Below are 115343 nucleotides of genomic sequence, written 5' to 3'. Positions count from 1 at the left end.
GCAAAATTGTGGCTTGAAGAGAATGGTATGAAAGCTATGGATGGCCCAATAAATTTTGGCGAAAACGATTCATTCTGGGGGCTATTGGTAGAGGGCTTTACTCCACCTTCATTTGGAATGAATTACAACCACCCCTACTATCATGATTTTTTCACTGAATACGGATTCAAAACTGAATATGAACAAATAACCAATCATCTTGCAGTAAGAAATCCATTTCCTGAGCGCTTCACAAAGATTGCAAACTGGGTTGCTAATAAACCAGGATATACATTTGAGCATTTTTCGAAAAAGAATGCTGAAAAATATGTTAACGACTTAATGGAAATCTACAATGATGGATGGGAAGACTTTGACAATTTTGTACCAATCAAAAAAGAAACGTTGCAGGAGAGCTTCAAAATGATGGAAGCAATAATGGATGAAAAACTAATTTGGTTTGCTTACATAAACGGTGAACCTGCTTCCTTTGTAGTTATTATACCTGATGCTAACCAAATGATTAAAGGCTTTAATGGAAAGCTTGGCTTAATTGAAAAGCTAAAGTTTGTGTACAAACGCTGGGTTGGTGTTAATAGAATGCGTGCTATTGTAATGGGTACAAAAAAATCCTTTCAAAAGCATGGATTAGAATCGGCACTTTTTATAAAATTAAAGGAGTATGTTTTACCACTTGATCAGTACGATGAACTTGAACTATCCTGGGTAGGTGATTTTAATGATAAGATGCTATCAATTCATCAAGCTACAGGTGCCACTTTTGGGAAGCGACACCTGACTATGCGCAAAATTTTCTCTTAACTACTTATTTCTCGCGAATTTCTTCGTAAAGGTCAATCACCTTCTTTTGAAGTTTAATGATCTCCTCTTCTCTTTGAGAAAGCTTGTCTCTTAAGCTATTGATTTCTTCGAAATTGATAGACTGAGGATTTTCACCCTCTTTTGAAATGATATCCATAGTAGAAACTTCGAACAGATTAGCTATTTGCGCCAACCTCGATATGTTTATATCAGTAATTCCAGTTTCGATTTTTGAAAATGCAGGGATGGAAATATTTAGACGTTTTGCTACTTCACCTTGACTCCAGCCATTTTTTTGGCGCAGCTGTCTAATGTTTTTACCAATGATATTCATGTTTAAAATTTAGGTGTACTATTGTTGTTTGTTCTAATTAAGATATCGTATTCAACTCACGTGCCAATTTCGTAAGATCAAGTCCACCAAAATTTCCAGAACTCATTAACAACAAGTTAGTACGGTAAAAATTTATACTTTGTAAGTAACTTTCCAATAGACTGAAGTCATTGAAAAACTGCAAATTATCATCGTTAAACGCTATTTGTACCTCAGACTTAGTAAATGGTTGCATTTTCTTATGCTCAAATGTTTTTTCATCAATGTAAACAATTGCAACATCTGCGTTACTCATTGTGTCTGCATATTGAGCAAGAAAATCCTTATTCAGACTGCTAAACGTATGCAACTCTATACAGGCAACTAATTTTCGTGTAGTAAACTGAGTTTTTACAGCTTCGATGGTAGCCTTTAACTTTGATGGAGAATGAGCAAAATCTTTATAAACATTAGTTTCATTTGAACTATTCAAAAGTTCTAATCTTTTTGCCGCTCCTGTAAAAGAAGCAATTGCTTTATTAAACTCTTCTGAAGAAATGTTTAGCTGTTTACACACAAGCTTCGCAGCATTAAGATTCATCAAATTATGATCACCAAATACCTTAAGCGCCGTTTCATCTGGCAACAAATAAGTTATTCCGTTTCTTACTTCATGCTCCGGAATACCATAACCTATTTTTTCAACCGGGGCTTTGGACTGCTCAACAATTGTCTTAAGGTCTTGATCCTCGTTACAGAAAATCAACTTTCCTTCAGGTTGAATTGTATCTATAAACAGTTCAAACTGTTTAGTGTAATCCTGATAAGTAGGAAATACATTAATATGATCCCAGGCGATCCCACTAATCACAGCGATATTCGCTTTATACAAATGAAATTTCGGTCTGCGATCAATTGGCGAAGCTAGGTATTCATCCCCTTCAATAACAATTAAGGGGGCAGCGTCTGTAACCTTAACCATTGTATCAAATCCAGCTAATTGGGCACCAACCAGATAATCGAAATCTTTTTTGTAATAGTTCAGCACATGCAATATCATAGATGTAATGGTTGTTTTACCATGACTACCACCTATTACTACACGAAGTTTATCCTTAGTTTGCTCATAGATATACTCTGGATAAGAATATATCTTTAAGCCTAAGCTCTGCGCTTTTAACAACTCCGGATTATCCACGAGTGCATGCATACCCAAAATAACAGCATCCAGATCTTCTGTGATGTTACCTTCATTCCAACCCATAGATTTGGGCAATATCCCATGCTTTTCTAATCTACTACTCGATGGTTCAAAAATGACATCATCGGAGCCTGTAACCTGATAGCCTTTTTTATGTAAAGCAATGGCAAGATTGTGCATGGCACTGCCACCTATAGCGATAAAATGTATACGCATAATTTTATATTCTGAAATTTCTAAGGTTCAATTAACCCTTTATAAAATGAGCAGCCACCCATTCACCAATCTTTTTATGGCTCACATAATTAATACCAAACTCTTTACAAGCTTCGGTTATCATTTCAAGATCAGGAGATTCATAAAAACCACTAAAGAAAATGCTGCCATTTCCCTTAAGCACCTCAGCATATCTTGAAATCTGGTCTAGAAGAATATTCCTGTTTATGTTTGCAAGAATAATATCGAAAACGGTGTCAGGAATAACCTCTTTACCACCACAAAATGCAGTGATGTTTGTAATATTATTTAGTAATGAGTTTTCTAATGTGCTCTCATAGCAAACGTCATCATTATCAATTGCTGTTAGCATTTTAGCTTCTCTTTTAGAAGCTAAAATGGCTAATATTCCTGTTCCACAACCCATATCCAATACCACTTTATCCTTAACATCAGTAGATAAAATATATTGCATCATCATTGTTGTGGTCTGGTGATGACCAGTACCAAAGGCCATCTTTGGATCAATCACTATCTCATATTTATACTGAGGTTGTGGTTGATGAAAAGTAGCTCTTACATAACACTGATCGTCAATGATTAATGGTTCAAAATTCTTTTCCCATTCCTCATTCCAGTTTTCAGCTGCAATCTCCGTTACATTATAGGTGTACTCAAGTTCACCATCTAACTGAGTCATCACTTCTTTTAGAGCCTGCTCATTAAAATGATCAAGATCCACAAAAGCATCGAATCCTTCTGATGTATCCTCAAATGTATTGTATCCAATATTTGCTAATTCATCGATCAGTAAATCTTTCTGATAATCCTGAACTTCGGTGAAGCTGAAAGTAACTTGTATATATTGCATTAAGAATTGAATGTTTTTACGATGTCAACAAAATCTCTTGATTTTAAAGATGCGCCACCAATTAAACCACCATCAATGTCATTTTGAGCAAAGAGTTCAGCAGCATTTTTAGGGTTACAGCTACCTCCGTAAAGTATAGTTGTATTCTCAGCAATTGCATTGTCGTATTTAGCAGCAATTTCCTTACGGATAAAAGCATGAACTTCCTGAGCCTGATCAGATGATGCAGTTAAGCCAGTTCCTATAGCCCAAACAGGCTCATAAGCGATAACAACTTTAGAAAAGTCAGCAGCGCTTAATCCAAAAACTCCATTTTCCAATTGAGTTTTCAAAACTTCAAAATAGGTACCGTTATTTCTTTCTTCTAGTGTTTCGCCAATACAGAAAATAGGAGTTAAATCATTTTGAAGAACAGCAATTGTTTTTTGTGCTAATAATTCATCACTTTCAGCAAAATACTGACGTCTTTCTGAGTGACCTACGATTACGTATCCACAACCAACAGATTTTATCATTTTAGCAGAGATCTCACCAGTGTAAGCACCACTTTCTTTTTCATGGCAATTTTCAGCACCAATTCCTACTACATCACCACCAAGTTGTGCTAAACTATTTAAATGAATATATGGAGCACAGATAACAGCTAACTGATCTCCTTTTTTTTCATCTCTAACCATGTTAACAATTTCTGAAAATAATGATATGCCTTCAGCATAATCCAAATTCATTTTCCAATTTCCTGCTACTATTTTTTTTCTCATAATCTAATCTATTGTGGTCTGTTTAAGGTTTATTATATATACAGGCCTAATTAAAAACGTCTATGGATCTTTGTATCTTCAAAAACCCGGGTTAAAATATCTTTTTCTATTGTACTAAATTCTAAATTTCTACGCTCGTAAACCTTAGTGGCAGTTTCAAACATTTTATTTAGGCTATATACTTCAAATCCCTGGGCTCCACCCCAGGAAAAATCAGGTATAAAGTTACGTGGAAAACCTGGGCCAAATATATTGGCACTTACACCGGCAACTGTACCTGTATTAAACATGGTATTAATACCACATTTAGCATGATCGGCCATAATTAAACCGCAAAACTGTAACCCTGTTTTACGAAAACTTTCTGCGGCATAATCCCACAGCCTTACCTCTGCATAATTATTTTTAAGGTTCGAGTTATTACTATCAGCGCCAATATTGCACCATTGGCCCATCACTGCATTTCCTAAATAACCTTCGTGACCTTTTGATGAATAACCCCAAATTACGGCATTATTAATTTCACCACCTACCCTACTGTAAGGACCGATAGTTGTTTGACCGTAAATCTTTGCGCCCATTTTTATCTGAGAGTCATTGCATAATGCAAAAGAACCTCTTATATGACATCCTTCCCATACCTGCGAATTCCTTCCAATATAAATGGGGCCATTCAGACTATTAAATGATGAACATTCAGCCACAGCTCCTTCTTCAGCAAAAAAATTATCCCCAATAAAAGTATTGGTTGAACTTAATTTTGCGGAGGTCTTTCCTTTTGTAAGCAAAGCAAAGTCCTTTTTAAGCTCAGTATCATTGAACTTAAAGATATCTTCAGGAACCACTATTCTGATAAAATCCCCCGAATACTCAATAGGCTTCAGTTTATCATACGTATCAAAAGAGTCACCTTTATTTATTTTATAGGCAATTACAAGATCTTGTTGTTTCAGACACTCACCTTGTTTAAGGTAGGAAATAGCGTTTACCAATTCTTCATCTGGACAAACAGAGCCATTGATGAATAGTTCGGCATCAGATAGTAAGGGATATTTTGCTGCCAGATAAGCTATTGTTAAAAATCCGGATTCGGCACCTAAATACTTTTCCCATTTTTGAGCAATAGTTAAAATCCCTATACGAAGATCTGCAACCGGCCGTGTGAAAGATAGTGGTCGTAACGACTGCCACGCACTATCATCAAATAAATTGATTATCATAAGCCACAAAAATAAAAAAAGTCCCGAAGCAACAGCACCGGGACTTTAAAATAATTTTTTATTTTGGTATAATTACTTTTTAGCGTAACGAGTTTTGAATTTATCGATACGACCAGCAGTATCAACCAATTTCATTTTACCAGTATAAAAAGGGTGAGAAGTATGAGAAATCTCTAATTTATATAGAGGATATTCGTTACCATCTTCCCATTGAATAGTCTCTTTAGTATCTACACAAGATTTTGTTAAAAAAGAATACTCGTTAGACATATCTTTAAATACTACAAATCTATAGTTTGATGGATGCAGATCTTTTTTCATATTGTTATATACTTATTTGTCGCTTATTTTTAAGGATGCAAATATCGTGATTTTATTTCTTAGAAACAAATAAGTGTAAAAAAATTATCTACTATACTTTTTCCACGTTTCAATTTTCTGCTTTTGTCTGGCTATATAAGCGTCTGCAATTACCTCTGCAGAGGGTAATTCAGAGTTACTTATCAACAATGATTTTAGCTTAGCTTCATCAACATCGGTTCTGTATAATATATTCATCATTTTAGAAATATCATTATCAAGCAAATATGCAAAAGCTTCAATTAAACGTTCTCTCATTAAGGCTTCAGTAGTAATATTATCTATATCAAAATCTTTATTGATAATATTACTCAGTGATGTTAACTCATCCATTATCGTACTTCCTGACATAATTCAATCAAAACCCCATTAGTCCCTTTTGGGTGCACAAAGCACACTAATTTATTATCTGCACCTAACTTTGGCTGTTCATTCAGCAAAATGAACCCCTCTAATCTTAATCTTTTCATTTCTTCTTCAATATCATCAACATCAAATGCAATATGATGTATTCCCTCACCTTTCCTTTCAAGGAATTTTCCAATTGGGCTATCTTCAGAAATTGCAGCAAGCAATTCAATCTTATTTTCTCCTGTTTTAAAGAAAGCCGTACTTACCCCTTCTGAGGGAACTTCTTCCTTTTTATAACATGAGGTACCCAGCAATTTCTCATACAAACTACACGATACATCGAGATCTTTTACAGCTATCCCAATGTGCTCTATCTTCTTCATAAACGAATTAATACGTTAAACAAATGTAAAAATGCAAGTTTTAACTATACCGTCATAGGTATTAATTATAATTGTTGGCAATCTTTTTTCGTATCTTTGTCTATTAATAAGAATAAACAAAAACGATGGAACTTCCTATTTACTTAGATAATAATGCTACTACCCCTCTAGATCCTAGGGTTTTAGAAGCAATGCTACCTTATTTTACAAACAAATTTGGTAACGCTGCCAGCCGCAATCACGCCTTTGGATGGGTTGCTGAAGAAGCTGTTGATTACTCACGTGAGCAAGTAGCAAAATTAATTGGCTGTACAGAAAAAGAGATCATATTTACTTCAGGCGCTACAGAAGCAGACAACCTGGGTATAAAAGGTGTTTTTGAAATGTATCAGGATAAAGGTAACCACATTATCACTGCTACTACAGAACACAAAGCAGTTTTAGATACTTGCAAACACCTTGAAAAAGCAGGCGCAAAAGTTACTTATCTAAAAGTTAAAGAAGATGGTCTTATCGATCTTCAGGAATTAGAAGCTGCAATGACGGATCAAACTATTCTTGTAACCATTATGTATGGAAACAATGAGATAGGTGTTGTTCAGCCAATCAAAGAAATATCTGCAATTGCCCATAAACATGGTGCTTTATTCATGACAGATGCTACACAGGCAGTTGGTAAAATCCCAGTTGATGTAAATGCTGATGGTATTGATCTTATGGCATTTTCTGCTCATAAAATGTATGGCCCTAAAGGTGTAGGTGTACTTTATGTACGTCGTAAAAACCCAAGAGTTAAGGTAACAGCACAAATGGACGGTGGTGGTCATGAGCGTGGTATGCGTTCAGGAACATTAAACGTACCTGGTATTGTTGGCTTAGGTAAAGCTTGTGAACTTTGTCGTTTAGAAATGGATAGCGAAGCAAAACGCTTATCTGGCTTAAGAGACAAACTTGAATCGGCTCTTTCTCAAATGGAAGAAAGCTATGTAAATGGAAATGTAGAGCACCGTTTGCCTCATGTTGCCAATATCTCATTCAAATATGTTGAAGGAGAAGGTTTAATGATGGCAATGAAAGATCTTGCTGTATCATCAGGTTCTGCATGTACTTCAGCTTCTTTAGAACCTTCATACGTTTTAAAAAGCCTTGGATTGTCAGATGATCTTGCACACTCTTCTATCCGTTTCGGATTAGGTCGTTTTACTACCGAAGAAGAAATTGATTACGCAATTGAAAACACTAAAAAAGCAGTTAATCACCTTAGAGATCTTTCTCCACTTTGGGAAATGTTTAAAGAAGGTATTGACTTAAGTAAAATTGAGTGGGCTGAACACTAATAGCTCCTTAATTCATATAATATAAATTGTCTCTGTTGACAGAGATTTAAAGTAAAATAAAATGGCATATTCAGAAAAAGTAATGGAACATTATACCAACCCTAGAAATGTTGGTACTTTAAATAAAGATAGTAAATCAGTTGGAACAGGCCTGGTTGGCGCACCTGAGTGTGGCGACGTTATGCGTTTACAAATTGAAGTTGATGAGAACAACGTAATCACAGATGCTAAATTCAAAACATTTGGATGTGGATCTGCAATTGCATCATCTTCTTTAGCAACTGAATGGTTAAAAGGTAAAACTGTTGACGAGGCATTAACTATCGACAATATGGATATTGTTGAAGAATTGGCTTTACCTCCAGTTAAAATTCACTGTTCAGTATTAGCTGAGGACGCTATTAAATCAGCAATTAATGATTACCGAGTTAAAAACGGCTTGGAACCATTTGAATTAGCTAAATCTCATCACTAATTCGAGTATTTAGTATCTAGCACTTAATATTTAGACGAATTGCTATAAGCATTATATCTAAATATTAAGTACTAAATACTACCTACTAAACATTAACTACTACTAAAATGATCACGATAACAGATAAAGCAAAGAGTAAAATTGATCACCTGATGCAAGAGTCGCAGATGGACAGCACCTATTTCTTGCGCGTTTCAGTTAAAGGTGGTGGCTGTTCAGGATTATCATACAATTTAGATTTTGATAATGAAGAACAAAAGGGAGATCAGTTTTTCGAAGACAGAGGTATCAGAATAGCTCTGGATATGAAATCCTTTTTATATCTGGCAGGCACTGAACTTGATTTTTCTGATGGCTTAAATGGAAAGGGCTTTAATTTCCACAATCCAAATGCCAGCCGTTCCTGCGGTTGTGGAGAGAGTTTTTCTGTTTAACGTACATTTCACTATATTTGTAGAGGGCGCTTTTAGCGCCCTTTTTTATTATACGGATAACAAGCTAACCAATCATATAATATGGTATCATTCAACGAGTCATCCACAGTTCCCAGTTTACTGCGAAATGTAGTTGAAAACATTCATAAACCGGAAGAGACCTTTCTTATAGACAAAAAGAGCACCACTTGGGAGGAAATATCTTTCAAAGAAACACTTGACAATGCAGATGCAGTTTCAGCATTCTTTTTAAGTAAAGGAATAAAGAAAGGTGACAGAATGGGACTAATGATAGAGAACTCTCCAGAGTACGTCTATTATGATCAGGGAATACAACAAATTGGAGCGATTAATACTTCTATATATCCTACCCTTTCTGAACATGAGGTAGAATACATTATTAATGATTCGGGTATCAAAGCAATCTTAGTAGGAAATACTTTCTTATACAAAAAGATCCTAAAAATTGCCGGCAATTGCCGACAACTCAATTATATAATTCCTGCTTTTACTGAATACACAAAAGTTACAATTCCTGAAGATCTTAAAGCTGAGATTGTAAGTTTCGAAGAAATTCTCGATGTAAAAAGTAGTTTAACTGAACCCAAATTAGCCGAAATAAAAACACTGCGCGAAGCACTTAAACCTTCGGACATATCGGCATTAATTTATACATCAGGAACAACTGGCACCCCAAAAGGTGTAATGCTTTCTCATAGCAATTTCGTTGAAAACGTTAAAGTATGTTTACAACAAATCCCTGTTATAGATGAAACAGAAACCTTCTTATCATTTCTGCCACTGTCACATGTTTTCGAACGTACAGCTACCTATCACGTATGTTGTGCACAGGGCTGTAAAATTGCCTTTGCACAAAGTTTGGAGCTGCTAGCAAAAAACATGGGCGAAATAAAGCCTACAGTTATGAATTGCGTTCCAAGACTTTTGGAAAGGATACATGATAAAGCTATAAAAAGTGGAACAACAGGTGATGGATTAAAGTCTAAAATCTTTCTATGGGCATTAGAAACAGGCCAGAATTATCGTCAGGTAAAAGAAGCAGGTAAAACTCCTGGCATTTTCCTTTCCGCTAAACGATCAATAGCTGAAAAACTTGTTTTCAGCAAAATAAAAGAGAAAACAGGTGGCAGATTAAAATTTATGATCTCTGGTGGAGCTGCCTTACCTAAAAATGTTGGAGAATTCTTCGGAAACCTCGACATCAAAATACTTGAGGGATTTGGACTAACTGAAACCTCACCCGTAATGTCGGTTACAGAATATCATAGACAAGTATACGGAACTGTTGGACGTGTAATCCCTGGCATTGAAATCGGCATTCAGCATGTGGAGACCAAAGAAATGATTAATATTCAAACACACGAATCGTTTGATCCGAATTTTGAGTGTGCTGAAGGAGAAATCATTGTTCGTGGTCATTGCGTTATGCAAGGTTACTTCAATAAACCTGCTGAAACCGCTGAAGCCATAGACAAACACAATTGGTTTCATACTGGCGATATTGGCAGATTTTACAGAGGAAACCTTCAAATCACAGATCGGTTAAAAAACATGATCGTAAATGCGTATGGAAAGAATGTTTATCCTACTCCGGTTGAAAACATATACTTAAAAAGTTTAAAAATAGATCAGCTGTTCTTAATTGGCGATAAAAGAGAATATCTAACCGCGATTATTATCCCAAACAAAGAAAACCTTCAGGAAACTTTTAAACTTCCAGAATCTTTCTTCCAAAAGCCCGAACTTTTTATAGCAGAAAAAGAAATTATAGATTGGATTGCCCAAGACATAAAAAAACTTTCAGGGGAACTTGCAAAATTTGAAAGAATAAAGAACTTCAAGATTAAACGCAATCCTTTCAGTATTGAAGAGGGTGAAATAACACCTACTTTAAAAGCTAAAAGAAAGGTTCTTGAAAAGAAGTATGCAGAAACCATTAACGAAATGTATAACGAATCTGTTGAGGCAGATTAATATTCCTATTTAATGCAGATAAAAAATGCTGCAAATACCTATTTTTGCATAATTTTAAAAATACAATACAAATAAAACTATACGGTTTATTGCCGGATATAAGAGATATATGAGTACAGGACTATCAGAATTAGAATTATTGCGCCGTAATTCACTAAATCAGTTGCGTGAATTGGGAATAAATCCCTACCCTGCCGAAGCATATGAAATAAATGCAAATGCTGCAGATATTTTAGCGAACTACGAACGGGATAAAACTGCATATAAGAGTATTAGCATAGCCGGTAGGATAATGACCCGCCGTATTATGGGAAGCGCTGCGTTTGTGGAATTACAAGATTCTACAGGAAGAATCCAAGTATATTTAAAAAGGGATGATCTTTGTCCAGATGAAGATAAAACCCTATATAATACTGTTTTCAAAAAATTGCTGGATCTTGGAGATTTTATAGGTGTTAAGGGGTATGTTTTCACAACTCAAACTGGCGAGATTTCTGTTCACGTTACAGAATTCACGCTTCTGTCTAAAGCTTTAAAACCTTTACCTGTAGTAAAACGTGATGAGGATGGTAATATCTATGACGGTTTTACCGACCCTGAATTGCGTTACAGACAACGTTATGTTGATTTAACTGTAAATCCTGGTTTTAAACAAATTTTCATCAACCGTTCTAAGGTAATCAATACCATGAGGAATTATTTCGATAATCAAGGTTGGATGGAAGTGGAGACTCCGATATTACAGCCTATTCATGGTGGTGCTGCTGCACGTCCTTTTACTACTCATCATAACACATTGGATATGCCGCTATACCTTCGTATAGCAAATGAGCTTTATTTAAAGAGACTTATTGTAGCAGGATTTGATGGTGTGTATGAGTTCGGTAAAATGTTCAGAAATGAAGGCATGGACCGTACACATAACCCTGAATTTACCTCTATGGAAATCTATGTAGCCTATAAAGACTATATCTGGATGATGGCCATGGTTGAAGAATGTCTTGAGAAAATTGCGGTAACTATTCATGGATCTCCAGTTGTGAAAGTTGGTGAGCATGAGGTAAACTTTGAAGGTCCTTACGAAAAACTGACCATGTATGAATCAATACAGAAATATACAGGTATTGATGTTTCTAACATGACTGAAGAAGAATTAAAAGAAACCTGCAAAAGTCTCAATATTGAAATAGACGCTTCTATGGGCCGTGGTAAACTTATCGATGAATTGTTTAGCGAGAAAGTTGAAGCAAATCTAATCCAACCTACATACATTACTGATTACCCATTAGAAATGACTCCTCTTGCTAAAAAGCACAGAAGCAAAGAAGGTCTGGTAGAAAGATTTGAATTATTTGTGATGGGTAAAGAGATTGCTAATGCTTACTCAGAACTAAACGACCCTATCGATCAAAGAGAACGTTTCGAGGATCAGCTAAAATTAGCTGCAAGAGGAGATGATGAAGCTATGGCTATGGATGATGACTTTATCCGCGCTCTTGAATACGGAATGCCTCCAACCTCCGGACTAGGAATAGGTATAGATAGATTAGTAATGTTAATGACTAACCAATCTACTATCCAGGAAGTATTATTCTTCCCTCAAATGAGACCAGAGAAAAAAGCAAAGGTAACTACTGATGAAGACTTCGTAAACGCGGGTGTTCCTGCTGAATGGGTTCAGGTAATTAGAAAAATGGGAATCAACACTATTGAAGAGTTAAAAGCTGCAAACCCGAACAAAGTATTTAATGATCTTGGAGGAATGCGTAAGAAACTTAAACTTGAATTAACCATGCCTTCAAAAGAGGACGTAACAACTTGGTTTTCTTAACATACAGATAACAAAAACTTAAAGGCCTGCTACATAAAATACTAGCAGGCCTTTTCTATTTTTAGGGTATATTAAAATTGATAAATCATGAACAGTTCAAGCCTTGAAATAACAGAAAATGAATACTGCATAAAGCTTAGTAAAGAAGCTTTTGACCTAACGTTAATCCGTCAGCTGATCACAAGAATACAATCAGAGCAGTTGTTCTTTAGCAAGAAGAAAGATTACCTTGAAGACGATATCATCAGCAGATCATCTCAGTACTATGAAGCTAATGAAAATTTTGACAGATTAAGCGAAAAATAAAAAGCCACATTTGCATGTGGCTTTAAGCTTTTCTTTATCTATATCTAACCTGTTGTTGTCTATCCATCATCCCCATCTGATCTTTCATCTGTTTTATCTGATCGGCAAGTAATTTATTCTTATCTGCCTTTTTTGCCTCAGTCAGATACATTTGAGCTTCTCTTTTATTTCTTTTTCCCATTGATATGCCAGCTAAACTTAATTTAGCTAAGGCTATATTATGGTCCATATGTAAACCTAAAGAAAGCGCTTTCTTAAAGTATTTTTCAGATTGCATTGGCGCTTTTCTTGATTCTATCAAACCTATTAAAAGGTTATAATAACCATGCTGAACTCTGATCAGTTGTTTTTCATAATTAGTTATTCTCTTTAGAAAAGCTTCGGCTTTATCCATGTTATCCTTTCTTAAGAACCACTGAGCAAGCAACATATTTTCGTTGTAAAAATATGTAACCGCAATCAGGATACTAATAAAAACACCTAATATACCCCATCCCCAAAAACTGAAGAACATAAGGGCAATGGAAGCTCCCAACACAACAAAACCTAAAATAAGACGAACTATATTTGGCATATCCTTTTATATTTTTTTTTTGCAAATATCGTGTTTAAATACCAAAAAAACAGATTAAAAATTATAATTTAAGCAAAAAAGAAATGCTCTCCCTTTCATATTTTAGCTAAAGATTTTCAAAATATGAATACTTTTACAAATCCTTAACTATGAAAACCGGAGCACAACACATCAATAAACAAATAGAAGATCCATCAACTGGTGAAATGATCTTAATAAATGCTTGCACTCGTGAGGTTATTAGGGCCTTCCCTACAATGAAGGAAAAATATGATATCGAGTATCCAGACTATACTCCAGAGCCCAATGCGCTAAATGATTTACTACCATTGTTAAAAGACAAAAACATTACTATTGTCTTAGGAACATGGTGTGGGGATAGTCGGGAGCAACTCCCTCATTTTCTAAAAACCATTGATTCATCATCTTTCGCAGAAGAGAATATAACCTTTATCTGTGTAGACAGAGCCAAAGAAACAGAAGATGAATTATTAAACGATTTAAATATAGATCGTGTGCCAACCTTTATTATTTATCATAACAGAGAAGAGCTTGGTCGAATTATTGAAAAACCAACAATAAGTATCGAAGAAGATATGGTACTTATATTATCAAAAAACTAAATATGTCAATTACTTTAGAAAAAAGCTGGCTTAAAGAACTAGAAACCGAATTTGAAAAAAGCTACATGAAAGACTTAAAATCTTTCTTACAGCAGGAAAAGCAACAAGGGGTTACAGTTTTCCCTAAAGGATCAGACGTTTTTAATGCCTTAGATCATACACCATTTGATAAAGTAAAAGTGGTGATCTTAGGGCAAGACCCTTATCATGGACAAGGACAGGCTCATGGATTATCCTTTTCCGTTCAAAAAGGAATTACCGTTCCGCCATCTTTAAAAAATATATACAAGGAGCTTTCAACCGACATAGGAGGTTTTTCTATCCCAACACATGGCAATCTAACTAAATGGGCAGATGATGGTGTTTTACTACTCAATGCTACCTTAACAGTAAGGGCACACGAAGCAGGATCCCATCAGAAAAAAGGTTGGGAAATATTTACAGACAAAATTATCAGTCAGCTATCTGAACAAAGAGAGGGTATCGTTTTCCTTTTATGGGGTAGATATGCTCAAAACAAATCATCACTAATCGACCAAACAAAACATACCATTTTGGCCGCAGCCCACCCCTCTCCTTTCTCGGCTTATAATGGATTTCTTGGATGCAGACATTTTTCTAAGACCAATGCTATTTTAGAAAAACAAGGTCTTAGTCCAATTGACTGGCAAATTATCTAATATGAATTAGTATTCCAAAGGAACGATTGGCTCCTTTTTAGTGGTAGACATGATCATCATGGTCTGGAAAGTTTTAACTACAGATATTTTACTAATCTTATCCATAATTAAACGTTCATAGGCCTTAATATCATTAACATAAACCTTAAGTAAGAAATCCGCCTGTCCTGTTACGTGATGACATTCCGTAATTTCCTTAATCTGGTTTACCTCGTCTAAAAAGATTTGAATGGTATTATTTTTATGAAAATCCAGTTGAACCTGGATAAACGTTTTAATGCCTAAGCCTAACTTCTCTTCATCAACAAGAGCATGGTAGCTTTTGATAAAACCCGACATCTCTAACTTACGTACCCTTTCTAACGTAGGAGCTGGCGAAAGCCCTATCTCCTGAGATAACAATAAATTAGTTATCCTTCCATTTTCTTGTAGTAATTTAAGAATTTTAAAATCAGTTTTATCTAGTTCTGCAGCCATTAGTTTTATTAATATTATGCAAAGGTAGAATAAGAATGCGTTACATGCCAAATTTTATTCTAAAATTGTTACAATTATTTACAGTTTATTTCTTAATATTTTTTTAGATTTGTCTAAACCAATAGTTAGACAACTATAAATGCAATCCTTTACAGAAGAGAACTATCTTAAAATCATATACCACCTTTCACTTAATACCGAAAGTCCGGTACAAACCAATGCCATAGCAGAAAGAATACAAACCAAAGCTGCGTCGGTTACAGATATGATAAAGAAATTAGCTGACAAGCAATTAGTTGATTATAAAAAATACCAAGGAGTAAAGCTTACCGATTCTGGTAAAGCCTCTGCAATCAATATTGTAAGAAGACATAGGCTTTGGGAAGTATTTCTTGTTGAAAAATTGAATTTTAAATGGGATGAGGTTCATGACATCGCCGAAGAACTAGAGCACATCAAATCTCCAGAACTGATTGAACGCTTAGATGAATTTCTAGCTTTTCCTAAGAATGATCCGCATGGCGATCCTATTCCAGATAAAAACGGAAAGCTAGACAACACAATATTTATAAAATTAAGTAAGCTTAAAACTGGAGATAAGGGTTTAATAATGGGGGTTAGTGAACACTCTTCACTTTTTTTACAACATCTCGAAAAACTTGGCCTTACTTTAGGTAAACAAATAAAAATTACAGAAATCACAGATTTTGATGGTTCTGTAGAGTTAAATGTAGAAAACAAACAGATTAACGTAAGCAGGGAAGTGGCAAAACACATTCTCATTAAAATATAATATGAACAAACCTGAAACCACCACAAAAAATTCTGGTTCATTAAGTGAGGTACATCAAAGTGTCGACACCAGCAAAAGAACCGGTTGGCGTCGGATACTATCTTTTATAGGACCTGCTTACCTGGTAAGCGTTGGCTATATGGATCCAGGAAATTGGGCTACAGACATTGCTGGAGGTAGTAAGTTTGGCTACCAACTTATTTGGATACTACTAATGTCTAACCTTATTGCACTACTTCTTCAATCGCTTAGTGCACGTTTAGGTATTGTAAGAGGTTTAGATCTTGCACAGGCTTCAAGAAATGGTTATCCAAAATGGGTAAACATCCCCCTTTTTGGTTTGGCACAAACTGCAATTATAGCATGCGATCTTGCTGAGATAATAGGTATGGCCATAGGTTTAAACTTACTGTTCGGCTTACCTTTAATATGGGGAATTAGCTTAACCATCTTTGACACCGTACTTCTCCTTTTTTTACTTAACAAGGGGATGCGCAAAATGGAAGCCTTTATAGTATCAATGGTTTTTATAGTAGGCGTTTCATTTTTAGTTGAAATGTTTATTGTAGAGCCTTCTCTAAAGGAGATTATAAAAGGTTTTGAACCAACAATGCTTTCTGGTGAATCCTTATACATAGCAATAGGTATTATTGGGGCTACCGTTATGCCACATAACCTATACCTTCATTCTTCACTGGTACAAACCAGAAAATTTGAAAGAGACGACAAGGGAATTAAAGAAGCTATAAAATTTAATTTCATTGATACGGCGGTAGCTCTAAACCTTGCATTCTTTGTGAACGCTGCCATTTTAATCCTTGCAGCTGCAGCATTCTATAAAAATGGTTTACACGAAGTAGCTGAAATTCAAGATGCCCACAAATTACTTCAAAACATCTTTGGTAATGTTGCTCCAGCACTTTTTGCGATCGCGCTTATTGCAGCAGGTCAAAGTTCTACAGTTACAGGTACGTTGGCCGGACAAATAGTAATGGAGGGACACTTAAAACTTCGTATTGAGCCATGGCTACGTAGATTAATTACACGCTTATTGGCAATAATACCAGCTTTTTTCACTATATTATGGTTTGGTAATGATGCATTAGGTGGTTTATTAATTCTGAGTCAGGTAGTCTTAAGTCTTCAGCTCGGTTTTGCCGTAATTCCGCTAATTCACTTCACATCAGACAAACGTACGATGAAAGGATTCGCCATCAAACCATGGGTAAAAATTCTTGCCTGGACAAGTTCTTTGGTTATCGTTTCTTTAAACGTTAAACTCGTTGTAGAAGAAATAAAAACCTGGGGTGCTGATGGAGGGTGGTATGTTTATGGCATTATAGTTCCATTGGCTATACTTATCGGATTACTTTTATTGTATGTTTTCATATACCCATTAATTGGCAAAATTAAGCAGGCTCAAAATATTGCTCCCCATGGCAACGCACTTAATATAGATGAGGTTGAAAAAATCCATTACAAACGAATTGGTATTACAGTCGATTTTTCTATTAACGACAGGAACACCATCAGACATGCTTTAATCCAAGGAGGTAAACAAGCCAACTACCACCTAATTCACGTAGTAGAAACAGCCGTAGCCCGTTATCATGGAGATTCTGCAATGGATTATGAAACACAAAGTGATACAGAAAATCTAGAAAAGTATAGCACTAATCTAGCCCACCTTGGCTACAAATCGACCATACATATTGGTTACGGAGGGACAGTAAAAGCAATTGTAGACATTACCAATGAAAGTAACCTCGAACTGCTTGTTATGGGCGCTCACGGACATAAAGGCTTAAAGGATCTGATACTTGGTACCACAGTGAACTCTGTACGTCATAAAGTCTCTATTCCAGTGCTTATTGTAAGATAAATTTGAGATATTAGCAGATTCTTATGAAGAACGATATCCAGATTAAAAATAAAAGGGCCTATTTTGATTACCACATTATTGAAAAATATAATGCTGGAATTGCTTTATTAGGCACGGAAATAAAAGCCATCAGACAAGGTAAAGCCAACATGTCTGACGCATTTTGCATGTTCATAGGCAACACACTATATGTAAGAAACCTGCACATCTCAGAATACAGCCATAGTTCTTTCCATCACCATGATATTAAACGCGACAGAGTTCTGCTCTTGCAGAAAAAGGAGCTTAAAAAACTTAAAGTAAAAGGCGAGGAAAAAGGCTATACTATAGTTCCTCTACGTATTTTTACTAATGAAAGAGGTTTTGCTAAAATGGAGATTGCCTTGGCGCAGGGTAAAAAAGAATTTGATAAAAGAGATAGTATTAAAGACAGAGAATCGAAAAGGGAAATGGACAGGGCTATGAAATTCTAACAGCCCTGCAAAAAAATTACCAGGCCTGATCCCCAACCAAAGGTACAAATCTGAAAGTATCCAATTCGATCCTCTCATAATCAGTTTCGCTCACACGTATAACTGTTACCATTTTCTGAGAATGCTCATCCCCTACCGGAATCACTAAGATACCGCCAATTTTAAGCTGTTTAAGTAATATCTCAGGTACAAATGGAGCACCTGCTGTTACAATGATCTTATGATAAGGAGCATGATCAGCAATACCTTTAGATCCATCTCCAAAAAAGAAATGCGCATTGTATCCCATTCCAGGTAAAACCCTAATGGTATGTCTATATATACTCTCCTGACGTTCAATAGTGTACACATTGGCACCAAGTTCCATTAAAATACAGGTTTGATAACCTGAACCGGTACCAATTTCAAGAACTTTATCACCTTTTTTTATGTGTAGTAATTCGCTTTGATAGGCAACGGTGTAAGGCTGCGAAATAGTTTGCCCATCGCCAATCGGAAAGGCTATATCTTTATACGCCTGGTTCCAAAAAGTCTCATCAAAGAAGAAATGACGTGGTACTTTACCGATAGCCTTCAACACTTTCTTATCAGTGATACCCCTTGCTTCCAGGTGTTCAACTAATTTCTTTCTCCCTCCCTTTTCTCTGTAATTGTCAACAAACTTGTACGCCATAGCACCCCAAAAATAGCCTTTTCAAATCTAATAAAGTTAATTATTTAGGAGCAAAAAGTTAAAAAAAGGCTAATGCGCACAAAATCAATCCCAATAAAAACTAGTAGGGATCAACATCCACTTGAATGTTTACTGCACGGTAGTCCTTTTCTGATTGAAACATTAGAATTGTCTCTTTCAATATCGACTTCACCTTCTGTACTGAAGTGTTTTTATCACTTTTAATAATTACCTGCTTTATGTAATAATTCCTTACTCGTGATACCAGTGGCTGTTCAGGACCTAGTACCCTGCCACCAAGCTGTCCTTTAAGAATATTAGCAAACTTCTGCGAAGCCACATTTAACAGATCAGCATCCTTATGTTTGATATTAACAAAAATTAGTCTTGTAAACGGGGGATAATTAAACTGTCTGCGCTCTGCAAGTTCCTCATTATACATTTCCAGATATTTATTATCTATAACCTGATTAATAATCCTGTGATTATCATCATAAGCCTGTATAATCACCTTTCCTTGTTTATCTCTTCTACCGGCCCTACCGGCCACCTGTGCCAATAACTGATAGCTTCTTTCAAAAGCCCTAAAATCAGGATAATTTAAAAGCGTATCTGCATTAATTACACCAATCAAAGTCACATTATCAAAGTCTAACCCTTTAGCAACCATCTGGGTACCAATCAGAATATCAGTCTTTTTCTCCTGAAAATCAGAAATTATTTGCTGCAAACCATTCTTAGTACGCGTACTATCAACGTCCAATCTTGAAATTTTAGCTTCAGGAAAAATCAAACTCAGTTCTTCTTCTACCCTTTCCGTACCGAAACCTTTTTGTTCGATGTGTACCGATCCGCATGCCGGACAAATGTTAATACTACTCTGATGATAGCCACAATAGTGACAATGCAATTTACCACTTGTTTTATGGTAAGTTAAACTCACATCACAATTCACACATTTAGGAGCATAACCACAAGTACCGCAAATTAAAATAGTAGCATAACCCCGTCTATTTTGAAACAGAATCACTTGTTCTTTATTTTCCAGCGTAAAAGTGATTTCTTCAACCAACTTACTAGAAAAATACGAGATCATCTTTTTCCGTTTGGTTTCTTCAGAGATACTGATTACTTCCTGTAAAGGTAGCTCAACACCACCAAATCGCTCAGTAATACTTACCAGACCATACTTTCCATTAACAGCATTATAATAACTTTCAATAGAAGGAGTAGCCGAACCCAGAACAATTTTAGCCTGATATAAATGTGACAAATAAACAGCTACATCTCTTGCCTGATATCTTGGGGATGGCTCATTCTGTTTATACGAAGACTCATGTTCCTCATCAACCACTATCAGTTTTAATTCTTTAAAAGGTAGAAAAACTGCAGAACGAGCGCCTAAAACTACCCTATACTTCCCATTCAATACCTTATTCCAAATCTCTACACGCTCGTTGTTATTAAATTTAGAATGATAAACACCAATAGCATCACCAAAATAACGCTGTATCCGTTCAACTATCTGAGTGGTTAGTGCAATTTCAGGCAGTAAGAACAATACCTGTCCACCATTCTCAATTGCCTTTTCAATCAGTTTAATATATATCTGTGTTTTCCCTGATGCAGTAACGCCATGCAATAACATCACGTCTTTATCCACAAAGCCATCCTCTATCTGCTGCAAGGCTTTATTTTGAGCCTCACTAAGTTCAAAGTTTAGCACAAAGTCATCAGCACTTTCCAACAACCGGCTAACCGGACGCTTATATACTGCAAAAATATCTTTATCTATAAGGGTTTTAAGCGCAGCAGTACCACAAGCACTCTCCTCAAGCAACTGTTGCTTTGAAATTGTAGTCTGTTGCTTAGAAAGCTTTAAATAAGCCAAAAGTGCATTCAATTGCTTAGGTGCTCTCTCTAAAATAGAAAACAATTGCTTCAAGTTCTCTTCCTCGTTATAAAACGGCTGCAGAGAGATAAAGGACTTTAATAATGGCTTATACTTTTCAACTACCTCTTCAGCGATATAAACCATTCCCTTACCCAACAAGGAATTGATGATCGGATAAACCGTTTTCTGACCAAGCAAAGCGGATACATCATCGATGGTTAATCGAGGTCTACTCCTTAATGCATTTAAAATAATCTGCTCTTTATCTGTAAAAACAATTTCCAGGACAACACCGTCCTCATCGGCAAGCGGGCTTTCCTCTTTTAATACAATAATCGTTTCACTCGCTAACTTCAATCCTGTTGGCAATGCGGCCGACATTACATCTCCTTCATTACAGAGATAATAAGAAGTCATCCAATCCCATAAATGAAGTTGTTGATCAGTAATGATTGGATAGGCATCAACTACATCAATAATGTACTTAGCTTCGTAAATATCAGGAGCTTTCCTACTAATGCTTTTTATTAATGCTGTATAGATTTTATTCTTCCCGAACTGCACTACTACTCGCTTTCCAATAGCAATCTGATCATTTAGTTCAAAAGGAACACGATAAATATAGTTTTTGGACAGAGAGAGGGGTAAAATTACCTCTATAAAAAGGGTCTCCCTTTCTTCAAATTCCGGATCAAGAAAATCCAACATTACTTACTTTTTAAAGCCGCTAAAAGTAACGAAACCCAGCCAAGAATCAGTAGCAAACCACCAATTGGAGTTACAGGACCAATATAATCTACAAAACCAATATTTGTAACACTTCTGGTAGCCAATAAATATAAGGAACCTGAAAACAACAGTATCCCAAAGGTAAAAAAGCCATAAGCCAGATTTATAAATTTACGCTGGCCTGCTTCTGTCCCTTTAAACTGAGCAAGACAAAGCAAAGCGAAAGTATGATAAAACATATATTCCACCCCTTTTGCCCAAATCTCAATTGAGCCTGCATCAACTACTTTCTTTAATCCATGCGCACCAAAAGCTCCGAGCATTACTGCTATAGCTCCAAATAAAGATGCGGTTATCAATATACGTCTATTCATTATATGTTAAACCCACAATTTTAGTTAACAAACTTAACAAACTTGAAGCATTTATTATTAATCCCAACTATTAAAATTAAATTTGTAGTAACAGCAAATGAAAAAAATTCTTGTCATAGTAATAGCCCTTTTTACTGCCATCATAACTCTGGCCTACATGTATTTCTCAGGTCTAAATACCCAAAGGGAAAATAATGATAGCAGTTTATATGCAGCAACTGTAAATTCGGCTGTCATATTTTCTTTCCAAAATGACAAAAGCATATTCGACATTCTAAAAGGTCAAAACATTTTACAAGAGGTTATTGGAGAAACCAACTATACTCAATTACAATCTATAAAAGATTATATCTTGACCGCTCCAAATCTTAACAGAATAATAGGTAAACAAAACATATACATTAGCCTTATTCCGGGAAAAGACAAACAAATTGACTTACTTTATAGTACCCAAATCAATAGTGAAGCAAGTAAAAACCAATTAATGAATGCTTTGGTGTCTGCTAAATTACAGTTAGATAGTTCCAAAAAAATAACTACGATAACCCTACCCGATAGTGCCATATTCTATCTTGCTATTAAGGGTAACCTTTTACTACTTTCTAGCGCAATAAAACCAGTTTCAAATGTATTATCTGCAAGCACCAATGACAACAATAAATTTGTACAGTACATTAAATCAACAAGCAGATTAACAAAAAATAGTCTGGCCGAAGTTTATATCAATTTCAAAGATCTTCCTTTGCTCTTAAAAGCAACTATGCCAGGAAAACTTAATGGTGAGCTTTCTGTACTAGATAACCGCAATACATTTGCCTCATTGATATACAATTTTAGCAAAGAAAAAGTCTTGCTTACAGGAACAACACAAGACAATGAGTTAAACGACTACTATCAACTATTCTCAACATCTAATGCTCAAAAAACAACAGCAACCAACATCTTACCTGAAAACACAGCTAATTACACAGTTTTTGCAATAGAGAACTATGCAACCTGGAAAAAGAATCTGGATGCATGGTTTACTGAAAAAAAAGAACTGAATGCTACAAGTAATATACTTAAAAACATCACTCTCAAATACCATATAGATCCTAATCAGATATTCCCAAAATACTTTAAAGACCAGCTGATTACTTTTCAATTAAATACTGCCGAAAAAATTGGGGCAATTAATTTAAGTAATGGAGAAAAAGTAGAACAGTTATTACTAGACCTTAGCTCCGATTATGGTGACGGCATAAAACTATTTAAAGAATCGGACCTGCTGTATAGCTATTTTGGAGAACCTTTTAAGAAATTTAAAAGACCATACTATATCATTATAGACAATTACATGATTTTCGCTAATAACGCCAGCACATTACAGTCTTTTCTGAATAGTTATAAAAACAATCGACTCCTTATTAATAAAGAGAGCTATATCAATAGCATTAATCAGCTACCAAACACATCGAACATTACATTCTTTATCGATTTAGATAATTCTTCAGAGATATTCCTTAAAAATATATACCTTCCTTATTATAAACACATCACTACCGAGAAAGGATTAAAAAATTATCAGTCATTTACCTACCAACTTAGCGGAGATAATGGTAAATTTCAAACAAATGTTCTCATGAACAGAAAGCAACAACATTTAACCCAAGATTCTCTAAAACTGGAAAACGACTCGCTATGAGAAAACCTCTAATCCTGTTCTTTCTTTTACTTCTTTTCAATCAGCTAAAAGCTCAGCAATACGGTTTGTTTAATACAAAAACTTTATTTGATGGCTTTGAAAATCCTGCACAGAAAACTTTTGTTTTAGACTCCTCTCGTAAATATGCTTCCAATTTCTTCTTACCCTATCTTGGGATAAATGCCACTACCAAAGGAGGAGATGATGTAATTCGCAGGCTGATTAGCACTGGAGATTTTTCAGCTACAGGCGTCTCCGCCAACCCTAAAGATATTAATAGGATATATCAGAATTCGAACCTCTACCTCTTCAATTTTAAGATTTTTAAATCTTACAAGTTTCAAAAGGAATTAGGTTTTTCTTGGCAGTTAAGAACTGACGCCAATTTAAAATATAGTAATGGATTGCTTATAATTTTTGATCAGAAGGAATGGTCTAAAATCAAAGAACAGTCTAATGACGCCCTAAATAACGATGGTTACTCACAGTCATACCACCAATTCAGTGTTACCTATCGAGAGAACTATAATAAAAAGCTTGCCTTTGGAGCCAAATTAAGTTTACTAAGTGGAATTACCTATAACGAATTAAAAGTCAATAATTCAACCCTTGATTTTACCTCCGATGGAGTCACTCCTGAAGGTGGCGATATTAATATGAACTTGTCAGGTAGTTACAAATCAAACTTTTTAAGAGCAAAAGATCAATCTGGCAGCATTTTAATACCAAACTTTAAAAACCCGGGATTGGCAGTTAGTTTTGGCACGACATACATTTCCAAAACAGGCTATACATTAATAGCTAACATTAAAGATCTTGGTTTTATTAGATGGGCAAATAAATCATACGTTGCCAATTTTAATAATACCGTGCTTAATATCCCCAGAGGTTCAACCACAAAAGAAGCCGAAAACAAAATTACAGATGTAGTTATTAAAAATGCTTACAACAAAAGCTTCATTAGTCCAACCAATGCCAAAGCAGATTTCCTAATCTCCAAAACATTCAATTTTTATACCCCCAGCTTTATTGTATCAAAAAACTTGTTTTATAATGGAGGTGATGTAGCCCTTGTAAATAAATTCGGCTATAGTGGTTTTTCAGTAAGTGCTATTCCTGCCTATAATTTTAATAATCTATTTCTTTTTGGAATGCAAGGAATGTATCAAACACCCAACTTTGAATTCTTTATGGGCTCAGACAACCTCTTCAAAACAGCTCGAACAGCCTACGCAGCAATTCAAAGCACTACATCCTCAAGTTCTGGATACAATGGAGCTTCCTTTTATATAGGACTTGGCATTAAATTCGGATATACCGTAGAGCATCCCCAAAATAGCAGCTACATGCCTGGATTAGACGACCTGGAAACCAGCTTCTTTAAACGTGTTTTCAGTATTTTCTCTAAAAACAGATAAGTATTTACTTTTTCTTAGGAGTAGTTAAAACAAAATCCTTTAAATAAAAAGGCTCAAAATAAGCAACATCCTCAAATCTTGCAGCCGAGTAAGCCTCATGAGCAAGTTTACTCATATAAGATGCTGAATTAAAATTCAGCTCAGAAAACTTTGCATTTTCATGTTCTAGTACATCCATGCACTTTGCAGCACCATTACCTATAAAGGTGATAACATGACCACTTAACTCCTGAGCAAAGCTCTCCTCGTCAATTATTTTAGCAGAAACCGGAGTCACTGTTTCAAGCGCTTTATTATAAACAGAAGTAAAAACCTCCATCCTTCTGGCGTCTATCATAGCACATACTAATCCGTTATAATCAGGATTCTGCAGCATAAAACCTTGCGCCATCATTTGAAGGGTAGGAATTGCAATTAAAGGTTTATCGAGTGCAAAACACAAACCTTTTGCGGTAGAAACGCCAATGCGCAAACCAGTATAAGAGCCGGGGCCCATACTTACTGCTACAGCATCAAGATCTTCAAATTGTAATCCGGCCAAATCCAATGCCTCTTTAATAAACAAGGTCAAGCTACCTGCATGAATGTTATTAGCCATTAGCTCCTTTAATGCAATGGTTTTTCCATCACGTGATATTGCAGCAGAACAAACTTGTGTAGCAGTTTCAATTTGAAGTATAGTAGCCATCAGCTTAAATTAAAAAAATATTATGGAACAGGATCATGGCCATGGCCACCCCAGGGATGACATCTGCCAATGCGTTTCAAAGTTAGCCATCCTCCTTTAAATGGACCATGCTTTTTAATGGCTTCAATACCATATTGAGAACAAGTAGGCGTATACCTGCAGCTTGCTCCAAGCAAAGGAGATAATAACCATTGATAAAGTTTTATCAAGCCTAAAAATATCCAGCCAACTACCTGTTTAACTATCCCCATTAGCTTTTTTTATTTCGTTGGCTTCAATAGCTGTTACCAATTTCTTTAAAACTCCGGCCATTTTCTTTTCAAAAAATGGGTAATCGTAAATCTGTTTACCAATAAATTGTACAGAAAGTAGCAATAGTTGATTAGACTCGGTAAGAGACGAATAAAGTTGTGATTGTTTTTGCAGGCGATAAACCTCACGAGTACGACGTTTAATCAAATTTCTATCAACCGCTCTCTTAAAGCGTTTCTTAGAAACATTAATTACTACCTGTACGGGGTAATTGTGTGCTGTATCTACAAAGAGATAAGACACACGAAAAGGATATAATAAAAAAGAAGAACTGTTTTTAAATAGCAAGTCAATTAACTTCCTACTACATAACCGTTCTTCTTTGTTAAATGTGTTCATGTTTTTGATCGCAACTTTGCAGATGTTCTGATCTGCTAACACTTAATGTGCTGCAATCAAAAATTATGCTTTATGACGACGCTCGTCAGAAACTGATAATCTTTTTCTTCCTTTTGCACGACGAGAAGCTAATACTCTTCTACCGTTTGCTGTAGCCATTCTTTCGCGGAAGCCATGCTTGTTTCTTCTCTTTCTTTGCGAAGGTTGGAATGTTCTTTTCATAACTGTATTATATATATCTTAGACTATTTTTTTTAATTAAGAGGTGCAAATATAGTGTGATTTTTTTCTAATTGCAAATAGAATTAGAATTTTCTATAACCCAAGTGCTGCTTTCAACTTCACATACCCTGTTTTACTCACAGGCAGCCATATATCCGACTTTAAAAGCACAATATAACTATCCTTTTCTTTAAGTTCAATTTTTGTAACCTGCGCCAAATTTATAATATAAGAACGATGTATCCTAATAAACTGTACAGAATCCAGTGTTTGCTCAAAAAAGCTCATCGTTTTATTCTTGTGAAAAATCCCCTCTACAGTACTCATCTTCACATAATCATCATCGGCCTCCAAATAATGAATATCAGAAACTGAAATGATTTTAATTACTCCATTCTTTTTAACGACAACCCTATTATTTTGTGCCGGACTTAACGCCGCCGAATCCAGCAGCTCTTTCGTTACCTCTTCTCCCCCACTACTTAATCTTGACGGTAATTTTTGAATAGCAAGATCAAACCTGCTTTTTTCAATAGGTTTCAATAAATAATCTACAGCGCTAACTTCAAAAGCCTTTATTGCATACTCGTCAAATGCCGTAGTGAATATTACAGCAGGTGGCTTCTCTACCAATTCAAGCATCTCAAAGCCATTAATCTTTGGCATCTGGATATCCAGGAAAATGAAATCAGGTTGATGCTGAGTAATTGCTTTAATTCCTTCAAACCCATCACTACACTCTGCAACCACTTCTATATGCGGAAAATCACTTAAATAGTGTTTTACAATATCCCTGGCCAGGGGTTCATCATCAATTAATATTGTTCTTATCATTTGCCTGGGGTATTTTAAGCGTTGTTATAAATAAATTATCGTCGGTAGCTTTTGTTTTCAATAACTTTTCGTCAGCAAACAACAAATATAGCCTTCTTTTAATTGCAGACAAACCAAAACCTGTGCCTCCAGTAGCTTTCATTTCCGGATCAAATGGATTTTGCACCATAATAACCAGTACACTATTTACCATCTTTACATGCATCGAAATTGTAATTGCTGCAGATGTATTGTACAAACCAAATTTTATTGCATTCTCTACAATTGGCTGTAGTAAAGTACCCGGCAAGCGAAGATTTAGCGTATCCTCATCTACATTCACATCAATATTTAACCGATGGCTAAACCTAACTTTCTCAATATCTAAATAGAGTTGAATATACTCCATTTCTTCTCCTACGCTCACCCACACCTCGTCATCACGTTTTAAAGTCCCTCTTAAAAACGAGGCAAGCTTTGTAATCATAGTGCCGGCTTCTTTAGGATTTACAATTGTAAGTGCATACACCGAGTTTAAACTATTAAACAAAAAATGCGGTTGCAGTTGATGTCTAAGCTTATTCAATTCAGCTTCTTTTGATAAATTCTGGGCTGTAAGCAATCTTTCCTGTGTAGCTGATTGTTCTTCCAATCTATACCATAAAATATTAGCCAGAGCGCACCATGCTAAAAATATAAACACAATGATAAAGCGCACCAGTATCGACAAATTTAAAAAGCTCCGGTACGTTATATTATCAACAAACAAGAGGTTTAATGCAAACTTACTTGCTAACGTAATGGTGAGTGCCATCATTAAAGTTAATACCAGAATAAACAGTATTGTTTCATTTTTGGGTTGGTAATAACCTAATAAATTACTCAAAATAATACAAGCAACCGCCAGCAAACCATTAGTTATTACACTATCTGCAACAGCAACGGGAAGACTAAAATTCAGCGTATAATAAAATAGGAACACAAAAATTGCCACCCATGCCAAAAATATAGCAAAGGCAAACTTCTGTATCTGAGGAACTGATAATGGTCTAGTTGTCAAAACAATCTAATTCGGTGGTGGTTAATTGTATACGTTCTTTTAAAAAAACTTGTCTCTTTTCTACCTGATCTAAAAAAGCGGCAACATCAATTGGTTCATGCATTATTGATGCTATTTCCGCTCCATCTTCAGGCGCCTGAATTTCGTGAAGGTCAGCAACACAAATAAACTTCCATGTCACCACTTCACCGTAACAGTTTTCAAATGGAGGATGAAAATTCTCCGCAGCTAATTCTGCTTTAAAAAAAGCTTCATTACTATCTATTGCAAACATTAATCTTAACTGCTCATCAAACTGTGGCTTATAATTGCCGTCTCCACAAACTATTTCATAAATATATCTTACTAAAAACCATTTCATAATGTAGGGTTTTAAAAGTTTCTAATATCCACCCCGCCAAATAATGCCACCCCCTTAATAATTATTATTTTCCTTGGTCCATCTATTACCTGGCCCATAGCTCTCTTATCATCCATACCACCGAATATGGCAGTAACTTCTGATTTCACTTCCCAGCTTGGTGGAATTACAATCTTTAATCCTCCAAATATCGCAACCACATCAAGAATGATCGTACCCTCAAAATCAGCTTGAGTTAAGTTGATATCTGAACCACCAAAAATTGCGATTACATCTCCACCTTTAAAGTTCTTTGAATACACATTTTGATGACTACCTCCAAAAACATTCACAGAATCGAGAATATCATCTTTATCAATATCAGTATATTCTTTAGGTCCATCAGTATTTACCGGCTCATTAAAGTTGCCATAGTCAGCATGTTTTTTCTGCCATCTCTTTTTCCATCGCTCTCTATCCAGTTCTTTTCTTTTGGGCTTAAAAATCATGAACAAGCCAAGAATAATAAATGCAATAGCGAAATAGTATTTAGACATGTCAAACTCTGCAATATCTTCAAGGGTAAAAAAACCACCTACCAGTACCATAATCAACCATCCGCCACCATCAAAATTCCTTTTATAACCAACCAGCAAACCAATCACAATCAACAATGTGTGCCAGCTAATAACCCATTGTGGTATATCTATCCCGAAATTCTTTAAAAAGAACACCAGACCAACCCCCAGTATAATCAACCCACTCCATAACCTGCTAGAACTGTTGTTGTTTGTAAATTTTTCCATTGCTTCTTAATTTATCAATTCAATAAAATTCATTGAACTGTAGTGCTCTGCTTTAATTTATATTTTATTAACTACGTCAAATGTATATAGAACCAAACCATTGGCCAATACTATAAATTTATAACCATGCTAAAGCTCGGTAAACGTGCATTTTTAATCGGTGAAAATATCTCTTACTTTTGAGCATGAAACTTCTTCTTCCTATTTTTTGCATTTGCCTACCCTTTTTAGCCATTGCTCAAACTTCACCGCAGTATAAAATATATGATGTTAAAAACGAAAAAACCATATCTATTGATGAGCTGATTAAAGACTTGGATAAAACAGATGTATTATTTTTTGGTGAAGAACACAATGATTCTGTTGGGCATGTATTGGAAATGGAGATTTTTAAACAAATGCACAATGCTTATCCAAAATTAGCCCTTTCAATGGAAATGTTCCATACTGACGTGCAACCAGTAATAAATGAATATTTGGATGGCTACATCTCTGAGAAAAACTTTACAAAAGAAGCTAGAGCATGGAACAATTATAAAGACTACAGACCCCTGATTGAATATGCCAAAACCAATAAAATAAATGTGATTGGAGCCAATGGCGCAGCCAGATATAGCAACATGGTTAGCAAAGCAGGTTTAGATGCCTTAAATACCTTACCTAAAGAATCAAAATCTTTCCTGCCACCGTTACCTATTGATACTGCAACCGGAAGATATTATGATAAGTTCATTAAAGAATTGGGAAGTCATAACATGGGTGGGATGAAAATATATCAAACACAAAACTTTTGGGATGCAGCGATGTCTTGGTCTATAGTTAAGTATCTAAAAAAGAACAAGAATACAAAAATATTACAGCTTAACGGCCGTTTTCATAGTGATGAGAAATTAGGCACTCTGGCAAAATTAACAAACTCGTTAAAGAAGCTCAATATATCTAATCTATCATGCTTTCCATCGACAGATTTTGATGCTCCAGACTGGCAAAAATACAAACACCTGGGTGATTATATTATTATAACCGACCCAGGTGTCAAAAAAACCTTTTAATTTACTTTTTAAGTAAATCTCTAATTTCACTAAGTAGAACCTCTTCATTTGAAGGTCCGGCAGGTGCCGCAACAGCTTCTTCTTGTTTACGCTTCATAGCATTAATACCCTTTACAAGCATGAAAACAGCTAAAGCAAGTAGAAAGAAATTGATGGCAACTGTTATAAAATTACCATAGGCAAAAATAACTGCATGAGGTACTTTCCTAGCATCTTCTAATGCCAGATTAGCCGTGACTTCGCCTTTTAACACCACATACATGTTGCTAAAATCAACTGATCCAATCACAGCAGATATTAAAGGCATAATTAAATCTTTAACAACACTGTCAATGATCTTTCCAAAAGCACCACCGATAATTACACCGACAGCAAGATCCATTACGCTGCCTTTGATAGCGAACTCTTTAAATTCTTTTACAAATCCCATAATAGTTTAGTTATGTTTTAACTAAAATTAGAAAATTAAACATTCATATCAAAGAATTGTGTTTAGAGAAATTAAAAAAAAGTGGCCGCCCATCCAGACATAACCACTTTTAACCTAAATTTAACCTGTTATCGGAATCCCTATGACAGACATTAACCATGAGTCCGCTTGAACTTGGCACAAAGTTGTTATTTATAGAATCACCTATCAACCACACCCTTTAACTTCAGTAAATATCACGACGAGGGATATGCTTCCCCATTTTTAATTTGCCTAAGCATCCATTAAACACCAATACGCAAAATCTTATTTGCACGCTAACACCATTCACACTATTACATTAGTAATTTTCACATTTATACCATTTATCGAATATTATTATATATTTGTAGTACCTAATTCTGGGAGGGGAGCTAAAACAATTAAATTGTTAAAAGTGAATTATGTTTAAATTACCAGAATTAGACTCAATAGATATTGAGATTTTAAAGCTTTTGCAAGAAAATGCAGAGATGCCAGTAAAGCAAATTGCTAATAAAGTATACAGATCGGAATCAACAACGCACGAAAGAATAAAGTCTTTAAGAAGTAGAGGCATTATAAAATCGTCGATAGTGTTACTCGATTCAAAAAAGTTGCAACAGGTATTGGTTGTTTATACCCACGTACGGCTAAATGATCATTCTGCAGAGGCATTAAATAATTTTCATAGGGCAGTCTCCAATTTCGATGAGGTAATGGAATGTTACCATACTGCCGGAGATTTTGATTTCCACCTCAAAGTTGTTACAACAGGCTCTGCCGCCTATTATCATTTTTTGAACACTAAACTAGGGCTCATACCACACCTCGGGGGTGTCCGCTCTTTTATTGTAATAGCAGAGCATAAACATGTAACAGCTTATAAACTTTCTTAAATTAATGTTCACATAAGACTGACCTGGACTCATTTCAAACGCGCTCGTTCCCTATAACATCTCCGCCCTTCGTAGGACTGTTGTAGGACTTTCGTAGGACTTTCGTAGGACTCTTATAGGACTAAAAGTCCTACAAAACTCCTTTTAAATGCATAATTCAATCCGATATTCTTCAGATTCCATATAGCATCCATTTGAAGTTATAATTCTCAAAAATCAATTCTTGTAAAGCAGAAGAAATATTTCGCTAAAAACGACCAATACATTTCGCGCTGTTTATCAGCTATTTTCTATAATAAAATTGTGGCAATTGCTATAATATGAACGAAATGCGTATTTTTGAAACAGGTATATAAAATTACCTATCCACTTACTCTATGCTTAAACAACATTTACAACAAAAACTCCTTCAAAAATTATCACCTCAGCAAATTCAATTTATAAAATTGCTGCAGGTTCCCACTGTTGCTTTAGATACTAGGATTAAGGAAGAACTGGAAGAAAATCCGGCTCTGGAAGACCCAAGCTTGATGATTGCAGAAGAGCCTAAAAGTGAATATGATGATTTAAACGATGCGCCAGACGATTTTGATGGCGGACCAAAAGAAGAAAGTGTTGATGAATTTAATGTAGATGATTATCTACAGGATGATAATGTAAATGATTATAGCACTTCGTACAACAACAATGATGACGATGATGAGAAAAAAGAAACCCCTATTGCCATTGAAAGTACCTTTTTTGAAAGCCTACAAGAACAATTAGATCTTGTTCCCCTATCTGATCAGGATTTTATTATTGGTAAACAAATTATAGGAAGTCTCGATGATGACGGTTATTTGCGACGCCCCATTACCTCAATGATTGATGATCTTGCATTTTCACAAAATGTAATGGTTGAAGAAGAAGATGTTCTGGAAATGCTTAAAGTTATTCAGGCATTTGACCCTCCTGGTATTGCTGCTCGCGATTTGCAAGAATGTTTAACACTTCAGTTAAAGCGTAAAGATCCTAATAATCCAATCATCCTAAAAGCCATAGAAATTGTTGAGAATTATCTTGATGAGTTTACAAAAAAGCATTACGATAAACTAGAAAAATCTCTAGGTTTAAGTAGTGAGGATCTTAAAGAAATAATTGCGGAAATATTAAGGCTTAACCCTAAACCGGGAGATTCTAATCAGATAACAACTAAACAATTACAAGTCATACCTGATTTTCATGTTTCAAACAATGATGGGGTATTGATACTTACGCTTAATTCAAAAAATGCACCAGAATTAAGAGTAAGCCGTTCTTACATTGATATGTTTGATCACTATGATAAGGCATCTCAAAAAGACAAAAAAATGAAAGAAGCAGTTCAGTTTGTAAAACAAAAACTGGACTCAGCAAAATGGTTTATCGATGCAATCAAACAAAGGCAACAAACCTTGCTTAAAACCATGAATGCAATCATGCAATATCAATATGAATATTTACTTACCGGCGATGAGCGCAAAATGCGTCCAATGATCTTAAAAGACATTGCCGATAAAATAGACATGGATATTTCTACGGTTTCGAGAGTTGCCAATTCAAAATATGTGCAAACAGAATTTGGCACTTTTCTATTAAAATCGTTCTTCTCCGAAGCTATCCAAACAGAAAGTGGAGAAGAGGTTTCTAACAAAGAGGTTAAAAAAATACTTGAAGACTGCATAGGCAATGAGGATAAGCGCAAACCTCTTGCTGACGAAAAGCTAACCGAAATACTTAAAGATAGAGGATATAACATTGCTCGCAGAACTGTTGCGAAGTATAGAGAGCAGATGAATATTCCGGTTGCCCGTCTTAGAAAAGAACTTTAGTTTTTCACTTACGACAATAGGTTCTGTCTTAGTAAAAACTCTAATTGTTTGTTGGCCAACAAAAGTTGTTCAGTAAGTTCTCTGTTTTCTTTTCTTAGAGAGTATATTTCAAAGGCTTTATCAATATTGATCCTCAAATCCTCATCCATCCATGGTTTTTGAATGTATTTGTAAACCTGTCCTTTATTTATTGCATCGATAACAGCATTAATATCAGCGTATCCTGTTAAGAGTATTCTTATCGGATCAGGAAAATCAGGAATTATAGATTCCAAAAATTCAATACCTGTCATTACAGGCATTCTTTGATCCGTAATAATAACGTGAATATTTTCAGTTTCGAGCACTTTTCTGCCCTCTGCAGCAGATTCAGCTGTAAAAACGTTAAATAATCTCCTAAATCCCGCCTTAAAAGAGTTCAGATTATGAACCTCATCATCTACATACAAAACGTTAATCATTACATCTGAAGTCATCCTATTTATTTTTTTTTGATAAATATATTGCTTTTATAAATTCCAATGAACTATTAGAGTGAAAAAATTATTTCAACATTAAATTCTTCACAATAAAATAAAAAAAAATAATACGCTTTCATTATAAGGCTGAAAAGCATATTTTTAGTAGAAATTTAGTGAGGGCTAAATTTAACTCCCAAAAGGAAACAATAATTTGATATTTCCAAAAAAATGCACTTAAATAACGAAACAAGTAAGTTTATAAAAGATTCTATCTCGAGAAGTCAGCAACACAAAGACACTTATAAACCGGTATTCTACAGAATAAACAATCCAGAAGAGGAAGTTAAATTAAACAATTTACTTAAAGAGAAACCTTACATTCAGATTTTTGACACGATCAATAATCAGCTTAAGGACTTGGTAAAAGGATTGAGCCCCTCTGTTATGTACAACGAAAATACACTTAACGAGGCTATACAGAAACACTTACAAGATCAAGATATATTTAGGTACGGAGTATGGGCATATTACCCTTGGCTTGAAAAATTAGTGCACATATTAGATGAAGAAGAATACATTCTGGTAAGAACTAATAGAAACAAACATAAAATTACCCAGGAAGAACAAGATTTGCTTGGCCAAAAGAAAATTGGCGTAATCGGACTTTCCGTTGGCCAATCAGTTTCACTAACTCTTGCTATTGAAAGAGGTTGTGGCGAATTGAGAATTGCCGATTTTGACGTTCTTGATTTAACAAATCTGAATCGCATCCGTTCAGGAATCCAAAATGTTGATCTAAAGAAAACAGTTATTGTTGCCAGAGAGATTGCAGAATTAGATCCTTATTTAAAAGTTGTTTGTTTTGATGATGGAATTACAGAATCCAACATAGATCGTTTCCTATCCGAAAATGGCCAACTGGATTTACTGATAGACGAATGCGATAGTTTCGACATTAAAATAAGTGCAAGAAAAAAGGCCAAAGAATTAGGAATTCCTGTTTTAATGGAAGGTAGCGATAGGTGTACTATTGATATCGAACGTTTTGATTTAGAGCCTGAAAGACCTGTACTTCATGGCTTTGTTGAGCATATGGATATGAGCGTATATAAATCGCTTAAAACTATGGATGAGAGAATACCTTACATTGCTCCGGTAACAGGTATTGAAACGCTATCGCCAAGAATGAAAGCCTCCGCTATAGAAATTATGACAACCATTAGCACGTGGCCACAGCTTGCCAGTGCAGTTACTTATGGTGGTGGTATCACAGCTGATATTTCAAGAAGGATAATGCTCGGAGATTTAAAAGTATCGGGAAGGTTCTTTATTGATATAGATGAGCTAATTGCAGATAAAAAAGAAGATACAGAAAAGTCCGATAAAATTATAGAACCAAAATGGAGTGTTTCAGAAATTGAGACTTATATTCAAAGTAATAATCTCAATGGTTCCGAAGGAGAAAGTATAGCCGCAGATGTTATAGAAAATCTAGTAAAGAGTGCTAATAAAGCTCCATCCGGAGGAAACAACCAACCATGGAACTGGCATTATCTAAACAGTACGCTTCATCTGTTTATGGATAAAAGTGTAGCAGGAGCATATCTCGATCCTGATTACATTTCATCATACATATCTTTAGGTGCAGCAATAGAAAATCTTTTGCTTGAAGCATCAATAAACAATCTGGATGTTGAATGGAAATTTACTCCTGAGTATCTTCCTAATCATATTGCATTATTCAGGTTTAAAACCGGACATATTGCAACAGAGCAGAATAAAAAACTTGCAAGTCAGATTAGTTCTCGACACACCAACAGAAAGAACGGAATACCTACTGATGTCAATCAAGAAGACCTGCTACATCTGCAACAACTAACGGAGACCATAGAAGGCGTAAGCTTACAATGGCTTTCTGATGATGAACAGAAAAAAACGTTAGGCGAAATTTCGGGGAGTACAGATTTACTAAGGATATTTACTCCGGAAGCACATCAGGATTTCATTTCTAAAGAAATGAGGTGGACACAAGAAGAAATAGAAAACAGCGCTGATGGAATCGGCATTAACACCTTAGACCTGAGCAACAATGATCAGATAGGTTTAAGATTGATAAAGGATGAACGTGCGGTAACATTTTTAAATAAAATAAATGGAGGTTCTGCATTCAAAAAAATGTCAGTAAGACAATTCCTGTCAGCAAACTCCATCGGACTGATAACTTTACCGGAAGCTTCTTCAATGAATTACCTAAAAGGTGGAATGGCTGCCGAAAAGCTTTGGCTTGCTGCAGCAGATCTTGGTTATCAGGTTCATCCGGTAAACGTGCCAATAATATTCTTTTATAAACAAAATTTCCAAAAGGAAAATGATCTTTCTTTAGCAAACAATCGTCATATTTTACAATTACACCAAAAATTCAAGGAATTATTCAATATAACTGATAATATTGCCGAAATATTCCTATTTAGATTGTTTAAAGCTGAAAAATCTGAGCGCCGTACCATTAGAAAACCTATTTTAAAAACACTATCCTTTGGAAACGAATAAACCACAAATAGATAAATTATACTTCAAAGCTTTCAGAGCAATTGATAACAGAGCCGACTGCATGAAATTTATTGAGGGGCATACTCATGTCCTTGAAGTATTTGGTATTACTCAAATTACTTCTGCAAAAATAGATTGGGTACTTAATCCGGATGTTTATGTTGTATTAGTGAGTGAAACTGCCGATGGGCCGGCATTGGGAGGTGGTAGAATTCATATTGCAAATGGCAAAAATCCTTTACCCATAGAGGATGCAGTAGGTCATATGGACGAAAGAATCTATAAAATGGTAGAAGAAAGAACTGAAGCGGGTACCGGAGAATTCTGCGCTTTATGGAACTCTTGGGAAATTGCCGGTCTTGGTATCGGAAGTATATATCTTGGACGTACATTTATTGCCCTAGCTCACAGATTAAAATTAAAAACCCTTTTTGGTTTATGCGCACCGGCAACTTACAGAAACTCTATTAAAATAGGTTTTAGAATATTACGTGAGATTGGTATTGATGGCAAATTTTATTACCCTAAAGAACAACTTACTGCTACATCTTTATTGGTTGAAGATATTGATGGTTTACCTCTTGCTCCTGAGGATGAACGAAATGAGATTTTCCGTTTAAGGAGTGAAAGGGTAACTAAAACTGATATTGTAACCAGTAAGGGTACAAAGATTGAATTGACAACAGATTTTTATATTTAAGACCTTGTTTAAAAACTTAATAGTACTGGCACTGCTTATAACAGCATTTTTTAGTGTCAAGGCATCCCAAATTTCAACTTTACCAACTCTTTATACGCTTGATAACAATAATGTTAAACGCAGTATAAAGGAGGTTATTGGTAATAAGGATTTCCAACAAAATGGATCTAACATTCTAAACCTAGGATTTGGAAATAAAAACTATTGGGTAAAAACTTCAATTCCTCCAACCCTCACAAAAGCGACTAACTTGATTTTATTTATTGATCAATCGAGACTTTCCTTTGTTGAGGTTTACTATGTTAAGGATAACAAAGTATTACTTACCCAGCACTTAAAAAACTACAATCTGATTGCCCCAATAAATACAATAGGAAATGTAGGTTATTATCATATTCCTAAAGCATTAATCAACGCTGATCCTGAAATTTACATAAACATAGTTTCTAATGAGTTATTTGTTGCTCCGGTAATAATCCAAACTCAACAAAAAATGAGTGACCAGTTAATTAGAAGAGACTTAATATTTGGACTATATACTGGAGCTTTACTGATCATGTTTTTATATAATCTCTTCCTATTTTTTAGTGTTAGGGATAAGAGTTATGTATTTTACGTTTTCTACATTCTATTTACTTGGCTGTCTCAAATATCTGTTCAAGGCTTCGCTTCCAAGTACTTTTGGCCTGATAGCCTATGGCTACATCAACATTCCGTAACCTTATTCTCTTTGATAGCGCTAATCTCCGGACTAAGTTTTTCTATCTCATTTTTAAATACACAACAGTTAGTACCAAGATGTCATAAATTATTGCAGGCGCTACTTGGATTCTCAATCCTAAGTCTGTTTTTATCTCTAACTAGCTATGCTCACATTGCTTTTGCACTGATGCAGCTGCTTACTGCGCTTAGTTGTATTACTGCACTTATTATTGCTGGTTATGTTTATTTTAAGCAAAACATAAAGCCTGCCGGTTATTATCTACTTGCATGGACGGTTTTAACTATAGGCATATGTATGTTTATTGCTAAGGACTATAGAATTATTCCTTATAATATTTTTACAATCTACATTCTTCAAATCGCTTCAGTTATCGAAGTAACGCTTCTATCTTTTGCTTTGGCAGATAAGATCAACATTTTCAAAAAAGAAAAAGAACAGTCTCAGGCTGATGCTTTAAGAATCCTTATCGAGAATGAAAAATTAGTACGGGAACAAAATGTCCTATTAGAAATAAAGGTAAAAGAACGTACTGAAGCTTTAGAGAACACCAATCAAAACCTAAACGATGTTCTTGTAAATTTAAAAGAAGCTCAATCGCAACTGGTGGATGCAGAAAAGATGGCCGGTCTTGGTCAGCTTACTGCCGGTATCGCTCATGAAATAAACAATCCAATTAACTTTGTTACTTCAAACATTAAACCTCTTGAGCTCGACATTAATGAATTAGACGATGTAATTCACATGTACGAGAAGCTTGATCTAAATGGCAATATTGAAGAACAGCTTGGTGCAATTGAAAATTTCAAAAAACGTATCGATATTAATTTTGTTAGAAGTGAAATAAAGTCACTACTATCCGGAATCGGTGATGGAGCCAGAAGAACAGCTGAAATTATCAGGAGTTTAAAGAACTTCAGCCGTTTGGATGAGAACGATACAAAACCTGTCGATTTAAATGAAGGACTTGATTCAACACTTATTTTGATCAGGAGTACCTTCCCTTCTAACTTGAAAATCATAAAAGATTACGAGGTTCTTCCTCTTGTTGAGTGTATGCCAGGTAAGATGAATCAGGTATTTATGAACTTAATTACCAATGCCATCTACGCAATTAAGTCTAAACCAGAACAAAACGAAGAAGAGTTTGTTACTATTAAAACCTGGCAAGAGGGTAACCACGTCAAGATCAGCATAAAAGACAGTGGAACAGGTATGCCTGAGGATGTAAGACAAAAAATATTTGAGCCTTTTTTTACTACAAAAGACGTTGGAGAGGGAACAGGACTTGGTTTATCTATAGTTTTTAGAATTATAGAAAATCATCATGGAAATATTGATGTCGTAACAAAATTGAATCAAGGTACCGAATTTATTATTACCTTGCCTGTAAACTGAAATTAACACTTTATTTATGAATGCGCCAACAGTTCGGGTTCTTTATATTGATGATGAAGAGAACAATTTACATGCTTTTAAAGCAGGCTTTAGAAGACAATATGAGATCTATACTGCTATCTCGGCCGCAGAGGGTTTAAAGATATTGGAAAATATTCCTGTTCATGTGATTATTGCGGATCAAAAAATGCCGCAGACCACAGGTGTGGAATTTTTTAAGAGTATTATCAACACCTATCCAGACCCAATAAGGATATTACTTACTGGATATACTGACATAGAAGCATTGGCTGACGCAATTAATCATGGTGATATTTATAGATATATTACTAAGCCGTGGAATGATTTAGAGTTACATAACTCTATAAAGAATGCATACGATGCCTACAAAACTAAGATAGACTTAAGGAATAAAATAGTTGAGCTGGAAAAAACCAATGATGAGTTAAATAGATTCATTTACAGTATTTCTCATGAATTAAGGGCTCCCCTTGTTTCGGCTATGGGTATTGTAAATTTGGTAAAAATGGAAGGACTTTTTAATTCTAGTGGCGAATACTGGGGTTTAATTGAAACCTGCTCAAATAAGCTGGATTACTACATCCAAAAGACACTACAATATTATAAAAATAATAAAACGGTTGCCAAGCATACCTCAGTAGATTTTTCAAAACTAATAAATGAACTGATTGAACTTTATTCTTATAGCGATAGAGACACTCACTTTCATGTTGAGATTAAACAGGAGGTTCCTTTTTATGGTGATGTTTTCAGAATAGAAGTGATATTGGGCAATTTGATATCCAATGCCATCAAATATCAAAAAGAAGACGAAAAGAATAAAAAGGTTGACATCAATGTTAATGTAACCCCTACCGTTGTAGAAATCACTATTGCCGATAATGGAATGGGTATTTTAAATGAGCACCTTGAAAAGATTTTCACACAGTTCTTTAAAAGCAAAATTAATCATGGTAGTGGCCTAGGCTTATTTATTGTTAAAGAAGCACTAAATAAGATCAATGGAAAGATATCTGTAAGTTCAAATACTACGGATGGAACAACTTTTAAAATTACAATCCCTAATGTTAAGTAAGTACAAAAAAGTAATGCTGGTGGATGACAATGAGGTGGATCTAAAAATAAACTCAAAAATCATTTCGATCTCTAAACTATTTGATGAAACTATTTTATGTCAATCAGGTGAAGAGGCCTTATCCTATCTAAGCAAACATGTTGATGATGTGGCAAACCTACCCGACTTCATCCTGTTAGATATACAAATGCCCGAAATGGACGGATTTGAGTTTTTGGAGATTTACAAGAAATTCCCTGCTTCAGTAACCGATAAATGCTTGATAGCAATACTGTCATCAACCTTAGATTTTGGGGATATAAAAAAGGCGGAGGCCAATCCACATGTAATTAAGCTTTTAAAGAAACCTCTTTTCCCTCAGGAATTAGAGAAATTGCTTCACAAATATTTCGCTTAATTAATTTGACTTCACTCTATTTTGTTCAACAGATGAACCATTAGCTCGCTCTCTTACAGCCTTAATCAGTTTACTTCCAAAACTATAGGTAAAAGTTAATCTGAACACCCTTGTTTCAGGCTTTTGATAGAGCTTATAATCTTGTTGCTTAATTGCACTGCTAATATTAGCCTTACGCTGATTAAAAACGTCTGTAGCAGCAAGTTTAAGGTTCATTTTATTATCGAAAAAGGATTTGCTTAACCCCATATCAATACCATATATTGGCTTCACTTTATAGGTTCCATAAATCTGAGCCGATTGATAGCTTGCAGTAAGCTCAGCACTAAGCGTTTGGTTCAATTGAAAAGTTTGTGTAGTGTTTACCAACCACGTAAGCTTATTACTTTTAAAAGGTGCCCCCATTAATTCGGGCGTAGTATAATTGGTATGATACAAAGTAATCTCATTATTTGTACTCCACCATTTGCTGATCGCTAATGGCACACTAACATTTAGATTTACAGTTTCTTCATTGGCCATATTTTGATCTTTTATAAGCAGCGTTTTCTTTACACTATCGGTAAGTAATGTTGTGGTAATCACATCACGCGTTCTACTGTAACCAAGTGTTGCATTTAAGATCTTTTTATAACCATAAGAAAACTCAAATGCATTAGTATACTGTGGATTTAAGAATGGATTCCCCTGATTATAAGTATACAGATCAGAAAAGAACAGGAATGGATTTAACGATTGGTAGTCTGGCCTATCTATCCTCCTACTGTACGAAACACCTATTTCATGATTTGGCGTGATTGTGTGGTTAATAAAAACGCTAGAAAATAAGTCCAGATAGTTCCTCTTCACCATCAACTTTTCCGTTAAAGAGTTACCCTCCGAGTGTGTGAACTCTGCTCTTAACCCAACCTGAATTGTAGTCGATTTATATTCCTTATGCAAATTGACATAAGCAGCACTAACCTTCTCTTTATAGATGAATCTGTTACTCCTTAAGGTGTCATTATTCCAGGTATTATTCTGTAGATTTTCAAATTTAAAATCATTATCCGTTCGTACATAGCTATTTTTAGCACCTGCTTCCAATTTCATTTTAGAGGCCAAAGGAAGCGTATAGTCTACTTTTCCTACAAGAATATTAACATTTGAGGGTGTAGCATTTCTATAAATTAACGGTGCTCTAAGTGGATTTTCAAATGCATTGTAGAAATAATTATTATAGACTGTTTTATTGTTACTATAAAAATGTGCGTAGTCAACATCTGCATTAAATTCCTGTCCTAAAGTATCTATTGTGATCTTATAATTAAGATTATATGTTTGATCAGTGTATTTACTAGAACCAGGATTAATAGCCACCACCGATGAATCGTAAGCTAAAGGCTTATTACCCATCAACGTTCTATTTTCACTGTTTACATTAACGTTTTTAAACGATCCATTCATTGAGAAACCCAATACACTTTTATCATCTAAATAATAGTCGATTCCCACTCTATAGCTATTATCTTTATGAAGATAAACTTCCCGACCCTTTTGATTAAAGTAGGTTTGCTCCCCTCCCGAGGTATTACTTCGATTTACATTGAGATCCTGAAAGTCTTTATTTTCTGAATAATTATAATCTCCAAAAAGTTTTACTTTGTTTACGCTATGATTAAGCATTAAGCCGCCATTGTACTTATAATATTTACCGTAGCCACTACCCGCAGTGATGGTGCCATTAGTGCCATCGCTTTGATTCTTTTTTAGCTTGATGTTAATAACACCGGCACTTCCGGATGCATCGTATTTAGCCGAAGGATTACTCATCATTTCAATACTTTCAATTGAGTTACCAGGGGTAGAACGTAATAGTGCGGTTAACTGTTCAGTTGATAAGTAAGTGAGTTTACCATTTAGCAAAATACTTACCCCTCTTCTACCTTTCAAACTAATATTCCCTTCATTATCTACAGTTACTCCAGGAGCTTTTGATAGTATATCGAAGGCAGAATTTCCGGCGGCCAATATGCTATTGGCAACATTTAAGATCACTTTATTCCCTTTTCTTTGGATAAGTGGCTTTTTCGCGGTGATACTAACTGTATTTAACTGTTGTTCTACAAGGTTACTAATAGTATCTACTGCAGTTTTCTCTTCATTTTGAGAATAGACATCAGAGATAAACAACAGGGCTGAAATGATTAAAAAAAAACATTTTCTAATTGTTCCTTTCATAAGAGCAGATATTGATTTAAGATCGTTATACTGCCGAAGATAAATTATTGAACAACCAGAAAATGCTTTTTAACATTGTTTAACGGTGACTTTAACACAGTTTAACAATGTATTGAATGTCACGTTACTTTCTCTGAAGTAATGGAAACTGAGAAATACGCAAACTAGTACAACCATAAGGAACCAGCGTAATTTCTTCTTCTGCCGATGTTTCCAAGCCATAAACAAAACTGAAAGGAAGTGGCCCCGTCATTTCATTATACAACTGCCATGAAGGAATTCTTCTGCCCTTTGTTTTAATAGAAATTGGCGAATTTTGAAGGTTCCATGGATAGTTAGAAACAGCTCCTGTTTTCTCCACTTTATATTGCTCTTCAAGCTTGTTATCAGGAGTTTCAATTAATCCGTAATTCCATGGAGAAGATGATCTGATTTCATCATAATAATTCCCATACTCTATTGGATCTTTCTCATTCTTAACCCTGGTTACCTCTTCCTTCATTTTTAAAGCATAGGTAATTGGGCCACGCTCTACAGATACCGAATTTTCGTACCATCTGTTTTTAAAGATGTGCATTGGTAATTCCAGTTCAACTACATCACCCGACTTCCATTCACGTTCTATTTTAACGATCTGGTTACCGTTTGCTTCTTTAAAAATCTGTCCGTTAACTTTTACAGACCCTTTCTTACACCATTCAGGTATACGAAGGTGAAAAGGAAAAGAAACCGTTTTTACTTTTTTAGAGGTGCTAAGAGTAAACTTGATACTTTCTTCGAAAGGATAGTTTGTTTCCTCTTTAAAGTTAACTTCAACTCCGTTTGCAACCGTAGTTTTCACCTCACTTGGAGAATATACTAAAGCAGCAACACCTTTATCTGCTGTCTGATACCAAAGGTTTTGAGCAAACTTAGGCCATCCCTGATGCATATTTGAAGTACAGCATGGATAACCGGACAATAAACCATAGCACACATCTGTACCAGAATGCTCCTGATCAAAATTACGTGTATGTCTGGTTGCCATTACCTGATTTGCCTGTTGATAGTACTGACGATCCATAAAGTCATCCGAAACCTGTGCCGGCAAAGCATTAAACGCGATCTTTTCAAGTTGATCAGCATAATTAAGCTTACCGGTAATTTCTAACATACTTTCCAGAGAAAACATCATTTCTACCGCACTGCAAAGTTCCGATCCTTGTGTCGGATTGTTTCCATGCAAAGCCTCGTCGCCACCATACAAACCATGGGCAACCCCATTTTGCTTACGTAAATCACTAAAACCTTTATCAGTAGCTTCCAGATACTTATTCTCGCGATGATGCTGATAATAGATAATTGGCGCTTTCATCCCCTGAGCCAGATTAACACAATGGATACTCCCTAATGTGGATAACATATCTGTATTTAAAAAGGCATTGGTATAATCGAAAGTCTGTTTATGAATTAACTCTCCAAGGTCAAGCAGAAACTTATCACCGGTAATATCATACAGCCAATATACTACCTGAAGGTTGTCACCTCCACGGTAACGGGCCCAAAACGACCAATGATCTAATGGCTTTGATGGCAATTCCTTTAATTGATACTTAAAATAATTAGTCATCATTGTGATCACTCTTTTATCGCCAGTGGCAGAGTAATATTGTTTAAGCACTTTTAGCATTACCATTTTTGGCCACCAATCACGACTATTGTCGCGCTGCATACCACGCTCATAACTATAGTCCTTGGTAGGGCCAAAATATCCATCAGGCTGCTGACTTTTAATTGCCCACTCTACCCAAGGCTTTGTTTTAGCAATAAGCGCTTTATCATCCAAAAGATAAGCAAGAGGCAAAAGACCATCAATCCAATACGGGCCTCGCTCCCACTGATCTCCATCACCACCAAGCCATCCGTTTCTCTCGTTCATTACAATTGGATAAAGCTTATCCAGATTGCCTGTTGCGCCATTCTTCTGACGGACTAGCATCTCTCTTAACCACCCCTGTGGTTTAATTGCCCCTAAGGGCAATTCTTTATATGGATTTTGATTGGTATTTACTTGTGCATTTGTATGTAACGCCAACCCTGTTAACAAGGTTATACCGCTTATACATAGTGTTGAAAACAAATGATTGATACGCATATCGGCTTATTTACTATGTAATTTATCATCCAATAATTTGATAGCATAGCCACCAACAACACTACGTGCCTGGAAACCTACCTGCTTACCATCTGTAGTTTCATGCCAGTCACTTAATGGCACTCTGCTTGTCGACTCTAAAGAGAACTTATGGATTGGTTTAATGAACTTCTCAAAATCAGCCTGGTTATCCGTTAAAGTTGCAGTCCACATAATCCAGTCAGATTTAGTGTAAGTTTTACGACTATCTAGTGGCAAGCCATACGCGTTTTGTTTTTTCAGATAAAAGTCGATCTCTTTTTTATAAACCTCTTTAGGGAAAATACCAAGATCCAAAACCTTATCCCATACCAGGTTGTACTTTTGGCTCCAGGTATTCTTTAAATCAAACGTTAAAGCATAGTGATCTCCTGCGTCTGCCATCGCCATCCATTTTTTCGCCATTTCTTTAGCCATTGGAGTATACTTTGCAGCTTCTTCTTTATCTCCCAATTGCGCCGCAAGCATTCCGTAACCACCTAAAGCTACAATCGCTTTTACAGATAAGTTGGTATTACGAGCAAGGTGACCAGCAAAATCGTCAGTACATAACTGATTTGCAGGATCAAATCCATCTTTGCTTAAGTAGTCGGCCCAGATAGCAAGTGTTTTCCAATGTTTTTTAGCATACTCTGCATTACCTTCAGCCTTAGCAATTGCGGCAGTAAGGATAATCATGTTACCAGCTTCTTCGACCGGCATATCTTCACCATAAGTTTGTCCGTTAGCTAATGGGTAGGTACCCAAATCATGTGAAGGGAAAGGTTTTTTCCATTTTCCGCTTTCGCTGTAATAGAAAATACCATTTAACATCCCTTTTAATAAATCAGGATTGTACACTAAAAACAATGGTGCAGATGGGTAAGTTACATCCACAGTATTGATAGAACCGTTACTAAAATTCTCTTTAGAAAGGAATAAGATATCACCTTGTGGACTTTCTACTAATTTATGTGCAGAGATAGCCTGACGATAAGAAATATCCGAAAGATCTGCATACTCTTTACCCCCTGCTTTTAGGTTTGCAGCATAATATTGTTTATTAAACGCTTCGCATTTTTGTAATACAGCCGCATATTCATTGTTTGCTAATGTAAGTTGTTTATCTATTGTCTGGTTATTTTTACGATTCCACCAAGGCTTTAAGTTTTCTCCAAAGTATTGAACAGATTCGATGTCATCATAACCAACCAATACTGTTTTTTCAGTTGCAGTAGCGCCAACATTAAAAGGTAATACTGTAGCCAATGTTAAGCTTTTACCCTGTGCCGAAGAAGAACCAGGTTTTCCGTTTACGAAAGATGAAACGGCATTTGCTGATGAAGTAACATACTGCTTACCGTTGTTTTGAGGAACAGCAACATACATATAACCCCAGTCAATGCGGACATCATCACCTCTTTTTTTCAATACCGGTTGTTCAGTTGTACCTGCTTTAAGTACAGAAAGTGATCCGTTTTTGTAACTCGATGCCTGAACTTCCTGAGCAGAATTGTTAGTAGCAATGTCAGTTGACGCACCAAAATAAACCTGTGCATTGTGCTTTTGACCATCATTCGCTTTAAGCTTAAATGACACGTAAGAAACAGGTCTTGCTAACAAATCAAGATTATCCATAAGCAATGGCGATGTAAAAGCAACCTCCATATCTACTTTACCGGCACTAAACTTATAAATAGTTTGTGTTGCATTTATAGTAACACTATTTTGTTTAGCGGTAAGTACAGATTTTAATTCCGCTGCAGGTTTTTCGTAAGCCAAACCAACATCTAACCATTGACCGCCAGCTGTATTTTTAATGTGCGCAGCGATAACATTCTTTCCTTTTTTCAATACGCCTTTTATCTTCTCATCAATTGGGATATAAACATACTTACCGGTCCAGCAGTTACAGTTGTAAACTTTAACCCCGTTTATAAACAAGTCGATGTTATCATCATGATTGATTCTTAAGTTTAAGCCTTTAAGGTCAATTTGATCAAGGTTAAACTCACGACGCATCCAAAGGTTATCGCTTTTCCATTGAGTTTTGGCATCACCATCACCAAACGGTGCGTTTCCGATTTTCCAATCTGCATCGTTGTAAGCAGCTTTCTCCCAACCTGCAGCAGGTGCAGATTCAGTATATTTTGCGGTGTAGCTTTTATCTTCAGCAGTAGGAACTAAGGTTTCGAAGCTTTTTTCAGGTTTCCCTAAAAAACTGTAAACCTTACCATCAACTTTAACTAAGCCAGATAAAGCATGGTTAGTGCCTGTCCAGTGTTTTGTTGGCGATGCATTAAGGTTGTCAGAAAACGACCAGATACTGAAATAAGGATCGTGTGTAATAAGTGGATAGGCAGGCGCTTTACGTTGCTGAGCAGAAGCGCTAAGCATAGTAGCAGCCAGGCCTAAAGAAAGAAATAAACGTTTCATGTTTGTTTGTGTTGTTATTTGGTTAATTGTGGTTTTGGTTAACGGTTTCTTGGTTAACGGTTTTTTCGTCTATAGTGCTTTTGGTTAAAAGAGGTAGTGCGTTAGACGTTCTGTAAATCCGTTCGTCATCCTGAATTTATTTCAGGACCTCTCACATGGTATTCAAACCTTGCTAGTGCGAGGTCCTGAAATAAATTCAGGATGACGAACGCACAGTAACAAAATAATGCTGTGCTAACCACCTTTCTTAAACAGTAATCAAATATGAAAAAATAAGATAACTGAGGCTTGAATATGCGTGTCAACTTTTCTGCAATTTGTCTCAATATAAATATGATGAGCTACCAAACTATTATCGATAGCCCAACAACCCTACTTCTCAATATAAAAAGATTGACTAAAAGCCCCGTTTGCTGCTATATCCCAGGCTTCTACCCTTGCCCATATTCTATTGCTCAGCTTAGTTTTAAATTGCAACAGCTGAGCCCCAAACGCTTGCGTTTTTGTAAGGTCTATCTTTTCTCTGTATACCTTATTGCCATCACCCGATATGATCTCTACAAAATTCATTGGAAAAGTCCAGTTTAGTTTAAGTTTAACATTTGCAAAACCCGATTTATCAAGTGCAATTGTCTCCCCAGAACGCTTACCATTTATAGAGAGTTCCGGCATTAAAACCTCTCCTGTGCTTGCAAAAAACTTACCCTTTTGCATTACATCCAACACGGGTTGCCAGCCCTTATTAAACTGAGGTAATGAATCCATCATTAAGTAGTTCACATTTAAATGCGCATACATCTCATTTTCCGGTGTTATGGTAAAAAGATCAGCCTCAGTAATCACAGTCTTTTTCAAATCCCAGTTATTCATATCATCCATCAAATCCAGAACGCGTTTGCCAAGTCTTGGCTCAGATAAATCAGCCGGCATTGCCTTCCAGGCTGCTCCCATAAAATGAGGAGATTTAAAAAACGCCTCCTCTTTATACACATCAGGTGCATTAACTGATCCCTTTGTGCGTGCATGAGCTGTCCAGGCTAATCCTTTCTCCTCTTCAAGCAGTTTCAGCATATCATCTTTATCACCAATGTGATAAATCTTACCGTACTGTGGATGGTTTTCAGTATAAGGAACATCCTTTTTGCGCGACATGATCCAATAAACGGGCTTAGGGAAAAGCGCCAACCAATGACCACCAAAAAACTCATTGGGCTCTTCGCCAGGTAGCAAAAGAAGCTTATTATCAGAAAGGCGTTTACATTGCTCAAAAAGCGCATGCAATTCCTTTAGCCTTGTTTCATCCGGTCCTTTTGGATGTGCAGTGTAATGAAACTCTGCAAGATGCACTATATCTATCCCTGTTTTCTTAAACACCTTTACAAAATCAGGCACCTCCGGAATTGGTTTATTTGCGAACACAACACTCATAATAAACTCATTATGAAAATGACTCGACATCGTTTTATACCCCGGCAGCTTAACATAGCTATCGTTATGTGTAAACTTCTTTACTTCGGTAAAAGCGGCACCTTCATTCTCAGCACTAAGCAGACAAAAGAAATTTAAACGTTGCTTACTCTCAGGAGGTGCATTAAACCAGGGAACAAACCTTCTATCGCCCTCCAAATCCTGACGAATCCCAATACCATACCCATTTGTCATTTTTCTATAGTTGCTTCCAAACCAGGTAAATTTCAAATTAAAAGCTTCATCCAACGGATAGAAATATTGATGAGGTGCCGGAAATATTGCCAACACCCCCTCTTTTCCTTTGGCGGCTATAGTTCTGTATTTTACGGCTATATTTTTTGAACTATCGGAGTCAATTGCAGCTACCGTTTTTAAACTGTCTCCCGTATTTATCCATGATATATTTTTCCAACTGGCTGATCTGTTTATTAAACCTGCATCATACACAATTGCTGTCGAATCTATTTTAGTTGATATAACCGCAGCGATATTAAACAGCGGACTACCATTGTAAAAAGTTATCTCAAGATTCCCAGAAAAACGATCGGCCTTTAAAGATGAAATGGTAACAACCGTTCTACTGCCTACCGTTTTTACAGCCACTGCAGATTTTTCCAATTCTACATTATAGGTCTTGTATTTCTTTTGAGGAACCTTATCAAAGAATATGTTCCAACCATTTTGCGATATCAAATCCCTTTTGCCAATAGTAAGCAGAAAAGCAGGGTCAAGATCTGTTGAAATCAACTTCGCTTTTTTAGCAGCCCCCATCAAAAGTCGACTAAACAATGGCTTCCCCTTTTCCATATTAAGGTCAACCTGTCCGTAATTATTATTTCCGGCAGGCCAGGTTATTTTCAGGATGCTTTGGCTATAGGTTGCTGTTACTCCCGATTTGCGATCAAACTTCTGAGTGTTTACCTGAGAAACCTGAGCTGAAGCAAAGTTTGCATTGCACAAATAAACGAGCACAACTACTATTAATCGTTTACACATATTCTTAATTTATAAATGGTTATAAACAAAGAAAGGCAATATGAATTTGATTAAACAGAGAATACGTCTCAATATTTCGACAATGCGTATCAAAATTACCAGAGTATCTTACTCAGCTCTTCTATAAACAGATTGGCGGCTTTCTTTTGATAAATACCCTTTTGACGTAATATAAACGCCCTTTTGTAACGTTCCTTTCCTGCAATTGGAATGGCAATAAGGCTATCCCAACTAATAATTGCCTTCTCATTTAAGATCGTAACCCACGATGTACTCTCTACCAAAGTCAACAAAGAGTTCACCTCATTCATTTCTATCTTAATCTTCGGAGTGATCTTCCGTTTACCGAACAGCTCGTTTACATAGTCTCTTGAACTAAAACCTTTACCCGGTAAAATAAGCTCCAAAGCACCAAGCTCAGCTACCGATATCTTTTTTAAAGATGCCAACGGATGCTTGCGCGAAACCACCATCACAATTTTAGAAGAAAACAAAGGTTGCATTTCCAAACCCTGATTATCAGATTCCTCATGAAAGGAAAGAATGATATCGAGCTCTGCAGCTTTAAGTTTAATCTCCAACGACTCCGGCGTACCATATTCCAGAAATATTTTAATCCCAGGATACTTTGACGAAAACGGAGCCAATGCTGGCAATACCATAGAGCTAAAAGCATAAGTAACACCAATCTTAAGTTCGCCGATTGCCAGATTATTCAATTCAGATATCGCTGCTTTTGATTTTTGCACATCCAGTAATATTTGTCTGGCATGAATCAGAAAAACACCTCCGGCCTCTGTAAGTCGAACATGCTTGCCTACCCTGTCAAACAATAACATCCCCAGTTCCTCTTCCAATTGCTTTATCTGTTGAGATAAGGTCGACTGGGTTACAAACGATTCAGCCGCAGCTTCAGTAAAATGAAGATGTTCAGCTGCTTTTACAAAATAGTTGAGTTGCCTTAGTTCCATAATCAATCGTTAAAACTAATCAATATCATTAAAACAATCAATTTTACAACTCAATAAGTTATTCCGAAATTTGTAATGTCTTCAAAGACATCTACTACCATGAATATATTTAGATCATTAAAATACCGCAATTTCAAACTTTTCTTTTATGGCCAAAGTATCTCGCTAATAGGAACATGGATGCAAAAAACTGCGGTAAGCTGGTTAGTTTACCGACTAACAGGTTCAGCACTTTTACTCGGCTTAGTAGCTTTTGCCAGCCTAATCCCCTCACTAATTTTATCACCATACGCCGGAAGTTTAATTGACAGACACAACCGTTATAAAATCCTTGTCATTACCCAGGTTATTTCCATGATGCAGGCAGGAGCCCTTGCCGCAATTATCTTTTTCAAATTTTACAACATCCCTGCAATCATCTTCCTAAGTCTGGTGCAAGGGATTATCAACGCATTTGATGTCACCTGCCGACAATCGTTAATGGTAGAAATGGTTGACCAAAAAGAAGACCTTCCCAATGCAATCGCGCTAAACTCTACTATGGCAAACCTTGCACGTATTGTTGGGCCGGCAATTGCAGGAGTAATCTTAAGCACCTTTGGCGAAGACTTCTGTTTCATCGGAAACTTCTTAAGCTACATACCCGTCCTTGTCTGTTTATTCTTAATGAAACTAAACCTTGGTGTTGTCGAGAGATCAGAAAAAAGCATCTGGCTTGAACTGGAAGAAGGATTTAAGTACGTATCAGGTGACAGAGAACTGAGTAGTATGATCCTAATGATAGGAATTAGCAGTCTGTTTGTAATCCCGTTTAATACCTTAATGCCCATTTTCGCTAAAGACCTCTTTCATGGCGATGCAGGAACCTTTAGCTGGTTTGAAAGTGCTGCCGGCCTCGGTTCAGTTATCAGCGCCATGTATTTAGCCAATTTAAGATCCGCAAAACCACTCAAAAGTATCATCATAATTGCCAGTACCATATTCGGAGTTAGTTTAATTTTATTGGCCTATTCAGGCATATTATCATTGGCTCTTGTGTTCATGGCCTTTGGTGGCGTAGGTATGATGGCACAAACATCAGCCATTAATACCTACATTCAAACACATACCATTCCCGAAATGAGGGCCAGAGCCATTAGCTACTACATTATGGCTTACCAGGGTATGATCCCTATTGGTAGCTTGCTTATCGGGTGGACAGCACAAGCTTTCGGCCCACGACTAGCCGTTTGTTTGGCAGGTGTAATTGGACTCTGTGCTACCGCAATGTTTGTTGTTTACCAATCTAAACGCTCTGGTCGCCAGCTTTCCTTTCAAACACTAATGCATTTAAGATAATTAACACTGCTAACCCAATAAAGTGTATAAGGGATTTCACACAATATCATCGTATTGTCATACCTAAAAAAATCGAGGGGGTCTATTAAACTATTTTGCCTTTTCTTCGTTTATATATACGAGAGCGTTAATTTAGATGGCGGGGTTAAGTCTTAGGATTTAACTCCGCTTTTCTTTTTAGTGCTTAGCATACCTTCTAGTACAAAAAAACATCCTCAAAGAGCAGCTTGTTCTTGCTCAATACGACTAAGTTCATTACGAACTACCTGGGCTTTATTCTGTTTAAGAAGCAAACCATCATTTAGCAATTGATTAAAGAATATCGAGAATTTCCTTGAGCCTTTATTATTTAAGTGAGAAGGATCTCTAAACTCGTCCATTTTAGCAGGGTAATCATTAAAATCAAGGTATTCAAGATCTTTATTTTCCTCACCTAGATAGCCAATTAATGTTTCAGGACTAAACTGCTTCCCATTGGTAAAATGGAGTGGACTTCTTATCAAATACACCTTAATATTATTATCTCTAAATAGATCCAAAAGCCGTAGCAATTGCCCTTTATGAAATGAAGAAACATTTTTGAGATGATACTTCTGATTTACTGAAATCTTGTTCATCGTACTATCCATAACACTACTCCCATCAAAGAAATAACCACCATAGAAACTTCTAAGCGCAGCACTATCTAAAAGTGCCACATTTCTAAGCTGCCTAAAAAAAATCTGACCAAAATATACTGCCAATAAATCGCCCGGGTTTTTCTCCAGCAAAACTTTATAATTGTAAGGGTGCATTGCATAAGAGTATTTAATATGATTGTTTTGCATTGAACCTTTCCCCCAAGTCCAGGCGTCCCTTTTATGCCCTATATCCTCCATGTTGTACTCTAAAAACACGCCATCTATATGCTTGTTAGCCTTTATCAACTGTTCTGCTTTTAAATAAGTATAAAAATAGCTTTCGCCAACACTCGAAAAATTATAAACATTACTAATCAAACTGTCGTTAAATGCCAATGCCGGCCTCGAATTGCCAATAATGATATAAGTTTTATCTACCGGAAGAGAATGAATTACTCCGTTTTTCTTCTGAATAAGAAAGGCAGTTACATAGGTTGATGCTGTTAACAACAACACGGTTGCCATAACAAAAACAAGGGTCTGTAAAAGAAACTTTTTCATAGTTAAAACTGAAAATAAATAAACTCATGTTGGCTACCACTAAAAAACAAGATCACCCAAACATTAGCAAAATAGAAAGACCACCGAACAGGTCTGGCCCATTTAAATCCAAAATTCTGTAACGCATACTGATCTTCCCGGCCAAGCCATTCAATAACCAGAAATACTGTAACTAAAAATAATGTTGTATATGGCAATATTGATGGTACTGTAAACAAGGATTTAGAAAATATTCCCGACAAATAATCCAACGCAGCTCCAACACTCTTCGATCTAAAAAATATCCATGCAATAACCGTAAGCCCAAAGGTCATGCAAATTAAAGCCAGTTCCTTAAGCGTGGGCAATAGTCTACCTTTAGCAACTATTTCCAGGTTATTTCTATTGGTTTTTACTAAAACCGAAGGTAATATGTACACGGCATTCAGCAATCCCCAAATAATAAATGTCCAGTTTGCGCCATGCCAAAAACCACTTACTATAAATATGATGAATACATTCCTTACCTTTTTCCATGTACTGCCTTTACTGCCACCCAAAGGGATATATAGATAATCTTTAAACCAGGAAGAAAGTGAAATATGCCACCTCCGCCAAAATTCAGCAATATCTCTTGAGAAATAAGGGAAAGCAAAATTTCTAAGCAGTTCTATTCCAAAAAGACGCGCTGTTCCTAAAGCAATATCAGAATATCCGGAGAAGTCGCCATAAATTTGAAATGCAAAAAGAACCGCCCCCAATGCGAGTGTACTTCCAGACTGTTCGCCTGAATGATTGAAAATCTGATTAACCACTTCGGCACAACTATCTGCAATCACTATCTTTTTAAATAAACCCCATAAAATCTGTCGCAATCCATCTATAGCCTTTGCGTAATTAAACTCTCTCTTTTTAATGATCTGAGGTAAAAGATGCGTAGCCCTTTCTATTGGCCCTGCAACCAGTAAAGGAAAGAAACTCACAAAAACAGAATAATTGATAAAATCACGTTCCGGTTTAATCCTATCCTTATAAATATCTATCACATATGATAAACCATGAAAAGTATAAAAAGAAATACCTACAGGCAGAATTACTTTTAGAGTCCACATGTCCATCTTCAGCCCCATGCCTCCCATCATTTCTGCAAAAGATGCCGCAAAAAAATTAAAGTATTTAAACGCACTCAGAAAACCCAGATTAATACCTATGCTTAACCACAGCCAAAACTTTTTTGCTCCGCGAGTTTTAGCCGCTTCAATTTTAATTCCACTAAAGTAATCTAGTAGTATTGAGAAGATCAGGAGAAACAAGAACCTATAGTCCCAGCAAGCATAGAAAAAATAGCTCGATACCAATAGTAGTATGTTCTGAAGCCTTAAATTACCTCTAGCTACAAACCAATATAAAATAAAAACAACAGGTAGAAATATTGCGAAGGTGAAAGAGTTAAATAGCATAGCGTATATAGATTATACACTAAGTTAATTATACCCACAAACTCAACTGATACACATTATCTATTAAAAATACCCAATTTAAAGGCTTGTTGTGTATTAAATATCACACAATGTGTGCAACGTGTGTATAATCGTGTTGTTTTAAATCTGTTTTTCTTTCTTCCTCTTAACCAATAAGTAGCAAACATAGAGCAGTATTATCCAACCCGGAATCAATTCTACCGACATCTTCATCCCTGTTATCCACATAATCACCAAAATACCTATCAGAAACACGAGGCAGATGTAATTAGACAACGGATAAATAAACGAGGGAAACTTAGTTTTAACCTGATCCGCGTCTTTACTCCTTCTAAATTTCAAATGCGTAATACTAATCATCAACCAATTGATAATGAGTGATGATACTACCAACGACATCAAAATCTCCAGAGCCTTCTCGGGCATTAACTTGTTAACTATGATACAAATTGCAGCGAATAAGCTCGAAATTAAAATCGCATTTATAGGTACTGAGTTTTTATTCAGCTTCGATAAAAAAGAAGGTGCATTTCCTTGTTCAGCCAATCCAAACAACATCCTGCTATTGCTGTAAACACAACTGTTATAAACAGATAAAGCAGCTGTTAATACAATCACGTTAAGTACATTAGCAATGATGCTTGTAAAATAAATAGTCTTACCTAACAACGTGAACTGAAAACCTTTTAAACTCTCAAATACCATTACAAAAGGACTGCTATCAGTAGTAATGCTTTTCCACGGCGACAATGAAAACAAGATCACAAGTGCTCCTACATAGAAAATCAGGATACGGTAAATCACCTGATTGGTAGCCTTTGGAATCGTTTTTTCAGGTTGCTCTGCTTCTGCTGCCGTTATCCCAATTAACTCCAATCCACCAAACGAAAACATAATTAACGCAATAGCGGCAAATAATCCTTGAAACCCACCTTTACCATCTTCACTAAACAAGCCCTTTGCAAAAAAGCCCCCATCATTCCATAGGTTTTGTACGCTGGCCTGCTCACCACCGCTTCCGCTAACCAGTAAATAAACACCAAAAATGATCATGGCTATAATAGCTACCACCTTTATTATAGAAAACCAAAACTCTACCTCTCCATACACCTTAACCGAGGTTAGGTTTAAAGCATTAATGACTATAAAAAAGAATAAGCTCGATGACCACAGCGGTATTTCCGGCCACCAAAAGTGCACATAAATTCCAATGGCAGTTAACTCCGACATACTTACCAGGATATACAGCACCCAGTAATTCCAACCCGAAGCAAAACCTGCAAAAGAGCCCCAGTATTTATAAGCAAAGTGACTAAAGCTACCCGAAACAGGTTCTTCAACCACCATCTCGCCTAACTGGCGCATAATAAAAAAGGCAATAATACCGGCCAATGCATAGCCTAAAATTACTGAGGGTCCGGCCAATACTGCTGCCGGCCCAATGCCTAAAAATAATCCTGTTCCTATGGCTCCGCCAAGGGCGATTAACTGAATATGTCTGTTTTGCAAACCTCTTTTGAGCTTTTGCTCTTCAGGTTTTTCGCTAACTTGTTTCAATATTTATGGTATTTATTCAATTACAATGTGAGGATCACTCAAATACAATATGAGTATCACTCAAAATCTCAACAAAAGTGGGAACTTATATTGATTTGAACGATTAAAAAAGCAAATAGTTCAATCACATTATTCTAATCCATAGATTTAAGCCATACTAAAGAGAAAACGCGACGTAAGCATCACTTGATTTACCACCCCATTTAGATCCACCACAGGCGATAACAACATACTGCTTTCCATCAACGGAATATACAGCCGGCGTTGCTACACCAGGTGCAGGCAAATCGGTTTCGAAAAGTATTTTACCTGTTTTTTTATCGATAGCCCTGAATTTACCGTCAGCTGTTGCACCGATAAATATCAATCCGCCCGCAGTAACCACAGGCCCACCATAATTCTCGCGACCAGTAGTAGGTATGCCTTTCTTTTTCAGCTCCTCAAATTCGCCAAAAGGAACCTTCCACTCATACTTTCCGGTATTCAGGTTGATGGCATTTAAAGTACCCCAAGGCGGACTAATTGCCGGATACCCCTCTTTAGTCAAGAACTTATTATATCCCGTAGAACCATAAGAAGGTTTAGGTGCTTTTGCAGTTTTAGTATCTGATGGCCCTGTATATGGCTTCGCCTGTTCCGATTTAAGATCAAGAATAAAAGATGCAATTGCGTTTTTTTCTTCTTTGCTGAGGTGGTTAAACCCAGGCATCATTCGTCTTCCAGTGGATAGTAACTCCGTGAACTGAGTAAGGTTATATTTCTTATCTACACCAACAATTGATGGATAATCTCCCGCGCCTAAACGTTCTGGGCCATGGCAAACCATACAATGCTTGTTGTATAGCCCAGCTCCGGCCTCCAAATTTGTTTGTGCAGTAGTTTTTGCAGGCTCATTTTCTACAAGGTTTAATACCCAGGCCATTTCATTGGCATTTACATATAGGATATTAGATTCAGGATCAAAGGCTGGCCCACCCCATTCGCCTCCCCCATCGTATCCCGGAAAAATGATGGTTCCTTCTTTAGTTGGTGGTGTATAAATCCCCTGCGAACGATAGCTTTTAAAGCGCTTTTTAATGTCCTGCTGAGATGAATCGCTCACCAAAGTATTCAGGTCGTTTTCTGTTAATATTTGTCTTGCAAAAGGCTTAGGCAACACCGGGAATGGCTGTGTTGGCCAAAGTTTCTCGCCTATAATTGGAGTATTGGTAGCCACTTTCTTTTCTACAATAGGGAAAAGCGGTTTACCTGTAGCGCGTTCGAAAACAAAAATGAGTCCTGTTTTAGTGGTTTGCGCTACCGCATCAATCTTTTTCCCCTTCCGGGTTATGGTAGTAAGAATTGGTGGACTGGAAATGTCCATATCCCATACATCGTGGTGTACAGTTTGAAAATGCCATTTTAATTTTCCGGTAGCTGCATCAATAGCCAATACGCAATTGGCATAAAGACCTTTTCCTAAGCGGTCGCCCCCATAAAAATCATTGCTCGGATTACCTGTTCCGGCAAACAAAATGCCTCTTTTTTCATCAAGACTAAAGCCCGACCAGCTGTTGGTTGATCCCATTCTTTTGTAGGCAGTTTTATCTTCCCAGGTTTCGTAACCGGGTTCGCCGGGCATTGGAATGGTATGAAACACCCATTTTTGCTTTCCTCTTTTTACATCAAATGCGCGGATGTAACCGGGCGTTTCTTCGCCCACATAACCGCTTAAAAAGAACAGGTTTTTATAAATCATTACCGGAGAGGTTGGCGCAATAAAAATCTTGCTCTCTTCGCGGCCTAAGCCTTTTCTTAAGTCTACCCCGCCGTCTTTACCAAAACTGGAGATTAACTTGCCGGTGTTGGCATTTATGGCAAAGGCAATGGGGCCTACTGTGTAAATGATGCGTTTATCTGATCCTTCCTGCCAATAGGCTACTCCCCTGTTCATGTTTACACTGTTGCGGTGCCAGGTTTTATTTACAGTAGAATCGGCCGGATCGAAATGCCATTTTTCTTTACCCGTTGTAGCATCAACCGCAAACAGCTTTAGCTTTGGCGATACGCCGTACATTACCTTATCAACTATGATGGGATTACACTGAATTGAACCGAATTTTGTGTTGTCGTTATTTTCTGAATGGTATACCCAAGCCATCTTTAACTGGCTTACATTACCGGTATTGATCTGTTTAAGCTTTGAGTACTTAATATTTTCGCGGCTACCCCCGGTAACTTTCCAATCTTTGTATTTACCTGTTGTATCGGCATAATTGGTTACAAAGGAATTTACAGAAGTACTTACTGATCCTATTTTATCGCTTTTATAAGCCAATAATACTCCTGAAATGGCCAGCATACCTAATATATGCTTTTTACTAATTGTCATACTGAAAATATTTTCTGTTAATTTATTAAATTATCAGAAAATATGATCAAATGATTTCCGGATTCAGGTAATATTCTTATTTCATAAAAACTTAGTCGACTTTAATAGCTTGTAACGCTTTACCGTTTAAAGAAACCGTTGCCTGATCTGAAATGGTATAATGTGTTTTGGTGATATTTGGGTCCATTAAATCAAGACTACCTGAGCCGGGAATATCAAAAGCAGCCGTATTGATTTGATTTGCCGATGAGAGTACCAAACTGGTATTGCCTTGTTCCTTATTACCAATCAGTGCATTTAGTTTGTCTACTTTCAATTTATCTAAAAATGTTCTGGTGTATTTTCCCAGATCAAGTTGCATAGAATCTTGCTGGAAACCTGAAATATTAATGCTACCGGATGTGTTTGCTCTTTTTTCTTCTTCTTTATCCTTATGGTAAGCGCGACTGGTTAGCTTAACCGTATTTGGCATAATTAAAATCAACTCATTGTCCCATATCTGAAAACCGTTGTCTTTTGCTTCTTTAGTCAGGTCAATTTTTATGGTGTTCCCGTTCTTTGTCCACACCAAATTTCCTTTAAGTCTGTCTCTTAGCCATAGCCCTGCAGTTTTACCCTGCTGGATGCGGATGGTAATTCTATTGGCCGACAGTAGTTCTACTTCGTTAACATCTTTAACCTCGTTAAACGTTAAACCATAATACGGATTTTTATAATCCCCCTTTAAAAAGGATGCCTTAAGGCTAAAATTGTAGGCTGTAAGGCCAATAAATGTGGCAACCACTGCTGCTATTATAAACATTGTGCTGGTTTTCATAATTTATTTAGTTTGGTAGTTTTGTGCTTTAAAAATCTCAAATCGCTCTGCAATATCTTCTACGCTAATGCCTAGCAGATACATGCTTTTAAATAACTCCGGAAGTTCCTGCCCCAGAAAACGCTCTTTGCTGTAGTTTTTTACTTTCAATACCGCATCTGGCGCGATAAAAAAACCTATCCCCCGCTTGTTGGCAATCACCTCTTTACTTTGCAAAAACTCGTATGCTCTTACCACGGTAAGGGGGTTAACTTGCAGATCGGCGGCCAATTCACGTACTGAGGGCAGTTTTTGCTCGGGCAACCATTTCTCCAACATGATATTTTCAGTTACATAACCTGCAATCTGCATGTATATCGCTTCATTCTCTCTAAATTCCATCTTACACTTCTTTTTCTTTTAGTCTGAAATAGGTACTTATCCAAAGGATAACCGAAATCAGAATGGCTATTGTTGCTGCAATAATATAACTTGTTTTGGTGGGCTCAATATATATATTCTCTTTATTGATGATAAGACCGACCATGTTAAAGGGGATACCATCATTAACCTCTTCTTGAAATATGGAATGGAGTAAAACCGGATTAAGCAAACACAACACCGTGATAAAAACCAAAAAGCAGAATACCGTTTTTATAAAATGAAGCTTCTGAAAAAATACAGCTCCAAAAAAACAGATGGAATGTAAAATAGCGAAGACTAAAAATGATACCCAGACCTTTCTATCGGAAGAAAATACATTGATAAGCTCCATTTTTTCTTGAGCGTTTGCATTCGAAATCGTGATTATCAGGTAATCGATAGCATAAAAACAGCCTAAAAAGACCAGCTGAAATATCACATAAGAGTAAATCCAGGCCACAAGATATTTTTCGAAATGAGAAGCGGGCAGTGCTAAGGTAGATATGGATTTCTTTCTGTCGCCCAGATCGGTAAAGATCAGGCTGGTAAAAATAGTACCCGAAAAAAACAGAAAATTCACAAACATAGCCGCCTGTACAACAGCCCCCATATGCCCCTTGGTACTATAACTTATAAAACCAAGAATTAATATTAATACCCCAATTAATACACCGGTTGATATTAAATATGTTTTATACTGTTCGGCGGTGTGTTTTTTGAACAGGTTAAGAAAGCGGGTAAGGTTGAAAGTTTCGTTCATGATAGCGGTTATTTTAAAGACTCAATTACAGCAGTGTGATCATCAATTATCGCATTAAAGAGTAGCTCCATATCAACCTTATTGTTCTGTTGTTGATTGTTGATGCTAATGGTATTGTTACCAATGGAGTTTTGCGCTTTATACAATATGCCCTCCTTATTGGCATTACTTGAGTTACTGAAAAGTAAGCGGTCGCCAATATCATCTAGGCTCTTATTCAGTACAATTTCTTTTCTATGGAGGACAAGTAAGGTATCTATCAAACTATCGAGATCTCTTACCTGATGGGTAGATATAATCATACAGCGCTCATCGGTAAGTGAAGATGCCATGATTCTTCGGAACTGAACTTTTGAAGGAATATCGAGCCCGTTTGTAGGCTCATCCATTATCAGTAATGAGGTATTGGTGGCCAAACCAAAGGTGATCATTACCTTTTTCTGCTGACCAAAGGACAGCTGATTTAAATTAACATCGGGACTAACATCAAACTCGGCCAGTACTTTATAGAATTGTGCATGATCAAATTTTGGATAAAAGTGAGAGGTACGACGAACGAACCCATTGGCCGAAAGTGAAGGCAACTCCATCTCCTCCGGTATAAAAAATAATTCCTGTAAAAAAGAAGGCAGTCGCTTGGCCGCATTAAGGCCATTTACTTTGCAAGTACCCTCAGTTGGGAATACCAGCCCTGCAATATTTTTAAGTAAAGTTGATTTGCCTGCTCCGTTTTTCCCCAACAGGCCGTAGATATGGCCGGTCTCCAGATTAAGGTTCAGATTCCAAAACAGCAGTGCTTTTTTTCTGTATCCGAAACTAAGGTTTGTTAATTCGATCATAGTATTGTGAGTGAAGTAGTACTGTAATACATATGTAGTACAGTACAAATGTAAATATAGTATTTACATTTCCAAATTAATTCACAAACTATTTGAAATTAGTGGCTTAAAAGCCACTGGAAGACACTTCTAGAAACTATTTAAATGGGATTGCTTTAAACTCGAACAGCGAAACTTTTGTGTTATTGGTGCTTACTGTTACAGAAAACGCATACTCTTTTCCTTTTTCAAAGGTATGATCAGTAAGTAAACTAACATCAGTTTTACCGTACGGCTGCAATACCGGAACCCCTACACTGCCTAAACTTTTTTGCTCATTACCAATAAGGCAAGTAACTGTTAAAGAACTTTGTTTTGATGCAACCTGACCAAAGTTCTCTACTGGTATTTTTAAAGCCGTTTTGTTATTAGCAGCACTGAATATTGGTTTGCGTGCCGAAAGAATTGCCTCATTGTAGTTTAACCATGGTACGCGAGTGTATCCATAAAGTAATTTACCTGAAGAATACTTGCCGATTAGTTTTGGTGCAAATTCGTCTTTTGTTATTCCATTACCCTTCGCATCAAAGTTTACTATTAAATCCTTATTTGATTTCTCAACACTTAGAACCTTACTGCCTCTACCAAAATTAACTTCCGATGATGCTCCGAAACGCAAGGATTTAATGTCGATATCTGTTTGCGGGTTAAATCCATTTTCTGCTGTAATTTTAACCCGGATCACCTTGGTTTTTGCAGTTGGCAGCTCCTTATTAAGCATGGTTAATAAAACTCCCGGGTTCAATGGAACACTTATATTTTTTGAACTGTGGCGATCATTTGGTCCATCATCCGCTTTTGACGTATCAATTACGGCAAAGTTCGCCTGAATCGCTCTTCCGAACTTATCTTGAAAGATTTTAATCCTTTCAAATTTATACCAGTCTTCCACTCGTCCGTCTTCATGTACTGCAACACCCGGTGTGTAAGCCTCTCCGGGATCGGTAACCCAGTTTATGCCATCCTTTGAACGTTGGTAAAAGGCAATTCTACCAAGCCAATCGTTAACGATTAGATGATATTGAATGTTGTCGCGCCAGACAACAGGATCTTCGAATTCGCCCTTTACATTCGGATACACCCTCCTGTCGGTAATTTGATTGTAAGATGAAATACCTGTTTTGCTGATCCATGCTCCTCCACCTCTGCACACCATCAAATAAGAACCATCTTCCCTTTGGGCAAAGGTTAAATTAGATAATCCTTCTATGATTGGACGATCTCTGTTTTCAAAATCAAACTTCTTTAACTCCCATGGGCCATTTAAACTATTCGAAATATAGTAGCCATCAATAATATAAATTACATATCGGCCATCTTTAAGGCGAAACCCTTCGGGATTATGTCCGTGACCTATGGTATCTTTGATAACAAATGGACCAATTGAATTATTGCTTACTGTATGGTAAACAATAGAATTAGGCCACTCTGCATGACCTTTTGGAGAACTTTCGAGCCAACCACATACGTAAAGGTGATACAACTTATCATCTCCTAGAAGGATCTTTCCTCCCCAATAAGACCTTATTCTATCTTCAATACCATTATCTACATACCTTGGCAATACATTTTTAGCACCCCAGGTATCGCTACTTAACTTTCCTTCTGGCATAGGTAATATACGATCTTTAAAGCGTGCTCCCTCTACCAGCTGTTTCCACTCTTCGGGACGAGGCCTTTCGGTGATTTGAGCGATAAGGTTATAGGGTGCAAAAAAGAAAGCGCAAAGGGCAAGCTTAATAAATAGGTACTTTTTCATTTCAAGAGATATGCTAAATTCAACAACAAATAAAGCGCATTCTGAGATGCACTTTATTTGTTTCTTATCCATTCATTAAGTGATATTAACATTCGTAGATAATCCTCGACCATTTGTTTCAAAAATTCTTCAGATTGTATCAATTTATCAATAAGAGCTGAAACAGTTATTATTTTATAATAAACTTGTTCTTTAAACACACAAAGCCATTTATAAATATGAACGTTAAGAAATTAATAATCTTAGCATTTGCTTCGATTCCCTCATTGCTCTTTGCCCAAAATAGTCCCGGTAAAGCATATGTGTATAACCGCGCACCACTAACTGCGGACACCTATATTCAGCTTCCCCTTGGTAGTATAAAAGCGAAAGGCTGGTTATTGAAACAACTGGAATTGCAAAAAGATGGGGCAACCGGTCATGCTGAGGAGCTTTATCCGGAAGCTTCTAACCTTGGTGCTGAATCTGATTGGTTAGGTGGCAATGGCGAGGGTTGGGAACGCGTTCCTTATTATGTAAAAGGACTTATTGTGCTGGCTTATACATTGGATAATCCTGATTTGAAGGCAAAATCTCTGAAGTGGATAAACTGGACATTAGATCATCAGCAGGCAAATGGAGCATTTGGCCCTGCAAAAATGAACGATTGGTGGCCAAGAATGCCAATGATGTATGCTATACAAAGCTATTATGAGGCTACCGGTGATGAGCGCGTACTTGGTTTTTTTACTAAATATTTTAAGTATCAGCTAGAAAATCTGGATAAAAAACCATTAACTGAATGGAGCAAATCGAGAACTGGCGACAATATAGAATTGGTGTTGTGGTTGTACAACAGAACGGGTGAAAAATCTCTTTTAACCTTAGCAGAAAAGTTAAAATCGCAAGCTTATCCTTGGGCTGATATCTACACGAAGAATCAGTTTTATCATTATGGTGATGATTTTCACACCAAACATAGTGTGAGTGTTGGTCAGGCGCTTAAACTTCCGGCAATCTACTCTCAACTTAACAATACTCCGTTTTACAGGGATGCCACCGAAAAAGGAATTGGTAATTTAATGAGAGACCATGGACAGTCATCGGGCATTGCTTCGGGTACTGAGTTTTTGGCTGGCAGAAGTTCATTTCAGGGTACTGAAACGTGTACTGTTGTTGAATGGATGCAAAGTTTGGAAACCACAGCAAGAATAATTCATGATGCTGAAATTGGGGATAGACTAGAGAAAATTGCGTTTAACACACTCCCGGCACAGTTTAGCAGAGACATTAAATCTCATTTATATTATACGCAGCCAAACCAGATTGTATGTAAACATGGTAACTCCGGTTTCGACGAGGATTATGATGGTGGCTTACTGTTGAGTCCGTACTCGGGTATGGGATGTTGCAGGTACAACATGCACATGGGATGGCCTTATTTTGTGAAAAATAGCTGGGTTGCAACTCCTGATAAAGGTTTGGCCGTAATTGCTTATGCACCGGTTGAAGTGAATGCTTTTGTAGCTGACTCGGTTCCCGTTAAACTAAATGTGGCAACTAATTATCCGTTTGAAGAAGCCATCAGAATTAAAATAGGTTTATCAAAAACTGCCGCTTTTCCTTTAAAACTAAGGATACCGGAATGGTGTAAAAACCCGCAAATAGTTGTTAATGGGAAATCATTATCAGGTGTTAAAACTGGTCAGGTTTATACCATCAATAGAACATGGAACACCAATGATGAGGTTGTGCTTAATTTCCCAATGGAGGTAAAAGTATCAGATCAGGTGAATAAGTCGGTAACTGTAGAGCGTGGACCGCTGGTTTATGGCTTGCAAATGGACGCGAAATACAGCATCCGCAAAAAGCATCCTGTAGAAGGCTTTTTTGACTATGAGGTATCGTCGGCTTCTCCATGGAATTATGGATTGGTGATAGATCGCAATGACCTTGCGAAATCTATAAAAGTGCAAAATGCCGCGATGCCTGAGAATCCTTTTATACAAGCGACTACACCTGTTAAGTTAAAGGTTTCTGCTAAAAAAATACCTTCGTGGACTTTGGCTTATAATAAAATGCATGCTTTTGAAGTACCAAGAAGCCCGGTAGCATCAACAGAACAAACGGAAGAAATAACCCTTACTCCTTTTGGAAGTGAGAACATCAGGGTAAGTAATTTCCCCGTAATTGGTACTTCTGAAAGTGCAGGTAAGTTGTTTAAAGAGAACTTTGACAATGCGACTGTTAAAGACTGGTTATTGTATGGAGGCAGCTGGTTCATTAAAGACGGAGCAATCCATGCTGCATCTAACAAAGGTTCGTGGGGTTATGGAATACATGGCTCAAAGGCTATGGCAAGCAGTACTATGTTTAAGGATTTGAGTTATGAGGCTACAGTGCAGTTAAACTCGAAAGGTAATGCAGGATTGGTTTTTAGAGTTAGTGATGCGGTTATGGGTGCAGATCTGTACAAAGGTTATTATTTAGGAATTGATGCCGAAACCGGGGTGATACAATTGGGTAAATCATCCGATCAGAAATGGGTAGCACTCGCATCTCAGCAGGAGAAATTAGAGATTGGGAAATCGTATAAGGTTAAAATAGAAGCCAAAGGCAGCGAAATTAAAGTATACTTTAATGGGTCGGCTAAGCCGTTGTTTGCGGTAACAGATACGGAATATACAAGTGGCATGATTGGCGTTAGGGCCTATGATTCGCTAGCAAGCATTGACAATTTGACGGTTAAGGAATTGAAGTAGTAAAGAACGTTATTCTGTTAGTACAACTCGTCATTCTGCTAGTACAACTCGTCATTCTGCTAGTACAACTCGTCATTCTGAATTTATTTCAGAACCCCTCTTAAGCAGGTGTAAGAATAGCATGTGAGAGGTTCTGAAATAAATTCAGAATGACGAGCGGACTAGCACAGGGGAAGGGAGCCAAACAGAATAGCTGAAGCAGAGCCAAACAGAATAGCGGAATAACGCCCCCTACTTCTTCGATTCCCTATCATGCTCTTTTAAAAGCTTTGAAAGCAGTTTCCCTCCGCTTTCCGCTTCTCTGATATCAAAAGCGCCAAAACCCAATAGCATATCATTTAGCTTAGCACTAGAAAATTTGTTTTTTGGGTGAAAAGGAATTGGAAGACCTAGCTCTTTCATCCTTGATAATATTGGGTTCAAATCGAAACGGTCATCGAAATGGAGCCAAAAAGTGAGTCCGTGTTCCGGTACTACATAACTGATATACTCCCCAAGATAGTTCTGCAATATCATATCCAGTGCATCCCTGTTTTTTCGCGCCAATAGCCTTACATTTCTTCTATAATCTTCCAGATCACCGTTTGAGATCATATCAGCAATTCCTTTCTCTTCAATAATATCCCGATTGTCAACAGTAGGAACAAAAAAAGAATCCATCATCTTGATAAGATAACTAGACGCCACAACTATCCGCAGCGACTGCATATTAGGACGCGCTTTACTTAATGCTCCCAGATAAATTACAAACCCATCGTGATCATAACAGGTAAGTGCTTTATAAGGAACACTTCCGAGCCAGAACTCATGATCGTCATCTTCCTCAACAATACATACATTGTATTTTTTTGCCAGTGCAATTAGCCGATTACACTCTTCCGTATTTAAAGTAAAACTTTCAGGAAAGCTGCACTGGGGGCGGATATAAACAGCTTTTACTTCCCTTTCTATAAAGATCTCTTCAAGCCTTATCAAAAACCCCGGATCGCTAGATTTTAAATCTAATGCAGTTGCTCCAATATCCTGTAAAACTAAATCAATCAGAGGATCATAAATTGCAGTATTAATCACTAATTCTCCAGGGCAAACGATTACATTGAAAACTCTTTTCAGACTTTCTTCCCTTCCGTTAAAGATCCTTACTAAATCAGCATTGACTCCAAAACCTCTATGTTTATTCAAGTCATCGATAACCACGTCTTTTAAATATTTACCGGCATAGGCCTTCAGAAATTCGGATTGCGAAATCTTTGCCGTTCCAATGCGGTGTTTGTTGCAATACCTAAAGAATTTGTCTTCCGGAAAAAGAGATGGATTAGGAAAATCCGTTCCTACAAATGTAAATGATGGCAAAGACTTTTGCTTTTGATCGGGTTCTTTAAGAGTGAAATTTAGTCCCCCTGAGAATTCATCACTCAAGGTGCGATCCATATAAGATTTAGGTTCTGCTGATCGATCTGAAACAAAGGTTCCTGAACCACCTATTGTATGGATCCAGCGAGAGCCAACCAACCTGGAATAAGCTCTTCTTACTGTATTTAAACTTACATCATTGATTTCTGCCAGTGTTCGGTATGCTGGAAGTATATCTCCGGATCGCAGATTTTTAGATTGAATATTGGCGATGATAAAATCTTCAATTTGCCGACTACAGCGTTTTTTATCTAATTGAGGAATTTGCCAATTAAAGGGGTAAGAACTTTTCATTGAGATAAGGTTAATTTATAATTAAAATTCAGTTGATCAAATATATACCTGAATGTTGAAATTAAGTTAGTGATAAAAGTGAGTCCAATAAAAAAGGCCGAATTGAGTCCAAGCTATTCCGCATCGATTAGAGAACTTCGTTTAAACACGAAACACACAATTTTATTTAAGACAACAATTTAATGATTAACTGTAATAAAATATGCTGTTTAAGAAGAACGAGTTTATAACACAAGTGAGTGCATTACTTTTAATCGTGTTATCTAGTTATACGGCAATGAATAAACTCATTTATCAGGATCGGTTTGCTTTTCAATTGCAACTAATTCCCTGGAGTGTAATTACAAAAAACGCATCCCTTATTGGTATCTCAATTCCATTAATTCAATTAACAATTGCCCTTATGTTATGCTTTGGCCGTTACAGGCTATTTGGTTTATTAGGCGCATTAATTTTATTGAGTGTCTTTGAAATTTACCTCATCACCTTAATTTGGAACTATGAAAATCTCCCTTGCAGTTGTGGAGGTATATCTGCTCACTTGAATTGGACTAGCCATATTATTATAAATGCAATACTAATAACCACTTCTGCTTATGTGATCTGGAGAAATTACGGACTTAAATTATTGAACTCGGTTTACTATAAACGAAAAACATCATGAGAAGAAAAATAAACCCTCTGATAATTGCAATGATTATTGCAAATCTGTCTCCCCTCGCTTTTAAGATTTTTGACTCCCCCAATAAAACCACCGACCAATACATCTGGGTCCACTATGATAGAAATGGAGTTAAAGTTCTAAATGCCGGAATGATCAATAGCTTGGCAAAAGTTAAGAAAGATGTATTCTGCATTGAAAAAGAATAAACAATATAGCTTTTGGAGTTAGTGAATGAAATCAAACCACAATGTTCCTTTAATTAATTCTCCATTAGTCTTATTTTTCTTGCTTTGAGGCCCCATCACCTCCGCAGCTTGGAATTTAGTGCCTATAGGACTAATTGTATTTAAGAATCCTATGCTCCCTTCAGGGAAAGCAGGCTCAACATTATTATTTTTAAGTGCATCTTTCTCCCTTCCCGGATGTAGCATTTGCAAATACATATTTTTATCGGTGGTGTAAACAGTAAATGGCGATTCTTTGTTCTCTATCACCACCCAATTCACCTCGGCATGGTAGCCTTTAAACTCCGGATAGCCAAATGTCTCGCCTGTAATTGCATTGTTATAGGCTTTATGCCAAACGCCAAATTGCTGTCCCTTTAGTCTATTTTTCCAGACTTTATATGGCCCTCTGCCAAGCCATTTCATTCCGGTAATCTTTTCTTCAGGATAATTAAAGGTAATACCTGTAAAGTCAACATCGCCTTGTTGACTATGCTGATATTCGAGTTTAACCGGTTGCCCTGGTGTAAATATCCATTTCACATGCAATGCCCCTTGACCTTGATAGTCGGCCTCAACTATGTATCCGCCTTTTGAAGCTTTATGTGTAAACGCCTTAAGTTCGGTATTTACTCCTGCCAAGACAGGTCCATCAGATAAAGAAATAGTCCCTTTAGGCTTAACTACTTTTTGGATGTATCCCGTAGACTTGTCAAAATAATAGCTGATACCATCGCTCTTTACAATAAGAGATTGATCGGTTTCTTCAGCTTTAATGGCCGATTTACCTTTTAAAGAAACCATTTTACCGGCAATAGCAGAAGGCTCACTTATAGACCAACTCCAGGTAAATATTTCATTCTTATCAGGGCCATAAGCGGTAAGATAAAGCGCATCATTCTTTGACCATGTTGCAGGTAGAGCTAAGTTTAGCGTACCTTTTTCGCCTGGTTTAACATTAAGCACGGCTGGTACCCCTGTAGCTTTTACAATAGCAGCTGTAGCTTTATCGTTTGCCAATGGGAATTTAACTAGTTTCCACTTGAATGTACATTGATTTAGGTTGGTAAAGGCATACCTGTTCTCGACAGGTATTTTGCCATTGAAGCTTTCGTCAATAGGTTTGGGATCTATATATACTGGCGACCAAATCTCTTTAATGGTATAAAAACTGGCTTCCTTTTCCCTATGCGGGCCAACAATACCATCAGCTCCATGATTACCATCAGAATCATACACCCCATTTTTATCGGTACGAATAACAGCTTCATCTAAAAATGCCCAGATAAAGCCACCTGCATTGTGGGGATGTTTCATCATCATGCTCCAAAAGTCATCAAGTGCAGCCCCTGCCCCGCCGTCATAAAGCCCATGCATAAACTCTGTAGGAAAGAAAACATCTTCCTCTGTAGCTACTGATTTAACTATATAATCGTAATCAGGATAGTGCTTGGTATTGGTGCCATTGAACTTTTCCCAGGGATGAATAACAGTACGTTTTTGAGGATCGTATAAAGCATAATCATTGTCTAAACCTCTGTTCCAGCCACCCTCGTTGCCATTGTCCCACATTACAACAGAAGGATGATTTACGTCGCGTATTACTAGTTCCTTAACCAGTTTACGACCAACAACCGTATCATACTTTGCCTGCCAACCGGTTAATTCATCCAAAACATATAAGCCTAAGGAATCACATACATGCAGGAAATCTGCATCAGGTGGATAATGCGACATACGTACCGCATTCATGTTCATCTGTTTCATCAGCTTAACATCCAATAGGTGAATATCATGACTCAGCGTACGTCCTGTTTCCGGCCAAAAGCTATGGCGGTTACTCCCCTTCATCACTATCTTAGCTCCATTTACATAAAACCCATCATTTCTTCTTAACTCAACGGTACGGAAGCCAAACTTCTGTTTAACCTGATGAATGATGTTTTCTTTATTTTTTATACTAACTACTACCTGATACAGGTTTGGAAATTCAGCACTCCACAACAAAGGGTTATCAAGGTTAGTTTTTAGCTCTAAATGTTCTGCCGCTGTATTTGCTTTAATAGTAAAAGGTTTACCTACATTTTCTCCATTTATCTTTTGTACCTGACCTTCGATAACTTCATCGCCTTTTAAGTTCTGAGTATAAACTTCTGCCAGAAAAGAACCGTCTGCTTTAGCATCTATAGCCATCCTATCGATAAAGGTTTCAGGAACTATCTCCAGATAAACCGGCCTGAAAATACCGCCAAATATCCAGAAGTCGCTCTTACGTTCTGCATTATTAACCGAGGCATTTTCTGAGGTTTTGCTAACCGTGACCTCTAGCAGGTTTTTTCCATTGGGTTTAATTAAAGTAGTAATATCATATTTAAAGCGATAAAAACCACCTTGATGTATTGGCCCGGCTTGTTGACCATTAACCATCACTTTGGTATCGGTCATAGCCCCCTCAAAAACAATAAATACCTTTTTGGCCTTTACATTATCTAATAAGAACTCATGTTTATAAAGCCCTTGTTCATTGGCTTTTACTTTATCGTGGCCATAATTGTAGCTTCCAAAACCTTGTAGTTCCCAGTTTGAGGGTACCGCTATTTTTGTCCAGGCGCCGCTTTTTCTTCCTTCTGTACAATAAAAGTCCCACTGAACGGTATGGTCTTTATCTGTTCCAGACAAATATTTAGTAATCGTTCCCTGCGAAAATGCACTAAAACAAATAAGCGAGAACAATAATTGAAGGAATACTCTTTTCATAAACACCATATTAACAGAGGGATAATTCTTAAAGGAAAATTAATTCTTATAAATATTGGCAGAATAATCTGAGGATGGAAATTTGATTTTAATATATCATTAATGTTACTTCTTTTCCAATATAAAAACGCTCTTTACCGCTGGTAGTGATAAGGATAACTCAGTATAATCTAACCCCTTATATTTGATATGAGCAACTCCTGTCGCACTCATTTTTTTACCTGTATACGGATCCCATATCTCTGGTATAATCTTACCTCTTAATGCCACTTTGGTATTTATAACATCGTCAGAAGAGTTTGCAAAATAATAGATATTCCTTTGATCTTTAACCTTGTGCAGATAAGACAGAGCTCCATTACCACTACTTGGCCCGAGGTTATTGTCCCACTTAACATCGGGAGCAATACCCATTTCCGCTAAAGCATCTGAAATATTTCTATCATTTACTTCAGGAATAAACAAGGCCATTCCACCCTTTGCATTGGTCTGAATTTTTGAGTCAGCTGGTTTTTCATAATCAGAACCGAATACTGCTTTTAGCGTTTTCACGACTAACCAGTCCATACCAAACTCCGCAGATTTGCTTGGCAGAGTACCCGTTGCAAGTACCTTTCCTCCCTGATCGTAGAATTCCTTTATTTTCTTTAGCGCATGATAAGAAACTACTTTGCCTGAGGGCAATATGATTACACTATATTTTTGTTGATTAGTCTTATTGTTCAACTCGATTTTATCGCCTTTAATTTGATATTGATTACCTGCAAATAGTTCAGGGTGAATAAAGGTAAAGTCGCGATGAACCTGATTAGTCAGTATATCGCTTAAACTAAGATAGTCTGTTTTAGGTGGTGCAAATTTCCCCCAGCCCGGATTGTCCTTTGCCTGAAAATGATAAAATCCCTCTAAAGCGGCTATAGGATAGATAATCCCAATCTCTGAAACATCCCGTCCTCCACGCAATAAAGTGCCCGTTCTTGCAGCAAAATCATTATAATCGTTAAGTCCCGGAGCTATTTTAGTGCTATAAGGTGAAATTAGCGGTGGAATTCTCACAGACTGAGACTTTACATCATACCACATTCCATGAGGAATGAGGGTATTGACGCCCCTCACAAAGATTTCCATCGCAGTGCGATACATCATTTTCAGATCAAACTTATCTTCCATAAAGGCACCGTAAATCTCGGCGGCTACCTCTGGTCTGTCGTAGGCCACTGCCGCTGAGCTAACCAATTTATAACCTGCCCTTCCGTGCCCCTGATAAAAGATGGCATCCATGGTAGGAATGTGATTGTACCTATAGAATTTAAAGATGTCTAAATTCATATCAACAGGCTGAATCTCGTAGTTGCCGGGAGGATGTCCTGAGGTTTTTAAGCCATGCTTATCTGCCCATTCGCCTATAATTTTAGGAAAGCCTTCAGCCAGTAATTCAGCACGTGTATTGAATAAAGCTACACGTGCGGCTTCTGTTTGTGGTCCAATATCCTCCCATAAAGCCGGATAAAACACTGAAGGGTCTTGACCATATATTTCTTGAAATTTCTTATTGAAGCCCAAGGTCCAGGCACGCTCCATGGTTACGTAACCAACATCATCATAGAAAGTTTGCTGAATTACATTGCCAAAATAATTACTGAATCTACCGGCATACTGATCGTAAGTTAAGCTCACAAATTTATGAACAGCGTCAGGATCCATGTAGTCAACAATCTTATCTACATTTAATTTACAGGTAAAAAACATGATCTTCCAACTACCTTCAGGCACTTTCCAAATCAGTTTACCTTCTTTTACCATTGCAGAGAGGTTTATTCTTTCTTTGCTGCTTACATTCATGGCAACTGTAGCCATTGCAACTCCCTTTGGCAGTGGAAGTACTATTTGCCTGGAGCCTGTTACTGTGGTATCTGTTTTTTCAAGTATTTTACGCGTTGCTTCAGGGTATTTTTGTTGCAATGCCCCGCCTGCCGAACCGCTTGGGAAATCTACATCATCATAAAGAATAACTTTAATGCCATTAGATTTTGCTGCCTTTAATATATCCTGATAGCGACTAAAATACTCTTCAGTCAGGTAGGTAGGGCTCATACCCGGAGAAGGTAGTCCTGTAGGATGTTGTGCTCCTGCAGTTACCGGCAAAACAGCTACACCACCAAATCCGCTTTTCGCTGCATCTGCAACCTGGCGGTTAATTTCTTGTGTAGTAAGCTGACCGTTTAAATGCCAGAATGGAATAGGTTTATGAAGAGTGGATGGATTTTTGAATTCATTCCATAAGTTGTTTCTCTGGGCAAGGGACGTTAACCCTACGGCGCAACTGCACAGTAATGTTAATACAAATTTGACTTTATACATTTAAGGGGTAATATTCGGTTTCGTATTTGTAAAACAAATATATCGATTCCATATCGCCCACTGTCACGTGCTATCCTGTACGTTTTTTGTTGGGACAATTGTATAATTGCGCGTCCCTATTTAATCGATCGTCATCCTGAATTCGTCATGCCAGCGAAGGCCGGTATCAGGACCTCTCAAGAGAAAGAAACCCTTGCTAGTGCGAGGTCCTGAAATAAATTCAGGATGACGACACTAATTTGTTTAAACCTTTTTAGGCGGAAGATCAAAAGCAACGGCCTCATGTTCAAAATGGCCGTTATGTGATCCATCACAAAATGGTTTATTTTTTGAAAGCCCGCAGCGACAAATTGATAGTGTAGTTCTACCTTGTAATCCGTACACTTCACCATTTCTGTCGACGATCTCAAAATCGCCTTCTATCTTCACCGACCCGTTATTATTAATTGTAAGTTTCGTCTTTGACATGTATTCTTAATTTTGGTCAAAGCTAAAACAAAGTACATAGACACAGAAAGATCATTTCAATTTAGAAACGTTCTCTTCTTAATCCATAGCCGGTATACCCATTTCTGCCCATTCTTCTTTAGAAGGCCCATACAAACCAGGAACAGGCAATCCAAGCATACGCATAATCACTGTCATTTGACCGCGGTGATGACTCTGATGAGCAACCAATATCCTTAATATTTTACCTTTCTCCCAAGAATCGCCATACATTGGCACCTTTTCCACTAATGATGAATCTGTCCATCTTAATTGAACCGCTCTGCTAAGCAATATGCTGTAGTTACTATAAGCCTCTACCAAAGCTTCCATGCTCTCTGGGGCTTGTTCGTGTTCTAAAGCATCCTGATCCAGCAAACCTGCCCGGGTTCCCATCTCTGTAATCGTTTGAGTTAGATGCCAGGCAAGTCTTTGTAAAGAGCGCACATTTTCATGAATTTTCTCTTTAGAGGTTTCTAATGTAATTAAGGAAAAAATCTTAGTTGTCGCTTCAGATTCGTACTTCCAATCGGCTAAAAAATCATTAATACTACGGTACATTTAACTTTATCTTGTTGTTCTAAATTACTATTCTCGTCAAGTTCTGCTGAGAAAACGAATATAGTAAAACTAAATACCTCTCATCCCTATTATTTCTGATACACGCGTACATAATCGACTTCAAAACGATTAGGGAATTTAGTATCCCTCAATTCACCACCGTTCATACCGCCCATTGCAAGATTTAGCAACATATAATGCGGTTGCATAAATGGATTGGTATTGCTGCTATCTTTATTATACAAGCTCGCCATATCTACTTTAATTAAAAGCTGATCATCTACGAATAGAGAAATGTATTGCGGTGTCCAATCCATGCGCCAAATATGAAACTTTGAGGCCCACTTGGCACCCCCAAATTCATCAATTGATTTAGTATTACTGTGCCATTCAGCATTGTACTTTTTCTGGGTGCCTACTGCTATATTTGCCAATATCTTGCCTTTATAGTATTCCATAATATCAATTTCACCGTTAGATGGCCATTCTCCAGATACTCCCAGCGTCCACCAAGCAGGCCAAAGTCCAGAGCTCACATCAATCTTTCCTCTCATTACAAATCGCCCATATTGCCAGCTAGACTTGCCAGCAGTATTGATACTTGATGAAGTGTATTGGATATTTTCGCGACTGCTTCTCCAGTCATTACTTCCCTTTATAAATCCGGGATTTGGCTTATTCTCTTTTCTTGCTTCAATGACCAACTTACCATTTTCGCGCCATGCATTATCTGCCTGATACCATTGTAGCTCTTCATTCCGAACAAACCCCTGTTCAAACCTCCAACTTGATGAATCTGGCTTACCATTGCCATCAAACTCATCCGCCCAAACCAATTTGTAGCCATCTTTCAAATAAATAGATTCAGCATTATTCTTCTGAGCGAATAAATTAGTGAAAGGCATAACAGCAATCAAAAGAAGGAAACCATTTAACTTAAATATTCTCATTTTCGAACACAATTTATAAAAATATACGCCTATTACACAAACAAATAAATACTAATAACACAAAATACAGACTTCCTTCAGAATTATCTATTATTTTAGAGGCTAAATTTCAAGGAAAAACCATTTAAAGGGACGTAGCGCACAATTTTTAAGACAATCATAACCAAATTAGTCTTTCCGTGCTCTTATTAACACAAATTTAAGATGCCTAAATCTTTTTACAACGATTACCCGTTCTCATTTCAATCCGGAAACCCTAACCAAGGCCTACAACCTCATCAATTAGTTATTGAGGTAATGGATATTATGCTAAAAAACCGGAAGTTTTCATATCCCATTTACTCAGATGGGTATTGTTACGGCGTTGTTCACTTTCAAGACCTGATCAGTTTCCTCCTTGAAAAACAACATGGTAAGGAATACCTCTTTCATAAACTAAATTATGAGATCAAGAATGCAATTGTCGTTTTAAAACGAGTTAAAAAGCCATACATCACAGGAATTAATTTAATACCCTTTATTCAAAAAATGTATGCACTCATGAACAACAACCTAAATCCACTTATTAACTATCAAATATTAGAGCTGCTTGCATCACCGAATACCCCTACAGCTATTTATACCGGCAGTGATATCAAAATTGAAATAGCCGATGACAGAATGATTGGCTTTTGGGGAAAAGACAGAACTGTCATCGGTAAATCAATGGAAAAAGCAATTCCAGAACTAAAAGGACAACCTTTTATCGGATTATTACAAACCGTGTGGAAAACTGGAATTACATATGAAGCTAAAGATACCATGGCTATCCTGAAAGTGAACGAAGAGATACAGGAATTCTACTTTGATTTCACTTACCGTGCTATCAAAGGCGATTCCGGAGAGATGAAATGTATACTCCATTCAGCAGAAGATGTTACTGAAAAAGTCCAAAGGTTAAAGTCAGTATATGTAAAGTAAATGTATTTTACTTATTAAATCCCCTGTTTAACCCTATTAGTTTCACTTTCATCCGTATTTCTGACAGCTTTATTTCCTTTACTATTTCCAAAACGATAAAGAATAGTGATCCTTGCTTTTCTATTGTCATTATATCGAGTACTAAACTGATTAACCCCGTTAACCGTACCCTTATATTTTTGCTGACTTGTTTTAAAAACATCTGATATGTTAACTGCAAGTGTTAATTTTCTATCCATAACCATTGCCCTAAAACTTAAATCGGCAGCATAATAAGCCTCACTGATCAAGCGATTATATACCTCAGGAAACTGATACCAAAAAGTAGCATTAGCCATTAAGGTCTTCTTGGTATTTAAAGTAAAAGTATTATTGGTAGAAACATATCCACTCAATTGCTTTAAGGTTCCTTCAGCAATTGCCCCATTTGATTTAGATCTGTTTAAATAAATATTAAACTGATTGTTGTTCTCCCACCAACTCACTTTATTGAATGTAATAGTTTCACTTAAGCCTACGGTAACAGTATTAGCATAATTTCGTATTACCTGAGATTGAATATTATTTTGAGCGTCAAAAAAATCAAGTAAGCTAAATCCATTAGAAACAAAATTGGAGTAAACAGAGGTACTCAGCCAATCTTTATAATTGTAATTCAACTCAAAGTTGTTACTAAAGGATGGCTTCAGATAAGGATTTCCTTCTTCGTAGACATTAACAGCACTATATAACCGAGCTGGATTAAGTAAACTGTAATCAGGGCGATTGATTCTTCTGCCGTATGTAAATGATAGATTATTGTTTTCATTCAAAATATGCTGCAGGTAAAAAGTAGGAAACAATTGGAAGTAATTATTTTTTGCTGACTCTGTTTGCACCGAAGAATTACCGATAGTTTGCGTAGTCTCTATTCTTAAACCCAATTTTACATTCCATTTACCGATCTCCTTATCTGCACTAGCATATAATGACTGAGTGTTTTCGGAATAATCAAATACATTATTATTAAGAACACTTACATTGGCTGTTTTCTCGTACATCAGGCTATTTTTACTTTTGATATTAGAAAGTTTAGCCCCAAGCTCCAGATCGGCAAATTTATAGGGTAATTTTAAATCAAGTTTATTTGTAAATATGTCAATATGCTCATTTTCAGATAACCCAACTGGCTTATAGCTATTCAACAATTCATGCTTGTCATTATAGCTACTACTTTGAAACCGGTTATCATCTTCCGTCCCATATCTAAAATAGTTAGAAGCAAATTCTATCTTTTTACCAGAGGTATCAATTTTATGGTCTAAATAAATTTCGACATTTCTAAGCGTGTACTCCAATTTATCGTTGCCAATATTAAGCAAAGTAGAGTCTAAACGACGACCAGGTTGAGTATAAAACCTCCCGTTTTCATCCAGATCAACCTTATAATTACGCACCCCCTGCACGTACTTAACCCCCACAGTTGTTTTTTCACTTAAATCGTAATCTACCCTTACATCCCCTCTCATTCCTTTCCATTTCATTAGGCTTGTCGACTGTCGTTCCCATAAACTCTTTGGTGTAGAAAACTCAGCGGTTGCATTTGATAACGATTCAGAATAAACTCCGGTCAGGTTGCTGCTAATATGAAGCTTGTCAAGGTTGTAATTAAAAACCCCTGTTAAACCAAGCAGGTATCTACTTGATATAACAGCACCGGTATTGATTAAACCATTAAAACCTTGTGTCAGATTTTTCTTTAACACAATGTTAATTAGGCCGGAGTTCCCATCTGCTTCATAACGGGCGGAAGGATTAGTGATGATTTCAATTCTTTTAATATTGGTAGATGGAATTGACTTCACATAGTTGATCAAATCAATACCTGAAAGCTGCACAAGCCTATCATTTACCATAATTTTGACACTATTTTTTCCGACAATGTTAATGCCATCATCATTTACACGAACACCAGGTGCTTTATTTAATGCATCCACCCCATCTCCTCCGATAGCCGACAGACTATTTTCTACATTAAACAAAATTCGGTCTGTTTTACGCTCTATAAGCGGAGCCTTAGAATAGATACTCACTTGCTTTAGCTGTTTACCCTCATTAGTTAACCTAATAAGCAAAGCTGTATCTTGATTTAGAGCATCTGGTAAATCTATAGATGTAGATTCAAAACCAATGGCGCTAATGATTAGCTCACGTTGTAATGCTTGCTTTGCATTAATTAAAAAAAGACCTGTACTATCTGTAATAGTGGTCTGCATAATGGATTTGTCTGACTTTTGCTGAAGAACGATGCTGGCAGAAACTACCGGTCGGCTGTTTTCATCAATTACTTTTCCTTTTACTAAATGTTGTCCGGAAGAAGTTAATACTGCTAAAATTAAGAGGATAGTAAATAGATTTCTTTTCAATTGAGTAAGTTTTAGTTTTACTCATGATGATTATTCCTCAACTATTCCATAACAATATAGAAATTTAATGTAATAATAAGTTAGACAATAAAATTCTAAGCAAAATTGCTATATTGTTTTTTTAAGGATCATAAAAAACAATCCTCAATCGATAAATATAATATATGTTAATAATCAATAATTTCGAAGAGTATCAATCGCATTTAGGTAAAGAATTAGGTGTTTCTAATTGGCATACAATAGATCAACAACAGATTAATAAATTCGCTGATGCGACATTGGATCACCAATGGATTCATGTAGATGAAGAAAAAGCTAAAAGTGAAGGGCCTTTTAAAACGACCATTGCACATGGATATTTAACCTTATCACTAATTCCATATTTGTGGAAGCAAATTGCAGATGTTCGAAACATCAAAATGGAAATAAACTATGGCATAGAGAATTTCAAATTTGGTCAGGCAGTACTGGTAGACAGTGAGGTTCAACTAAAAGCCAAGCTTAATTCGATAGCAAATTTAAGAGGAGTTACCAAAGTTACTATTGAGGCTACTCTTGTTATTAAAGACCAGCCAAAACCTGCTTACACAGGGAACGTAGTTTTCCTATATCATTTCATTTAACAACAAGAAGCTAAAGCCCATACAGAAGGTCTAATAGAAATCGTAGCACCTTAACCCGTTAAAATGGTTATAACCGGAACTGTTTGGAAAATATTTTTCGTACCCAATACTTGCCTCAGTAGTACCGCTTGTATTGGTATAGTTGATTTTTGAAATCGTGGCGTCGTGGCTTATACCTAACCTTAGCTTTTCCCCATTCCGATTACCTTTAAAAAGATCAAAAATCAAAGAGAGAACAACTGCATCGGGCCCGTTTTGTGGCCCGGTTCTATACCACAGACCTGTATTTAAACCTTTGTATTTAAATTGAGCTCCCATACTTAAATTACTACTACTTGCCTGTCTATAGTATACTACTGAAGGAATTATAGAAGCGCCTTCGTCTTGATTATAATCAAAATACGGAGTTAAGGGGATCTTGAAACTGGCATTTACAGTAATTCTCATTGGAAGCTTGGCCTGTGTTCCGCTAAAGGACTCATCAGGTCTGTTGAGATGATGTATTGCAGTACCTAGCATAAAATTACGGTAAACAAGGTTTACTCCTGTGGCTGCGTCAAAGAAAAACTTATTGGAAATATCAGGTGGTTTGGCAGCAGAAATCGTCCCTGGAATGTACCCTAAGCGAGGATCAATCTGATCAGAAAAGACCAGCTTATTCCAATCTATGCTTCTATTGGTAAAACCGGCTTGTATACCAAAAGACAAAACAAAATCATCTCCACCAACACTATATGAATACGTAGCTGCCGCGTTGTTTTTAACTAAATACGCAGTACCCTCACTGGAGCGATTAAAAATCAAGCCTACTCCACCCGGAAATTTAGCAATATTTAAATCCGCAGAAGCTGAAATATAGGACAGATCACCAGTTAAGCCAGACCATTGATTTCTATAAATAAGGTTCATTCTAATATCCCCTTCGAACTGACCTGTTAGCGAAGGATTTAGATATATAGGCTGGTTAAAAAACTGCGAATAGATATGATCTTGTGCAGAAGCATATCCAATACCTATAAAGGTTAGCAAAATCAATAAAATCTTTAGTGTCTTTGCCATGTTATCTGATTAAATATACTGGTCCTGTTCGTTTTGGCACGCTATTATCGTATGTCATACCTTTCCATTGTGATCCGTTGATAAATTCGACATCAATTTTCCAATAATAGACGGATTGCGGTAATTCACTATTACGGTATCTTCCATCCCAACCTTCCAGAGGATGCCCATCTTCAAGCTTTGTTGTTTCCCATACGAGTTGTCCCCATTTGTTAAAAACCGACATCCTCCACGATTTAATACCTGAGCCCTTGGCTTTAAATTGCCGAAGTTCGTTACTCTCACTGCCGGGTATAAACGAGTTTGGTACAAATAGATATCCGGGTACTCCGGTAATTCTTACCTCCTTAATTGAAGTTGTGAAGCAACCACTCTGATTGATAACTTTTAAGGTTACTTTATACAATCCTGTATCCGGATAAGTATGTTTCGGATTTTTATCAATTGATGTTATGCCATCTCCAAAATCCCATAGCCATTGAGTAGGGTTATTAGTACTCTCATCTATAAAGTTAAATGTATAAGAAGGAATGCTGATTACCACACCAGGATCTACAGAGAACTGTGCAATTGGAGGTTGTGTAATTTTGATATAATCACTTTGCGTAAGCGTATTTGAGCAATTTAAACTGTTTGTTGCAGTTAGTGTAACAGCATAAGATGAAAGAGCCCCATCATACACATGTGTAGGTTCGAATTCAGTAGAAGTTGTTCCATCTCCAAAATCCCAGACATAAGATATTCCACCAGTGGTCAGGTTACTGAATTTCACCTCAAGACCTGGACAGCCTATGGTTTTATCTGCTGTAAAGCCAATTATCGGTTGTTCAAGTACAGTGATTGTCTCTGTTGTTGTAGTATCAGAACAGCCATTTGATGCGGTAAGCACAACTGTGTATGTTCCTGGATTTTTAAATGTGTATTGTACAACCTCTGGGGCCGATCTGGTTACCCTGCTCCCGCCGTCTCCAAAATCATATTTAAATAAATTAGCTCCTTTAGAATTGTTATAAAAATTAACAAGAAATGGTGCACAGCCAACTTTCTCAGTACTGTTTACCACAAGCTCAGGCAAAACGGTATTGGCAGAAACTTGAATGGTGTAGCTACTTTCCTGACTACCACATTCATTCTCGGCTCGCATTTTCACCGTATAATTTTTTATTGATCCAGTTACATAAACATGTTCTACTGGTAGTTTATCTGTTTTAGTAAGAAAAGTACCATCTCCAAAATCATAATAGTAAGTGTTTGTACCCCCAGGAGAAGTATTGCTAAAGGTTACTTTCATCGGGGAGCAACCAACCGTTTTATCTGGCGAGAAAACAGAAATTGGTTGGGCTTTAACAAAAACAGAGGAAGTAAACACACTAGTTCCGCAAGGGGAAGTTACAGTTAAGGTAGTTACATAAGTAGTGTCCTTTCCTAGTGGATGTGACTGATAAGTAATTGGAGTAGGCATCACTAAAGAAGAAGTTATGCCGTTCCCGAAGTCCCATTTAAAGTCTGCATCAACAAGAGAAGTGGAAGTATTTTCAAAACTAACTTGTAGTGGGCCACATCCTTCAGACTTATCCTGCTTAAACGAAGCTGTGATGCTTTGTCGGGTTGAAAATTTATGAGACATTTCATCAGCTTTACATCCCTGTTTACTGGTAACTACCAACTTAATAATAACCGACTCATTGTCGTTTGTAATTTTATAACCTGGAAAATCAGCGCCTCGCCCAATTTCAACTTCATTTGCGTACCAGATGTAAAGATCATTTCGGTCTACTTCAACAATCGCTTTTACAATTTGATTGTCAATATTAAATGGTGCGCATCCTTTATCAGATGTGAATGTAAAACTGGCAATAGCATCGGGCTTAACCGTAATGTTTACGCTATTACTAACGTTTGCCAAACTACCTGAACAAGGTCCGCTGCTTGCCAGTCTTCTATACATTGTAGATGCAGTTAAAGCACCTGGAGCATATGTAGGTTTTATTTCTCCTTGTATTTCTACCCAATTAACCCCATTGTCTGTGCTTTGCTCCCAGCTATAGGTATAATTTAAGTTATCACCACCGGTAGGTCTAGGTCCTGTTATTGGTGCGGGGATGGTGCCCGAACAAATGATTTGGTCTGTCCCAATTTTATTGCCTGCAATCGGTGGCAAAGCAATTAGATTTACCTCATTACTTACCGATTCACAAGCGCCCCCAGAAACAATACGCCTGAATGATGAACTAGCAGTAACGGTGAAAGTCAAATCCTTACTAGTTGCACCGGGAATAGTTGTCCAGGTACCACTTGGGTTTGTACTTACCTCCCATCTGTAAATGTATGGAGGCTTGCCTCCAAGGGGTACATCGCCAATAATTGTAACCTGTTTCCCGGAGCATACCGTTGTTCCTGATTGGTTGGTGATGGCATTTACGAGAGATTCCAGGTTATCAATTATCACATCATCAGTACTAGAACACAAACTTACCGCTGTAATTGTCCAGGTAAAAACATATTGCTGACCAGGAATAATCGCAGTTACAGCACTATTGTAAGCAGTAGCGTCTGCAATTACAGGCCCTGCGGGCGATACTGTCCATATACCTGTTTCGTTAGCCCCGGGTGCATTACCACTTAAAGTAAAGTCCCGTTGGTTACAAATTGATTGATCAGCACCTGCATTGGCCACCGTAATTGTAGGATGCACTTTAACGACAACGGTTTTTGGGGTACCCGGGCAGCCATTAGTTATAGGTGTAATCTTATAGGTAACACTTCCCTCGGTTGCCCCACTGTTGATTAATATATCGTTAATTGTAGTAACAGACAAGGGAACACTCTGATTGGTGTTGCCTGTAATCCCGATTGCAGTACTTGTCCAAACATACATGGTATTGCTATTTCCTAAATTTGAACTCAATGTGATGCCTGATGGATTTCCGGTACATACGGTTGCCTTTGCTACTGTGGCTGTTAAAATTGGATTAGGGGCAACTGTTACTGTTAAAACAAATGGCTCGCCATCGCATCCATCTTTTTGAGGGATAATGGTATAAACAACCACTGCATTGTTTGTTGCATTAGTATTGGTGATTACATCGGTAATGTTTCCGGTTCCTGTTGCTCTAAAACCAGTAGCCAAACCATCATTATTTATTGCCGTCCATTTAAATGCACTCCCGGCTACAGTAGATGTTGGAATAAAACCTACTGGATTTCCGGTACAAATAGCCTTAGTATTATCTGTATTGGTTAATTTATTTTCTGGAAGGATGACAATATCTAATTGCTTTAAAACGACAGCACAATCACCTGGCAATCCAGTATTAACCCTTAAAAATATGGCGGCTTTTCCGGCACTACGTTCTGTTGCAGTTGGCGTGTAGGTAGTAGTAAGACTAGCAGGATTTGAAAAACCAACATTATTGGTTCCATTATCCCATGTAAACGAATCAAAACTTCCTGAAATTGCCCCGGTTAAACCTACAGATGCTTTGTTACAAATGGGGTTTGAACTTGCAACAATAGTTAAAACTGGAGCAGCTGTAAATGTTAGCTTTTGCGTACTGCTAACTGTACCACAATTATTTTTATGAGTTACCTTAACTGTATAGGTACCAAAATTAGCAAAATTAATAGTTGGATATTGGCTGTTTGCCGTACTTGGAGCTACAAAAGTGTAGGCACCAGTTCCTATAACTTCCCATGTGTAGGTATCTGAGGGTCCCTCAGCTGTTCCAGTGATAACTGTTTTTGTATCCGTTGCATTAGGGCCAAATACAAAGTCCCCCTTCTGGCAAAGTTTTATATCTGGAGATAAGGTTACCTGCGGCTCTGCATTCACAACAACTTTCTGTGCTGGTGTAATTTCCTCGCAAGTTCCAGTTTTTACACTGAGCGTGATATTGTATATTCCTGATTTACTAAATTTAAACTGTGGAGTAACGCTAGAGTTACCGGTTCCTGCCAAGTAAGATACTCCATCTGCCGGCACCACATTCCAGTTATAAACCGGTGTCGACGGACACGACGTCTTATCTAAAACTGAAGTGTTGTCTGGGGTAAGTGTTCCTGATGTTAAACAAATCAGTCTACTGGGTAAAGTAAAATTAGGCTTTGGCCGTTCCTGCACACAAATTTCTAGCTCCAGATCATCGGCCTGGCAACTACCTTCACTTATTGAGGAAAGGCGTATTTTATATTTTTTGGCAACAGTAAACTTATGAACCAAACTATAAGTAATTGGTTTAGATGAAGCAACAAGAACACCATCCACATACCAATTGTACTTAACATCATTTGGTGCACAGCCCAAAGAATTGGTATTTATTGCTTCTCCGGGTAAAGACCGATTATCAAAAATGATATCGTCATTTATACAGGCTATTGGAGGAAAGGAAAACAAATTCTCTGGCCTGGAAACTACCCTGGCTGGGGTAGACAAGGGTGAGCCAATGGCACCACAAAATGGGCTTATCACACCCACATTAACACCAAAAGCATTATAGACAATTTGGGTTCCTGATCGGTACGACAAGCCACAGGAAGACTTTGTATAAGTATGACTTACCCGGTCATTGTTTTGCCTGATGTCACAATAGGTGTAATCGTTAAACGTCCCGTCTCCCCAATCAATCTTATAAGTGTTACCTGGAAAATTTACACCTATACCACGATCAGAAGCATCAACACGGTATTCGAATGCACCAACGGGAAAACATACCGTATTTCCACTTGTTGTAGTAAATGCAGTTACAGCAAGGTTGTTAATCAAAAAATATGCTTGAGTTCCTATTGTTCCGTCGGGCATTGTTGCTTTTACAAATAAGGTATAATGAGCAAGTGAAGCAGTAAATGATTTTGCTTCTCCAATAGAACTAAACACTATTGCTTGAAGTGCTGCTCCAGGATTCAATTCATTCTTGAAAGTTACAGTTACATTTCCTATACTCGATTCGTTGTCAAAGGCAAACGCTTTCGTTGGCGTGTTCTCATCGGTATTACAAGTTCCAAAGGTTACTGGATTTATGCTCGCTTTAGAACTAGAATTTAGCGCAGCGGTTACTTTTCCTCCTGCCTTTATTTCAAAAGGACCAGAATCTAAGGAGGTAAGCACAGGTGAAGTTGATTTTACCCTAAGTTTATATCCTGTTCCAATGGGTGTTGTGGTAGGAATAACCCCATTTACAAATGTAGAGTAGAACCCATTATAAGATCCGATACGTTGTTCAACCCCAGTGGACGATACAAGATAGAGGTCAAACGAATTACCCGGACGAAAGCAATCTGGCCCCAAACTAAAAGTTGCGGCTATAGTTGATCCGGGCGTATAGGGCCCCGACGCAACCTGCTCTATAGCAATTTGAGAAAATGCTACAGAAATATGATAGAAGAATAAAATGAGCGTTAATATCAATAAACGTCTAACCATATTATAAATATTATGATAAAAGTAAAGAATTTTTTACTTATTGTTCATTTCATTCATTAATAATTATTCTAAATATTTAAATAGATTAATGTTCCATATAAAAGCTGATCGTTTGGCCAAACTATCACAACTGAAGCCCTTCATGTTAACTAGAGGTTTAGTAATTGTTAAGCACAATCATTGCCTCTTAGGCAAACACTTAAGACTAGCCTTTTGAAGGCTCTGTAATCAGCACTATAGATTCGAATTTTATAGAATTGCTTTATCTTTGCATAGTAAACAATTTTCCAAATGATAATAAGAAAGAAGGAACACTGGTTTAAAATGCTCTTTATATGGCATGGGTCTGTACTACCAACTGTTCTGCCCCGACTAATCTTGCTCCTTATCATATCTATCTGTGTAGTGTGGCTTCGTGGAACCATTTTTTCATTCAAGATCCCCCTCAACCCTGTCCCCTTAACTTTATTTGGATTCGTACTTGCACTGTTTCTTGGTTTTCGCAATAATGTTAGCTATGATCGTTTTTGGGAAGGTCGAAAACTTTGGGGGGCTTTGTTAAATGACACCAGATCCTTAGCGCGTCAAGCTATGACCCTACCTAACATTGCAGAAGACAACAAATCAACCACCAACTTTATTCAGTTATTGATCTCTTTTACTTACGCATTAAAACATCAATTGAGAGGCACCGATGCCAGCCTGGATTTAAAAACCCGCCTCAACGAAGAACAATTTAAAATCATAGCACCAACAAAATTTAAACCGGTCATGCTCATGAAACTCATGGCCGAATGGATAAAGAACATTAAAAATGATAATAAAATAGACTCTATTCAGCAAGCCCGATTTGACGAAAATCTGGATAAGCTATCTGATATTGTAGGCGGTTGCGAAAGAATTATATCTACACCTATACCGTATAGTTATCGTGTTCTATTACATCGAACCGTTTATTCATACTGTTTTCTATTGCCTTTTGGTTTGGTGGATAGTTTACAATGGCTCACACCTCTTATCGTCGTTTTTATAGCTTATACATTTGTAGCCTTTGAGGCTATTGCCGATGAGATTGAACAACCATTTGGAACCGAAGCAAATGACCTAGCCCTTAATTCAATGTGCTTAATGATAGAAACCACATTATTGGAATTAGCCGGTGAAAGACTGCCTGAAGTTGAACCCCAAAATGGTGGAATAATTGATTAATTTATCATTTCAAATACCCCATTTAGAATTCGGCTTGTTACTCATCTCTAACACCAAGGTTCCTCCTTTAAAAACTTCACTTTGTAAAATCTTAAAATCCTGAATCAACCTCCCATTTAACTTTGCAGATTGGATATACTTATTTTCTTTTGAGGCATTATGCGCTTCAATTGTAAATTTCACCCCTCTGTTATATTTATTGTTAAATAGAATTGTGGTACGCGGATATCTGGGACTACCAATTTCATAAATGGGCTTTGCCGAACATCCTCCATCCATTTGAAAAAAGCCAATAGCACTCATAATGAACCAACTGCTCATTTGACCTAGATCCTCATCGCCCGGGTAGGCATCATAAGGCGTAGTTCCATAATACTGTTCCTGTATTGCACGAGTCCATTTTTGAGTAAGCCAAGGTTTGCCCGCCCAATTAAACAAATAAGCAACCTCCATCGCCGGCTCATTACCATGGTTAATCGGAAATGAAGAAAAATCATCTCCAGAGGCATTAAAATTGGCTACTGCCGACTTCTCCATTGCCTCATTTAAGCGATCGGCAAATCGCTCCTTACCCATTTCAACAATAAGCCCTTTGGGGTTATGCGGTACAAACCAGGTATAATTAAAGGCATTTCCTTCTACAAAACCAGGTGTATGGTAAGGGTCAAATGGGTTCAGCCAATTTCCTTCTTTATCCTTTGGCCTTGCAAAACCGGATTCTTTATCAAAGATATTTCTCCAGTTTTCTGACCGTTTATTAAAATGAGTATAATCTTCTTTATTATTTAACGCCAAGGCCATTTGTCCCAAACACCAATCATCATAAGCATACTCCATCGTATTAGACACCGACCCCATACCCAACGGGATGTATCCATATTTCATATAAGGTTCAATATCCTCAACACCTACAGTACCCCCGCCCGAATATTTTTGAGGAGCAGTAGTCAGCATTTTTTTGAAGCCGGAATAAGCAGTTTTCAGGTCAAAATCTCTGATACCACTTTGCCAGGCACCTTGTATCTGCGATACACCATGCATTGCCACCATCACTCCGGTATGCTCTATACCGGCAGGATCAGTATTAAACCAACCACTATTCTTGTAAAGCTCAATACCAGACCGTGCCCATTTTGAAGATATCTCGGGGGCAACCAAATTAAACAATTGTTGATTATTCCAAAAAGTATTCCAGTACTCCCCACTCACAATACAGTCTTCTTTATTCTCAAGCTGACGAGTCTTCTCATCTTCATCCACATACCTCCCATCAGCATCACTCCAAATTGCTTTAGCTGCAATTGCACGATATAAATTGGTATAAAATTTCACTTTTTGCAGATGATCGTCTGTCTCTATCTGAACACGTCCTAAATACTCATTCCATATCTCCCGTGCATTTTGAACCACCTTTTCAAAATTCCAACCGAAAGGTTCTATCATTTCTTTTTGAAGATTGTTCCTCGCTCCCGCCAAATCAACTAACGAGACTCCTGTTCGCACCTCTATTGCTTCCCCTTCTTTAGTTTTAAAATTTAGGAATACTCCCAGATCTCCTTTTCCTTGTATTGTATTTATATCGTTCGTAATAACTGGCTCAGATTCAAACTCATGAGTACGATTCCATTCTCCAATATATCCGGTAACAGGCTTTACCTTATCATTAACCCATCCCCCCATAGATTGAAATGGTTTGCTAAACTGCATCACAAAGTGAACGGTGTACAATTGTTCTAATGAATAGCCAGTAAATGCATTATAATAAGTAGCAAAACCCTCTATTTCGTTACCACTAACCTTTGTGACTTTTGCGTCTCTCAGGTTATGAGGGTATTCATTTGGAGTAAATAAATCAACCAATATTCTTGCTGAATCCAAAGCTGGAAAGGTATAACGTTGAAGAGATGCTCTTCTTGTTGATGTCATTTCAGCTTTAATACGGGTATCTGTCATAAATACGCTGTATTTCCCAATCAAAGCAGACTCCGATTTTTTATCAATTCTTGAACGATAACCATCATCCGGATTTTTTTCTGTACCCGGATTTACCTGCAACTTACCACTTGTAGGCATCGTTAGTAAACCACACATCGTCCAGTCAGAGAAATGACTAAAACCCATAATGTTATCTACGGTGTATTCATATCCTGCTTTCCAGGTTTCATCCTGATTATCAGGTGCTATCTGAACCATACTAAGTGGCAATGAAGGCCCCGGCTTAAACATCCACCTGGAATTTCCCGTTCCTATAAGCAAATCAACATAGTCTACATAAGTTTGAAGACCTTGTTTAGAACGATTTACATTACCTGTATAAATAATTTTATTACCTGCTTTTATGGTAACAGGTAGCGTAGAATTTTGTGTAGAGCTAGCTACTGCCGGCATAGGAATTTCTAGAATAGCATGTCCCTTTTCTACAGTTTTTGAAACAGGAGGTAATCCACCAATTGAAACACTAATAGATTCCTCTTTATCCATTTGAATAACATCAATAAGCAAAGGTTGAATCCGTTTATTACCTCTTTTCAGTTCAAATGGTGCAGCTTTCGCCGAAAGAATTAAGGACGATGCAATATCTTGAATTTGCAAATCCTCATCTCCTTCCATCCTAATGTCATCAAAAACAGCCCACGATCCTGATATCATGCCCATCTGAATGATGTTTAATCCTTTTTTCAACCAATTTCCCGGTATTTCAACCGATACAGTATTTTGTTTACCAGCAGAATAGTTCCCGTCTAATGCTTTTCCATTTCCAGCAGATACATTTAATTCCTGGCGGTGTCCATTTATTTCTACTCGCAATACCGTTGGTTTATTTGCATTAACATCAGCAAAATCAATAATGAGCTTAGCAGTGCCTTTTGAAACCTGATTCTTTAAATTAAATACTATTCTCGGAAAATGACGTGGATAAAATCCCGACCAATATCCACCACCAGCCCAACTATCTAGTGGACCAGGCAACACATAAGGCCAATGCTTTTGAGGAGTAGAATGACCGATTGAGAATACCGTATTTTCGCCACCAAAATCAGCCAGAAAACTACCTTTTCCTGCCGGAGCCAGTGCAAATTCAGCAGCACTATTATCTTGTTTTCCTATTTGCCAAAGTGTTTTTTTCTGGCCGTAAGTTGTTATAGAAATGAAGTATATAAATAATAGTAATCCGATTTTTTTCATTGCCTGTATCAATTTTTAATATGTTGTTTTCCCACTCCCCAATTTTTATTGGGCAACGGCCCCATCTCAAACTGCAATTTCCCTCCGTTCACAATATCCTTAAAATGAATTTTAGTTTGGGTTAGCGCCTTGCCATTTAAAGTGGCAGATTGGATGTAAATATTCTCCTTTGAATTATTATTGGCTTCAATAACAAACTCTTTTCCTTTATAAAACTTAGGGTCCAATTTAATTGTGATTCTATTAAACAGTGGACTCGTAAGGTCAAGCTCAGGATTCATTTCAGTACCACCCCGCATTTCAAACAACCCCATCGAGCTCATTACAAACCAACCGCCCATTTGTCCTTCGTCTTCATCACCCTCCCAAGCTTGATAAGGTGTGGCGCCATAAAACGTCTCCAAAATATCGCGACTCCATTTTTGGGTTAGCCAGGGTTTTCCTGAATAATTAAACAAAAAAGCAGGCTGCATATTTATCTCATTTCCCTGATTAATGTAAAACTCATTTCGTTCACCCGTTGTACGGTCTAAAGCATGGGCCGCAAATTTGTACTCTACCGATTTCTCGAAACCATCATCTAATCGTTTATTAAACAAATCCTTTCCCATCAAACCAATCAATCCTTCTACATCATGAGGTACATAAAATGAATACTCCCAACCGTTTCCTTCTACAAAAGAATTGTTTGAAAACTCATCGTAATTTGGCATCCATTTACCATTTGAATCTCTTGGAACTACAAACTTTAAATCGGTATTAAAAACATTCCTATAGTTTTGTGAACGTTTGATGAAATAGTTGTAATCGGCTTTTTTACCTAAGGATTTTGCCATTTGTGCTACGCAATAATCATCGAAAGCATAGTCCAAGGCCTTATTGGTTTTACCAATTTCATAGGGAACGTACCCAAATTTCATGTATTCTTTGAGCTTTGGATTTCCGGCGGAACCTCCATAAATATTCACCCCTTCGTTCATCATCATAAATTTTGCGGCTTCATAAACTTTCTCCGCAATGGTTTTATTTTTGATAATTCCCTTCTGATAAGCAGCAACCATTAAAGCAATTTCATGCGAGCCCTCCATAATGCCCGAATATTCAAGCCCAGTTGGTCCTTTACCCGTCCAGCCGGTATGCTTAAACAATTCCAATTGGGTTCCCACCCAGTTTTCCATAATATCGGGAGCAATTAAACTTAGCACTCCGTTAGAATTCCAAAACGTATTCCAAAATGCGTCACCGCCATATATGTTTTTGCTATACTTTAGCGTTTGAACGTTTTCTGCCGGATCTACATATTTTCCATTTACGTCATTCCAGGTTTGTTTAGCAGCAAAAACACGATATAAGTTGGTGTAAAATTTTGCTTTATCGGTTTCTGTGCCACCATCTACTTTAATGGTCGACAAAAGTGTATTCCAGGTAGTTTCTGCATTCTTTTTAACGGCTTCTATATCCCAGCCGAATGGCTCCATTTCTGTTTTTAAATTTAACCGCGCTTGTTCAATACTTACCAACGAAATACCCGAACGCACATTAACCTGATCCCCTTTTTTAGTTTTATAAGTAACAAAAGCACCAACATCTCCTTTTCCTGAAATCTCTTTGCAATTTCTAGTTAGTTTTTTTCCGGTCCAGGCATTAAAACTTTGAAAAGGCTTATCAAATTGAAGTACAAAACATACTTTATAATCATTAAAACCTCCCGAACTTGATTCGGCATACCCCTCAATCTCAGTTTCAGTCACTTTCGTGATTTTAGCATCTTTCACATTAAAATCATACTCGGCAGGAAACTGCAAATCGATTAAAACACGCGACTCTTTTTTCTCAGGAAACGTATAGCGCTGAAGTCCACAACGGGTTGTAACCGCCATTTCTGCTTTAACATCATGATCATACAGGTACACAGAATAATACCCTGGCGAAGCTTTTTCTGTTTCCTTTTGAATTCGTGAATGATAACCGGCACCGGCACCTTTATAGGGCGAATCAGTTGGCTCATCAGAATAACTTAAATCGGCAGTGGTTGGCATCATTCTCAAACCTGCCATCGTCCAGGCATGAAGGTGACTAAAGCCATCTACACTATTTATAGCGTACTCATAACCTGCCATCCAATTATACCCTTGATTAGCTCCCTGATTATCAGGACCTAACTGGATCATCCCATAAGGCATTGTGGCATAAGGCCCAAGCATCCAACGCGAATTGGATGTTCCCATAAAAACATCTACATAATCAATAGGTCTTTTTTCCTGCGCAAACAGTGCTATTCCATAAAAATTGAGCAGGCAAAATAATATGAGCTTAAGTTTCATTAGTGATGTGGTTACGATAGCTTTTACTTTATTTTAAATGTTGTTACTACAAAACCATGATCAGAAGGGTATAAAATTTCTTTACCATTCAATTTTATTGTGTCATTAAAAAACACCTTGTAAGACTCAGACTTTATTGCTTTTAGCTTTGGGCTTTTGAAAAATATATAATCTATACGATGGTCATCATTTTCGCCTTTGGTATGCCATGTAATACCAGGATGGGTCATCGCATTTGGATTCAAGGTTCTATAAGTATCTATCAGCTCTAGGTCTTCTAATACTTTTGTTGAATACCATGGAACCACCAAATTATTATGTATTTTCTTAGTATTCTTACCCCAATCCAAATGAGACGGGGTATTTAAATCTCCACCAAGTATCATCGGTATTGAGTCCGTTTCTGCAGCATACTTTTTTATGTAAGGCAGCACCTTTTGTATCATTTCGTATTTAGCTCCTGATTTTTCCCAAACAAGAAGCTCTGCTGTCGTTTTACCTAATTTTTCAGGCTCGTTTTCCCATGGTAAATAATGAAACCAATTCGAGAAAAATCTTATCTTTTGGTTTTGGATGATGACTTCTCTTCCACCCAAATAAAAAGGAAATTTAGTATCAATTCTTTCTCCAAAGGGATATCTTGATATTATTGACAAATTAACACTCTTATCATTTAAAGCAGTTCCTTCTGGAGCAATTAAATGAAAATTATACCCTAAGGCATCGGCTATTTCTTTACCTGAACCGTAAGTTTCCACCATCAATATTACATCCGGATTTATTTCTCTTATAATCTGTACGGCATGTGCTTTTCCATTCTCACTATCATTTGCTCCGTGCAGTATATTCCATGACATTACCTTAAAGGTACCAGGTTGCTTTTGAGCCTCACAGTTTAAAAAAAACAGGGTAAATGTTAAAAAGAATAGGGTAAATCTCATTTCAGGTTTTATAAATTTTAAGTTTTAGAAGCTTCATTATGGTGTTACCGTGCTTAAATCAATCAAAAACCAATATGTACAAACATATAAAACATACCAGAAACACTATTTATTAATGAAAAACTAACATCAGCAGCAATAAAAGAACATAAAGAGCACAGTATGTACAAACATAATAATTTAATAATTATCTGCAAATGTTTTTTTCGTACTAGAGCAAATTCCATAAGGATATCGTCAGTAGATCAACCAGGGGTAAAGCAGGACTTCGGCAGGGTCAAATCAGGCGATTTACCTCAGGTTAGCCTGAGAAGAGCCTGAGAAAAGCCTGATTTACCCCTCAGTATTCTCGACTGGGTATACAGCCGATTCCGACCGGGTGCACACCAAAACAAGGGGTATAAACTGAGAGATCCTGACCTCTAAGAAGCTGCGAAGCAAAATAAATTACCAATGACAAAACACGTTCACTATACTGAATTCGTCATGCCGGCGAAAACCGGTATCGGCATCACTCAAGAGAAAGAAAGCCCTGCTAGTGTGGGATCCTGATACCGGCCTTCGCCGGCATGACGAATTCAGGATTACGATCGCTTATACAATTATCATTACCTTCTTTTAAGCAGTGAATTGCTATTACCTTCTTTTAAGCCGTGATCGGTTAATAGTCAAATTTGCAGAGGCCTATACAAAAATACCTAGCATTAGGTATTTTTTCTTGCTTTTACATAGCCTATTTTTATATAGAACCTTTAAAAGACTTCATTATGAAAAAAATAGTACTTCCGTTTCAATTGATGTCTGCTTTTAGGTAGAAAATAAAACAAACGGCACATTATTAGGGGTATTAGCATAACGCACACCAAACTATCCAAAAAACTAACGTGTTTAATTTAACTCAAATGTAAAATGAAAAAGGCGATTTCTGTAACTGCTATAAGTAGTTTGTTTTTCCTGGTTTCCCTATTATTTTCTTGCAGTAAAAAAGACAAACACATGGAACCTTCACCAGAACCTGAAAAAACAATTCAATTCAAAACGGATTCTTCGAGAGTAAAGCCAGGCATGTTTGTTACACTTACTAGCGACAAGGCTTCGGATGCAAGCACTATCATAATTACATTAGGCGGAAAACAAGTTCAGATTGTAAAAATAGATTCTTTTCAGTATGTATTTTGTGTTCCTGTGTTACCTCCGGGAAATTACACTATTGATTTGTCTAAATTAAAGGCAGCCAACAATCCATCGATAACTATGTCTGATTATACAATCATTGCTAATCCGACAAATACTATTATGCAAACTATAAATCACTACAATAAAATTGCAGATAGTTTGGTTACTGCTGGTGCTGCCTCTACAAAAGAAGGAGAGTTTATGCATCAGTTAACGGATCAATTGTCAGAATACATGAATAACGCCGATGCAGATGAGAAGCAATTAATTGCCTATCAAGCGCAAACTGTTTTAGCACAAACTAATAGCAGCATTGCCAAATTGCAGAGCCCCTTAGGCGTACTCCCGAATAATAAATACAAAATCACAAGGGATAGAAGCACTCCTACTTATGCTGCAATACCCTCTTTTGCTAACAACTATGTTAAAACGAGTGCATCAGACGACCCCCCTTTTTCTTGGATAAATCTTTCGCCCGATAACAGTAGCGAGTTTTCTGACAAAAAGAACAAAGCGGCTTTTGCTTCGACTGGAGCTAACTTCGCTCTAGCAGGAGCACTTACAAGTTTTGGTTTTGTTGCATATTTGGCTGCTTTACCTCCACCAGTACTAGCTACAGCACAAAATATGTTAATTGGTGCTGCAGCAGCAGGCACAATACTGATACTATCAGCAGGTGTTTTAAAATCATATGCCAGAAGATTGAACGAAGAAATAGCAAATGAACAATACGTTTCGGAGAGCATTGAAAACAGTGAACCAAATACACCTATAGTATTTTCGAAAGCGAAAGAGATCGTTCAAAAATTAACAGGAGGTTTTAGAAACATTACAAAAAGCGATGAAACCACATCAAACCAGGAAATTGCAGGGTATATACAAAGCAACAATGAGTTGGCTACCACAGACAATAAGATAAAAATCAAACTTGATGAAATTAAGGCTAAATTTGGTTTCTTACTTTCCAAGGTTAAGAGCACATACAATGCTTATATCTCGCCTGTTTTGATCAAAGCAAAAGAAAAAACGAAAAGGCTACTTCCTAAATACATTACCATTAGTAATGTAAGCAACCCCGACATTGATATGCAGGCGGCAGAAGATGTCTATCAACAGTTACTATTATCGACAGCCAATTATAAAAACAATATTAAAACCAAAGTGTCATTTACATACACGGTTACCTACACACAACCGGCTACCGGCAAGAAAGTGAGCACTACCCAACAAGCTACCTTTGATGTAGATACAATTCCTACAAAAGTGTATAAAATTGGCGATAAAGGCCCAAAATCGGGTATTGTGTTCTTTGATAAAGGAAGCTATAGTTCGGATCGAGTAATTGTAGAAAATAACTTTGGCACCTACGTTTATCAAACAAGAAATAGTTGGAGATATATGGAATATAATGAAATTATTAATTCTGGACCATTTAGCAACACCATTTCAAATACAGATTGGTATTTAGCCTCAAAATACGAATTTGGTCTAATTAGGTGCAATCTGCCAATCAATAGTATCCCATTAAGCACAACCTCGACACAAAAATTCTGGTTTCGAGGTCCAATTAATCAATTCAACAGCCCAGATGTAGCCGAATATATAAACAACTTAGAAGATGATAAAGGTTGTAATAATTTCAACATTAATGTTTCAATGGAATATGCAACAAAAAATTATAGTCGAATTTTAATACACCATTTCTGAGAATATGTACCCCCCAATTAGTTCGGTAATTAGTGCGGGGTTTCTCTAACCAGTTTATATCTATTTTGTGTTTAATGATCTATTTAGCAAAAAAAATAACATATAATTTATATCTTACTCTTTGAGATAATAAATTATAATATTTTATGATGTTGCAAGAGCAGAAAAATACACGATTAATGTCTTTAGACGCCCTCAGAGGATTTGATATGTTTTTTATCATGGGGTTAGCCGGACTAGTTGTTGCTGTAACCAACCTATTCCCTGATTCCAGTACGATGATCTGGTTAGGAAAACAAATGGAACACGTGGAATGGAATGGATTAACTCATCACGATACCATCTTCCCATTATTCCTTTTCATCGCTGGAATTTCATTCCCTTTCTCATTGGACAAGCAACGGTCGGCAGGAAAGTCTGAAAAGGAAATTTATTTCAAGATTATAAAACGAGGACTAATGCTTGTCGTATTGGGCTTTGTTTATAATGGCTTATTCAAATTGGATTTCGAACACCTACGTTATGCAAGTGTTTTAGCCCGCATTGGTCTTGCCTGGATGTTTGCAGCCTTGCTATTTGTAAAATTCAATACTAAAACCAACGTCATTTTTGCTGCAGTTATGCTAGTTGGCTATTGGTTAATACTGTGGTTGGTGCCTGATTCGGCTACTCCATTTTCTCTTGAGAATAATCTGGTTGGTACTATTGACAGAATGCTACTACCGGGTCAATTTGCTTATGGGGATTTTGATCCCGAGGGTATTTTAAGTACACTGCCGGCAATTGCTATGGCTTTAATGGGAATGTTTACCGGAAAACTGGTTCAATTGCCAAATGAACAAGTTTCACAGAAAAAGAAGATGACCTATATGATTGTAGCGGCTATCGCCTTTATCACCATTGGATTGTTATGGGCAACTGTATTCCCGGTAAACAAAAAATTATGGACAAGTTCGTTTGTGTGTGTTGTATCGGGCTACTCCTTACTCTCATTTGTTTTATTCTACTATGTGTTGGATGTAAAGGGATATACAAAGTATTCATTTCTATTCCGTGTGGTTGGTCTAAATTCAATCACAATCTATCTGGCTCAGCATATAATTGATTTTGACCATATATCAAACTTCTTTCTTGGAGGAATAATAAGCCACTCTCCCGAGAATATCGGGGTTGTGATAAGTAAGGCTGGATACTTTGCTACCTGTTGGTTATTTCTTTATTTCCTTTATAAAAAGAAGATTTTCATAAAGGTCTAATTGCTCCATTTTTCAAGTTTATCCATCAAATCTTCTAAGCGAACTGGTTTACCAATATAATCGTCCATCCCGGCATCTAAACAATCTTGGTCATCACCTTTTAGCGCATTTGCTGTTAAAGCAATAATAACCGGCTGTTTCAATTGCTTTTTTCTGATCAACCTGGTTGCTGCTAAGCCATCCATTACTGGCATTTGTACGTCCATGAAGACAATGTCATAATCTTTTTTATTAACAGCCTCAATGGCCTCTTCCCCATTATTCACCACATCGGGTTTATAACCCAATCGATTAAGAACATTAACGATTACCAATTGGTTTATTAATTTATCCTCTGCTATCAGCAATTCGCAAGGGTAATTTATTGAAAAATCAGCAGACAATTTGTTATGAGATACCTGTCCTTCTATTTCTGCATCCGTTCTTATTTGCAATGCATCTGAGATTTGTTTACTAAGGATATGTTGGCGGATAGGCTTTGTCATTACCGAATAAAACAGACCACGTTGATCCTCTTCAAATTGTTCGCCAATAGAACTGAGCAAAAGAATCGGAATATTCGGAAAGCGGAGCTTCATCAACTTAGCCAGCATTACACCGTCCATTCCAGGCATTTGCATATCTGTAATCACCAAGTCAATTGCCGAATCAACCGACAGCATTGATAATGCTTGTTTAGCCGAACTAGCGGATATGGGCTGTAAGTTCCAATACCCAAGCTGCTTATTTAAAATGGTCAGGTTTGTATCATTATCATCAACAATCATTACTTTTTTGCCGGCATGTTCAGCCATGCTGTAATTAGCGTATGGCAACAGTAACTTAGTTCCAATTTGCGTTTGCATCATAAATGAGAAGGTCGATCCCTTATCTAGCTCACTCTCCACATTAATTTCGCCACCCATAAGTTTAACAAGCTTTTGTGAGATTGCGAGGCCTAAACCGGTACCACCATACTTACGGGTTGTAGAAGAATCAACTTGCGAAAAGGAGTTAAACAAATTACCTAATTTATCGGCTGCTATTCCGATACCCGTATCACGCACAGCAAATTTCAATTCGAACTGCCCATTTTGTAAAATATCCCCCACAGCAACCTCTACAAAAACCTCACCCTCCTCAGTAAATTTCATAGAGTTTCCAACCAAATTAATCAATACCTGCCTCAGTCGTAGCTGATCACCGACAATTTGTGAAGGAACATCTTCTTCAATATGATAGACTAATTCCAACTGACGTTCGGTAGATTTAACTGCGAAAACATCAAGGACATCTTCAATACATTTACGTAAATTAAAATCTTCAGACTCTAATTCCATATTGCCAGATTCTATCTTAGAAAAGTCCAGTATATCGTTGATCACATTAATCAATGATTCGCCACAATTGGCAATCACATCTGCAAACATATACTGCTCTTTGTTCAAGTCAGTTTCCTTTAAAAGCATCGCCATCCCCATTACCCCATTCATCGGGGTGCGGATTTCATGACTCATGTTAGCTAGAAAGATGCTTTTGGCCTGATTGGCTCCATCGGCTTCAGCTCTGGCTTTTTCCAATTCTAAGTTAGATATCTTAAGCTTCTCGTTGGCCTTTTCCAATACTTCTTCATTGTGTTTCCGAACCAATGATAGTTGAGCTTCTTTCTGTAGTTCGGCCATTGCTAAGGTCTGGGCAACCTGCCTTTCATTAGATTTCCTTAGTAAGTAAGCCCATAATCCACAGATAAAAAAGATCATGGCAGCCAGCAATATATGAACAATAAAAGTCTGCAGATCAAAATTACTCAACCGTGTAAAATAGATTCCACTTACCCCACTATCTTGCAAATAGCCAAATACCGCATGATGAACCATCACCACAATTAGCATAGGTATCTGTAGTTTCCATTTCTCATAGGAGATTAGCAGTGTACTGCCAATAAAGGCAAAGAAATGCATTTCGAATAGTCCATGCATCTGGTAAATAAACTGCGCCATAAAAACACCTAGCACTGCGCTTAAAACGTATTGATAAAGATCGGATGATGGTAAAAAATATTTCACCGAGTAATAAGCCACTAAAGAAAGACCACCTACTCCAAATGCAATTAACCAGGTATCATAAAATTGCGCAAAGATTAGCCCCACTATGAAGTACCCCCATAAAAAGTAATTCATTAAACGATCCGTTCTTTCCTTAACACCTAAGAAAAGCAAATGGTTTTGGTTATCAGAATTAGTGATATGATTGTTCGAAATCATTGTTTAAAATTAATTATTGTTTGCAGTCTGGTAAAGTACAACCATAGGATTTTAGTGCTGCCTCACTGAAAACCAGATTAGTTTGTTTTTTCAACAAACCACTCAGTGCTATTTTTGCAAAGCTGGTTTTTTCGTCCGTACAATAACGAGTAGTGTTATAGTTCCCTCTATAATATAAATGTTGAGTCTGATCTAGTAAAACTGCCTGAGGAGTAGAGTACACACCACAAGCTGAGGCAAGGGTATTATCAAATAGAATAGGGATTTGGAGATCAAACTTATTTTGGATGTCTTCTGAAGTAAAAGACTTTGGACTCAATACGACCACTTTAAAATTAATAAGATCGCCGTACTCTTTAACCAGCGATTTAAAATGCTTCATGTTAAATCGTGAACAGGGGCACTCTGGATTAAAAAAATGGAGAAAAATAGGTTTACTATGGTTATTGTTCAAAGCTTTGTTGACGATCAAACTTCCGGTCTCAACTGATTTATAATCTTTTGGAACTGGAGTTGGCAATTGGTAAATGATATCGTTGTACCAAAATAGATACCCAATGCCAGAAAACAAAAATATTAACCAAAAAAACACGAATGCTTTTTTCATATTGAAATACAAAATAATAGTAAGTAGGTTGTGTTTGCAAGACAAACAACGTCATTTATTATATTAAACGGAAAGAAATATAGCAATTTTCAACGTTCTTTTAAATGACATAACTAGATTAATTTTTCAGTTTTGTTACAAAACCAACTCAAACTTACTCACAATCTGTAACAAAACAACCCCAATTAAAATACTGTTACTCATTTGTTACAGTTTTCGTAAAGAATTACCACAAAAATTCTGACCGATAATCAAAAATTAGAAACGAAAAAAGCCGTTCTTCTTATCGAAAAACGGCTTTTTAAGCAGTGGGCCCAGCTGGGCTCGAACCAGCGACCAAAAGATTATGAGTCTTCTACTCTAACCAACTGAGCTATAGGCCCCGAAAATCTTATTAGATTTTGCGAGTGCAATGTTACATATTTGTATCCAATTATGGAAACAGTTTTAGCACAAAAAATAAAAAATATTATTTTCGATTATGGCAATGTGATATTCGAAATAGACTTTGTAAGAACTCAAAATGCTCTTTTACAATTAGGTATAACCGATGTTCAGCAGTTTTTTGCACACAAAAATCACAATGAAATATTTAACGATTTTGAGACCGGATCTATCACTCCACCCCAATTTCGAGACAAAATACGTCAAGCTGCCAACAATTCAAGCCTAACCGACGAGCAAATTGACAACGCCTGGAACAGTTTATTGATAGGTGTTCCCTCTCCGGCAGTGCATGACACCCTACTTAAAGTAAAACAAAAGTACCGCACATTTCTACTAAGCAACAATAACGAAATCCACTACAACTGGATTGTTGATTACCTGAAAAGAGAATATAATGTTGCCGATAACAATCACCTGTTCGAAAAAGCATATTACTCTCAACAAATGTTCCTTCGCAAACCTAATGTGGAGATTTTTGAACAAGTGATAAAAGAAAACAACCTTAAACCGGAGGAAACCTTGTTTATTGATGACAGTCCTCAACATCTTGTTGGAGCGAAACAAGCGGGCCTTAACACACTTTTAATGGATAAACATCCTAAAGATCTGAAGCAATTTTTAGCTGATCATCATATCTTATAGTTAAATTTGCACCCATGACTGAAAAAAGATTTAAATCTCTTAAAGAGTTTTATCCCTTCTACCTAACCGAGCATACCAATCTTACTAGCCGGATATTACATTTTATTGGAACCTTGCTGGCTGTATTGCTTTTATTTACAGCGATACTGTTTCACGACTTACGTTTTGTGATAGGTGTTCCAATTGTAGGATATGGCTTCGCCTGGGTAGGTCATTACTTTTTCGAAAAAAACAAACCTGCTACTTTTCAGTATCCGTTTTATAGCTTAGCTAGCGATTTCATTTTATTCTGGGACTTACTAACAGGAAGTCAACCATTCAGAGTAAAATAAAAAGATATAAAAAAAAGGTAATATGCCCAACACATATTACCTTTTCAAAAGTTCATAGCTAATAATACTACAACCTTCTTCTTTTCTTCTCTTTCATAATTAAACCAAGCTCACGGCTCGTTTGTCCTGCGATTGAAGTATTTTCCTGCGCTCTTCTAAAAAGATACGGCATAACGGCTTTAACAGGCCCATAAGGCACGTACTTAGCCACATTGTAACCCGCATCCGATAAATTAAAGCTCAAATTATCGCTCATTCCCAATAATTGGGCAAAATAAACATGAGGATGATTATGAGCAACCTTATTTTGATCAAGCAATTCAGCTAATAATCTGCAACTTTCTTCATTATGAGTTCCGCAAACAAAAGCAATCTCATCAATATGAGCCATACAATACCTTAAAGACTCATTATAATCAATATCAGATGCTTCTTTAGTAGGTTGGATTGGTGATGGATAACCCATTTCCTCAGCTCTTTTGCGTTCTTTTTCCATATAAGCACCCCTAACCATTTTAACACCCAAAATATAACCGGCAACCTTTGCAATAAGGTGATCCGCTTTTAAATCAGCAAGTTTATCATGACGGTACATCTGATAAGTGTTGTAAACAATAATGGTTTCTCTATTAAACAAACGCATCATATCAACAGCAAGCTCATCAATAGTTTTCTGAATCCATGTTTCTTCTGCATCAACCATTACAGGCACCTTTTTATCAAAAGCAGTTCTGCAAATCTTTTCACAACGTTGCTTTACTTTCTCGTATTCAGCTTCTTCAGCAGCCGTTAATACTTGTTTTGCATCTAGCTTTTCAAGCAAAGCAAAACGACCAATTCCGGTAACTTTAAATACAGTAATAGGAATGCGTTTGTCTTTTGCGGCCTGATCTATCGTTCTGATGATCTCTTCGCATGTAAAATCAAAAACAGCCTCTTCGTCCTCACCCTCAACAGAATAATCTAAAATAGTACCTACTTTACCTGAATTGAGTTGTGTTATTGTCTCTGCACATTCAGCAATGGTTTCGCCACCGCAGAAATGTTTAAAAATAGTCGCCTTAATAATTCCTTTAATTGGTAAACCAATATTTAAAAACAAATTGGTAACCGGAGGGCCAACTTTAGTTAAAAAGTTACTGCTTATTATCTTAAAAAGCCAGTAGGCAGCATTTAATTCGGAATTAGATTTGTTGCGAAAAGCAACTTCAGTATCATCAAAATTCAATGATTTTTTGGGGAATGTCTCCATTAGTGAATGTCAGTTAGTCAAATCGTTTGCAAAAGTATAAATTCCATAGCTACCACTGGTAAAACGCACTATAAATAATTGTAATTTCGACAGTAAAAAATTTTATCTAAGTTTGTCTTATAATGATACAATTTAAATTAGAAGGCGAATTCATTCCCCTTATTCAGTTGTTAAAAGCAACTGCACTTGTACAAAGTGGTGGCGAGGCCCAAACTGTTGTTGAAGACGGACTTGTAAAATATAACGGCAAGGTAGATTACCGCAAGAGATTGAAGGTGCGGGTTGGAGATGTAATTGATTTTATGGGTCAGAAAATAACAATCATTTAATGAACAAATTAAACAGTGCCGGACACACCATCCATTTCGAAGCGAATCTTGCACCATTGGTGGAAATTATAGAAAGTGATAAATACAGCAAAATCTTTGTTTTTGTTGATCGCAACACCTCTGAACTGTGCTTACCTCAGTTTCAGGAAATGTTGGGCGATTATAGCGGATTTGACCTGATTGAAACAGATCCAGGAGAAGAGAACAAAAACATCGACTTTTGTATTGGAATATGGAAAACACTATTAGATTTTGAAGCTGACCGTAAATGTCTGATGATCAATCTAGGTGGAGGTGTAATTACAGATATGGGTGGTTTTGTAGCTTCAACCTACAAACGTGGAATAGATTTTATCAATATCCCTACTACCCTACTTTCACAAGTAGATGCATCAGTTGGTGGTAAAACCGGTATAGATGTAGACAACGTAAAAAATATGGTTGGAACATTTACGCTTCCCCAAGCCGTATTTATTGAAACATCTTTCCTTAAAACATTACCTAAGAGAGAGATGCTTTCTGGTTTTGCTGAAATGATTAAACATGGTTTAATTGTGGACAAAGACTATTACATTGAACTGCAAAACTGTGATTACGAACAAATTGAAGCTAGCGCCATTTATCGTTCAGTAGAGATTAAAAATGAAGTAGTAACCGAAGATCCTCATGAAAAAGGATTAAGGAAGATATTAAATTACGGACATACGATTGGTCATGCCGTAGAAACCTATTCGTTAATAAACGATGCGGCCCCTCTAACCCATGGCGAAGCGATAGCTATTGGTATGATTTGCGAAGGTTACTTATCTGCTAAAAACAACACGCTAAGTAATGATGAACTTAACGACATTAGCACCTACATTTTAAAACTTTACCCTAATTATCACATTAAGGAAGAAAGCTTTGACCAATTATTAGAATTTATGCAAAGCGATAAAAAGAATGAAAACGGACAAATTATGTTCTCATTATTGAGTCGTATTGGCGCTTGTGATTTCAACTGTAGAGTATCAAAAACCGACATTTTAGATAGTTTTGCGTACCTAAACAACCTAACTTCTAAAGCGGGAAATGCCTAATATTTTGAACCACAACAAGAACCTAACAACAAACAATAAATAATTTTTTTAAATTAACTATTGACAAATTAAATTTTGTTAGTACATTTGGCGAAACGAAAAGAAAATTTAGAAACAAACATTAACAAATGCGCGTTTCATAACAATATAAAAAACAGGAATTTTGAAAAATATCACTACATATTGGTTTGGTTACTTTTACTACTTTAGTAAGAGCCGGGACTAATATGCAATAGAATCTAACAAGATAAATGTATACGAAAAGTCCCGGTCTAACACCGGGACTTTTTTCGTTTAAAGCAAATAACAGTTATGAAATTTTCATAACCATTAAAAAAGGGAAACACGCTAATGAAAAAAGGAACAAGAGTAGCAATTCAAGGTATCAAAGCTTCATTTCATGAAGAAGCGGCATTTAAGTTTTTCGGAAAGGACATTCAAACTATTGAGTGTAACTCTTTTAAACTAACCTGCGACGCTTTAAAAAATGATGAAGCTGACTTCGTAGTGATGGCAATCGAAAATTCAATAGCCGGCAGCCTTTTACCTAACTACACCTTAATACGCGAATACAATTTTGCAGTAGTTGGCGAAGTTTACCTAAACATTCAACTTCACTTAATGGCCTTGCCTGGTGTAAAGTTTGAGGATGTTAAATTTGCTACTTCCCACCCTATTGCTATCCGTCAATGTGTTGATTTCTTTGAAGATTATCCTCAAATCAAAATCATTGAGAGTAATGATACCGCAGCTTGTGCTAAGCGCATTAAAGATGAGCAGTTAACAGATACCGTTGCTATAGCAAATACACTTGCAGCCGAGCTGTATGAACTAAACATCATCGAAAGAAGAATTGAATCTAACAAGAAAAACTTTACCCGTTTTCTAATCCTTAAAAAGGATAAAGCTGAAGAGGTGGGACCAATCAATAAAGCATCTATTTGCTTTCAGGTAGGTAACCATGTTGGAGCACTGGCTAAAGTATTAAATATATTTGCTGAGCTACATGTAAACTTAACCAAAATACAAAGTATGCCTGTGCTTGGAAAAAGAAATGAATATTATTTCTATGTAGATATGGAATGGAAAAACATGGAGGCTTATGATAAGGCTGTCCGCCAAGCCCTTAAATACACAGTAAACTTTAATATCATGGGCGAGTACCAGAAAAACGACAAAGTATAAACAATCAATTTTAACATAAAAAATTAACATAAATAACCCCAAAACAATGAAATTACAATTAAACATTCAACCGCTAAACACCTGGCTTAACATCAACAATGAGCCTTTGATTATCTCAGGCCCTTGTAGTGCAGAAACTGAAGAGCAATTATTAACCACAGCTCATTTATTGGCAGCTACTGGAAAAGTATCTGTTTTAAGAGCAGGTATCTGGAAGCCACGTACTCGTCCAGGAGAATTTGAAGGTATCGGAAGTATCGGTTTAGAGTGGTTAAAAAGAGCTAAATTAGAAACTGGTTTACCAACAGCTGTAGAGGTTGCAAATGCTAAACACGTTGAAGAGGCTTTGGCTGCTGGCGTAGATATCCTTTGGATTGGTGCTCGTTCAACAGTAAACCCGTTTACAGTTCAGGAAATTGCTGATGCTTTAAAAGGTGTTGACATTCCGGTATTAGTTAAAAACCCTGTAAATCCAGATTTACAATTATGGGTTGGTGCATTAGAGCGTATCAATGGTGCTGGTATCACTAAATTAGGTGCAATTCACCGTGGTTTCTCTTCATTCGAGAAAAGCTCGTTCCGTAACGAACCAATGTGGGAACTTGCTATCCAATTAAAAACATTATGCCCAGAGTTGCCAATCATTAACGATCCAAGTCACATTTGTGGTAACAGAGAGTTAATTCCTTACATCTCTCAAAAAGCATTAGATTTAGATATGCAAGGTCTTATGATCGAGTCGCATGTTGATCCTTCTGTAGCTTGGACTGATGCTAAGCAACAAGTAACTCCTGCTGCTTTATCTGAACTTGTTGATCGCTTAACTGTTCGTGAACCAGAAACTAAAAACGAAGCAATCTCTGATCAATTAGCTGATTTCCGTAAGCAAATCGACAAAATTGACGATATCTTGTTACAAAAATTAGGTGAGCGTATGGCCATCGTTTCTAAAATTGGTGAGTACAAACGTGATAACCAGGTTACAATTTTACAAGTAAACCGTTGGGATGCTATCATTAACAAAGGTATTTCATTCGCAAAAGCATTAAAATTAGATTTAAACTTTACTGAGAAATTCTTAGAACTAGTTCATGGCGAATCTATCCGTAAACAAACTGAGATTATGAACGCTGGTAAAGCCGAAAAAGGAATTGCAGCAGAAGCACACACAGAAGTTAAGTCTTAATAATGAGTAAACATGCGCTTGTTTCTTTTAAAGGAAACAAACAAATAGATACAGAAATTACACTTACTGGCTCTAAGAGTGAGTGTAACAGAGCATTAGTTATCAGCTCTTTGAGTAAGGGGACTGTAAAGGTTGATAATATGTCGAATGCTGCTGATACTGTTACTTTAAACAGTATATTAAATAATATCTCGCAAAACAACCCACATCAACAAACCGTTGATGTGGGCCCTGCGGGTACTGCAATGCGTTTTTTAACAGCCATGCTTTCTACCCTACCTGGTAATTTTTTATTAACAGGAACTGAGAGAATGAAACAACGCCCCATTGGCATTCTTGCTGAAGCGTTAAAAAACATCGGTGCTGACATTACTTACCTTGAACAAGATGGATTCCCTCCATTAAACATCAATGGTCCGTTAAAGCAAAGCACTGATACTGTGAAAATTAAAGGCGACATTAGCAGTCAGTATATTTCTGCTTTATTGATGGTTGCTCCTACTTTGCCACAAGGCCTAACGTTACAGATTGAAGGCGAGTTAACCTCACTTCCGTATGTAAAAATGACGTTAGACATGCTTGAAGAAGCAGGAATTTCTCATGAATGGACTGGAAACAATATCACTGTTAAGCCACAAACATTTAAGTCGGCCACACTTGCTGTTGAGCCTGACTGGAGTGCTGCATCTTACTGGTATAGCATAGCTGCCCTTGCCGAAAATGCACAGATTGGCTTACCTTACCTTAAAGATAAAAGCTTACAGGGCGATAGTCGCATCAGAGAAATCATGACGGCTTTTGGTGTAAAAACGTCTAAAACCGACAAAGGAATCAACCTAACAACCTCCGAAACAAACTTTAATGATGAAATTCTTGATTTAAAAGATTGTCCGGATTTAGCACAAACCATCATTGTATGCGCTGCTGCTTTACAAAAAAACCTTAAATTTACTGGTCTCGAAACCTTAAAAATCAAAGAAACTGATCGCATTTTGGCTTTACAAAATGAGCTTTCAAAGATTGGTGTAACTTTAAATGAAGACAACTTTATCTACACACTAAACTGTGATCAGCTAAGTTTCCCTGAAAGAGTTTCTTTCGCAACTTACGAAGATCACAGAATGGCGATGGCCTTTGCTCCGCTTAGTTTGTTAATAAATGAGGTTGTTCTGGAAGAAATGGATGTTGTAGAAAAATCTTATCCTGATTTCTGGAAAGATTTACAAAAGGCAGGATTTACAGTTACAGAGATTTAATTAAACACATAAAATAATTCTAAAATGGCAGGCAATACATTCGGGCAATTATTTCGCATCACTACCTTTGGTGAATCACATGGTGTAGCCATTGGTGTTATTTTAGATGGATGTCCGGCGCAATTGCCCATCGATCTTGATTTCATACAATCAGAGTTAGATAAACGCAAACCAGGGCAATCTAAAATTACTACGCAACGCAAAGAGAGTGATACAGTACAAATCCTTTCAGGAACATTTGAAGGCAAAAGTACAGGTACTCCAATTGCAATGCTTATTCCTAACGAAGATCAACGCAGTAAAGACTATAGTCACAATACTGACGTTTATCGTCCCTCTCATGCCGATTATACTTACGATGCTAAATATGGCATTCGTGATTATCGCGGAGGTGGTCGTTCATCAGCTCGTGAAACAGCTGCCCGCGTTGCTGCAGGAGCCATTGCCAAGTTGTTGTTAAAACACCATGGCATTGAAATTTTCGCTCATGTATCCACAGTAGGCAAAATTGAAGCACCCAACCTTGAAAGTAAAAACATAGCTGATTTATTAGCTATCAGAGAAGAAAATATTGTACGTTGCGCAGATCCTGCTACAGCACATCAAATGATTGAATTTATTGATGGTGTACGTAAAGATGGTGATACAGTAGGTGGAAAGATCAACTGTATTATTAAAAACTGTCCTGTTGGTTTAGGTGAACCTGTATTCGACAAACTTCATGCAGACCTTGGCAAAGCGATGTTAAGCATTAATGCTGTTCATGGTTTTGAATATGGATCTGGCTTTGCTGGAAGCGAAATGAGGGGTTCAGAACACAACGATATATTTTTAGCAAACGAAGGTCAGCCTAAAACGTTAACTAACTTCTCTGGTGGAATTCAGGGAGGCATTTCTAACGGAATGGAAATCAATTTCACGGTAGCCTTTAAACCGGTTGCAACAATAATGCACAATCAGCAAACGATAAATGCTGCTGGTGAAGCTGCAGAAATTAAAGGAAAAGGCAGACACGATCCCTGTGTTGTGCCTCGCGCAGTTGTAATTGTTGAAGCTATGGCAGCATTAGTGCTTGCCGATCACCTGCTTCGCAACAAATCAAGCAAATTAGCATAAAAGAAAATCAACAGAGTTAATCCAGACTCTCATTAGGCTATAGTCTAACGAGAGTCTGAGTTAAGTCTGACCTAAGTCTGAGGTGACTCTAATAAAACTACCTTCTCTGAAAGATCTCTTTTTAAATACTTTTACTTAAAATATAGAAGGGTATTTTGATGCGTTATGATCGTGCATAATTTTATACACAGCTTCGATAACATCATCAACAGATGGCTTACTAAAGTAATCTCCATCAGTCCCATAAGGCGGACGATGAGCTTTAGCAGTAAGCGTTCTAGGTTGTCCATCTAAATGGTAGTAGCCATTTTGTTCTTCCAGCACCTGCTGTAAAATAAATGCAGCTCCTCCACCTGGAACATCCTCATCAACAACCAATAATTTATTTGTTTTCTTTAATGATTCGGCACAGACATGATTTGTATCAAAAGGCAGTAGTGTTTGCGGATCGATGATCTCAACCGAAATCCCTAGCTGAGCCAGTTCTTCTGCAGCTTCCTCAACTATTCTTAAAGTTGCTCCATAAGATACAATGGTAACATCAGTTCCAGTTTTTATTACCTCTGCCTCACCAAGTTGAACAGTATATTCACCAACGTTTTCTGGTAGTTTTTCTTTTAACCTGTAGCCATTTAAACATTCAATAACCAATGCTGGCTCGTCGGATCTGAATAAGGTATTGTAAATACCTGCTGCCTGCGTCATATTACGCGGCACACAAATGTGTAAACCTCTAAGCGAACCCAAAATCATCGACATTGGAGATCCTGAATGCCATACGCCTTCCAATCTATGCCCGCGAGTTCTGATGATAACAGGTGCTTTTTGACCGGCTTTAGTTCTGTAAGATAAACTAGCCAGATCATCACTTAAAATATTAAGTGCATATAATAAATAATCAAGGTATTGAATTTCGGCAATAGGTTTTAAACCACGCAATGCCAAACCAATTCCCTGACCAACAATTGTCATTTCTCTAATACCAGTATCGGTAATTCTTAAATCGCCATACTTCGCTTGTAAACCGGCAAAACCTTGGTTTACATCGCCTATTGCTCCTAAATCCTCACCAAAGGCTACTAAACGCTCATCACGAGCAAAATTTGAATCGAAGCAGGCATTCAGTAATTCACGGCCGTCAACCATTTTACTTTCTTCACTATATTGAGCGGCAACCTGTTTAACTAAAAACGGACTATCTATACCATCAGTAAATAGTTTAGAGTTATATCTATCCTCATTTAAAGAAGCCTGACCATTGTACCAATTTATTAGATTATCTCTTTCAGGAGAAGGATTGTTTATACTAAAACGCAATGTTTTTCGTGCCGAAGAAACCACCTCTTTACGCATTGCATCTGGTGTACCAGCTAAGAGTGAAGCAATTTTTGTGATTGCAGGATTACCGTTGGCAATTCTTTTAATCATCTCTATTACTTCTTCTTTTTCAACTTTAATGGTTGCCAAAAACTCATTCCAGGCTTCTCTCTGCGTTTCACGCACAAATTTCTTTGCAGTTGCTTCCAGTTCAGAAATTTCTTCTTCAGTAATAATTGCAGATTCGAGCATCCATTTACGCATCTGCGGAATACAGTCGTATTCACGCTCCCACTCTAAACGATCTTTATCTTTATAACGTTCGTGAGAACCTGAAGTAGAATGCCCTTGTGGTTGTGTAACCTCTGTAACGTGTATTAAAACAGGAACATGCTCGGTTCTGCAAACATCTATAGCGCGCTGGTAAGTTTCGCATAATGCCGGATAATCCCAACCTCTAACTTTAAATATCTCGTAACCTTCCGATTCCTCATCCCTTTGAAATCCTTTCAGAATCTCCGAAATATCTTCTTTAGTGGTCTGATACTTAGCCGGAACCGAAATCCCATAAGCATCATCCCAGATAGACATAGCCATTGGAATTTGTAAAACTCCGGCAGCATTAATTGACTCAAAAAATACACCTTCGGAGGTTGATGCGTTGCCTATAGTACCAAATGCGACCTCATTACCATTAACCGAGAAATTTTTAAGGTAACTTAAATCAGGATTTTGTCTATACAATTTAGATGCATAAGCCAAACCTACTAAACGAGCCATCTGACCACCAGTAGGCGCAATATCCGATGAAGAGTTTTTCATCTCCGTTAGGTCTTTCCAACTACCATCTTCATTAAGAGAACGCGTAGCAAAGTGACAGTTCATTTGTCGGCCTGCAGATGCCGGTTCAGCTTCTACACTTGGGTTTGCATATAATTGCGCAAAAAATTCTTTTAGGGTACAAATGCCTGTTGCAAAGGCAAAAGTTTGATCTCTGTAATAACCTGAACGCCAATCGCCGTTTTTAAAAGCTTTGGCCATTGCGATCTGAGGGATCTCTTTACCATCACCAAAAATGCCAAACTTCGCCTTACCAGTTAACACTTCTTTACGACCTAATAAACTAGCCTGTCTACTCTCGTAGGCTATTTTATAGTCATTAATAACAATCGTTTTGAAATCATCAAAACTTAACTCTGAAGCATCAATTGGGTTCGTTGTAAGTTTACTATTTGGCGTCATAAGCAAATCAGTTATTGGGCAAAGATACATAAATTCTAAAGTATGACTTAACGGTGTGAGTTAATTTATATATTGGAATACTTTTTGATTTGTGCTATAAAACATTAAATTTGTTTTTAAAACCCCACATAAGATGAAAAAGTTATTATTACTATTTACATTAATTTTAGGAATAAGTGTTGCATCAAATGCTCAATCTAAACCCGCTGAGTTTAAATTTGACAAAGAAACTTATGACTTTGGAAAAATTCCTAACAACAAACCTGCAACTGTAGATTTTAAATTCACTAACATTGGAGATCAACCATTGATCCTTAGCAAAGTTGAAACTACTTGTGGTTGTACAGTACCTGAATACACTAAAACTCCAATCAAAAAAGGAGAGACAGGAACTATCAAAGTTACTTATAACCCTACTGCAGCACTGCCATTTAGCAAAAGTATTACTATAACTTCTAATGCTAAAACCACTACTAAAGTTCTTTACATTAAAGGCGAAACAGTAGCTGGAAGTACTAAATAGAATCCAATAAAGATATTTCTATAAAAAACCTCGTTAATCAACGAGGTTTTTTACTTTTGTACCATGCCAAGGATCTCAGAGAAAGGGGTACAAATGCCCGCTTCGCCAATTAGAAAATTAACCCCATTTGCTGATCAAGCAAAAAAGGACGGAAAAAAGGTGTACCATTTAAATATTGGACAACCTGATATAGCCACGCCTGAGGTTATGTTAAATGCGATCAAAAACATTAATTTTAATGTTTGGGCATATACTCCATCTGAAGGTACCTTAAGTTATAGAACTAAGCTTGCTGAATACTATAACAAACTCGGTTACAACATTACCCCTGAAGATATTCTTGTTACAGTTGGTGGCTCCGAAGCCATCACCATTGCCATGCAAACCTGTATTAATGAAGGTGATGAAATCATTGTTCCTGAGCCTTTTTATGCCAACTACAATGGTTTTGCCTGCATGAGCAATATAACTGTAGTACCAATATTATCACATATTGAAAATGGTTTTGCACTCCCTCCTATTGCAGATTTTGAAAAGCTAATAACCGACAAAACCAGGGGCATTATTATTTGTAATCCTAATAATCCTACCGGCTATTTGTATTCAAGAGAAGAACTTGAGGCGCTTAAAGAGCTTTGCTTAAAATATGATCTTTTCTTGTTTTCTGACGAAGCATACAGAGAGTTTTGTTATGATGGCAGAGAGTTTATCTCTCCGGTATATCTGGATGGCATCGACGAAAACGTGGTTGTGATTGACACAGTTTCTAAGCGTTATAGCGCTTGTGGTGCAAGATTGGGTTGTATCATCACCAAAAACAAAGAAGTAATACAATCTGCTTTAAAATTTGCACAGGCAAGGTTAAGTCCAGGTATGGTTGAGCAAATTGCAGGAACCGCAGCTGTAGATACTCCTGATAGTTATTTTGAAGAAGTAAACAAAGAATACACTCTAAGAAGAGATACATTAGTTAAAAGACTAAACAGCATTGAAGGTGTGTTTTGTCCTAATCCGGGTGGCGCATTTTATGTAGTTGCAAAACTACCTATAGATGATGCCGATGAGTTTTGCCAATGGATACTCGAAAGTTTTTCTCATAACGGGGCAACCATTATGATGGCTCCTGCTACCGGATTTTACTCAACAGAAGGCTTTGGAAAAAACGAAGTAAGAATGGCTTATGTTCTAAACACTACCGATCTTAACAATGCTATGGATTGTCTTGATATTGCATTAAAACAATATCCTGGTAGAACTATGGCATAATTTTAGTACTTTTGTTTCAAGTTGATGGTTGGAAAGGATTAGTTAACCACACACCATCAGCACATATAATGGGCTCGTTCTGGATTTGACAGGGTGGCGCTGAGTATGTAAGCATGCAGTGCGTTGTACGGAGAGCACTTAAAAGATAACGTTCACACTATAATTGGCGAAAATAACTACGCCTTAGCTGCCTAATTTAGAATTAGATAAGCTTTTGTTCCTCTAACTGCTGCATCGTTAGGTTAGAATCTGGAGCATCGAAATAACGGAGCTGGCATTTGTAAGGTACGCTACATTTGCGAGATAAAGTACCTAAGGTGAAAGGTTAGGTCGGTTTCCAGCCCGCCAGATCCCTACAATTAATTGGAAAATAAGCATGAAGAAAGCATAATTTATCACACAACTGGACAAGGGTTCGACTCCCTTCGGGTCCACAAAAAGAAGCCGTATCATTAATCAAAAGATGATACGGCTTCCTTTTTTGTTTGTTGTGAGATCCGTCCTGAGTATTTCCTTACTATGCCTTTTTTCTTTGAATATTTCTTGAAGTGTACAA

The 115343-nt window shown here is 36.9% G+C and carries 94 protein-coding genes, 1 tRNA gene and 1 other RNA gene (1 of these 96 running past the window's edge); 42 read left to right on the top strand and 54 right to left on the bottom strand.

What is annotated here, in order from left to right; all coding sequences use genetic code 11:
* Positions 1-801, top strand: partial view of a GNAT family N-acetyltransferase gene (locus HQN83_RS21435; RefSeq protein ID WP_173093194.1) — the 3' portion only. The gene continues 321 nt to the left of window position 1, outside the view; only the last 801 of its 1122 coding nucleotides appear in the window; the start codon falls outside the window, past its left edge; it ends in the stop codon at positions 799-801.
* Positions 802-805: 4 nt separating this feature from the next.
* On the opposite strand, the gene HQN83_RS21430 is transcribed toward HQN83_RS21435, so the two are convergent.
* From HQN83_RS21430 to mce, 8 genes are all read right to left on the bottom strand, one after another.
* A complete protein-coding gene (locus tag HQN83_RS21430; protein ID WP_173093192.1) occupies positions 806-1135 on the bottom strand; it encodes a helix-turn-helix domain-containing protein in 330 nt (109 codons plus the stop codon).
* 37 nt (positions 1136-1172) lie between these two features.
* Positions 1173-2531, bottom strand: a complete 1359-nt coding sequence (locus HQN83_RS21425) for a UDP-N-acetylmuramate--L-alanine ligase (RefSeq protein ID WP_173093190.1) — start codon at positions 2529-2531, stop codon at positions 1173-1175.
* Positions 2532-2562: 31 nt separating this feature from the next.
* Complete coding sequence (gene prmA, locus HQN83_RS21420) at positions 2563-3402, bottom strand: 50S ribosomal protein L11 methyltransferase (protein ID WP_173093188.1); 840 nt, start codon at positions 3400-3402, stop codon at positions 2563-2565.
* Positions 3402-4163, bottom strand: a complete 762-nt coding sequence (tpiA, locus tag HQN83_RS21415; RefSeq protein ID WP_173093186.1) for a triose-phosphate isomerase — start codon at positions 4161-4163, stop codon at positions 3402-3404. The genes prmA and tpiA overlap by 1 nt, the downstream gene beginning before the upstream one ends.
* A gap of 50 nt (positions 4164-4213) precedes the next feature.
* A complete protein-coding gene (locus HQN83_RS21410; RefSeq protein ID WP_173093184.1) occupies positions 4214-5383 on the bottom strand; it encodes a putative sugar nucleotidyl transferase in 1170 nt (389 codons plus the stop codon).
* 72 nt (positions 5384-5455) lie between these two features.
* Positions 5456-5704 carry a type B 50S ribosomal protein L31 gene (locus HQN83_RS21405; protein WP_099437417.1) on the bottom strand — a complete coding sequence of 83 codons (249 nt, stop codon included), beginning with the start codon at positions 5702-5704 and terminating at the stop codon, positions 5456-5458.
* 84 nt (positions 5705-5788) lie between these two features.
* Positions 5789-6094 (bottom strand): hypothetical protein, encoded by a 306-nt coding sequence (locus HQN83_RS21400; protein WP_246254562.1) that lies wholly within the window; start codon positions 6092-6094, stop codon positions 5789-5791.
* On the bottom strand, positions 6076-6477 hold the full coding sequence (gene mce / locus HQN83_RS21395; RefSeq protein ID WP_173093182.1) for a methylmalonyl-CoA epimerase: 402 nt from the start codon (positions 6475-6477) through the stop codon (positions 6076-6078). Before mce ends, HQN83_RS21400 begins: the two co-directional genes overlap by 19 nt.
* Positions 6478-6602: 125 nt before the next feature.
* Here mce and HQN83_RS21390 point away from each other — a divergent pair, with 125 nt between their 5' ends.
* The 6 genes from HQN83_RS21390 (at position 6603) to HQN83_RS21365 (ending at position 12855) form a co-directional block, all read left to right on the top strand.
* Entirely contained in the window at positions 6603-7814 is a 1212-nt protein-coding gene (locus tag HQN83_RS21390) for an IscS subfamily cysteine desulfurase (RefSeq protein WP_173093180.1), read from the top strand.
* A gap of 61 nt (positions 7815-7875) precedes the next feature.
* Positions 7876-8289: a Fe-S cluster assembly scaffold IscU gene (gene iscU, locus HQN83_RS21385; RefSeq protein ID WP_108205963.1), complete on the top strand. Its 414-nt coding sequence runs from the start codon at positions 7876-7878 to the stop codon at positions 8287-8289.
* 107 nt (positions 8290-8396) lie between these two features.
* On the top strand, positions 8397-8723 hold the full coding sequence (locus HQN83_RS21380) for a HesB/IscA family protein (protein WP_173093178.1): 327 nt from the start codon (positions 8397-8399) through the stop codon (positions 8721-8723).
* An 81-nt stretch (positions 8724-8804) separates the two neighbouring features.
* Positions 8805-10718: an AMP-dependent synthetase/ligase gene (locus HQN83_RS21375; protein WP_173093176.1), complete on the top strand. Its 1914-nt coding sequence runs from the start codon at positions 8805-8807 to the stop codon at positions 10716-10718.
* 109 nt (positions 10719-10827) lie between these two features.
* The gene (lysS, locus tag HQN83_RS21370) at positions 10828-12549 is read left to right on the top strand and encodes a lysine--tRNA ligase (protein ID WP_173093174.1); all 1722 of its coding nucleotides are present in this window, start codon (positions 10828-10830) and stop codon (positions 12547-12549) included.
* A gap of 87 nt (positions 12550-12636) precedes the next feature.
* A complete protein-coding gene (locus HQN83_RS21365; protein WP_108205967.1) occupies positions 12637-12855 on the top strand; it encodes a hypothetical protein in 219 nt (72 codons plus the stop codon).
* 34 nt (positions 12856-12889) lie between these two features.
* Here the strand turns inward: HQN83_RS21365 and HQN83_RS21360 are convergent, their stop codons facing one another.
* Entirely contained in the window at positions 12890-13429 is a 540-nt protein-coding gene (locus tag HQN83_RS21360) for a DUF2892 domain-containing protein (protein WP_173093172.1), read from the bottom strand.
* 149 nt (positions 13430-13578) lie between these two features.
* On the opposite strand from HQN83_RS21360, the gene HQN83_RS21355 reads away from it, so the two are divergent.
* Together HQN83_RS21355 and ung are read left to right on the top strand one after the other, a co-directional pair.
* The gene (locus HQN83_RS21355) at positions 13579-14052 is read left to right on the top strand and encodes a thioredoxin family protein (protein WP_173093171.1); all 474 of its coding nucleotides are present in this window, start codon (positions 13579-13581) and stop codon (positions 14050-14052) included.
* Positions 14053-14054: 2 nt separating this feature from the next.
* A complete protein-coding gene (gene ung / locus HQN83_RS21350; RefSeq protein WP_173093170.1) occupies positions 14055-14732 on the top strand; it encodes a uracil-DNA glycosylase in 678 nt (225 codons plus the stop codon).
* Between the two features lie 6 nt (positions 14733-14738).
* Here the strand turns inward: ung and HQN83_RS21345 are convergent, their stop codons facing one another.
* Positions 14739-15209 carry an Lrp/AsnC family transcriptional regulator gene (locus HQN83_RS21345; RefSeq protein ID WP_048906633.1) on the bottom strand — a complete coding sequence of 157 codons (471 nt, stop codon included), beginning with the start codon at positions 15207-15209 and terminating at the stop codon, positions 14739-14741.
* Between the two features lie 139 nt (positions 15210-15348).
* On the opposite strand from HQN83_RS21345, the gene HQN83_RS21340 reads away from it, so the two are divergent.
* The 3 genes from HQN83_RS21340 to smpB are packed head-to-tail and all read left to right on the top strand — an operon-like array spanning position 15349 to position 18357.
* Positions 15349-16002 (top strand): metal-dependent transcriptional regulator, encoded by a 654-nt coding sequence (locus HQN83_RS21340; protein WP_173093169.1) that lies wholly within the window; start codon positions 15349-15351, stop codon positions 16000-16002.
* Position 16003: 1 nt separating this feature from the next.
* Positions 16004-17884 (top strand): Nramp family divalent metal transporter, encoded by a 1881-nt coding sequence (locus HQN83_RS21335; RefSeq protein WP_173093168.1) that lies wholly within the window; start codon positions 16004-16006, stop codon positions 17882-17884.
* A gap of 23 nt (positions 17885-17907) precedes the next feature.
* Entirely contained in the window at positions 17908-18357 is a 450-nt protein-coding gene (gene smpB / locus HQN83_RS21330; protein WP_173093166.1) for an SsrA-binding protein SmpB, read from the top strand.
* Positions 18358-18373: 16 nt separating this feature from the next.
* On the opposite strand, the gene HQN83_RS21325 is transcribed toward smpB, so the two are convergent.
* The 3 genes from HQN83_RS21325 to HQN83_RS21315 form a co-directional block, all read right to left on the bottom strand.
* The gene (locus HQN83_RS21325; protein WP_173093164.1) at positions 18374-19030 is read right to left on the bottom strand and encodes a protein-L-isoaspartate(D-aspartate) O-methyltransferase; all 657 of its coding nucleotides are present in this window, start codon (positions 19028-19030) and stop codon (positions 18374-18376) included.
* Between the two features lie 100 nt (positions 19031-19130).
* Positions 19131-21632 carry a replication restart helicase PriA gene (gene priA, locus HQN83_RS21320; protein ID WP_173093162.1) on the bottom strand — a complete coding sequence of 834 codons (2502 nt, stop codon included), beginning with the start codon at positions 21630-21632 and terminating at the stop codon, positions 19131-19133.
* Positions 21632-22027: a DUF423 domain-containing protein gene (locus HQN83_RS21315; RefSeq protein ID WP_173093160.1), complete on the bottom strand. Its 396-nt coding sequence runs from the start codon at positions 22025-22027 to the stop codon at positions 21632-21634. The genes priA and HQN83_RS21315 overlap by 1 nt, the downstream gene beginning before the upstream one ends.
* Before the next feature lie 97 nt (positions 22028-22124).
* On the opposite strand from HQN83_RS21315, the gene HQN83_RS21310 reads away from it, so the two are divergent.
* Both HQN83_RS21310 and HQN83_RS21305 read left to right on the top strand, forming a co-directional pair.
* Positions 22125-23711, top strand: a complete 1587-nt coding sequence (locus HQN83_RS21310) for a hypothetical protein (RefSeq protein WP_173093158.1) — start codon at positions 22125-22127, stop codon at positions 23709-23711.
* On the top strand, positions 23708-25129 hold the full coding sequence (locus HQN83_RS21305) for a DUF5723 family protein (RefSeq protein WP_173093156.1): 1422 nt from the start codon (positions 23708-23710) through the stop codon (positions 25127-25129). The genes HQN83_RS21310 and HQN83_RS21305 overlap by 4 nt, the downstream gene beginning before the upstream one ends.
* A gap of 4 nt (positions 25130-25133) precedes the next feature.
* Here the strand turns inward: HQN83_RS21305 and tsaB are convergent, their stop codons facing one another.
* From tsaB to HQN83_RS21265, 8 genes are all read right to left on the bottom strand, one after another.
* Entirely contained in the window at positions 25134-25817 is a 684-nt protein-coding gene (gene tsaB, locus HQN83_RS21300) for a tRNA (adenosine(37)-N6)-threonylcarbamoyltransferase complex dimerization subunit type 1 TsaB (protein WP_173093155.1), read from the bottom strand.
* A gap of 20 nt (positions 25818-25837) precedes the next feature.
* A complete protein-coding gene (gene yidD, locus HQN83_RS21295) occupies positions 25838-26068 on the bottom strand; it encodes a membrane protein insertion efficiency factor YidD (RefSeq protein WP_173093154.1) in 231 nt (76 codons plus the stop codon).
* Positions 26055-26468, bottom strand: coding sequence for a ribonuclease P protein component (locus tag HQN83_RS21290; protein ID WP_173093153.1), 414 nt, complete (start codon positions 26466-26468; stop codon positions 26055-26057). Before HQN83_RS21290 ends, yidD begins: the two co-directional genes overlap by 14 nt.
* Before the next feature lie 63 nt (positions 26469-26531).
* Positions 26532-26690: a 50S ribosomal protein L34 gene (rpmH, locus tag HQN83_RS21285; protein ID WP_055133745.1), complete on the bottom strand. Its 159-nt coding sequence runs from the start codon at positions 26688-26690 to the stop codon at positions 26532-26534.
* A 93-nt stretch (positions 26691-26783) separates the two neighbouring features.
* Positions 26784-27524, bottom strand: a complete 741-nt coding sequence (locus tag HQN83_RS21280) for a LytR/AlgR family response regulator transcription factor (protein WP_173093152.1) — start codon at positions 27522-27524, stop codon at positions 26784-26786.
* Positions 27502-28563, bottom strand: coding sequence for a sensor histidine kinase (locus HQN83_RS21275; RefSeq protein ID WP_246254561.1), 1062 nt, complete (start codon positions 28561-28563; stop codon positions 27502-27504). The genes HQN83_RS21280 and HQN83_RS21275 overlap by 23 nt, the downstream gene beginning before the upstream one ends.
* Positions 28553-28924, bottom strand: a complete 372-nt coding sequence (locus HQN83_RS21270; protein ID WP_173093151.1) for a DUF4288 domain-containing protein — start codon at positions 28922-28924, stop codon at positions 28553-28555. Before HQN83_RS21270 ends, HQN83_RS21275 begins: the two co-directional genes overlap by 11 nt.
* 11 nt (positions 28925-28935) lie before the next feature.
* Complete coding sequence (locus HQN83_RS21265) at positions 28936-29709, bottom strand: LiaF transmembrane domain-containing protein (protein ID WP_173093149.1); 774 nt, start codon at positions 29707-29709, stop codon at positions 28936-28938.
* Between the two features lie 185 nt (positions 29710-29894).
* Between HQN83_RS21265 and HQN83_RS21260 the strand changes: the two genes are divergently transcribed.
* Entirely contained in the window at positions 29895-30761 is an 867-nt protein-coding gene (locus tag HQN83_RS21260; RefSeq protein ID WP_173093147.1) for a ChaN family lipoprotein, read from the top strand.
* Between the two features lies 1 nt (position 30762).
* On the opposite strand, the gene mscL is transcribed toward HQN83_RS21260, so the two are convergent.
* On the bottom strand, positions 30763-31191 hold the full coding sequence (gene mscL, locus HQN83_RS21255; protein ID WP_173093145.1) for a large conductance mechanosensitive channel protein MscL: 429 nt from the start codon (positions 31189-31191) through the stop codon (positions 30763-30765).
* Positions 31192-31634: 443 nt separating this feature from the next.
* Between mscL and HQN83_RS21250 the strand changes: the two genes are divergently transcribed.
* Entirely contained in the window at positions 31635-32108 is a 474-nt protein-coding gene (locus tag HQN83_RS21250; protein ID WP_173093143.1) for an Lrp/AsnC family transcriptional regulator, read from the top strand.
* A 377-nt stretch (positions 32109-32485) separates the two neighbouring features.
* Positions 32486-33958, top strand: a complete 1473-nt coding sequence (gene rpoN / locus HQN83_RS21245) for an RNA polymerase factor sigma-54 (RefSeq protein ID WP_173093141.1) — start codon at positions 32486-32488, stop codon at positions 33956-33958.
* 8 nt (positions 33959-33966) lie between these two features.
* Here rpoN and HQN83_RS21240 read toward each other — a convergent pair whose 3' ends face one another.
* Positions 33967-34434: a response regulator gene (locus HQN83_RS21240; RefSeq protein ID WP_173093139.1), complete on the bottom strand. Its 468-nt coding sequence runs from the start codon at positions 34432-34434 to the stop codon at positions 33967-33969.
* Between the two features lie 213 nt (positions 34435-34647).
* On the opposite strand from HQN83_RS21240, the gene HQN83_RS21235 reads away from it, so the two are divergent.
* From HQN83_RS21235 to HQN83_RS21215, 5 genes are read left to right on the top strand one after another with little or no spacing between them, the layout of a single operon-like run.
* The gene (locus HQN83_RS21235) at positions 34648-36969 is read left to right on the top strand and encodes an Rv1355c family protein (protein WP_173093137.1); all 2322 of its coding nucleotides are present in this window, start codon (positions 34648-34650) and stop codon (positions 36967-36969) included.
* Entirely contained in the window at positions 36956-37669 is a 714-nt protein-coding gene (locus tag HQN83_RS21230; protein WP_173093135.1) for a hypothetical protein, read from the top strand. The genes HQN83_RS21235 and HQN83_RS21230 overlap by 14 nt, the downstream gene beginning before the upstream one ends.
* Before the next feature lie 4 nt (positions 37670-37673).
* On the top strand, positions 37674-39788 hold the full coding sequence (locus HQN83_RS25410) for a sensor histidine kinase (protein WP_173093133.1): 2115 nt from the start codon (positions 37674-37676) through the stop codon (positions 39786-39788).
* Positions 39789-39804: 16 nt separating this feature from the next.
* A complete protein-coding gene (locus HQN83_RS21220; protein ID WP_173093131.1) occupies positions 39805-40884 on the top strand; it encodes a hybrid sensor histidine kinase/response regulator in 1080 nt (359 codons plus the stop codon).
* A complete protein-coding gene (locus tag HQN83_RS21215) occupies positions 40874-41281 on the top strand; it encodes a response regulator (RefSeq protein WP_173093129.1) in 408 nt (135 codons plus the stop codon). The genes HQN83_RS21220 and HQN83_RS21215 overlap by 11 nt, the downstream gene beginning before the upstream one ends.
* Here HQN83_RS21215 and HQN83_RS21210 read toward each other — a convergent pair whose 3' ends face one another.
* The 5 genes from HQN83_RS21210 to HQN83_RS21190 all read right to left on the bottom strand — a co-directional run bounded on the left by HQN83_RS21210 (position 41282) and on the right by HQN83_RS21190 (position 51526).
* Entirely contained in the window at positions 41282-43501 is a 2220-nt protein-coding gene (locus HQN83_RS21210) for an outer membrane beta-barrel family protein (RefSeq protein ID WP_173093126.1), read from the bottom strand.
* Between the two features lie 124 nt (positions 43502-43625).
* On the bottom strand, positions 43626-45635 hold the full coding sequence (locus HQN83_RS21205; protein WP_173093124.1) for a beta-L-arabinofuranosidase domain-containing protein: 2010 nt from the start codon (positions 45633-45635) through the stop codon (positions 43626-43628).
* Between the two features lie 6 nt (positions 45636-45641).
* Positions 45642-48089, bottom strand: coding sequence for a glutaminase family protein (locus HQN83_RS21200; protein ID WP_173093122.1), 2448 nt, complete (start codon positions 48087-48089; stop codon positions 45642-45644).
* 372 nt (positions 48090-48461) lie between these two features.
* Complete coding sequence (locus tag HQN83_RS21195; RefSeq protein ID WP_173093120.1) at positions 48462-50555, bottom strand: CehA/McbA family metallohydrolase domain-containing protein; 2094 nt, start codon at positions 50553-50555, stop codon at positions 48462-48464.
* 95 nt (positions 50556-50650) lie between these two features.
* On the bottom strand, positions 50651-51526 hold the full coding sequence (locus tag HQN83_RS21190; protein ID WP_173093118.1) for a LysR substrate-binding domain-containing protein: 876 nt from the start codon (positions 51524-51526) through the stop codon (positions 50651-50653).
* Positions 51527-51625: 99 nt separating this feature from the next.
* Between HQN83_RS21190 and HQN83_RS21185 the strand changes: the two genes are divergently transcribed.
* On the top strand, positions 51626-52864 hold the full coding sequence (locus HQN83_RS21185) for an MFS transporter (protein ID WP_173093116.1): 1239 nt from the start codon (positions 51626-51628) through the stop codon (positions 52862-52864).
* A 215-nt stretch (positions 52865-53079) separates the two neighbouring features.
* On the opposite strand, the gene HQN83_RS21180 is transcribed toward HQN83_RS21185, so the two are convergent.
* From HQN83_RS21180 to HQN83_RS21140, 9 genes are all read right to left on the bottom strand, one after another.
* Positions 53080-54045, bottom strand: coding sequence for a hypothetical protein (locus HQN83_RS21180; protein WP_173093114.1), 966 nt, complete (start codon positions 54043-54045; stop codon positions 53080-53082).
* Positions 54046-54047: 2 nt separating this feature from the next.
* Positions 54048-55484 (bottom strand): MBOAT family O-acyltransferase, encoded by a 1437-nt coding sequence (locus tag HQN83_RS21175; protein ID WP_173093112.1) that lies wholly within the window; start codon positions 55482-55484, stop codon positions 54048-54050.
* A gap of 141 nt (positions 55485-55625) precedes the next feature.
* Positions 55626-57062, bottom strand: a complete 1437-nt coding sequence (locus HQN83_RS21170) for an amino acid permease (RefSeq protein ID WP_173093110.1) — start codon at positions 57060-57062, stop codon at positions 55626-55628.
* A 157-nt stretch (positions 57063-57219) separates the two neighbouring features.
* Entirely contained in the window at positions 57220-59433 is a 2214-nt protein-coding gene (locus HQN83_RS21165; RefSeq protein WP_173093108.1) for an outer membrane protein assembly factor BamB family protein, read from the bottom strand.
* A 91-nt stretch (positions 59434-59524) separates the two neighbouring features.
* A complete protein-coding gene (locus tag HQN83_RS21160; RefSeq protein ID WP_173093106.1) occupies positions 59525-60250 on the bottom strand; it encodes a hypothetical protein in 726 nt (241 codons plus the stop codon).
* Positions 60251-60253: 3 nt separating this feature from the next.
* A complete protein-coding gene (locus HQN83_RS21155) occupies positions 60254-60631 on the bottom strand; it encodes a GntR family transcriptional regulator (RefSeq protein WP_173093104.1) in 378 nt (125 codons plus the stop codon).
* 1 nt (position 60632) lies between these two features.
* The gene (locus HQN83_RS21150) at positions 60633-61412 is read right to left on the bottom strand and encodes a hypothetical protein (protein WP_173093102.1); all 780 of its coding nucleotides are present in this window, start codon (positions 61410-61412) and stop codon (positions 60633-60635) included.
* 8 nt (positions 61413-61420) lie between these two features.
* Complete coding sequence (locus HQN83_RS21145) at positions 61421-62251, bottom strand: ABC transporter ATP-binding protein (RefSeq protein WP_173093100.1); 831 nt, start codon at positions 62249-62251, stop codon at positions 61421-61423.
* A 136-nt stretch (positions 62252-62387) separates the two neighbouring features.
* Positions 62388-64049 (bottom strand): glycoside hydrolase family protein, encoded by a 1662-nt coding sequence (locus HQN83_RS21140; RefSeq protein ID WP_173093098.1) that lies wholly within the window; start codon positions 64047-64049, stop codon positions 62388-62390.
* Between the two features lie 218 nt (positions 64050-64267).
* On the opposite strand from HQN83_RS21140, the gene HQN83_RS21135 reads away from it, so the two are divergent.
* Complete coding sequence (locus tag HQN83_RS21135; protein WP_173093096.1) at positions 64268-66790, top strand: beta-L-arabinofuranosidase domain-containing protein; 2523 nt, start codon at positions 64268-64270, stop codon at positions 66788-66790.
* A gap of 231 nt (positions 66791-67021) precedes the next feature.
* Here HQN83_RS21135 and HQN83_RS21130 read toward each other — a convergent pair whose 3' ends face one another.
* Positions 67022-68497, bottom strand: coding sequence for an aminotransferase-like domain-containing protein (locus HQN83_RS21130; RefSeq protein WP_173093094.1), 1476 nt, complete (start codon positions 68495-68497; stop codon positions 67022-67024).
* A 202-nt stretch (positions 68498-68699) separates the two neighbouring features.
* On the opposite strand from HQN83_RS21130, the gene HQN83_RS21125 reads away from it, so the two are divergent.
* Positions 68700-69161 carry a MauE/DoxX family redox-associated membrane protein gene (locus tag HQN83_RS21125; protein WP_173093092.1) on the top strand — a complete coding sequence of 154 codons (462 nt, stop codon included), beginning with the start codon at positions 68700-68702 and terminating at the stop codon, positions 69159-69161.
* Positions 69158-69367 (top strand): hypothetical protein, encoded by a 210-nt coding sequence (locus tag HQN83_RS21120; protein WP_173093090.1) that lies wholly within the window; start codon positions 69158-69160, stop codon positions 69365-69367. The genes HQN83_RS21125 and HQN83_RS21120 overlap by 4 nt, the downstream gene beginning before the upstream one ends.
* A gap of 18 nt (positions 69368-69385) precedes the next feature.
* Here the strand turns inward: HQN83_RS21120 and HQN83_RS21115 are convergent, their stop codons facing one another.
* The 5 genes from HQN83_RS21115 to HQN83_RS21095 form a co-directional block, all read right to left on the bottom strand.
* Positions 69386-72142 (bottom strand): glycoside hydrolase family 2 TIM barrel-domain containing protein, encoded by a 2757-nt coding sequence (locus HQN83_RS21115; protein ID WP_217277445.1) that lies wholly within the window; start codon positions 72140-72142, stop codon positions 69386-69388.
* A gap of 105 nt (positions 72143-72247) precedes the next feature.
* Positions 72248-74503 (bottom strand): glycosyl hydrolase, encoded by a 2256-nt coding sequence (locus HQN83_RS21110; RefSeq protein WP_173093086.1) that lies wholly within the window; start codon positions 74501-74503, stop codon positions 72248-72250.
* Positions 74504-74746: 243 nt separating this feature from the next.
* Positions 74747-74971: a CDGSH iron-sulfur domain-containing protein gene (locus tag HQN83_RS21105; RefSeq protein WP_048906715.1), complete on the bottom strand. Its 225-nt coding sequence runs from the start codon at positions 74969-74971 to the stop codon at positions 74747-74749.
* 78 nt (positions 74972-75049) lie between these two features.
* Complete coding sequence (locus HQN83_RS21100; protein ID WP_173093084.1) at positions 75050-75550, bottom strand: DinB family protein; 501 nt, start codon at positions 75548-75550, stop codon at positions 75050-75052.
* Positions 75551-75639: 89 nt separating this feature from the next.
* The gene (locus HQN83_RS21095; protein WP_173093082.1) at positions 75640-76500 is read right to left on the bottom strand and encodes a glycoside hydrolase family 16 protein; all 861 of its coding nucleotides are present in this window, start codon (positions 76498-76500) and stop codon (positions 75640-75642) included.
* A 204-nt stretch (positions 76501-76704) separates the two neighbouring features.
* On the opposite strand from HQN83_RS21095, the gene HQN83_RS21090 reads away from it, so the two are divergent.
* On the top strand, positions 76705-77460 hold the full coding sequence (locus tag HQN83_RS21090) for a hypothetical protein (RefSeq protein ID WP_173093080.1): 756 nt from the start codon (positions 76705-76707) through the stop codon (positions 77458-77460).
* A 14-nt stretch (positions 77461-77474) separates the two neighbouring features.
* On the opposite strand, the gene HQN83_RS21085 is transcribed toward HQN83_RS21090, so the two are convergent.
* Entirely contained in the window at positions 77475-79865 is a 2391-nt protein-coding gene (locus tag HQN83_RS21085) for a TonB-dependent receptor (protein WP_173093078.1), read from the bottom strand.
* 164 nt (positions 79866-80029) lie between these two features.
* Between HQN83_RS21085 and HQN83_RS21080 the strand changes: the two genes are divergently transcribed.
* Positions 80030-80488 carry a MaoC family dehydratase gene (locus tag HQN83_RS21080; RefSeq protein ID WP_173093076.1) on the top strand — a complete coding sequence of 153 codons (459 nt, stop codon included), beginning with the start codon at positions 80030-80032 and terminating at the stop codon, positions 80486-80488.
* A gap of 30 nt (positions 80489-80518) precedes the next feature.
* Here the strand turns inward: HQN83_RS21080 and HQN83_RS21075 are convergent, their stop codons facing one another.
* Positions 80519-81547 (bottom strand): PorP/SprF family type IX secretion system membrane protein, encoded by a 1029-nt coding sequence (locus tag HQN83_RS21075; RefSeq protein ID WP_173093074.1) that lies wholly within the window; start codon positions 81545-81547, stop codon positions 80519-80521.
* A 1-nt stretch (position 81548) separates the two neighbouring features.
* Positions 81549-86966, bottom strand: coding sequence for a PKD domain-containing protein (locus HQN83_RS21070; protein ID WP_173093072.1), 5418 nt, complete (start codon positions 86964-86966; stop codon positions 81549-81551).
* Between the two features lie 291 nt (positions 86967-87257).
* Between HQN83_RS21070 and HQN83_RS21065 the strand changes: the two genes are divergently transcribed.
* Positions 87258-88175, top strand: coding sequence for a bestrophin family protein (locus tag HQN83_RS21065; RefSeq protein ID WP_173093070.1), 918 nt, complete (start codon positions 87258-87260; stop codon positions 88173-88175).
* 9 nt (positions 88176-88184) lie between these two features.
* Here the strand turns inward: HQN83_RS21065 and HQN83_RS21060 are convergent, their stop codons facing one another.
* The 3 genes from HQN83_RS21060 to HQN83_RS21050 are packed head-to-tail and all read right to left on the bottom strand — an operon-like array spanning position 88185 to position 94626.
* Positions 88185-91361 carry a GH92 family glycosyl hydrolase gene (locus HQN83_RS21060; protein ID WP_173093069.1) on the bottom strand — a complete coding sequence of 1059 codons (3177 nt, stop codon included), beginning with the start codon at positions 91359-91361 and terminating at the stop codon, positions 88185-88187.
* Positions 91362-91369: 8 nt separating this feature from the next.
* A complete protein-coding gene (locus HQN83_RS21055; RefSeq protein WP_173093068.1) occupies positions 91370-93685 on the bottom strand; it encodes a GH92 family glycosyl hydrolase in 2316 nt (771 codons plus the stop codon).
* 23 nt (positions 93686-93708) lie between these two features.
* A complete protein-coding gene (locus tag HQN83_RS21050; RefSeq protein WP_173093067.1) occupies positions 93709-94626 on the bottom strand; it encodes an endonuclease/exonuclease/phosphatase family protein in 918 nt (305 codons plus the stop codon).
* A gap of 909 nt (positions 94627-95535) precedes the next feature.
* Here HQN83_RS21050 and HQN83_RS21045 point away from each other — a divergent pair.
* Positions 95536-97509, top strand: a complete 1974-nt coding sequence (locus tag HQN83_RS21045) for a hypothetical protein (protein WP_173093066.1) — start codon at positions 95536-95538, stop codon at positions 97507-97509.
* Between the two features lie 179 nt (positions 97510-97688).
* Positions 97689-98765 (top strand): acyltransferase family protein, encoded by a 1077-nt coding sequence (locus HQN83_RS21040; RefSeq protein WP_217277444.1) that lies wholly within the window; start codon positions 97689-97691, stop codon positions 98763-98765.
* On the opposite strand, the gene HQN83_RS21035 is transcribed toward HQN83_RS21040, so the two are convergent.
* From HQN83_RS21035 to HQN83_RS21025, 3 genes are all read right to left on the bottom strand, one after another.
* A complete protein-coding gene (locus tag HQN83_RS21035) occupies positions 98762-101008 on the bottom strand; it encodes a response regulator (protein WP_173093064.1) in 2247 nt (748 codons plus the stop codon). The genes HQN83_RS21040 and HQN83_RS21035 overlap by 4 nt on opposite strands.
* 13 nt (positions 101009-101021) lie before the next feature.
* Positions 101022-101615, bottom strand: coding sequence for a TlpA family protein disulfide reductase (locus HQN83_RS25545; protein ID WP_173093062.1), 594 nt, complete (start codon positions 101613-101615; stop codon positions 101022-101024).
* A 309-nt stretch (positions 101616-101924) separates the two neighbouring features.
* Positions 101925-101998 (bottom strand) — tRNA-Ile (locus HQN83_RS21025).
* Between the two features lie 52 nt (positions 101999-102050).
* Between HQN83_RS21025 and HQN83_RS21020 the strand changes: the two genes are divergently transcribed.
* Positions 102051-102704: an HAD family hydrolase gene (locus HQN83_RS21020; RefSeq protein ID WP_173093060.1), complete on the top strand. Its 654-nt coding sequence runs from the start codon at positions 102051-102053 to the stop codon at positions 102702-102704.
* Between the two features lie 14 nt (positions 102705-102718).
* Positions 102719-103036 carry a DUF962 domain-containing protein gene (locus tag HQN83_RS21015; protein ID WP_173093058.1) on the top strand — a complete coding sequence of 106 codons (318 nt, stop codon included), beginning with the start codon at positions 102719-102721 and terminating at the stop codon, positions 103034-103036.
* A 67-nt stretch (positions 103037-103103) separates the two neighbouring features.
* Here the strand turns inward: HQN83_RS21015 and HQN83_RS21010 are convergent, their stop codons facing one another.
* Positions 103104-104288 (bottom strand): proline dehydrogenase family protein, encoded by a 1185-nt coding sequence (locus tag HQN83_RS21010; RefSeq protein ID WP_173093056.1) that lies wholly within the window; start codon positions 104286-104288, stop codon positions 103104-103106.
* Positions 104289-104410: 122 nt separating this feature from the next.
* Between HQN83_RS21010 and HQN83_RS21005 the strand changes: the two genes are divergently transcribed.
* The 6 genes from HQN83_RS21005 (at position 104411) to aroC (ending at position 110439) form a co-directional block, all read left to right on the top strand.
* Entirely contained in the window at positions 104411-104617 is a 207-nt protein-coding gene (locus tag HQN83_RS21005) for an RNA-binding S4 domain-containing protein (RefSeq protein WP_048906717.1), read from the top strand.
* A complete protein-coding gene (gene aroB, locus HQN83_RS21000) occupies positions 104617-105696 on the top strand; it encodes a 3-dehydroquinate synthase (protein WP_173093054.1) in 1080 nt (359 codons plus the stop codon). The genes HQN83_RS21005 and aroB overlap by 1 nt, the downstream gene beginning before the upstream one ends.
* Before the next feature lie 351 nt (positions 105697-106047).
* Entirely contained in the window at positions 106048-106881 is an 834-nt protein-coding gene (locus HQN83_RS20995; RefSeq protein WP_173093052.1) for a prephenate dehydratase, read from the top strand.
* Positions 106882-106927: 46 nt separating this feature from the next.
* Complete coding sequence (locus HQN83_RS20990; protein ID WP_173093050.1) at positions 106928-108067, top strand: chorismate mutase; 1140 nt, start codon at positions 106928-106930, stop codon at positions 108065-108067.
* A gap of 2 nt (positions 108068-108069) precedes the next feature.
* Positions 108070-109323, top strand: a complete 1254-nt coding sequence (gene aroA, locus HQN83_RS20985) for a 3-phosphoshikimate 1-carboxyvinyltransferase (protein WP_173093048.1) — start codon at positions 108070-108072, stop codon at positions 109321-109323.
* Positions 109324-109347: 24 nt separating this feature from the next.
* Positions 109348-110439 (top strand): chorismate synthase, encoded by a 1092-nt coding sequence (gene aroC, locus HQN83_RS20980; protein ID WP_173093046.1) that lies wholly within the window; start codon positions 109348-109350, stop codon positions 110437-110439.
* A 135-nt stretch (positions 110440-110574) separates the two neighbouring features.
* Here aroC and HQN83_RS20975 read toward each other — a convergent pair whose 3' ends face one another.
* Positions 110575-112998 (bottom strand): alpha-ketoacid dehydrogenase subunit alpha/beta, encoded by a 2424-nt coding sequence (locus tag HQN83_RS20975; RefSeq protein WP_173093044.1) that lies wholly within the window; start codon positions 112996-112998, stop codon positions 110575-110577.
* Positions 112999-113131: 133 nt separating this feature from the next.
* Between HQN83_RS20975 and HQN83_RS20970 the strand changes: the two genes are divergently transcribed.
* The 3 genes from HQN83_RS20970 (at position 113132) to ssrA (ending at position 115224) form a co-directional block, all read left to right on the top strand.
* The gene (locus tag HQN83_RS20970; protein WP_173093042.1) at positions 113132-113521 is read left to right on the top strand and encodes a DUF1573 domain-containing protein; all 390 of its coding nucleotides are present in this window, start codon (positions 113132-113134) and stop codon (positions 113519-113521) included.
* A 63-nt stretch (positions 113522-113584) separates the two neighbouring features.
* Complete coding sequence (locus HQN83_RS20965) at positions 113585-114787, top strand: pyridoxal phosphate-dependent aminotransferase (protein ID WP_173093039.1); 1203 nt, start codon at positions 113585-113587, stop codon at positions 114785-114787.
* 70 nt (positions 114788-114857) lie between these two features.
* Positions 114858-115224: a transfer-messenger RNA gene (gene ssrA, locus HQN83_RS20960) on the top strand.
* Positions 115225-115343 lie beyond the last annotated feature (119 nt).

Origin of the sequence: Pedobacter foliorum, from assembly GCF_013266735.1 — a bacterium.
Lineage (GTDB): Bacteria > Bacteroidota > Bacteroidia > Sphingobacteriales > Sphingobacteriaceae > Pedobacter > Pedobacter foliorum.
This window is presented reverse-complemented; position numbering and strand designations above follow the sequence as displayed.

What these genes read in the sequence shown, in the direction of transcription:
- HQN83_RS21405 (WP_099437417.1), bottom strand. Translation starts at nt 5,704, where the DNA reads ATGAAAAAAGATCTGCATCCATCAAACTATAGATTTGTAGTATTTAAA.
- HQN83_RS21355 (WP_173093171.1), top strand. Translation starts at nt 13,579, where the DNA reads ATGAAAACCGGAGCACAACACATCAATAAACAAATAGAAGATCCATCA.
- HQN83_RS21335 (WP_173093168.1), top strand. Translation starts at nt 16,004, where the DNA reads ATGAACAAACCTGAAACCACCACAAAAAATTCTGGTTCATTAAGTGAG.
- HQN83_RS21310 (WP_173093158.1), top strand. Translation starts at nt 22,125, where the DNA reads ATGAAAAAAATTCTTGTCATAGTAATAGCCCTTTTTACTGCCATCATA.
- HQN83_RS21175 (WP_173093112.1), bottom strand. Translation starts at nt 55,484, where the DNA reads ATGCTATTTAACTCTTTCACCTTCGCAATATTTCTACCTGTTGTTTTT.
- HQN83_RS21325 (WP_173093164.1), bottom strand. Translation starts at nt 19,030, where the DNA reads ATGGCGTACAAGTTTGTTGACAATTACAGAGAAAAGGGAGGGAGAAAG.
- HQN83_RS20995 (WP_173093052.1), top strand. Translation starts at nt 106,048, where the DNA reads ATGAAAAAAGGAACAAGAGTAGCAATTCAAGGTATCAAAGCTTCATTT.
- HQN83_RS21235 (WP_173093137.1), top strand. Translation starts at nt 34,648, where the DNA reads ATGCACTTAAATAACGAAACAAGTAAGTTTATAAAAGATTCTATCTCG.
- HQN83_RS21150 (WP_173093102.1), bottom strand. Translation starts at nt 61,412, where the DNA reads ATGAACGAAACTTTCAACCTTACCCGCTTTCTTAACCTGTTCAAAAAA.
- HQN83_RS21360 (WP_173093172.1), bottom strand. Translation starts at nt 13,429, where the DNA reads ATGCCAAATATAGTTCGTCTTATTTTAGGTTTTGTTGTGTTGGGAGCT.
- HQN83_RS21050 (WP_173093067.1), bottom strand. Translation starts at nt 94,626, where the DNA reads ATGAGATTTACCCTATTCTTTTTAACATTTACCCTGTTTTTTTTAAAC.
- mce (WP_173093182.1), bottom strand. Translation starts at nt 6,477, where the DNA reads ATGAAGAAGATAGAGCACATTGGGATAGCTGTAAAAGATCTCGATGTA.
- HQN83_RS21205 (WP_173093124.1), bottom strand. Translation starts at nt 45,635, where the DNA reads ATGCGTATCAATCATTTGTTTTCAACACTATGTATAAGCGGTATAACC.
- HQN83_RS21220 (WP_173093131.1), top strand. Translation starts at nt 39,805, where the DNA reads ATGAATGCGCCAACAGTTCGGGTTCTTTATATTGATGATGAAGAGAAC.
- HQN83_RS21425 (WP_173093190.1), bottom strand. Translation starts at nt 2,531, where the DNA reads ATGCGTATACATTTTATCGCTATAGGTGGCAGTGCCATGCACAATCTT.
- HQN83_RS21270 (WP_173093151.1), bottom strand. Translation starts at nt 28,924, where the DNA reads ATGAAATGGTTTTTAGTAAGATATATTTATGAAATAGTTTGTGGAGAC.
- HQN83_RS21390 (WP_173093180.1), top strand. Translation starts at nt 6,603, where the DNA reads ATGGAACTTCCTATTTACTTAGATAATAATGCTACTACCCCTCTAGAT.
- HQN83_RS21110 (WP_173093086.1), bottom strand. Translation starts at nt 74,503, where the DNA reads ATGTATAAAGTCAAATTTGTATTAACATTACTGTGCAGTTGCGCCGTA.
- tsaB (WP_173093155.1), bottom strand. Translation starts at nt 25,817, where the DNA reads ATGGCTACTATACTTCAAATTGAAACTGCTACACAAGTTTGTTCTGCT.
- HQN83_RS21200 (WP_173093122.1), bottom strand. Translation starts at nt 48,089, where the DNA reads ATGAAACGTTTATTTCTTTCTTTAGGCCTGGCTGCTACTATGCTTAGC.
- HQN83_RS21095 (WP_173093082.1), bottom strand. Translation starts at nt 76,500, where the DNA reads ATGAGAATATTTAAGTTAAATGGTTTCCTTCTTTTGATTGCTGTTATG.
- HQN83_RS21020 (WP_173093060.1), top strand. Translation starts at nt 102,051, where the DNA reads ATGGAAACAGTTTTAGCACAAAAAATAAAAAATATTATTTTCGATTAT.
- HQN83_RS21315 (WP_173093160.1), bottom strand. Translation starts at nt 22,027, where the DNA reads ATGAATAGACGTATATTGATAACCGCATCTTTATTTGGAGCTATAGCA.
- rpoN (WP_173093141.1), top strand. Translation starts at nt 32,486, where the DNA reads ATGCTTAAACAACATTTACAACAAAAACTCCTTCAAAAATTATCACCT.
- HQN83_RS21185 (WP_173093116.1), top strand. Translation starts at nt 51,626, where the DNA reads ATGAATATATTTAGATCATTAAAATACCGCAATTTCAAACTTTTCTTT.
- HQN83_RS21040 (WP_217277444.1), top strand. Translation starts at nt 97,689, where the DNA reads ATGTCTTTAGACGCCCTCAGAGGATTTGATATGTTTTTTATCATGGGG.
- mscL (WP_173093145.1), bottom strand. Translation starts at nt 31,191, where the DNA reads ATGGGATTTGTAAAAGAATTTAAAGAGTTCGCTATCAAAGGCAGCGTA.
- HQN83_RS21130 (WP_173093094.1), bottom strand. Translation starts at nt 68,497, where the DNA reads ATGAAAAGTTCTTACCCCTTTAATTGGCAAATTCCTCAATTAGATAAA.
- HQN83_RS21280 (WP_173093152.1), bottom strand. Translation starts at nt 27,524, where the DNA reads ATGATAAGAACAATATTAATTGATGATGAACCCCTGGCCAGGGATATT.
- HQN83_RS21210 (WP_173093126.1), bottom strand. Translation starts at nt 43,501, where the DNA reads ATGAAAGGAACAATTAGAAAATGTTTTTTTTTAATCATTTCAGCCCTG.
- HQN83_RS21065 (WP_173093070.1), top strand. Translation starts at nt 87,258, where the DNA reads ATGATAATAAGAAAGAAGGAACACTGGTTTAAAATGCTCTTTATATGG.
- HQN83_RS21160 (WP_173093106.1), bottom strand. Translation starts at nt 60,250, where the DNA reads ATGAAAACCAGCACAATGTTTATAATAGCAGCAGTGGTTGCCACATTT.
- HQN83_RS21140 (WP_173093098.1), bottom strand. Translation starts at nt 64,049, where the DNA reads ATGAAAAAGTACCTATTTATTAAGCTTGCCCTTTGCGCTTTCTTTTTT.
- HQN83_RS21260 (WP_173093147.1), top strand. Translation starts at nt 29,895, where the DNA reads ATGAAACTTCTTCTTCCTATTTTTTGCATTTGCCTACCCTTTTTAGCC.
- HQN83_RS21080 (WP_173093076.1), top strand. Translation starts at nt 80,030, where the DNA reads ATGTTAATAATCAATAATTTCGAAGAGTATCAATCGCATTTAGGTAAA.
- HQN83_RS21165 (WP_173093108.1), bottom strand. Translation starts at nt 59,433, where the DNA reads ATGACAATTAGTAAAAAGCATATATTAGGTATGCTGGCCATTTCAGGA.
- HQN83_RS21120 (WP_173093090.1), top strand. Translation starts at nt 69,158, where the DNA reads ATGAGAAGAAAAATAAACCCTCTGATAATTGCAATGATTATTGCAAAT.
- HQN83_RS21250 (WP_173093143.1), top strand. Translation starts at nt 31,635, where the DNA reads ATGTTTAAATTACCAGAATTAGACTCAATAGATATTGAGATTTTAAAG.
- HQN83_RS21090 (WP_173093080.1), top strand. Translation starts at nt 76,705, where the DNA reads ATGCCTAAATCTTTTTACAACGATTACCCGTTCTCATTTCAATCCGGA.
- rpmH (WP_055133745.1), bottom strand. Translation starts at nt 26,690, where the DNA reads ATGAAAAGAACATTCCAACCTTCGCAAAGAAAGAGAAGAAACAAGCAT.
- HQN83_RS21265 (WP_173093149.1), bottom strand. Translation starts at nt 29,709, where the DNA reads ATGGAAAAATTTACAAACAACAACAGTTCTAGCAGGTTATGGAGTGGG.
- HQN83_RS21010 (WP_173093056.1), bottom strand. Translation starts at nt 104,288, where the DNA reads ATGGAGACATTCCCCAAAAAATCATTGAATTTTGATGATACTGAAGTT.
- HQN83_RS21345 (WP_048906633.1), bottom strand. Translation starts at nt 15,209, where the DNA reads ATGGCTGCAGAACTAGATAAAACTGATTTTAAAATTCTTAAATTACTA.
- HQN83_RS20990 (WP_173093050.1), top strand. Translation starts at nt 106,928, where the DNA reads ATGAAATTACAATTAAACATTCAACCGCTAAACACCTGGCTTAACATC.
- HQN83_RS21145 (WP_173093100.1), bottom strand. Translation starts at nt 62,251, where the DNA reads ATGATCGAATTAACAAACCTTAGTTTCGGATACAGAAAAAAAGCACTG.
- HQN83_RS21075 (WP_173093074.1), bottom strand. Translation starts at nt 81,547, where the DNA reads ATGGCAAAGACACTAAAGATTTTATTGATTTTGCTAACCTTTATAGGT.
- HQN83_RS21035 (WP_173093064.1), bottom strand. Translation starts at nt 101,008, where the DNA reads ATGATTTCGAACAATCATATCACTAATTCTGATAACCAAAACCATTTG.
- HQN83_RS21365 (WP_108205967.1), top strand. Translation starts at nt 12,637, where the DNA reads ATGAACAGTTCAAGCCTTGAAATAACAGAAAATGAATACTGCATAAAG.
- tpiA (WP_173093186.1), bottom strand. Translation starts at nt 4,163, where the DNA reads ATGAGAAAAAAAATAGTAGCAGGAAATTGGAAAATGAATTTGGATTAT.
- aroA (WP_173093048.1), top strand. Translation starts at nt 108,070, where the DNA reads ATGAGTAAACATGCGCTTGTTTCTTTTAAAGGAAACAAACAAATAGAT.
- HQN83_RS21135 (WP_173093096.1), top strand. Translation starts at nt 64,268, where the DNA reads ATGAACGTTAAGAAATTAATAATCTTAGCATTTGCTTCGATTCCCTCA.
- HQN83_RS25545 (WP_173093062.1), bottom strand. Translation starts at nt 101,615, where the DNA reads ATGAAAAAAGCATTCGTGTTTTTTTGGTTAATATTTTTGTTTTCTGGC.
- HQN83_RS21155 (WP_173093104.1), bottom strand. Translation starts at nt 60,631, where the DNA reads ATGGAATTTAGAGAGAATGAAGCGATATACATGCAGATTGCAGGTTAT.
- HQN83_RS21430 (WP_173093192.1), bottom strand. Translation starts at nt 1,135, where the DNA reads ATGAATATCATTGGTAAAAACATTAGACAGCTGCGCCAAAAAAATGGC.
- yidD (WP_173093154.1), bottom strand. Translation starts at nt 26,068, where the DNA reads ATGGGGATAGTTAAACAGGTAGTTGGCTGGATATTTTTAGGCTTGATA.
- HQN83_RS21340 (WP_173093169.1), top strand. Translation starts at nt 15,349, where the DNA reads ATGCAATCCTTTACAGAAGAGAACTATCTTAAAATCATATACCACCTT.
- HQN83_RS21190 (WP_173093118.1), bottom strand. Translation starts at nt 51,526, where the DNA reads ATGGAACTAAGGCAACTCAACTATTTTGTAAAAGCAGCTGAACATCTT.
- HQN83_RS21100 (WP_173093084.1), bottom strand. Translation starts at nt 75,550, where the DNA reads ATGTACCGTAGTATTAATGATTTTTTAGCCGATTGGAAGTACGAATCT.
- aroB (WP_173093054.1), top strand. Translation starts at nt 104,617, where the DNA reads ATGAACAAATTAAACAGTGCCGGACACACCATCCATTTCGAAGCGAAT.
- HQN83_RS21055 (WP_173093068.1), bottom strand. Translation starts at nt 93,685, where the DNA reads ATGAAACTTAAGCTCATATTATTTTGCCTGCTCAATTTTTATGGAATA.
- HQN83_RS21400 (WP_246254562.1), bottom strand. Translation starts at nt 6,094, where the DNA reads ATGTCAGGAAGTACGATAATGGATGAGTTAACATCACTGAGTAATATT.
- HQN83_RS21070 (WP_173093072.1), bottom strand. Translation starts at nt 86,966, where the DNA reads ATGGTTAGACGTTTATTGATATTAACGCTCATTTTATTCTTCTATCAT.
- HQN83_RS21215 (WP_173093129.1), top strand. Translation starts at nt 40,874, where the DNA reads ATGTTAAGTAAGTACAAAAAAGTAATGCTGGTGGATGACAATGAGGTG.
- HQN83_RS21015 (WP_173093058.1), top strand. Translation starts at nt 102,719, where the DNA reads ATGACTGAAAAAAGATTTAAATCTCTTAAAGAGTTTTATCCCTTCTAC.
- lysS (WP_173093174.1), top strand. Translation starts at nt 10,828, where the DNA reads ATGAGTACAGGACTATCAGAATTAGAATTATTGCGCCGTAATTCACTA.
- HQN83_RS20965 (WP_173093039.1), top strand. Translation starts at nt 113,585, where the DNA reads ATGCCAAGGATCTCAGAGAAAGGGGTACAAATGCCCGCTTCGCCAATT.
- HQN83_RS21045 (WP_173093066.1), top strand. Translation starts at nt 95,536, where the DNA reads ATGAAAAAGGCGATTTCTGTAACTGCTATAAGTAGTTTGTTTTTCCTG.
- HQN83_RS21005 (WP_048906717.1), top strand. Translation starts at nt 104,411, where the DNA reads ATGATACAATTTAAATTAGAAGGCGAATTCATTCCCCTTATTCAGTTG.
- HQN83_RS21060 (WP_173093069.1), bottom strand. Translation starts at nt 91,361, where the DNA reads ATGAAAAAAATCGGATTACTATTATTTATATACTTCATTTCTATAACA.
- HQN83_RS21290 (WP_173093153.1), bottom strand. Translation starts at nt 26,468, where the DNA reads ATGAACACATTTAACAAAGAAGAACGGTTATGTAGTAGGAAGTTAATT.
- priA (WP_173093162.1), bottom strand. Translation starts at nt 21,632, where the DNA reads ATGTTGGATTTTCTTGATCCGGAATTTGAAGAAAGGGAGACCCTTTTT.
- iscU (WP_108205963.1), top strand. Translation starts at nt 7,876, where the DNA reads ATGGCATATTCAGAAAAAGTAATGGAACATTATACCAACCCTAGAAAT.
- aroC (WP_173093046.1), top strand. Translation starts at nt 109,348, where the DNA reads ATGGCAGGCAATACATTCGGGCAATTATTTCGCATCACTACCTTTGGT.
- HQN83_RS21105 (WP_048906715.1), bottom strand. Translation starts at nt 74,971, where the DNA reads ATGTCAAAGACGAAACTTACAATTAATAATAACGGGTCGGTGAAGATA.
- HQN83_RS20970 (WP_173093042.1), top strand. Translation starts at nt 113,132, where the DNA reads ATGAAAAAGTTATTATTACTATTTACATTAATTTTAGGAATAAGTGTT.
- smpB (WP_173093166.1), top strand. Translation starts at nt 17,908, where the DNA reads ATGAAGAACGATATCCAGATTAAAAATAAAAGGGCCTATTTTGATTAC.
- HQN83_RS21180 (WP_173093114.1), bottom strand. Translation starts at nt 54,045, where the DNA reads ATGAAAAAGTTTCTTTTACAGACCCTTGTTTTTGTTATGGCAACCGTG.
- HQN83_RS21125 (WP_173093092.1), top strand. Translation starts at nt 68,700, where the DNA reads ATGCTGTTTAAGAAGAACGAGTTTATAACACAAGTGAGTGCATTACTT.
- HQN83_RS21305 (WP_173093156.1), top strand. Translation starts at nt 23,708, where the DNA reads ATGAGAAAACCTCTAATCCTGTTCTTTCTTTTACTTCTTTTCAATCAG.
- HQN83_RS21380 (WP_173093178.1), top strand. Translation starts at nt 8,397, where the DNA reads ATGATCACGATAACAGATAAAGCAAAGAGTAAAATTGATCACCTGATG.
- HQN83_RS21410 (WP_173093184.1), bottom strand. Translation starts at nt 5,383, where the DNA reads ATGATAATCAATTTATTTGATGATAGTGCGTGGCAGTCGTTACGACCA.
- HQN83_RS21240 (WP_173093139.1), bottom strand. Translation starts at nt 34,434, where the DNA reads ATGACTTCAGATGTAATGATTAACGTTTTGTATGTAGATGATGAGGTT.
- HQN83_RS21195 (WP_173093120.1), bottom strand. Translation starts at nt 50,555, where the DNA reads ATGTGTAAACGATTAATAGTAGTTGTGCTCGTTTATTTGTGCAATGCA.
- HQN83_RS21375 (WP_173093176.1), top strand. Translation starts at nt 8,805, where the DNA reads ATGGTATCATTCAACGAGTCATCCACAGTTCCCAGTTTACTGCGAAAT.
- prmA (WP_173093188.1), bottom strand. Translation starts at nt 3,402, where the DNA reads ATGCAATATATACAAGTTACTTTCAGCTTCACCGAAGTTCAGGATTAT.
- ung (WP_173093170.1), top strand. Translation starts at nt 14,055, where the DNA reads ATGTCAATTACTTTAGAAAAAAGCTGGCTTAAAGAACTAGAAACCGAA.
- HQN83_RS20975 (WP_173093044.1), bottom strand. Translation starts at nt 112,998, where the DNA reads ATGACGCCAAATAGTAAACTTACAACGAACCCAATTGATGCTTCAGAG.
- HQN83_RS21115 (WP_217277445.1), bottom strand. Translation starts at nt 72,142, where the DNA reads ATGAAAAGAGTATTCCTTCAATTATTGTTCTCGCTTATTTGTTTTAGT.